Origin of the sequence: Nostoc sp. UHCC 0252 (assembly GCF_034931145.1) — a bacterium.
In the GTDB taxonomy this organism is placed as follows: Bacteria; Cyanobacteriota; Cyanobacteriia; order Cyanobacteriales; family Nostocaceae; genus Nostoc.
This window is the reverse complement of sequence record NZ_JAYGHE010000025.1, coordinates 1-87,278: the sequence shown is the minus strand read 5'-3', so window position 1 is coordinate 87,278 and position 87,278 is coordinate 1. Positions and strand designations below refer to the sequence as shown.

The following is an 87,278-nucleotide window of genomic DNA, read 5'->3' as shown; positions in this document are numbered from 1 at the left end:
TCATCAACAGATGCAGGATTTAAATTATGAACTGCTTGCTAGTAACTAGCGAGTATTTAAGCTAGAGGTGACTCACCTGTTTATCATTGCTGCCCAGTAGGAATCTTTAAGCCTCGACGCTCAAGAATTTGCCGTACTTGTGGGCTGGGGGCGTAGTTATAGCCGTAGGAGGAGTTCTCAGAGTCATCCATAATTTGAGGTGTAAGCAGCACAATCACTTCTTTGCGCTGATTATCTTTATTTGTTCTTCTAAATAATGCTCCAATCAGTGGAAGATCACCCAGAATCGGTATCTTACTAACAGTTGTTCGGTCTTCATCTTGAATAATGCCGCTAAGAATAAGTGTTTGCCCATCTCGCAGGCGAATCAAGCCAGAATTTAGGGAGCGTTCTGATACTAGAAATATTGTTTGGCTGCTGTCTCCAACAGCAATCTGTTCTGAAGACTGCGGTGCTTTGATAACAGGTGCCACAGACAGAGAAACAAAACCATTGTCATCAATCCGCTCAATTTTGACACCCAAAGTTAATCCCACCTCCGCTTTCTCGGTAGTAATTGTTTGTGTTGCAATATCATCACCACGAGTTATTTCGTTCTTAACGTTTCCTATTACCTCTTGGGTCAGTTTGACATTAGCTGTTTGACCTTCTTGGACAATTAAAGTTGGGTCAGTCAAAATTTTGGCATTGCGATTTTGCACCTGAGCCGTCAAATTAGCAATGAAACGTCTGGGGAAAGAGCTTAAACCATTAAAGTTTAAACTTGCAGAACCGTTATTATTGGAAAAATAGGTGTTGTCAACACCAAAGGAAAAGCTGGTATTAAGGTCATCGATTTTATTGAGGTTAACATCAATAATCTTGACGTTAACTGCTACTTGACGACGACGAATATCAAGCTGAGTTAGTTGAGCCATTGCAATTTCGATGAGTCTAGGCGGGCCAATTAAGGTAAGGGAATTGGTGCGCTCATCTCCCAATGCCTGTAAACCTCTAAGTAATGGGTTAGAGTCTTGGTAATTAACACGTTGAGTTTCAACTCTGTTTTCTATAGTCGTCTGAGTTTGGGTGATGGGAGCAATTCCAGTACCCACAGGTACGGCATTAACACTGGTCACTTGTCGCTCGCGGCTGACGGCACTTTCTGCCCCCAAGCCGACCAAAAAGTTCAGAGCGACTCCCACTGTCACCTGATTAAGTCGCAGGTTACGCATAACCATGTCACGCGTTGCATTAGGTAGTTTCGGCCCAACGAAAACTGTACGATTACTGCGGTTAGCTTCTAAACCACTCAAACGCAAGACGTAGTTAAATACATCTTGTACAGGCTCGTTTTCTATATCTAAAGAAATAGTTTGAGAAGTTGGTTGTGCAGCAGCACCTGCTTGACCTCCACCACCTTGCTCACCTCCGATATAAGCCAGGTTCAAATTAGCTGCACGGGCAAGTAATGATAAAACCTCACGCACTGGCGCATCTCGTAGTACTAGGCGGGGTACACGTTCCTGAGTTCCTAAGTCAATGGTGCTAGGAGACGCATCGGTAGCAGAAATAGCAATATCGCCCACTGGTGGAGCAACGGCTCTGGGTAAGAAAGGTGGAGCCTGACTCAGAGGTTGACCTGGGCCAGCAGCTTGTGCAGGTTGTCCGTCAATAGTGACTTCCGGGTTGGGAACGAGAACATCTGGCTTTTGAGCAGATTGGGCTGGAGTAGAAGCAACTGGTGCTGCTGGCTTTGGTGCTGTTGGCGTTGGTGCTGATGCTGTAGCGCCTGTGGATGGGCTAAAGCTGAGTGTAATGCCATTTTGCGATCGCACCACCGGTTGACTCTCAGGTGTATTATTGCTGCCCGTTACCGTCACCCGAATACTATTAGCATCAAGCTGATTGACCTCGATAGATGCAATTCCTGGCGCTGGGGTATCTTGACGAAAGCTATTACCTTGTGGTAATCGTAATTGAGTATTGATAATATCTGCAACTAAAGTCTTGCCTCTTTTTGTAGTGAAAACTTGCGGGCGCGACCCTGAAGAAGTTTTCAAAGCAACGCTAATTCCACCATTAACTGGATTTAGCTGTACATTAGTAACTTGGCTAATTTGTGCCCAAGCTGGTTGAGCTGCCAAAAATGCAAAAGCGGCAGTACCCAATATAAAACTGTTACCGTGAAGCTGTTTCACAGTTCATTCCTCACCTTATAAAACCTTGTTTACAAATAATTTTGAGTAGTGAGCCAAAAATAAGAAATTATGAGTGAATAGTTAGGAATAAAAACTCCTAACTCCTAACTTCTAACTCTTAACTCCTAACTCCTAACTCTTAGCTTCTAACTACTTTTTCGGTGTAGCTTTAGCTGCTGCTGCGGCTATTTCTTCCGCGCTCAGTGGCATCAATACCTGTAACTGGAATGATGTATTAATCGCTGCTGGCCCAACCTGTACCGGTGTTTTGTCTAACGGCGATCTTGACACTACTGGGGCCAAACTTGCTTGATAATCTTTAACTATTAACAAAGGCTGTAACCGCTCAATGTTACGAATTATCGATTGTGTTTGCTCATAAGTTCCTGTAATTTCGGCATTGATAGCGCTGCGTTGCAGCTTGCCGTTAACCTGTAGTCCTAGACTCCCATCAGTAATCGGTTCTGGTTTTGGGGAAACTGGTATAAATTTATTCAGTTTGGCTCTGACTGCATTAATAGAAGTTGCAGTATTGCCAGACTCAACTAAGCGGTTCAAATCCAACAGCAATGTATCCAAGGTTTTTGCGTTAGCAAATAAACCTAAAACCTGAACTTGTTGCTGTTTTGCCTGCGCTAGTTCGTCTTTAACTTTGTCAATTTGTTTGATATTGGCTTTTTTTTGCTCAATTTGTGCTTGCAGTTCAGAGCTTTTTGCTTGCTGCTGCTGATAGCTTTCCCAAGCTGGCATCAGCAGATTTAACAATATATAACCTGCTCCTGCTACACCAATTACCCCCACCAAAATGCCAATTATTTTTGGTGTAAAGGCAATGCCAAATACCACGGGGTAGGCTGGCGTTTCCGAATCGAATTCCCCACCATGTTCGGCAAAATTTAAATCATCACTCAGCGTCATTTTGAAATGACTCCTGTTTGTTGCATACTACGAATTCGAGTCACTAACCCCACTGTGCCTTTTTTTTCCAATTCCCGGATTAATTCCGAAGCTGGAACATCGTTCATACTCGATTGAATAGTGTATTTAACTACTTGGGGCGGCTTAATTATTACACCATTAATAGGTTGACCTGTACCTGGTGGTAAGGGAGCATCTACTAATGTTGCCGTTACAATCCTGCTTTCTGTGGACTTTAAGAATTGAGATTGTTGTAAACTCAATACAAAATCATTGACATCGTTAAAAGAACGAGCTAATCCGACAATTTCTAATCCCCCGGCGGGATTATTTGGGGGCTGCCCTGCCGCTACTGCAACAGGCGGAATTTGCTTGATAGTCTCGATTTGGACTGTCGCTGGAATGCGATCGCGCAAATCTTGCAGCATTGCTGACCAAGGTCGAATCTGGTCAAATACAGTAACTAAAGCTTGAGTTTCGCCTTTGATTGCAGTCGTCTCGGCTTTGATTTTGTTCAGATTTCCGATCTCTGTATCTAACCGCTTACTTTCTTGGTCTAGTTGTGCTATCTGACCATCTAATTCAACAATCTTTCCTTGCAACAACCACCAAGCAACTCCCAATAAAGCTGGAAGACCTACACCTAATGCAACTCCCACATACACTGGTGTTAAATTCCCTGTAGGCAGGCTTAGGGATATTCCTCCTTTTTTCTCAGGTTTTTTCTGGTATGCTGGTCGATCCTTAAGGAAATTAACATCTAGGCTATACATTTTGTTACACCTCCCGCATTCCTAGACCAAGTACGATCGCCAAGCCAGAGCGTTGCACCTGTGGATATTTATCAGTGTCAACTTCCAAAGCCAAAGATCCGATTGGATCTATTTGGGTAGTTGGCAAGCTCAATCTTTGGGTAAAGAATTCATCTAGTTGTTGAAGTCCACCTCCTGGGCCAGCTAATATAATCTGCGCTACCTCCAAATTTTCACTTTGATTCAGGTAAAAATCTATGGAACGGCGCAGTTCGTCTGTTAGTTCTCCCAATACTCTCAAGATGGCTGCCATACCAGGATCTAGTTCTGTTACACCGGTTTTTCCGCCGTCTATAGAAGTTGGGGGAATAATCATTCCGTATAACAGTTCCATATCTCGTGATGTGGGTAAACTCATTGCCCTTGCTAAAGCAGTTTGCATTTGAGAAGTCCCGATTGGAACTGTGCGCGAAAATTGTGGCACTCCGTTAACGATGATGGCAATTTCTGTACTGTCGAACTCGATATCGACTAGTACTGCTGCTTCTTGCGGCCCAAATTGTCGCAGTTGCTCACGGATAGTCCGAATTAGAGCAAAACTGTTAATTTCTAAAACATCAATTTGTAATCCTGCCTGCTCGAATGTACTGATGTAGGTATCCGTGATCTCTTTTCGGGTGGCAACTAGGAGTACATGGACTTTTTCAATGCCATCTTCATCTACAAAGTACCCAAGTTTCTGATAATCTACATCAGCCTCTTCACGAGGATAAGGTAAATATAAACCTGCTTCATGGTTGAGTACCATTTCTCGCAGTTCTTTGTCATCTAACTCTGCTGGTACTGGTATGATCCGAACGATGGAATCTCGCCCTGGTACACCAGTAGCAACACGAGAAGTTTTGATTTTGCTTTCAGCTAGCGCCTGTTGGATTAATTGCGCCATTGCTGCGGGGTCGGTGATTTGACCATCGGTAACTATGCCTTCTGGAACTGCTACCGATGTAAAGGTTTCTAGTTTTAAACCTTGACGCTGCTTGCGTAGCTGAACTACATTTACCCTTTCGGGCGCAAGTTCAATGCCGACCCCTTTATTTGATTTACCAAACAGACTATTGAAGCTTTTTACCACAGTTGTGCCCGATGGACTGCTAAATTGAAAATTTAAATGATACTAAGAAATGGACTTGGTGCTAAGTAATTTATTTAGCCTATAATCTCGACAATTCTGATCTAAGCTTTTCACACTGAGCAAGCGTAAAAATACTGGGAAAATGATTCAATTGCGAAAATTTAAACAATTTATTTCTTTGGCACTACTTGGCTTATTAACTAGTTGGATTGTAAGTTGTAGCACGGCTAATGTTAGTACAAATACAAAACAAGCTAATTCAGAAGCAGCAACTATTGAGTTTTGGACAATGCAACTCCAACCTCAATTTACTGACTACTTTAAAAACCTAATTGCGAATTTTGAATCGCAAAATCCAGGTATAAAGATTAACTGGGTTGATGTACCTTGGGCGGCTATGGAGAACAAAATTTTAACAGCTGTCTCAGCAAAAACGCCACCTGATGTAGTTAACCTCAATCCGGGTTTTGCTTCCCAACTTGCAGGGCGAAATGCCTGGTTAGATTTAGATGCAAAAGTCTCAAAAGATGTACGTTCCTCCTATCTACCGAATATTTGGGAATCTTCTACGCTTAATGGCAAGAGTTTTGGGGTTCCCTGGTATCTCACTACACGGCTAACCATTTATAACACTGATTTATTAAAACAGGCAGGTATCAATAAAGTCCCTGCAACCTACGCAGAATTAGCACAAGCAGCGCAACAAATTAAAGATAAAACAGGGAAGTATGCTTTTTTTGTGACGTTTGTACCCCAAGATTCCGGTGAAGTGCTGGAATCTTTTGTGCAAATGGGAGTTACCTTAATAGATGCTGATGGGAAAGCAGCGTTTAATTCAGCACCAGGGAAGGCAGCGTTTCAGTATTGGGTAGACTTGTATAAAAAAGGACTACTGCCTAAAGAAGCTTTGACGCAAGGACATCGCCACGCGATCGATTTATACCAATCTGGAGAGACTGCGTTTCTAGCTTCCGGGCCAGAGTTTCTGAAAACGATCGCTAATAATGCCCCAAAAATTGCCCAAGCTTCAGCAATAGCGCCTCAACTCACGGGTGATACAGGTAAGAAAAATGTCGCGGTGATGAACATAGTTATTCCCCGTGATAGCAAACAACCAGATAACGCTGTTAAATTTGCGTTATTTGTTACCAATGACGAAAATCAGTTAGCTTTTGCAAAAGCTGCAAATGTTTTACCTTCTACAGTCAAGGCATTATCTGATACTTACTTTAAAGATGTTCCAGCTAATGCTTCTACAGTTGAAAAAGCAAGAGTTATCACTGCTAAACAACTGCAACAAGCAGAAATATTAACCCCTACTTTGAAGGATTTCAACAAACTACAAAAGGCAGTTTATGAGAATCTGCAAGCGGCAATGTTAGACCAAAAGACTGTAGATAAAGCTGTAGAAGATGCGGCGCAAGAGTGGAACAATAGATAAATTCATAATTCGTAATAGAGCCTCCGGCACGCTACGCGAACGTAATTCGTAATTATGATTTACGAATTATATTGGTGGTTGCTAAAAAGTCGCCTACTAGATAAAGGGAACCACATAAAACGATTAAATTGTCTGTGGTTGAGGTTGCGGTTTCTAGTGCTGTGAATAAATCTGGATAGATTTGGCGATCGCTTAATTTGGGACAGAGGCTATAAGCTAGGTTTGCTAAGGAATCTAGATCGGCGGAAGTTCTACCTGGCCAAGATTCTACTGGTATTGGTACTAAAAAAAGGCGATCGCCTGGCCGCAGCAAGGCGGCAAAAATATCAGCATGATCTTTATCGGCAAACATTCCCATAACCCAAGTGACGGGCTTGGGGTTAACTGCATCCAAGCTATCGACATACTGGCGAAGAACTTGGGCAGCAGCTGTATTATGAGCGCCATCAAGTAATAATTTATGGTTGTTCCAGGTAGCCCATTGCATTCGCCCTGGCCATTGGGTTTTTGCCATACCGTTAATTATGGCTTCTTCAGAAATCTGCCAACCTTGTTGTTGGAGAATTTCTAAAGCTGCTATTGCCAAAGCTGAATTTGCTAATTGAATTTGTCCCGCTAATGGCAAAGGATATTTAATTAAGTTTGAATTTTGAATATTTTGATATTCTGCCCATCCTGTAGCGATTTGACGGGCGGGTTGAGGTGTAAAAATCGGGCATTTTAATTCTAAAGCACGCGATCGCACAACTTCTTCTGCATCCTGTGGCAATTGCCCAACTACAACAGGACATCCAGGTTTGAGAATCCCTGCTTTTTCTCTAGCAATATCCGCGACGGTAGGGCCAAGTTGCTGCCAATGTTCTCGGCTTATGGAGGTGATGATCGTAACCAAGGGTTCCAAGCAGACGTTTGTAGCATCTAAGCGCCCTCCTAGTCCGACTTCTACCACAGCTACATCAACTTGTTGCTGGGCAAAGTATAACCAAGCGGCTGCCGTAATTACTTCAAACTGAGTTGCTGATTCGTTATTAGGACGAATCACTCCTTGGACTTTTTCTAATAATTGACTCAATTCCTCAGAGGAAATTGGCTGTTCATTCAAACAAATACGTTCTGTCCAATCCACTAAATGGGGTGAAGTGTAGCGTCCTGTGCGATAACCAGCTTCAGTAAGTACTGAGGAAAGATAGGCACAGACGGAACCTTTGCCATTAGTGCCAGCAACGTGAATTACTGGGACTTGCTGATGAGGATTGCCGAGATTTGTCAATAAGTTGACAATGCGATCGAGTCCTAGATGGACACCAAAACGTTGCAGGGGTTGTATTACAGAATCGATATCCAAGGGAGGAGTGGGGGCAGGGGGCAGGGGGCAGGGGGCAGGGGGCAGGGGGCAGGGGGAGAATAAAAATTGGCTTTTTCTCCTTTGCCTCTTGTGCCCAATGCACCATTGATCGTTATAAAACCGACTGCATCTGTAAATAGAAACAGTCGGTTGAATATCGATGATATTAAGCCAAATTTAGGCTTCCCGATCCAAAAAGCCTTGAATTTGTCTTAAAGCCGCAGCGCCAATATTAAACACTGCCCAGCTAGCGGCAATGACAACTGGTGCTAAAACGATCGCTATACGGTAATCGATATCCATATCTAGAACCCCTCTTTTAAGTAGAAATTAAAGTTTTGTCAACTGCTCTCATTTTTATTTTTAGCTGAAGTGGGTAACTTTTCCCAACATATATGTAAAGAATGTTTAAATTATTGGGAATTGGGGATTGGGAATTGGGGAAAGACTTGTTTCAAGTTCTCACCCCTTGTCCCCTTGTCCCCTTGTCCCCTTGTCCCCTTGTCCCCTTGTCCCCTTGTCCCCTTGTCCCCTTGTCCCCTTGTCCCCCTGCTCCCTGCCCCCTGCTCCCTGCTCCCTGCTCCCTGCTCCCTGCTCCCTAAGACTTGCTAAAGCCGAGATCAGTACCTTTACCAGCATGAACTAAAGCTAACTTTTGGTAACGTTTAGCGTGTTCAATCAGTTCTGCGGCTTCAGCCTCTGTTATTTGGCGTAACACTTTGCCAGGAATACCTACAACTAGTGACAAAGGAGGTACATTTTTAGTGACAACTGCGCCAGCACCGATAATGCTACCAGCACCCACTCGCACCCCGTCTAAAATCACTGCGCCAATGCCAATTAAACTTCCTCGCTCAATGTAAGCGGAATGTACCACAGCGCGATGACCTACGGTAACATGATCTTCTAAAATTGTCGGAAAACCAGGATCGCCATGTAAAATTGCACCATCTTGAATATTTGTGTATTCGCCAATTTCAATCCGTTCTACATCTGCTCTAACTACTGCTCCATACCAAATGCTCACCCCTGCTGCTATATTTACCGAACCCATAACAACAGCATTGGCTGCGATAAAAGCAGCATGAGAAAAATCAGGAGATGTCCAGTAAGAGGCGGTAGACACGATAGAATATGAATATTGGTACACAGGAACACTGGAGAAACTCCAACCTTTGAGGCTGGTTGCACAACCAGAATATCACACAGTCAAGCCTCTACGCTGAGGAAAACACTAGTAAGCAATGTTCTTGCTGTAACTTCGATGCAGCAGTGAACAAGTAACCCAAAGTGGTGGAGCCGAAGTGTATAATCCAATGCACTAGTGCTGGTGAAGACAAAATTATGTTTGTATGCACTTCATGATGAATCCAGGCTTTCAGTACCCGATGTTTGGGCCGGAAATACAGTGTCCCCATTGTCGCCAGACTATTCCGGCGCTGACATTAACAGATACCTATTTGTGTCCGCGTCATGGCGCTTTTGAAGCTAATCCTCAAAATGGAGAGTTAATCCATTTGCAATCAGGCCGTCATTGGCGGAGGTGGAATAATGAATGGTATAGGCAGCATACTCATCCCGATGGTATTCGGTTTGAAATTCACGAAGCATTAGATAAGCTCTATACCCAAGGTTATCGAGCCACAAAAGTCATTATTGCTCGCCGTTATCAGGAATTGATGAGTGGCTATCTAGAACGCAGTACACCTTGGCGTTCTGGACAACCGGAAGCTACAGCTGCTCGTTTGTATGGCTTACCCGTTGAGTTTAGCCCCGATACCTCAGAAGATCCCTGTTGGGAAGTAATTAATTTTGACTTGGAAAAAGAGCCTGGTGTCCCTGTACGCTACCCTTATTTCAGGTTGTTTGAGTAATGGTAAGTAATTAGTGCTGAGTTCTGAGTCCTGACTTCTGAGGGAGAAGAAGTTTTAATTGCACTCAATTAAAAAGTTTTTAATCCTTAGAATTTAAATGTAAGGTTCTTACTCAGCACTCGTTACTCAGCACTCAGCACTACTGTCTTATGCACCATGCTTCTATTCGGACTGCGAATATTCATCGAGCGATCGCTTTCTACGAACATTTAGGGTTTACAATTTCGGAACGCTTTACTACAGGCTACACGCTCGCTTGCTGGATGGAAGGGTTGGGCGGCAGAATTGAACTGATCCAAATTCCCGAACCAAAGCCAGCCCCAGATGCCTTTACTGACGAGCATTATGTGGGCTACTATCATCTCTCGTTCGATTTAACTGAGATGACACCAGATTTACCTAGTTGGTTGACAAATTTACGAGAACGTGTATTGCTAGCTGCTGAAAGTCAAACCGAAGAATTACAACCGTTGAAAGTACTTTTAGAACCGACACAACAGCAAATAGGCGATCGCATTTACGAAGTGGCTTTCATCGCCGATACTGATGGCTTACCTCTGGAATTCATTCGGGTTTTAGCAAAATTGCCATAATTTAGCTTTTTTATTGCTAATATATTGTTTTTTCTATTGTGGCTGAGATAACAGATTTTTTTATCTGATTAAAATGCGATCGCTCACCAAAACAATTATGTAACTTAATTTACAGTTATTTTGCTAAGTACATTTATGGATTGTCTAGATTTTATAAATATTTCTTGCCGTTGTTAATTTTAAGCTTATGGTTAGTAGCGGTTTTTTGTTGAGCAATCAAGCTACTCATAGCCGACATCCAGTTATATCTAATAAAAAAAACACCAATCAACATTGCTAGTAAAAAGAATAATGCCCTCAACACTGACAGAAAATGTCCGTAAGACAGTGCTGGAAAATGGTTTAACTGTCCTAACAAAGGAAGTGCATACTGCGCCAGTGGTGACGGTGCAGGTGTGGTACAAGGTTGGCTCACGCAACGAAGAACCAGGCGTGAATGGCATTGCCCACCAGTTGGAACACCTCATGTTTAAAGGCACTAAAAATCGTCCGATTCAATTTGGCCGTTTGTTTAGTGCTTTAGGTAGTGATTCCAATGCTTTCACCAGCTATGATCAAACTGCATATTACGGTACTGTGGAACGAAACAAGCTAAAGGCGCTTTTAGTGCTAGAAGCAGATAGAATGCAAAATTCTCAGATTGAGCCAGAACAATTGGCCAGTGAAAAGCGCGTAGTCATTTCTGAGTTGCAAGGTTACGAAAATAGTCCAGAATATCGCCTCAACCGTGCCGTCATGCAGGCGGTGTTCCCTAATCATGCTTATGGGTTGCCTGTAGGTGGAACTAAAGCTGATGTCGAGAAATTTGAAGTTGAGCAAGTAGAGAAATATTACCGCAATTTTTACAGTCCTGATAATGCCGTCTTAGTCGTTGTTGGAGATTTTCAAACTGCAAATACCCTTGAAACAATTAAAGAAGTATTTGGCAAACTACTGAGGAGGCAGGGGGCAGGGAGCAGGGGGCAGGGGGCAGGGAGCAGGGGGGCAGGGGGCAGGGAGGCAGGGGAAGCAGGGGAAGCAGGGGAAGCAGGGGAAGCAGGGGGAGAAGAATTAATAACCAAATTCCCCATTCCCAATTCCCAATTTCCAATTCCCAATTCCCAATTTCCCACTTCCATCGTGTTGCGAGAACCGGGAGCAGGAAGACTATTACAAGTTGTGTATCCGCTACCAGATGCCAATCAGCCAGATGTACCAGCGCTGGATGTGATGGATTACATCTTTACAGAAGGACGAAATTCTAGACTTTATCAGGCACTGGTAGAATCAGGTTTAGCTAGTGAAGTTACAGCATCCGTTGCCAGTTTGCGAGAATCTGGCTGGTATGAGGTGTTGGTGAAGGCTGGTTATAAACAAGATTTGAAAAAAATTGATTCAGTGTTGAGTCGCGCGATCGCAAATGTAGCAGAAAGTGTGACAACTGAGGAAGTAGAACGAGCTAAAACCCAATTAACAGCAGATGTGATTTTGAGTAACCGTGATATCACCTCTCAAGCAATGCGATTGGGCAATGATGAGACGACTGTGGGTGATTATCGCTACACAGAACGCTATTTAGCTGCTGTTCGTCTGGTGAAGCCGACGGATGTTGTCGCTGTGATTAACAAATACCTCACAAAAGAATCCCGAACAGTAGGCTTTTTTGAAGCAACTAAAAAGCAGATAGCAGAAGTTAGTGACAAACCAGACTCAGCCCAAACTACAGAAAATTTCTCTCCTGGCGTGCCTGTGCTTCCTTCTGAGGTGGCGAAATATTTACCGCCTGTGGATTTAGCTACAGATGCAATTGCTCAAGTGTTACCACAAGAATTTAAACTTACCAACGGGCTGCGAATATTACTGTTACCCGATCATAGTACGCCCACCGTTACTCTAAGCGGCTACATTCAAGCTGGGACAGAATTCGATCCAGAAGAACGAGCGGGATTAGCTGCTTTTGTGGCAGATAACTTATTAAATGGTACTAGGAGTAAAGATGTCTTAGCTATTGCCAAAACCTTGGCAGAACGAGGGGCGAGTCTAAACTTTGAAGTACATCGTGAAGGGGTGCATATCGAGGGTGATAGTTTAGCGGGGGATTTGCCAGTAATTCTGGAAATATTGGCAGATGTTGTTAAAAATAGCACTTTCCCCGCGCAAGAATTAGAATTGCATCGCCAGCAAACTTTAACAGACTTGCAACTGGAATTAGATGAGCCATCAGAAGTAGCCAGAAGAATATTTGTGCAGTCAATTTATCCGAAAAAACATCCTTTACATACTTTTCCCACAGAGGAGAGTTTACAGCAGATTAAGCGCCAGGATGTGATTGATTTCAAAGCTAAACATTATCGTCCAGATACGACAGTGTTGGCACTGGTGGGAGATTTTGATCTGGACATTGTGCGATCGCTCATTCAAAATGAGTTTGGTAATTGGGAAGTTAGCGGGCAAGCACCCACATTAAAATATCCTCCGGTATCAAAGCCAGAGAAAATAGTGAGTGTCAACCCAGTTTTACCAGGTAAAGCCCAAGCTGTGACATATATGGGTTTCACAGGCATTAAGCGTGACGATCCTCGGTTTCACGCAGCCTTAGTATTGAACCAGATTTTGGGAGGCGATACCTTATCTAGTAGACTGGGTGCAGAAGTGCGCGATCGCCAAGGGTTGAGCTATGGAATTTATAGCTATTTCCAAGCCGGGAAGAATGCAGGCACATTTTTTATAGAAATGCAAACTAGTCCAGAAGATAGCAAGAAAGCGATCGCTAGTACCCGTCAAATACTACAGCAAATCCATCAACAAGGTGTCACCGCACAAGAAGTAGAGACAGCCAAACGCACCCTCATCAGCAACTACAACGTTTCCCTCGCAAACCCAGAAGAATTAACAGACAGAATTTTGATCAATGAAGTGTATGGCTTAGATAAATTAGAATTGCACACCTTTACTAACAAAATCCAGAAAGTCACCTTTGAACAAGTTAATCAAGCGGCTCGTGAATTACTTCACCCAGATCAAATCGTAATCGTTACTGCTGGGCCATCTGTGTTAGCAGAAAAAAGCATTAGGTAATGGACGCTAGGCATGGATAATATAAAGAATAGGTACGGTTTTTTCTGCTGCCTATTAATTATTCCTGCTCATCAGCATTGCCTTTTGAGAACTACCAATGAAAATTTACAAACATTTATACCAAATTGTAATTACATCTCTTACTTTTTCAAATACTGCTTGGCTGCAAATATTACGACGAAACTACGTAATATTAACGTTGCTCTTAGCCCTAAATTTTATCGCTGCGGCTCCAACAATGGCGGCAAATTTGTCTAATGATTTGCTCAAGCAACCAGCTACAGAAATTACAATTAGCTTGGGTAATTCCGCTAACGAACTCAAATTTGAGCCAAATCATCTGGAATTCGAGGCTGGCAAACGCTATCAACTCCGGCTTACTAATCCCAGCCAACAGAAGCACTATTTTACTGCTAAAGACTTTGCCGATGGCATCTGGACACAAAAAGTCCAAGCAGGCAAAGTAGAAATTAAAGGAGCGATTCACGAACTAGAACTCAAGCCAGGTGCTGAGGCAGAATGGGTATTTGTGCCCCTGAAATCTGGAGCTTATAGCTTACGTTGTCCAATACCGGGACATACAGAAGCAGGGATGATTGGAGAAATTACCATTAGGAATTAAAAATTATTTGACTCAGTATTTAATAGCCGTCTAATGCTTCAATTAAACATAATTAGAGCTAATTCGTTAAAAAATTAGTTAGGGCGATTTTACTTGAAGTCTAAAACATCAGCAGGTGGCGAATATGTTATTCTATATACATTAGCGGCTCAAGTGGAATAATCCCGATCAGAAATTGAAATAAACTAAATTATAGATATTATTTCTCAAGTAATCTAGAGAAAGCATTCATACTTCATCGGCAAAGCCACCAGTAATTATTAATTTCCCATGAACATTTTCAGTAACTTACTTTCTCAAGCAACTCAGCCTGCACCTGCGAAAAAACAACGCCGAGGAATTGAAATTAAATCGCCGCGTGAAATTGAAATCATGCGGCAATCGTCGGCAATTGTGGCAACTGTCTTAAAAGAAATTTCTGAGCTAGTAAAGCCAGGAATGACAACGGCTGATTTAGATGCTCACGCAGAAAAACGCATCCGCGAAATGGGTGCAACACCGAGCTTTAAAGGATATCACGGTTTTCCTGGTTCTATCTGCTCCAGCATTAATAATGAAGCAGTACATGGCATTCCTAGCCCTAAGAAAGTAATTCGCGCGGGGGATGTATTAAAAGTAGATACGGGTGCTTATTACCAAGGCTTTCATGGTGATTCTTGCATTTCAATTGCTGTTGGTGAAGTGACAGAAGAAGCTGCTAAATTAATTCGCATAGCAGAAGAAGCTTTATATAAAGGCATTGAACAAGTAAAAGCTGGTGTATACCTGCTTGACTTAGCTGGAGCAATTGAAGACCATGTGAAAGCTAACGGCTTTACTATAGTCGAAGAATTCACTGGACACGGTGTTGGCCGTAATCTGCACGAAGAACCTTCAGTATTCAACTACCGTACCCGTGAAATGCCAAATGTTAAACTCCGTGCGGGGATGACGCTGGCAATTGAGCCAATTTTAAATGCGGGTTCTAGACACACTCGGACATTATCTGACCGTTGGACAGCAGTTACCGTGGATAATTCTTTGTCGGCTCAGTTTGAACATACAGTGTTAGTTACAGAGACTGGTTATGAGATTTTGACTGACCGTTCTAAGTTGTAATTGTTAGTTCTAATTATCTGTTGTTGAGAGAGGTGAAGCGTCAAAATAGGGCGATTTGCCTCTTTATTTTTTTAAATCTTTATTTTTATGAAAGTAGATGCGCTTCAGGTAGGTTCACGGAGGTAAACGCAGAAGAACGCAGAGAATATTGCAGAGAATATTAATACCAACGCAGGTTTAAATCCTGCCTTCTTCGCCTTATCGAAGAAAGGCAGAGGGCACAATTAAGTACGGTGTTGAATCCCCTACAAAACATTGAACCTTCTGCCCTCTGCCTCCTGCCTTCTTCAACGATTTAGGTAAAATTATGCTGGACGATGAAATTTATCACGGATAAGGTAGGAAAAAACACTTGTACTTACTTTACTCAAAATGGCAAATTTTCTAAAATCTCCGCCTCACATTTCTTTTGCTGCATTTTATCTGTGGCTTTCTACTCTTAATTTGTTACCAATAGCAAACGCTGCCACTCCAAAAAGTGCTAATAGACAAGTGACTTGTCAAGCCAAGAAACTAGGATATGAAGAAGCACTTTTCTTATACCTACAAAAACCGCAAGGACAAATTCAAGATGGAGGCATAATTACTTTATATGAAGACGCAAAGTTCAAAGTACTAGCTAAAGGTATTGAAAATTGGATTTACGTTAGGGTTATCGATACGAATAGTCTTGCGGAAAAAGACTTAGAAGGTTGGATGAGTAGTAATAGCTTAAAATGTACTGGCAATGTAGCTCAAGTTAAGCCTGCAACGTGCCAAGTAACTGGTTTGAAATCAGGGCAATTAGCTTTACGTGCTACAGCTGGCGGACAGTCAACAGCAGGTTTAAATAATGGAAATAATGTCACATTACTTCAGCCTCATATTGTATCACTTCAAGACCCCCCAACACCTTGGGTTAATGTGCGTGTGACTAATACTTCAAACACCAGAGTTGTAGGAAGAGAAGGGTGGATTAGTTCTCAATATATAGATTGCTATAGTAACCAAAGCAATGATGCAATAAATTATCCGTAAAATAGTAAGAATTCAGCACCCATAAGTCAGAAGTCAGAATTCTTTTTATAAATAGGAAGCAACTCTTTAGCTTGTATATAGACAGAGGTACTCTTTGGAATAGCTTCTAATAAATTGATTGCCTGTTTCCATTTACCTTGTGCTTGCTGCCGAACTAGTAGCGAATGAGGTGGATTGTGAAGAAATAAATTAGCTTCTATTGCTAGTTTTTTAGCTGATTCTAAGTTTGCTACAGCTTTCTTTTCAATTAAGACTCTTTTACTGATGGATTTGTAGTTAATTTGATAGTAAGCCAATTTCTTCTTGGCTTGGTCATTAATTGATGTTTTATCAGGAATACTATCCAATAGTATTATTGCCTGATGCCATTTAGTTTCTGCTTCTTGCCAAACTTTTAAAGGATGCGGTGGATTTTGAACCAGAGAAGCAGCATCCATTCCAAGCTTTTGAGCAGATTTAAACTTAGCTAACGCACTCTCTTCTTGAGTTAAGACTAGATTAATCTGTTGCCATTGAATATACTCTTTAACTTTCCAACCACCGAAACTCAAGATTAATAAACTTGAGGCTAGAATCAAAACCGAACGTACTATTTTCGGTGTCGAAAAGTTTGGTAATATTTCTAGTTGATGTTTAACAGTTGTTTTATTATTAATTTGTTGCTCAATCTTTTTTAGGGCTTGTTCTGCCTGTTCCTTTAAAGTTTCACTTTGAATAATTAAAGCAGCAGCTTGTTCTTGTAAATAATCGCAATCATTAAGAATATCGGTCAATTCTCGAAATTTACCACCACTCGATATAATTAATTCGTGGTCATCATCTAACCACTCTAAAGTAAAGCCAGATATACCACAGAAGGCAGACACACCTAATAAAATATTTAATAAGCTACGACTATTTTTAATAGTATCAAAAACATAATTCAATTTTTGCTGTAATTCTAATAAATCAGTTTGGGAATTAATTATGTTTTGGATTTGACGCTCTAAAACATGAGTATCTTTAAATACTAAATTACTTTCTAAGCTTTCGACAATAACCTGAAATTTGGCGCAGATGCCTAAATGATTAATATCATAATTTAGTTGATTTACCAACTGAGAATCACTGAGAATATCAGTAGCTATTGCTTGTAAAAAATAACCCCATTCAATCCAGGCATCGATTTTTGATTGTAAGTCAGTTAATGAAATATGAGTTTTTGAGTCGCCAAAATTTTCTGCGATCGCTGGATCTCCCAATCCAATACTAGCTACAGTAAGTATTCGAGGAAGTGTTGCGATCGCAGAATTTTTGGCATTCTCCAATTTCAATTCTTGAGCAATTAATTTGTTAATATTCCGTAGTTGTTCCTGAGCATTATTGATCGGAATAATTTGCTCCATAATTTTATGAGAATCGCCAATAGTCAGTTTGAGACTCTGAATTAATCCTGGCAATTCACTAACAAGTACTTCTAGGTTAGCCATAAATACCCCTTGGGGATTTGTCGAAAGTTTATGCGAAACAATTAAAATGGCTTGAGTAAGAACATAACCATATCTGTTGCATCTGAGCATCCTAGTTAAGTGAAAATCTTAGGAGCTATAAAAGGTATAATTCCCGGAAACCCTGCTAAAGTAACAATTTCAGTTTAAAAATCCCAGAAAGCCAAAATTACCCATTCACAATTTATGAATGAAGTTGATTTAGCATTTACCCCCGCACTAGAGTTGGCGCAATTAATTCGTCGCCGGGAAATCTCGCCGCTAGAGGTGGTAGAAATATATTTAGAACGGATTGACCAGTTAAATCCGCAATTAGGAAGTTATTTTACGGTGACGGCAGAACTAGCGATCGCAGATGCCAAAGCCAAAACAGAATTATTGACAACTACTTCAGAACTACCACCATTTTTTGGTGTGCCAATTTCCATTAAAGACCTCAACGCTGTAGCCGGTGTTACCTGTACCTATGGAAATCCGGCATTACTGAATAATATCCCTAACTATGATGATGGGATTGTAACGAAAATTAAGCAAGCTGGGTTTACTATTCTGGGTAAAACAGCCACTTCCGAGTTAGGTTCATGTCCATATACTGAACCTGCGGGTTTTCCCCCCGCTAGAAATCCGTGGAATTTAGAATATACTCCTGGCGGTTCTAGTGGTGGCGCGGCGGCGGCGGTAGCAGCAGGGTTGTGTGCGATCGCTCAAGGTTCAGATGGCGGCGGTTCAATTCGGGGGCCTGCGGCTTGTTGTGGTTTGGTGGGACTCAAACCATCCAGGGGTAGAGTCAGTAAAGCACCCGTAGGCGAACGCCTCGCGGGGATTGCCGTCAACGGGCCAATCGCCCGCACTGTGGCTGATGCTGCTGCCCTATTGGATACCATAAGTGGCTATGTCACAGGCGATCCTTACTGGTTGCCCGATCCTGAACCATCATTTCTTGCCGCAACTGGGACAAAACTCGGTGCTTTGCGAATTGCCTTTGACACTAGCATTTCTCCTTTGGGAAAAGCTGATGCCAATTGTCAGCAAGGTGTCCACCAAACAGTCCAGTTATTAGAACAACTCGGCCATCACGTTGAACAAAAATCCCCAGATTTTAGCGGTTTAGTTGAACCATTTCAAATCGTTTGGCAAGCTGGGGTAGCTGCGTCGGGACTTCCTGTTGAAGCCTTGCAACCATTGAATCGCTGGCTATTTGCACGCACAGGTTCTGTGGCTGAGTACCTCAAAGCAGTTTCTCAAATGCAGATTGTGGCACGGCAGATTGTAGCGTTTTTTGATACTGTAGATGTGCTGGTATTGCCAGTTTATCTGCATTCACCTATCCGCATTGGAGAATGGGCTTCTCTGAGTCCAGAAGAGACATTCCAAAATATTATTGAGTGGGTTGCCCCTTGTCCGCCTGCCAATGCAACTGGACAACCTGCGATCGCAATTCCTGTAGGCTTTGATAGTCAAGGCTTACCCATAAGTGTGCAGTTAATTGGGAAACCTGCGGCTGAAGCGACACTCATCAGCCTAGCAGCCCAATTGGAAGCCGCTAATCCTTGGATTCATCATCGTCCAGCCTTTGCAATATCGGGCTAATCATGCAGGCATCCCTGGAACAACTTTCGCAAATTATTGTGTTTGCAGGTTTAGAAACAGCAGACAAAGTAAATTTGCAACCTTACACTCAGGTGCAAAGTCATCATAAAGGAGAGATTATTCTCCATGAGGGTGATGTCTTACCAGCAAAACTCTATGCTGTTGCCAGTGGATCAATTCAAGTCACCAAAACAGCAATAACGGGGAAAGAAACAATTCTCCGCGCCCTAGCTGCTGGGGAAATTTTTGCGGCTCCTGCTTTATTAGGAAATGGAATTTCTCCAGCAACTGTAACTGCTGAATCTGATTGTGAAATTCTCACTGTAGAGCGAGATGCTTTATTAAAAGCTATTGGGAAAAATCCTGAAATTGCATTACAAATGCTAATGGTTTTTAACAATCGAATTCAGCAATTGCATGAAACAGTCCACGGATTAGTTTCTGAAAGAGCTATTGTTCGCCTTGCAAGATTAATTCAATATTTTGCTGCCGAATCAGGAACTGAATCTACTCCACAAGGTGAGTATTTAAAGGTCAAATTATCTTATTATCGTATGGCTCGGAGTAGCGGTATTACTTACGAAGAATGCGTGCGGTTAATTAAAAGTCTCAAGTCAGTAATTGCCTATCGTCGGGGTGGGACGATTATCATACTTGATGTTGATAAATTAGGTGCGATCGCTTCTGGAGATATAGATTTGTAGGGGCGCACAGTTATCATTGGTGTCAACTTAACGTTAGAAGGGCGGTTAGAAACCGCGTCTACACAGACGAAACCCGCCTGCGCGGGTTAAAAATATTAATTTTCTCTTAGTCCGCGCAGGCGGACTTTGCCTGTATAGCCGCGAATTCCATTCGCCAGGGCTTAAGTTGACTTAAGTTGACTTAATTTAGCAATTCAGACTGCTACAGCAACTCTATCTTCTTCGCGTGCAGCGACAACTAAAACTAGACATAAAGCCGCGATCGCTTTTTGCCATTCTTGCCGAACTTGCGCGTTTTCCACACCTTCAAACATCCCTATCAAGCGGGGAATAGAAGCTTCTAAAGCTCGACGAGGTACTGGACGGTGTAACTCAACTAAATGAGTTAAACTTTCTTGATTATGAAGGAAACCAATTACCCATGTTGTTGTGTGATCCGGGCTATTAGGAACCCGCTTAACTCCCAACTCATTTTTTAGCCAGTTGTAGAAAGGTGGTAATTCCTTAGCTAAAACTCCTCCTGCTGTGATTAAGGTTTCCTTAAGTAAATTGGTATCCAAGCTGCTTAATTCTTGCTGCAACTCAGGCGAATTGAGAGCTTTAGTTAGAGGTTGTGATAGTATTTTTTCCACCTGAGTTTGAGAAAGACTCAAGTTTTCAGCAAAAGTTAAAAGTAGCGATCGCATTTTTTAAGACTCCATAGATAACTAATTACTATCTGCAACTTTCTCAGAAAGTGTGAGGAGGAATGTCAGGTTTTCTTCAGCTTTTAAAGCATGAGGTGCATTAGCAGGCATAAAGATAAAAATACCAGCTTTCAGTGCAATATCTTCTCCAGATAAAGTAAGTAAACCTCTGCCTTCGATGACGTTGATAGTGGCATTACGAGTAGAGGTATGTTCTGAAATATCAGTGTTAGCTGCTAGACAAAATAGAGTGTATTGACAAGCGTTATCTTTCAGCAGTACTTTGCTGAGAACTCCGGCGCTGGGGTATTCAATTTGTTCTCGTAGTTGGGTAATGAAAGATGGGCTAGTTGTGATTGAATTTGTCATAGTTTTTTCGGATTATTAACCGTAAATAAAGGCTGACAATCATTCAAGGATGATCGGTATTTATCAGGCGATGATTTTGGGAATAAATTATCTTATTGGGCAACAGCACACAAAAGGATGTAGCCTAATTCGTGTTGGTATTTATGAAAAACTTGGTGAATTTCTAAAACCCGCTTGCGGATATCTCTCTGCGTTAACACATTGCACAAAATCCGAATTGTGTTAAAAAGACCTTCATCTTGAAATATCCGTCTTAAATTCAATAAATTCATTGAGTCAGTTTGGCATTTCTGTACTTGCAATCCTGCTGTTAAAAAAGCCGTAATCCAGTTGCTTTCTGATAGCGGTGTAGAATTAACTCGAATTACTCGTGCTAAGTCAACACGAATTTGTTCTTCTTTGTCAGTGGCTAACAGTTCATGGGAGAGAAATTTACCTCCCGGTTTGAGCCGATTATGAATTTCAGCTAAAATCTTGGCTTTTCCCAATGGGGATTGCATTGTGAGAATGGCTTCTGCCAATACATAATCAAACTTTCCTGAGATTGCCTCTAGGTTGAAAATATTACCTTCAATTATTTCGACTTGATTTTCTAACCCAGCAGCGCAAATATTAGCACGCGCACGAGCTACACTATTAGAATTTTTTTCAACGCCTACTACTTTGACATCATAGCTTTTTGCCAAAGCGATCGCACTATAACCAAAGCTAGAACCTAGCTCTAAAACTATCTCTCCAGGCTGAAAATTTGCCCACTGAAATAATTTTTCTGTAGCTATTCGTCCACCTGGGCGCAGATATTTTTTACCTGCTGCTGCTAAAACTTCGTGTCCGGTGGCTGTTGGGAAATCGAGGATAGTATTGGTCACGTCTGTAACCCTCTGAAGTTGTCTTATCCTCAATTTCTCAGGTATTTCTGATATTGTCTTTGAGGTAGCTCATAGAAGCACCATTATTTCGCTTTCCACTCGCGCTCAAGGATAGCGTAAAGAAAATTATCGTACCATCTTTCTTTAATTAACTCTTTTTCCAAAAGATGACCCTCACGACGCATACCAATTTTTTCTAAAACCTTTACAGAAGCAACATTCTCTGCAACACACCAAGACCAGATCCGATGCATTCCTAGTTCTTCAAAACCAAACTTTAAAATAGCTTGTGCCGCTTCTGTTGCATAACCTTGTCCCCAATATTGGGTGTTTAGTTCATAGCCGATGTTTGCTTCCCGCATTTCTGGATCATTTACACGAATACCACAATTACCAATGAGCCTATTTTCTTCTTTGAGAACAACAGCTAATTGAAACTTTGTTCTTGGTTGCTCTTTTTGCTCAGAAATAAACATTTGGACAAACTCAAAAACATCGTTTTCCGTGCGGTGCGTCCAATAGTTGTAACGTAAGTATAAAGGATCGGATTGATAAGCTAAAACTGTCTCACAGTCTGCCTCTACAAATTCACGCATTAGCAAGCGGCGTGTTTCTAATATCATGTATTTTATCTATGTGCTTAATGCAGTTTAACTTTTACATTTTGCACCTTGAGGAGTAGCATCAGGATAATAAGTAACGATCGCTTTTTCTTTAATAACAAAAACTGTAGGAAAGGATTTACCTGTTTCTCGGTCAATCACATTATAAATACATGCTCCCTGATTATTACCTTGAAGTTTAAATATTTTGGTGGCATCTAAAAGCATTTCTTCAGCATTGCTGAGGTAGCCATAGCCTTTGATGACATCTGTCACTGTCCGATTTTTCTGCTTAATTACTACACCCATTGTATAAATTACATTAGGAACAACTTCCTCTCGCCCCTGATTATTTGGCAAACGTCCGCCTATGCCTTCATTTTGTAACTGTAAATATCTGCCGTGAAAATGTAAGCCACCAATATCGTTAGCGTTATATATTTCACCACAAAATATATGCTCAAATCCTCGACGCTGAAACCAGATATTGGTTAAATCTTCGAGAAATTGTGCTTTGTTTTTACGTCCTGGACGCAGTTCGCCGCCGCTAGCTTGCTGAAGTTTCTGCAACACATCTGGGTAATAAGATAACAATTGTTTAAAATTATTAGAACTGACTCTTGTACCAATAGGGCCGCAGAGTTTGAGTACAGCTTTATCAAAAGAATTTAGCAAGGGTGGCGGTGGTGTGATATCTACCTGTTGTCCTGCGGGGAAACGAACAGGAACCGGATTATCTAGATTATCAAAAAATGGCAAAAGTTGCGTATTTGGCTGCGATTGTGCGTTCACTGGATTTTGCCGCCAAACTGAGAAAACTAGTACCAAAACAAACACATTTACTATCTGCTTTAACTTATTGGTTAGATAATTTTGCTGCATAAACTTTAAATTAATTACTTAAATAGCCGTACTACATCAAGTTTAATTTAATGGGAGCATACTTGATAAAAAACCCGGTTTTTTTAAGAAACCGGGTTGATGAACTTAATTAAAAAGCCTGTTGAATTGGAAATTTAAATTATTGATTACGTTGTCTTAAACTTAATAAAGGTGGCGCGTAAATCTTTGACAACTTTCACTAAATCTACATTAGCTAGTGGAATAATTAAGTTGCCCGATCAATTTTTTGCACTTCTTCATCAGATAGTTTCACATTGATAGCGTTTGCTGAGTCTTCGATGCTGGAAACCTTGCTAGCACCAGGAATTGGCAAAATAGCGGGCGACTTGGAACGTAACCACGCCAGAACGATATTATATAGTGACACGCCTTTTTCTTTAGCTAAGTTAGCGATCGCCGGAATATCTTGCAAATCCTGATGGCGACGTCTACCACCAAAGGGACTCCAAGGTAAAAATGTCAATCCTTGTTGTTCGCAATACTCCAATACGCCGTCATTTTCTGGCTGTCGTTGCCAAGGGCTGTATTGATTCTGCACCGAGACAATATCCACTACATCTCGCGCCCGCTTAATTTGTTCAACGGAAAAGTTAGAAACTCCCACAAATCTAATCAAACCTGCCTCCACTGCTTCTTTCACTGGCGCAAGGGATTCTTCAATGGTGTACTTACTATCGGGAGAATGGTATTGCCAAACATCGATGGGTTTAGCACCACCTAACGCCTCAAAGCTAACTCGAATTGTTTCGCGTAAATGTTCTGGGTTGCCGTTGCTTGTCCAGTTTCCATCGGGACGCATCAAACCGCCCTTAGTTGCGACAATGACTTGGCTAACATCGCCTTTGTAACTAGTAAGCGCCTTGTGAATTAGTCGCTCGTTGTGGTGTTTATCTGACTCATCTTTGCAGTAAGAGTCGGCAGTGTCAATAAATGTAATACCCAAATCCAAAGCTCGATGAATAACTTCGATTGATTGCGATTCGGGAGGGCGATTAGAGATTGACATGGGCATACCACCCAAACCGATCGCGCTTACAAAGACACCAGTTTTTCCTAGCTGTTTAGTTTCCATGCTTCTAGCTATAGCTTTCTGCCCTAATTATCTACTAGCTAGTCAAAGCTTTTTTAGCGACTTCTTATAAATCCTCCCTAGTACTTAGACTTGGCGATCGGTGAATGGATTATCAAGGGAATACTCTACTTAGGAGTTAAAAATTCTATACACATTCACCGATGAAAGTTGTCGAGGAAACCCGTACCAGATTGCAGCTAAAGCATCGCCCACTCAGATATTGGTTCATTGGGTGGTGCATTTTTACTGTCTGTTTAAGCTTCTTGATTTACTGCTTATTCTTTGAGTCTGCTTCAGTTAAAATAACTTGCGATCGCCTTTCATCTAGCCAAATTAATTGTGAATTGAAGCGGTTCACTTTGCTGGGAAGCATGGAGAAAATGAAAATCTTTGATCCCCAGGAAGCATACATCCTGACAAAGACTCATAGCAAAGGGGGGAAAACCTATCAAGTCCTGATTTTAACTCCATTTGGAGATTTTCCTCTTTTATCCCATGTTAGCTATCAAGAAAATCAGAAAATTACCTTTAAAATCAACAATTTTATCAACTCTGGGCAAACTTCTCTATTGGTGCAGCAAAATCAGAGGGATTATCTGTTTTTCTTAATTTTATTTGTATTGATTATGATGGCAATCTCTGCTTTTTTTGCCACATCACCTGTAACTACCTGTATCTTCTATAAAAGCATCGACAAGGTATTTATCGAACGCAAAAGTTTTCGTGTCAACGAAGTTATCGAATATCCACTGGAAAATATTCTGCGTTTTGATATCCAAGAAAAGCAATTTAAATACTCTAAGCTTTATCGGGCTGTAATTGTGCTGAAATTCTTTAAAGAAATCCCAATTAATCCCCAATACACCGACGAAAGAAGCGTTAGATATGCAGTTTCTAGGATACACTCATTCCTAAGATGTTAACAACAATTACTCGTACTACATTCTACTACTTGCAGAGATTGAAGTCACAGATCCCTGACTTTACTCTGTGATGTTGTGATTTTGTTTCTGCGCGTTTGATTTAGGATTGCTATACAGACATGAAACGCCTAGATTAAGGAAGTTTGAGTCACTTTTAACTGAAATACTTTTACAAGATTCTCCATTAGTAGCACTTTTACTCAACTAAAAATACTCACTTTGTCAGTTTGTCTATTTAAGCTATGTTTGGTACATAAAATAAGAAGCCAGCCTAATATGAGCGGCTGTTATTCTACACTTGACATAAAGCATTGTGAGTGCTAAAAGACGACTGCCAGAAACCATTGCCCATGTCAGAATCACCCGCCAATCTTGGCAGCACGGCTTCCTTGAAGGTGAAGTGAGTGCAGGTGAGTTTGAGTGGCATTTCCAATGGCATTTTCGCCGGGGAGAACTTGCCGTCAAGCCTTCCCAAGGCCGCGCCTTAATCAAAGAACCCCTCGGTCGATTTTTGGAGCAACAAGATTATCAGCTAGAGCCTGGAGGAGATTATGCTTTTACTATTCGGGCGGAACTTTAAAAGTTAGAAGCCATTCAATTTTGGATTTTAGATTTTAGATTGAATCCAAAATCCAAAATCCAGAATCTAAAATTTGTTTAGTGTTGGTTCTGTGAGGCGGTTTAAGTATCTTTCGATTAAGAGAATGGCAACAATGTCATCTATCGGTCTTGGAGGCTGTCGCAGACCTTGTGGCAATAGCTTTGTTAGCCCTTTGGGTGGGAACATTTGCCAATAGCGATCGCGTGCTTCTAGGGTTGTATACCGCTCATCTACTAAAATAATACTTAAAGGTTCTGTCAATTCCTGGTATAATTGCTGTCTCCACTGCTTGGCTGTAGTTTGGTCGCCCATCACCATCAAGGAAATCGGAAACTTTTGACGCAGTGTTTCAATGTCAGCGATCGCCTCTTTTGCTAGAACGACCTGATGATAATACAATTGCCGATCCAGTCCCATCACCGCTAAACCACACTTATCCCGACCTGGATCAAACCCCAATATGACTGGTTGAGTTGGTGAAAATTCACGGGAAGTCATAATCAATTAAGAATTAAAAATTAAGAATTAAGAATTAAAAATGCAATTACAGCAACTATTTTGACTGCTATTCGATATGTTTAAATCTTACTAACAACAGTGTGCAAATATTTTTTTAAGTACTAAAAATAATTTGTCCGTTGACTATTGCCACTAATTTTACTCTCAATGGGCCGGCTGTATAAGTGTCCTCTGCTGCGATCGCTTTGATCTCCAAAGGTTGATTGTACCGTCTTAATTGGGCGACAAAGCGGAGAAAAGTCCCTTCTACTTGCACATCTTCGACAATTCCGGCGTTACGGGCCCGAAATTGGGAAGCAGAAATTAGTATTTCCAACCGTTGCTGTAATTGATAGGATGTCATGGTTTGGGAATCGGCACTAGTTGTAGCTAGCACTGCACCTCCCGAAAAAACCAATTGATTTCTGGCTGTATCGGCGAAAAACTCTATCTGCTTTTCTCCCCGGACGTAATTACCAGCCGAAAAAATTCGCACCACGTATTCTTGACCATCACTAATCTGTTTGCTCAATTGGTCAACCCTATCTGGAGTCACACGCAGTAGCTCTACATTGGCAGGATTTGCCCCAGGCTCACTTAATCGGAGGTTGGCGTTGCGATTGGCTTCTTGTAAAAGTTGTACCACTGCCTGACGAGCAGCAGCAGGTTGGGTAATCCGAACTACAGCAGCAGAAAGAACTTGACCGCGAATTAAGGCCAGTTTACCTAAACGCAGGTCGCGGTAAGACTGATAAAATTTTTCCAGCCTTGCAACTTCCAGTTCTAGTTGCTCCTGTTGTGCTTCTAATTCTTTGAGAAGCGATTCCCGCTTGGCAATGACTTGCTCTCGAGCTGCAACTTCTGCGTTACGCTTTTGAATCAGTTGATCCAGTTGGGCAATTTTGCGATCGCGTTGTTCTACGGCTTCTTGACGGTTAGCGAGTTCGCGATCGCGTTTTTCAATAGCTGTTTTGGCTTCGTCAATGGCTTTTTTCGCTTCAGCGTACAGTCGTTGTCGTTCTGTCTTCAGCAGTTCAACAGCCGCTTGTAGCTCTTTTCTCTGGTTGGAAACGCTTTGCAACTCAGCTATGGCCTTTTGGTACTGAGTTACAACTTGTCCTAGCTGACCTTGAGTGCGTTGGAGTTGAGTTTGAGTTTGAGCTTGTTGACTAATGGTGCGGTTCAACTGAGCTTGTGTTTGGAGTTGTTTGGCATTCGCCGCCTGTAAAGATTTATTAATTGCCTGCAAGTCTTCTTGTGCTTTTGTTTGGGCAGTTCTTGCTTGGCTTAGTTCACTTTCTACCTGACTTTTCTGAGTTTCTGCGGTTTTCAGCTGTTCCCGCTTCTGTCTAAGGTCTGTTTGAATATCTTCTAATTCAAAGACTCCCTTTCGCAAGCCTTCGTCAGCAGCGAATAAAATTCCTAACGTTGATGCTGAAATCAAGCCGCCCGTAAAAATAGTTACTACTACAGCAGTATTTTTCGGACGAAGGTTAAAAAGTGAGAGGCGAGCTTTGCCAACTCGTGTGCCGATGCGATCGCCCACGGTTGCAATTACGCCTCCCAGAATTAAAATTGCTGCGATGAGGATGTATCCGGTGGTCATCTTTAGCTACCGAAATCCTTCCAGATACAGCCTACTACTTTTAAGCATTGTCTGGAAAGAAGTGGAAATTGGCAATAGCTGAAATTACTCAATTTTAGATTTACCTCTAGCTATTAGTGTCATTTTTGAAAATAGAACACGCGCCGATTCCCCTTTCTCCGATTGATTTTATGTGAATTGCCTACTTAAGGTAACAGGTTTATGCACAGTAATCTTCTTTTTGTGGATAGAAATCATCTTTTTCTCACGCAAATCCCCTAGTAGCCTAGTGACGGTAACACGAGTTGAACCAATTGCTTCTGCGATCGCCTGATGAGATAACTTCAGATCAATAGTGATCCCATCAGCACAAGGAACTCCAAAATCCCGACAAAGAATTAACAAAAAACTCACCAATCTGGAACCCATATCTCGGTGAGCGAGAGTTTCAATCATCATCTCTGTTTGTAAAATGCGCGAAGACAGACCCCGCAGCATTAACATTGATAATTCTGGATTTTCCTTGAGTGCTTGCTCTACTTGTTCAATTGGGGCTGACAGTAATTCCACAGGAGTAAATGCAACCGAATGGTAAAATCTATCGGACTTATTTCCTGTCAGCAATGACAAAACACCAAAAACACTATTTTCCCGAAGCAATGCTACTGTTATTTCCTCTCCTGCCTCGTACACCCTAGAAAGTTTAACAGCACCTTTCAAAAGAAAATAAACTCGTTCGGCAGGATCGCCAGGAAAAAAGATCGTTTTATTGCGTTCAAACGTTTCCACAACTGGCGGAAACGCCCCGGTCGCCATCTGACGAAATACATTTGCTAGGGCTTTATCTTGTGTCACGATCATCTCCCTTCCCCTACCCAATGCCGGAAAAACAAAAACTGATTACCTAAGAATACACCCGAAAAATGAATAAAGCACCGTCAACCTTTCTGTACTTTCCTATACTCAAACAAATCACTTCATAACTCTTTGTTTATAATGATACATAATTGTTGATCCTTTCAGCTACTAATTGTTGATAAGTACCTACAATAGCTGTATTAAAAAGGGTTTTTTAAAGAACAAATAAAGTTATTTTGGGAATATCTTTAGGAAAAATCAAGATTTTTACACGCAGCAAACACTCTTACCAATATTCATTTTTGCAAATCCTGTATAAAACAAAGACAAAACGTGCCTCAGATTCTAGTATGCTCCTAGATGATCGATCGCATGAACAATTTCTATGCTGAATCTGACTGGAAAAAATGCTCTTGTTACAGGTATTGCCAATAACCGCTCCATCGCCTGGGGCATTGCCCAACAGCTGCATAAAGCCGGAGCAAACCTGGGTATTACCTACCTGCCCGATGAACGCGGCAAGATGGAGAAAAAAGTTGCCGAATTGGTAGAACCCCTTAACCCAAGCTTATTTCTTCCCTGTAATGTCCAAAATGATGAACAGATTCAATCTACCTTTGAGACAATCCGCGAAAAGTGGGGAAAGCTAGACATCCTCATTCATTGTTTGGCCTTTGCCAGCAAAGATGATTTGACTGGAGATTTTAGCCAAACCTCTCGTTCTGGCTTCAACACCGCCTTAGAAATCAGTACCTACTCGCTGGTGCAGTTAAGTGGTGCAGCTAAACCTTTGATGACAGAGGGAGGAAGTATCGTTACCTTGACATATTTAGGCGGTGTCAGAGCAATTCCTAACTACAACGTTATGGGAGTTGCCAAGGCGGGATTAGAAATGAGTGTGCGCTACCTAGCCGCCGAACTAGGGCCACAAAATATCCGCGTCAATGCCATCTCCGCAGGCCCAATCCGCACCTTGGCATCTTCAGCAGTGGGTGGGATTTTGGATATGATTCACCATGTAGAAGAAGTAGCTCCCCTACGCCGCACCGTCACTCAGCTAGAAGTGGGAAATACAGCCGCTTTCTTATGTAGTGATTTGTCCAGTGGTATTACCGGACAAGTTCTATATGTAGATGCAGGATATGAAATCATGGGAATGTAAGATAATTTGGGGAGTGGGGAGTAGGGAGTGGGGAGTAAGTAAAGTGCCCATTTCCCATTTCCCATTCCCCATTCCCCATTCCCCATTCCCCACTCCCCATGCAAATAGTTAATTCATACGATCGCTTAACTGAAACCCCTCGGATTGCCACTGTTCACCGCACCACTGGTGAAACTGATGTGCAAGTTACCATCAATCTGGATGGTAGAGGAACTTGCATAGCAGCAACAGGCATTCCATTTTTGGATCATATGTTGCATCAAATTGCCTCTCACGGGCTGATTGATATAGATGTCCAAGCCAAGGGAGACTTAGAAATTGATGACCATCACACCAACGAAGATGTAGGCATTACTTTAGGTCAAGCTTTCAACCAGGCACTAGGCAGCAGAAAAGGTATTGTCCGCTTTGGTAATTTTCTCGCACCATTGGATGAAGCCTTAGTTCAGGTAGCACTAGACTTTTCTGGACGACCCCACCTCAGCTACGGCTTGCAAATTCCTACCCAGCGTGTAGGGACTTATGACACCCAACTCGTGCGCGAATTCTTTGTGGCGATCGTGAACCATAGCCAAATGACACTGCACATTCGCCAATTGGATGGTATTAATTCCCATCACATCATAGAAGCGACATTTAAAGCCTTTGCAAGGGCAACACGGTTAGCAGTGGAAATTGACCCCCGTCGTGCTGGTCTAATTCCTAGTTCTAAAGGCGTTTTATGAAAGGAGGCTTAGGGGCATTGAGCATAGGGCGGTAGTTCTTCTCCCAATTCCTAATTCCCAATAATTGACACACCGCTTAGTGATGGTTATTATCAGCCTACTAGGTAACTTGTAATTAATACCAAGCTGGTAATTAGTGGTTAAACCAAGATGAACTTTGTTGCAGATGACCCTGATTCTCAACTTAATACGAAAGACATTCCGCCAGTAGTCCTAACTTCTGAGTTACGAAAAGTCTATCGTACTGGTTTTTGGTTAAATCAAAAAATCGTATCTCTCAAAAACTGTTCTTTAACAGTTTACAAAGGCGAAACCTTTGGGTTGCTGGGGCCAAACGGTGCTGGTAAAACCACCCTTTTAAAATTGTTGCTGGGAATTATTCATCCCACTTCTGGGCGGGGATTATTATTGGATAAGCCCATAGGCGATCGCAGTGTTAAGCAACATATCGGCTATCTGCCAGAAAATCCCTATTTGTATGACTATCTCACTGGCTGGGAATTTTTGCAGCTAGCTGCTGGACTATTCCAAATCCCCCAAAGTGTCCAACGCCAACGCATTCCCCAACTGCTGGAATTAGTGGGTTTATCCCAAGCCGATGCCCGTAAAAAGCTGCTGCGTCGCTATTCTAAAGGAATGCTACAGCGTGTTGGCATGGCACAGGCGCTAATTAACGAGCCAGATTTAGTTTTTCTGGATGAACCGATGTCTGGGCTTGATCCGGTGGGACGTTACCAGATGCGGGAAATTATTCTGGCGCTCAAAGCTGCTGGTAAGACGATTTTTTTCAATAGCCACATTCTTAGTGAAGTAGAACAGATTTGCGATCGCATTGCCATCCTCGCTCAAGGTGAATTAATTTGCTCTGGTTCCCTTAATGAGCTTTTAGGCGTAGACAACACATATCACGTAAAAGGTCAAGGTGGTGACTGGGAAATTCTCAAAAAATGGATACCCACTCTCAAATTTGAACCTGATGGTTCCTGGCAAGGTACACTACAAGACGATTACTATGATTTTCTCGCTAGTGTTCGTCTGATGGAAGGTAAAATTATTGCCATGAACTTGTCGCGTTACTCGCTAGAGGAGTTTTTTATTCAACAAATCCAAAAAAGAAATAACTCAGTTAACTAATTTAGTTGCCAAACAGTCAATTGTAGATTTGTTTGAGAAACAACTCACGAAAAATTAAATCTCGGACTCTTTTTAAGATTATTTATAGTCAGTCAATGATGGAAGTCATAATTTTTGCAAAAATTACTACTAACAGCACTATTTAGAATCACACTTTAAGTGTCATGCAATTGACCGTGGCAAAAATGTATTGTTCGTAAATAGCTCTTTACAGAACAGACAGATTTTTATATGAAAAATACGTTTATTTGCGTAAGTTGTATATTTTTTGATAATTCCTATATTCAAGTTTGCTTAACTTTAAGTTAACTTCACTAAAAATTCAAACTTAATAAACAAATTTCCTCCGGAAAATTGCACTTTTCGGGGAAAATAAGAGTGTCGGGGAACTTGAATACTTAGGTATAGTCAAAATAAAAATGTTTAGACAGTACTTTATTGATCGTAGTTTCAGAATTTTAGGTAAATAAATATGGTTAAGACAAGTTTGTTTAAATTCCTAACTCAGCCAGTTGTGGGTGTGGCTTTATTAAGTGCTGTCAATGTCGCTGTGCCATTTGCGAGCCTAGCTCAGGGACAAACATTACCACCAACTACACCATCACCAAACATACAAACACAATTAGATACTAATTATTCATTAGGAGGCGGCGATCGCATCCGTGTAAATGTATTTGAAGTACCTGAATATACAGGAGAGTATCAAATTCCCCCAGGTGGAGCAATCAACCTACCTTTAATTGGCAGTGTGTCAGTCCTTGGTCTAACAAGCGAACAGGCTGCTGACGAAATTGCTAGAAGATATGCTCGCTTCCTGAAACGTCCCTTAATCTCAGTAAATTTGTTATCGCCCCGTCCTATCAACGTTTTCGTTGCTGGAGAGGTGACGCGTCCAGGAGCTTACACTCTAAACTTAAGTGGAGGCGCGGGAGACAATCCAGGTGTACAATACCCGACTGTATTAGCCGCATTGACAACAGCACAGGGCGTAACCTTGGCTGCGGATGTGAGTCAAGTTCAATTAAGGCGTAAAGTAGGACGTTCTTCAGAGCAAGCTGTTACCATCAATTTGAAGGAACTTATCCAAACAGGCAGGTTATCACAGGATATTACCTTGCGCGATGGAGACACTATAGTTGTGCCAACTGCAACCAACTTCAGCGTGGCAGAATCGCGCAATATATTTGCATCTAACTTTGCCGCCAGCCAAACCACACCCCGCACGGTAACAATTATTGGTGAAGTTAACCGTCCCGGTTCCTATCTTGTCACTCCAGGTAGCACAGATGATCAAGGGGGCGCAACCGCTAATAGTGGCTCTGCTACTCCTACTGGCCTACCAAATGTGACGCGGGTAATTCAACTAGCTGGAGGGATTACATCACAGGCTGATGTTCGCAGTCTCAAGCTACGCCGACCTACAAGAACTGGCTCAGAACAAACTATAGATATTAACCTTTGGCAACTATTGCAGAGTGGTGACTCTAATCAAGACATCATCGTGCAAGACGGAGATACAATTGTTATTCCGACAGCAACTGAAATCAACCCCGCAGAAGCTACTCAATTAGCTACCACTACTTTGTCTCCTACACGCATTCAAGTTGGTGTGGTAGGCGAAGTTAAAAGACCAGGGTTAACAGACATTCAGCCGAATAGCTCTTTAAATCAAGCTATACTTGCGGCTGGCGGATTTAATGATGCCAGAGCTAGCGACGATGCTGTTGATTTGATTCGCCTCAACCCTAATGGTTCTGTCACGAAACGGATAGTAAAAGTGGATTTCTCCTCCGGGATTAATGAGCAAACTAATCCTATACTCCGCAATAATGATGTCGTCCTAGTCAACCGATCTGGTGCAGCTAAAACTGGCGATACCGTCAGCACTATAACTGGGCCTATAGGGATTATCCTTAATCTTTTGAACTTGTTCGGATTCTAATTTTAAGATACAGATGTAAATTGGGGGCGTTGATCAATCTTCTTCCGTCCCCACAATACACTACCTATGAGTCAAAGCTTAATAGTCAATCATTTATTAAAGATAGATGAATGCGTTTATAAAGGTGACTAGCCATATTCTTGCAAAGAAGCAAGGTACATGAAGCAGCCTCTTAATCATAAAAAAATTCTAGCTTAGAATGCCTGCTCTCGCGCACCTACAAACACAAGCGAGCTAGGCATCGCACTACCACAGGATTAGACAAGACTAGGGTACAAAACTGGCTTAATTTTAGCTAGAACTCAACTTCAAAATTATATTTTTATTCCCGCTTCATAATCTTTTGAGTGATATTACTTATTGACAAACTCTACATACCTCAATAGGTAGACTTTTTCAAACTTTGTTTTAGTTACCTCATTTTTACAAGAATGAGAATGAGAATAGTGTGGAAGAGATAAGTGATACATTGTAGTCTGGTACTTGTTTTTGCCGACTAAATGATTCTTATTATCATAAGAATTATTTAAGTAAATTAACTTATTGGTGACAGATATACTATCTTAACTACACATCCCGCATATACACAGTAGAATGATGTCGAATTGGAAATAATGCCATTTGTACGGTTGCTTGGTGTTCATTAATGAAGTAGCTCTGTATACTGACAATTTTTATTCAGTACTTTTACCAGATATCTGCTATTTTTGGGAACACCGGCTAGAAAAGCGTTTCCGCCATGTTTACGTGGAAATTCTCAGGTGTAAGTTTGAGAAACCATGTATAAACTTACAAATGGCAGTTATACGACTGTATCCAATACTGAGTTACTTACTAAGGCTAGAGCTACTGACCGCCGACGATTCAGTTTTTGCAACATACCCTATTTTTCCCTATGATGATTCATGGTTTCGGTTTTCTCAGTTTGAGTGCGTCTCTTGTACTTCCCTGGGCATTAACAGGTCTGGTTCAAGGACAGAGAATAACAGAATCTTTAGTTAGAGATATTCGTCAGTCATCGCCTGTCCAAGAAAAACCACTACCCAGCCGCAAGTTAATCAGCCAGGCTAAACCGACGTGGACAACATACTATGTTAGTGGTAGCGGAAATGACAAGAATAGCGGACTAACTTCTTCATCTCCGTTTAGGACGATTCAGAGGGCAGCAGACCTGACTAACCCTGGCGACACAGTATCAATTATGAATGGGACGTACACAAACTCACCACAAGCCGGGAGTGCTGTGAGTATTACACGTTCTGGAACTGCAAATGCCTGGATTACTTATAAAGCACATCCTGGGCATTATCCAAAAATTCAGCACAATACATGGCAGGGTATTGGGTTGTCAGGAGTTGCGTATATCAATGTTAGCGGTATAGAGATCGAAGGGGATAATGACAATATAAGCTATTCTTATGCTTATAGTCAGAGGTATAACTCATCAAATCCGCGTACAAATGGAAACTGCATAAGCATTGATGGGCGTAAAAACTCTGTTCATCACATAAATATTGAGAACAACAGAGTGTATAACTGTGGTGGAGGAGGTATCGTAGTTATATCGGCTGATTATGTGAAATTGAATAATAACACTGTGTTTAATAACGCCTGGTATGGTGTGTATGGTAGCAGTGGTATTACGTTCTTGAGGAGTCGGAATACTGACAACAACCAAGGATACAAAATGTTTGTGACCAATAACAAGGTTTACAAAAATCGCCAGTATATTCCCTGGAACGAAGCCGGCAAGATCACAGACGGTAATGGCATTATTATTGATAGTTCAATAAATGGTCCGAATGGTGCATATAAAGGAAGGACTTTGGTTGCAAACAATATTTCCTACCAAAATGGTGGTGCGGGTATTGTCGCCCATCAGAGTGACCATGTCGATATTGTCAACAACACTTCATATGCAAATGCACAAACTCCACAGCTTTATAAACAAGGGCAAGTGTATGCTGGTTTTTCATCTGATATCAAGATTCTCAATAACATTATACATGCTGACCCTGGTCAAAAGGTGAACAGAAACTATCAAAATGTCAACGTTCTCTATGACTACAATCTTTATACCCAGGGCCCAGTGACTGAGGTAATGGGGCCTCACGATATTATTGGTAATCCACAGTTTGTAGACCCCTCAAAGGGTGACTTTAGAATCAAGTCAACGAGTCCGGCCACAAACCGCGGTTATTATTGGGGAGATTTGAAAACTGATTATGCAGGTAAACCTCGTCCTGTCGCTAGTGCATATGATATTGGAGCATACGAATACCAGTATTAGTCAGCCCCATATCATGTATCCCTACCTGCTCATAGTTGCATCAGACTGAAGCTACCCACGGTTATACAAAATAATAAACCTGCCTTGGCAGGTTTATTATTTTGTCGCTAATTAACAGACATTATATGGCAGTTATAGGGTTCCCGTTTTAGTGAGGTACATTTTCAAAGCTACTAACTTTGGTGGGCAAGATTCGAGTGTATCTCACTTACTTAACTTTCTTAGGAAACGCTATAAAGTGTTCTGTTAACTATTGACACAAAACCCCAATTTATACAGAGCTTTTGTCAGGAATACGTTTTTGTGGATTTACCTTTTTTGGCAAATCTTGATGAGTAAAGTATTCTTTAGCATAGCTGAAATAACTACTAGACTCATTTTGATCAATGACACCATTCACAACTAAACCTAAGACGTTATGACTGGATCTATGTAGCATCTCTCGAGCAGCAGCAGCACTGTTAGAATCAATCACTCCAGGCCGGGCCACTAACAAAATTCCGTCAGTAATTTGACTTAAAGTCAAAGCATCGGCTGCCAAAAGGAGGGGAGGAGCATCAATAATTACAAAATCATAGTTATCTTGAGATGAGAAATTTTCAATTAGTGATGCCATCCGTTTTGAATCAAGTAGAGCAAGTGGGTTTGGAGGTCTAACCCCAGCAGTTAAAACATCAAGGTTATCCATCACCTTAGATACAGAAATATCAAATTCAACCTGATCTATGAGTACCTCGCTCAAACCAACTGAATTGCTTAGTTGCCAGAGATGATGCTGAGAAGGAACTCGCATATCTGCATCAATTAGTAAAACTCTACGTCCTAGTTGAGCGATCGCAGCAGCCAAATTCGCCGAAACTGTAGACTTGCCTTCTTTAGGAACTGCGCTAGTTACCACGATAGTTTTAAGCACTTTATCTGAACTCAAGAATTTCAGATTGGCTTGAATCATCCGATACATTTCGCTCGTTAAAGAGTGGGGTGTATCTCTGACGGCAATTGCTTGAGTTGCTGATTCTGAATTGGAATAACGGGAGCGAATATTTTTAACAGACAAAGGAATAATTCCTAGCAAAGTATATCCAAATACATCTCTAACTTCTTTAAGTGTTTTTAGAGATCTATCTCGCATCCCTAAGATGAGCAAAGTTGTTGTAGCAAAAAATAAACCGAACATCACTCCTAGCACCAAAACAATTATTTTTTTGGTTGCTATCGGCTTTTTGGGTACTAAAGCCTGGGCAATAATTCGGGAACTGGCTGTATTAGTATTCTCAACTAATTGTAATTCTTGAACCTTTTTCAACAGAGTTTGATAAGTTGATTCTGCAACTTCAACTTTTCTTTCTAACTCGCGCTGATTTTGTGCCAACTGGGGTATAATTTTTACTCGCTGTTCGTAGCTAGCACGAGAATTATATAGAGACGAGAGTTTTTTTGTTAATCCAAAGCGCTGTATTTCTGACTGCAAAAAGTTTTGTATCAAGCCTTGTCTAAGTTCTCCAATCTGCAATAGGCCCTGGGGAACTTGTGTTTGATTACCAATAGCTTGTGTTTGATTGCCAATAGTCTGACCAATTTGCTGTTGCAGAAGAGATTGTAGACTAGCTTTTTTCGCTTCTAAGTTAACAATTATAGGGTTGTCATCTAAGAAACGGCTGCGCTCAACCGCTAACTGTCGATCGGTTTCTTGAAGTTGTGCAAGAACTCCCTGTACAGCAGGTGACTGACTTAGGGCACTCACAGCGATCGCTTGCTGAGAATTTAGCTCTACTCTTTGGCGCAGTTCATTGGTTTGGGCATTGACCTCATCCAACTGAGCCTTAACATTATTCATCTCATTGTCTAGATTTCCAATAGTTGAAACAGCTGATTTTGTCTCTTCTGATAAATCTGCAATCTGATGCTTTTGTTTAAATATACGTAGCGCTACTTCTGCATTATTAACAGCAGCTTGAGTTTTAGGAAGCTGCTTGGCCATAAATTGACGGGTTGATGCTGCTTCCTCCCGATTTGACAGAATATCATTTTCTAAATAAAAACCCATAATTGAGTTGATCACAGCTGCTGCTTCTTCGGGATCACGACTACTATAGGTAATTCGCAATACATCTGTCCCACCAATAATTTTTAGGTTAAGGGATTTTTGTAGAGCTTGTACTTCCAGAGGTTTACCTTCTTTGTCTTTTAGTTTTAGTTTATCTATCGTCCGCTGCAATAAAGCAGGGGAAGTAATAACCTCTATCTGAGTGCTTATAGGATTTTGAGTTGCTACCAGGGGTTTCAAGTCTCCTGAATCTCCTCCTTCAGAGAAACTAGGCGAAATACTAGTTCCTGCTACTTTAAAAGAGGGAATTTTGAATAAAAGCTTTCCTTCTGCTTCATAGGATGGCTTTATAAATTGTGTAGACATAGCACTCAGTATCACTGTAGCCACAAAGATGCTGAAAGCAGGTAGCCACCATCGTTTCAAGATCAATAAGTAACGATTAAGGTCTAAATCAATAGATTCTCTAGATTCCATAGATTTTTCTGACATAAATCTTCAAAAGTACAGGTTTTAAGCGAGAAACTGAATATTTATCTACTTCAGAGTAGCAATAAAGCACAACTATTAACTAATAATACTATTTTACAATACGACATATAGTATAGATTATTTCAGTCTAAAAGCCTTGACGCATTTAAGGGTTTTGGTTTCCAGACTCTAAGAGTCAATACTTAGGAGCATTGAAGGGCATTATTAAAAGTACATGCAGTATCAGGTCATCTTGATTTTTGCTTTAATTAGCTCTCTTTCACGAAAAGGTAATGAGACATTTAATATTGATTGCCTATTATCTTTGATAATTCATTGATTTATCCGAAAGTCGTGAAAGAGTACACTGATCACAAAAGCAATGTCTTTAAATTCTATTTTTCATAATTTTCTTTTTATTTGATGTGTTGTTTTTAGTGATAAACATGCTGTTATATAGAGCATCCAATTCAAACTATTAGATTCCAGCAAACTAGATTCAGTAAGGCTAGCTAACGCTATATATGTCATGTGTATAAGCGGCCAAGCATCAAACGCTGTTTTGCTACTACGTATCCGAGCGAATCCTTGCAGATAATTGCGGCAAAACCCTAAAAAGAACAACCCTAACCCTAAAAGTCCTAAATCAAGACAAAGAGCAAGATAACCGTTATGGGGATGGCTGGGTTGCCATCCAGCTGCACGCCAAATATAGGCGGATTCACCATCCCATCCTTGCCAGAATCCACCATAACCGTAACCAAGCCAAGGATGTTTGGAAATCATATCCATTACTAGTGGCCATAGTTCCGTTCGACCAGTCAGTGTCGAATCTTTACCAAGAGAGGTGAACAGGAGATCAGCATTATTGGACAACCAAAAATATAATAATTGGCTGATAGTTGCCATCAACATAAGAGTTGGTATCATGACTTTGTATGACCAACGCCAAATTTGAAAAGTAAAAAATGCAAATATTATAATTATTAGGTTAACTAGAGATGAAGTAGAAACAGCAAGTAGTAAAAGTAATACCGATAAGCTAAACCCAAACCAGAAAATCCAACTACGTTTTTTAGTTTGATAACCTAGAATAAAAAACACTGTACTACTAGTTACCATCTTAGCTCCCAGTCCGTTTTTGTGTGCAAATACTCCACGCAACTTCGGACTACCAACGTCGTTTTGTATTCCATACTGAGGCAATGCTACAGCAAAAATAAAGCTCAATATTATAATAATCCCAAAAGTGCAAGCAAGTATGTGTAGTTGTTGTTTTAAGCTATATCGTGAAGCAAAATAAACACCAAAAAGACTGGAGTTAATGAGGGTAAAACTATTTTTAAATGTTATTGATGGTTCAAAAGACCAAGTAATAGAAACAAGTGCAAATATTATTAAAGAGTAAAGCCAAATATCTTTACTAAAGATAAGGAAATGCAGAGTTTTCTTCCAACGTAAAATTAATAACAAAAAGGTAACTGCGTAGAAGAAGAAAAAAAGAACCCGAATCAGGGAGGCATCATATTCTACTACTTCGTCTTGTCCTGCTCCTCCTGATAAAACGAGTACAAAAATTGCTCCTGAATACATCAGCAAAGCTATAACTGTAAATCCTTCTTCAGCAAAAATTAATAATTTTCTCATAAATTAACTTAATTTTTCTTTTGCATATCTATTTGTCTTTGATAAATTTGGACTGTTTGAGCGGCAATATTTGACCAATTTAAATCTTGGTGACAGCGAGCAAGTGCGGCAGTTTGCATTTTTTGTTGTAAGTAGCGATCGCTTAACAAAGAAATTATTGCATCAGCTAGGGATCGAACATCACAGGGTGGAACTAATAACCCATCTTTTTTATGCTGAACTATCTCACTCAATCCCCCGATGTCAGAAGCTACAACTAGCGTTCCCATTCCATAAGATAAAGCTGCCACACCACTTTGAGATGCTTCGATGTATGGCAGAACTGTTATTGTACTGCGTTGAAATAGATTACATACTTCTTCAAGGGGGATAAAATCATTAATTATCTCATAGCGTTTTTCATCATAACCATTAGGGAAATAGTGCTTTATATTTTCTCCTTTTCCAGCAATAATCAGCTTGACTTCAGGTATGCATTCAGCAATTAAGGGCATAGCCTCAAGCAAATATTGCAATCCTTTATAGGGAAATATGCGTCCAAAAAATAGCAAGGTATATGGTTCACGAGTTTGAAGACTTTGACTACCACGACGCTGATACAAACTACCAAGTTCCCCATGAGGTACGACATTGACTCGATCCGGAGGTATACGAAATTGCTCAATTAAAATTTTTCTTAGTTGATTAGTATGAACAATCAATTGTTGGGAACGGTAGAAGCTAATACGTCTGGTATATTCGGAACCAAATACAGGCATGTTATCTCCTGGGTGACGAAATACATCATGGATAGTCGTCACCAATGGTGGCATCTTATTGAGTAACAAAGTCCAATCGTACCAAGGATCGTTAGTTTCTTGTACATGCAAAATATCTGGCTGTATGTCTTTAATAATGCGGATCATACTGTTCATAGACAGTAGGTTGCGCGGATCACGAATTCGTGGTTTTTGAAAGTTAATTACACGGATCTTGGAATCAAGAACATTGCTACAAACATTCGATAATTTTTCGGGATGAATTAGCGTCAAATCAACATATTTAACCAGGCTATTTGCTAATTCTACGGTGTAATCTTCAAAGCCAAAATGTAATAAAGTAACTTTAATCATAAACAAGTTTTTATCAAATTAATATCTATTTTTTAATGCGTTTTTTTTAATGCGTTTTTTATTAAATTGATTATATTATAGCGTTTCCTAAGCAAGTGAGGTACATCCAAACCTTGTTTAATAAGGTTAGTAGCTTTGAAAACGTACCTCACTAGGTCGGGAACCGCTATAATATAATCAATTCTTACTAAATAGTTTTGACCACATAGAACGGGCACCTCCGAATTTGTGTATTGCCAAGCAAGCGGCAAAAAAACTATATGAGCAAGTCGAAATCAGTAAAATCAATATAAAGTTTAGTCTAAGTTTCTCCAGTATCAAAAATATCAATATCATGCCAACGCTAATTAGCAGAGGACGAGGTGTTATTCGCCATAAACTTAACGAAAACAACTGACTATACACAGCGTATACGAATAAGCTAAAACTAGTAAAACCCATTGCCAATTGCATAAACGCTGCACCCATTAGTTCATACTGCGAAATCAATATTACTCCTGAGAATAATCCTACGATATTAGTAGCAATAACCTCAATTAAATTAAATTTCTCAAAACCATTAGCTAAAAGTAGATAAGCAAACGTCCGCACAAATGGGTATGTAATGAGTGATAGACAACTTACCTTAAGTACTAAATTTACTTGACTAAAATCAGGATTTTTATAAATAAATGTTATTAAATCGTGTCCAATGAAAAACACTACAACAATAAATGGTAATGCGATACACAAAAGCATTTCTATAATGTTTTCGGTAATTGAGCGCGATTTCTCCTTTCCTAGAGCTACTGCTTTTGTCATAGAAGGAAAAGCAGCCATACTTACACTATCTGTAACTAAGGAGAAAGGTAGCATTAATTGTCCGATTACACCATACAGACCAACCATTAACTCACTTCCTAACAAAGAAATAATTATAATCGACATTCTACTACTAAGTATACCAACGGCATCAATAAGCATAAATGTCCAAGCAGACTTAAATAAGTGCCATACAAAATCTTGCTTAATTTCCCACTTTGGCGTAACTACTCTTGTAACTAGAATCCATTCAATTACAAAAACTAGGGTTTCGGAAATTGCTAAAATTACTGCTAAATAATCTATTCCATAATTCAGACGCAAAAACCATAGCATTACCAATAAGCGTAAAATATAGACTGGTACCGTAGAGATGGAAATCAAATTCATCCTCTCTTGAGCCTGGAAAATTGCCTCTGTTATGTTGGAAAGCGAAAACGGAATGATTGTTAATCCCATGATATAGCAAGTAGTTGAAGTGTCTGAACTATAGGGGAGTAGAAACACCACAATGACTTGTACTAAATAAGCAATAATGCTTAAAAGCATCTGCAAGAAAGTACCACTCACCAGATAAGCAGGCATTTCTTGTGGATTGCGAGACAGTTCTCGCGTAAACAAGGTTTTTAGACCCTGCGAACCGATGACCATAAACATATAGTAGTAGCTAAATGCTAGTAGATATCGCCCTAAATCATACGGTCCTAAAGTCCGAGCTATAGATGCAACTAGCACAAAACTTGTAATGCTTTGTACTAAACGATTCACTAACAATGAGAGAGAATTTGTTAGTAGTTTCCGTTGTCCCATTGTTTGCAAATTGTAGTTAGGTAAATTAATATACAACTGCTCTAAATTGCATATAATACATAGCTTAACCCCAGAAAAGGAGTAATATTCAAAGCCTTTCTCCTTTTAGTAACTCTCGTGTATATACAAGTTATAAAATCCTTCTTCGGTGAGATAAAAGCCTTAATAGGAAAGATTTTGAGTTTATAAAGTTTATTATCAATAAAGTCAAATTGTAAGAGTAACATTGTATTGGATGCAAACGAGGAGTACTATCTAGCGTTTTTAAGTAGCTGAAAAAAAATTAATAGTTTTCAAAACTTACTTCACCACATTGCTGAACGCTATAAGATGGGTTTGTAATATTTTATTTCTGGGCAATTAAAAAAATATTGTCCGCAAATAAGTAAACTTTTCTGAGTAATTTACTGAAAAAACGACGCACTTTTTTACTGGGAATTATGAAAAGAATATTTTCTATAAGAAACATCAAATTCAAGTAGAAAGAACTAATTGCTATTATTTGTTCTTCTTTCTTCAAGCCTAGTATATATAATAATTTTCTGACATGAGATGGTATGGCACAATAAATACGTTGGTATCCAGCTATCTTTAAGGAATCATGTAATTCTCGATATGTATACTCTTTAAGATGCATACCTTGAGGATTATCATAGCCAAAAACTGACGATATATCATGAGGACCTGTATGACAATGAGGTGTTGTAAAAATGTATTTCCCTTGTTTTACAAGAATTTTGTAAGCACTTTTAAAGTGTGTAGTTAAATCGTCTGGATGGAAGTGTTCAATAACTTGATTAGATATTACTAGCTCATAAAATTCCTTCTTTTCAAAATTGTCTAAGTTTACACCGTCAGAATTACCCCAAGACAAATTAGGTGAAGAATCAGTTATATATTTGGAACCACGTTCCCTTGTAATTTCTGTAGCTTTACATTCAAATCCACATTTAGCTAAATATTCTATCATTTCTCCTTTGCCAGAACCAACTTCGTAAATTTTCTTAGGTGGAGAGCCGATTATTTCTAGCAAAGTCTTGTATTTATCCAGACTTGGTTTGCTATCTGGTAAAAAAGAGTTTTGCCATTCTAATTTACTATAAAGAGTAGTATAGGCTTGCTCAAATACTTCCCATCGATTTTGTGAGTTCGATTCTAAAAGGTCTTTTGTCAATTTTCTTTCTAACTCCCAGTGATCAAGTATCATTTTTTCCGTGATTTCAACTTCAGTTGGGATGCTGTAGGTGCGTTTATAGCGAGTTATTAGCTCAACTCCTCTTGGTTCCATAATTAACTCCTTTACTTTAATGGGTTTATGTGTATGTAAAGTAAGACTCTAGAACTTACTCTCCACAACGTTCAAACAAAAACGGATCGTTTTGAATATTATGTAGTCTTGAGCAATAAATGGCTTTCTTGGCTAATTCCTTAATTTGCTAGCACTAACCTTAGTAAGCACCATCTTTTTTCAAAACCACCATAACTGTTTTGAGCAGAATTTCAAAGTCTAAACCAAGAGACCAATTCTCAATGTAGTTAAGATCAAGATTTATCACTTGCTCAAAATCTAAAATATTTGACCGGCCTGAGACTTGCCAAAGACCTGTAATACCAGGTAAAACTTCATGCCTAATGAAATGATGTTCAGAGAACTTATCTACATCTCTAGTAGGTAATGGACGAGGCCCTACTATGCTCATTTCTCCAAGGATGACGTTAAAAAGTTGGGGTAATTCGTCTAAGCTGTAACGACGGAGAAATTTTCCAATACGGGTAATCCGAGGATCGTCTTTAATTTTAAATATAATTCCATCTTTAGTTTCATTTAAAGCTTCTAGTTCTTTCTGCAATTTGTCTGCATCAGACCTCATGGTTCGGAATTTCCATACTTTAAACTGTTGACCATGTAACCCTATGCGGGTTTGTCTGTAAAATACTGTGCCAGGAGAGTCCAGTTTTATAGCTATAGCTATAGCTACATAAATAGGGAATGATAACATTACAAACAAAGTTGCAAAAAGGAAATCACAACTACGCTTTATCCAAAAATCTTTACCTGTAATTATAGGACAATCCAAGTTAAGACAGGGCATTCCTCCTATTTTACTAAATTCTACATTTCTATAAATTGGTTTTAATTCCATTGGTAAAATGTGTACTTGAATGCCAGATGCTTGAAATAACCAGCATAAGAACATTCTATTTTTTAAAGCATCCCAAGATATAAAAACCTCTGTGACACCTAATTCATTAAGTTGATTCAAGGTTTTTTGACGTTGATACCTGTCTAGTGAACTAGCATTAGCAGTTCCAGATATAGTATAGTGTTTTTCTTTTTTGATAAAGCTAGTAATTTGCTCATTATCTTGAGGGTCACAAATAATGAAGACAGAAGAACGAACTATTTTCTTCTGTTTACGCAGATATTCAAGAGTCAGGTTCACAGCATATCTACCACTACAAATGAAGAATATGCTTAGTAACCAAGAGAATAATATTAATTTCGGACGTGTAATATCAATAACTGGTTTATACAAAAAACAAACTAGGAGTATTAATCCATGAGCAAAAGTCAGCGATTTGACAATATTAAAATAGTCATAGCGCTTTTGACCTTCTCGATAAATACCTTCTACAGCTAGCGATCCTATTTGAATTCCAATAGTTATTAAAATTGGTAAGTAATGACTCGGTATATACCAAGTAAATTGATATCCAGCTAAGACCCAAGCTAAAGATAAAAGAGCATAGTCTACTAAAAACAGTGTTGTTAATCTCAACCACCACGAACCTTTACGTACCCTGACTAATGAGGATGCACGTAAATCCAAAGGCACTTCACTGAATTTATTTGTTGTAATGCTTTGATTACTCATAGTTGGCAACACTTGGTGTAGTTAAAGTTTGATGTAAATTTTTTATATAGAACAAATTTGTTCCCAAGGAGCTTACCTTTTAGAGTTGACTACTAACAATTTTCTTCGGAGTAACTTTCAGTTCTCGATCAAAAACATTTTTTTAGAGGTGGCTTGAGTGCGTTTGTTACCCAGATACTTAGTTTTGGTTACAAAGAACAATTATCAGTTTAATCTGGAAACTCTGCTCTTTGATGCAAAAAAAATGATTTTTTGGTAAATTTACTTATTTTTTATGTAAATCCTGGCATTCTAATAATTAAGTAGTCCAGGTAAAAATATTGAGATTTTTGGGTTAATTGCGTAATACACGTATTAGTAGAACCGAAATATTACAGTTCTATCTTGTTGCAGATTTACACTTCTTTTATGTTAAAATAGCACTTTTTATGAATTTACTGTAGCATGTTTAGCTTTAGTAACTCAGTTATGCTTAGAAGCTATCTGTTTATTTACGCATAATTACTGATCAACAAAACTGACACACATAACATATAACAAAATGCATCAAAAGTTTGCTTTTTGTTACAAAAATTTACAAAGCCTGGATATATTGGTGGAACTTCCTCTGTTTCATGAGTATATCTAGAGAATTAACCACAGATTGCAGATTGATGAAAATAGATAAATCCTCAGAGTTGAAAGTAATATCAATAAAGTTTGATATTTGTGATTGATGCAATGTCTGCATTATAGACATTTTGACTATCAAAGAGAGTTATTTTTGTTGGCAAAATGTTCTGTGTCTAAATCACTCACATTTTAGGCTGCTTTAAATTGCGTCTCTCAAATACTTTGGTACAGATGTTAAGTCAATCTGCAAGGTCTTCACCTTATCTCTTATCTATAGTTAAATAAGCTTAAGTCCCTTAAGATCATCTGTATTTCACCAAGTTGGAATCGGCTGTAAGTTTGGAGCAGAGGCTTCTACTGATCCCAATTATCCTTTCCCTGCTGAGCCAAAAATACTAGTGGCTAGTACTCAGCCTTTAGCCTATTTTTGATGTCTTCTGGCGTATGCAAATCGCGATCGCTACTCAACTACTTAAGCAAACCACAATTATTACTTTACACTATTTTTACATATAAAGAAAGACAATGAAGATTCGGTAATGATGATTTTTTTATTCTGCAAAATTTAATAAAAAGGGATAAAGTTGAGTTAGTACCGTCTTTAAGCTAAGTATTATGAAACTAAAATAACAATGGAAATAAATGCTTGTCTCTGGGTGTAACTCAAAAATGTAATAATGCTACTTTTCAGTTTTAAAGTTTTAGTGAAAGCTTTAAATAACAATTATTTTCGAATGTATATGTATTATTTTTGGTAGTGCAAAGCAGTACTCTCTGGCGCAGCCTTTATCTCTAAAAACTGAAAAGCTTTGTCTTTACGACCCCTCGCTTTTAGAGATGTAGAAGAATCTAATGTGTGGTTTAGAGAAGAACTTAGTATATAAAAGTATACAATAATATACAGTAATTAATAAATAACTTTAAAGAACCTTATTATCCAATGGAGTTGATGCATAACAAATGCAGATAAATAGTGAGGCTTCAGAGGATAGGCAAAATACTCGGTTAAATCCCTTAACTCTCATCACCGATACTCAAGTTATATAGTAATACCAGGATCTATGCATCCATCAGATATTTGAGATGCAAGTTGAGCGATCGCTTGAATCCATCTATGAATTGCGCTAGAAGAAAAGGGAATTGAGAATTGCCGATTTCTCAGGCATATTACTTCTGGTGGTGAAGCTTTACCTGGCGAACTCATAGAACACTTCTTTGCCCAACTGAATTTGGTCAATGTTCTGCATAATTGCTATGACCTGACAGGAGTTACCATTTATACTACTTTCTGGACTTGTAAACGTGGGACTAATTATGTTATGTCTCCTATTGGTTGCCCCATTGCCAATGCAGAGATTCACATCCTTGATGAAAATTTGTAGCCGATGCCTGTTCGTGAATCAGGTGAACTGCATATTGGGGGTATTGGTCTAGCGCGAGGCTATCGTGACGCTGTAGGCTTGAATGGCTGTCGTTTTTAGGTTTTATCTTGGTAAGCAATCCACAATTTACTGATGCTATATAGACGATTTGGACGCACAGAATTACAGATGCCAGTGTTTTCCTGCGGTGGCATGAGATATCAGTTTAAATGGCAAGATGTCCCTGTTCATGAGATTCCTGCTGATAGTCAAGCGAATTTGGAAGCGACCATTAGAAGGGGAGTTGAAGTTGGGATGAATCATATTGAAACTGCTCGTGGTTATGGCACTTCTGAAATGCAATTGGGAAGAATATTGCCCCGGTTTCCCCGTGAAAAGTTGATTGTTCAAACAAAAGTAAGCCCAAAGGCAGATGCGAAAGAATTCCGCGAGACATTTGAACAATCATTGAAAAACCTTCAGCTAGATTATGTTGACCTTTTAGGGTTACACGGTATCAACCATACTGATTCATTAGATTACAGCATTCGTCCCGGTGGCTGTTTGGAAGTAGCACAGCAGTTGCAAGCTGAGGGAAAAGTTAGATTTATTGGCTTTTCTACCCACGGTTCAACAGATATCATTGTGCAGACAATTAATACCAATCTATTTGATTACGTGAACCTGCACTGGTACTACATTAATCAGTGGAATTGGGCGGCAATTGAAGCAGCTAAACGCCACGATATGGGGGTGTTTATCATTAGCCCATCTAATAAAGGTGGTTTGTTGTATGAACCTCCACAAAAATTAGTGGATCTTTGTGCCCCATTGAGTCCAATGGTGTTTAATGATTTGTTTTGTTTGAGTCATCAAGAGGTGCATACCTTGAGTGTGGGAGCAGCAAAACCAGAAGATTTTGATGAACATCTGAAGACTTTAGAGTTAGTAGATCGAGCATCAGAAATTTTGCCACCAATTTTAGCCAGGTTGGAGTCAGAAGCGATCGCTACTTTAGGAGAAGATTGGGTAAAATCCTGGGAAAAAAATCTACCAACCTTTGACCAAACCCCTGGTGAAGTCAACATTCGAGTGATTTTGTGGTTGCGGAATCTAGCGATCGCCTACGATCTGGTTAACTATGCCAAAATGCGCTACAACCTGCTTGGTGATGGTGGTCATTGGTTTCCTGGTAACAAAGCCGATCGGTTAGACGAATTAAACTTGGGGCAATGTCTCGCCCGCAGCCCCTACGCCGATAAAATCCCCCAAGTTTTGGAACAAGCGCATCAAATGTTGGCAGGTGAGGCTGTCAAACGTCTATCTAAGACTTGATGAATTGGGAATTGGGAATCCCTTCGACTTCGCTCAGGGCAAGTGGGAATTGGGAATTGGGCAAGAAATAACTTCTAACTCTTGTACAGACGCGATTAATCGCGTCTCTCCTAACGCCTCAACGATCGCTAGTCAGATTTTTCGTATCTACTGATTTCGTTGCTTTTGGTACGACTAACACCTTGTCTACGCGGTTTCCATCCATGTCCATCACTTCAATTCGCATACTTTGCCATTCAAAATGATCTGCTGCGGCTGGAATACGACCTAGATGGGTGATCACAAAACCGCCCAGGGTTTGATAACTGCCGCGTTCCTCAGATTCCCACTCTTCCATACCAAAAAGTTCTAAAAATTCTTCTACAGGCAACATCCCATCCAAAAGCCAAGAACCATCTTCGCGTTGCACAGCTTGGGGTTGATCCTGTCCATCTGTTGAAGGAACATCACCCACAATTTCACTCATGATGTCGTTGAGAGTGACTAATCCTTGAATCACGCCGTATTCATCCACTACTAGCGCCATGTGAGTGATGGTTTGCTTGAACAATTCCAAAACTTTCAAACCACGGGTACTTTCTGGCACGAATACAGGCTGCCGCAATCCCACTGTCAAGTCTAGGGGTTCTCCTCGAAAACTCCTAGCTAATAAGTCAGTGACAGGGATCACACCCAACACATTGTCAAGCCCTGACTGACAAACTGGATAGCGAGAATAGGCACTATCAACCATTTTTTGGCGATTTTCTTCGGCAGTGTCGTCTAAATCTAACCAAACGATATCTGGGCGGGGTGTCATTAAATAGCTAACGGGGCGATCGCCTAAACGAAAAACTCGCTCTACCATATCCTGTTCGGCTTCCTCAAAGGTTCCCGCCTCAGTGCCTTGCTCAATTAAGATTTTAATTTCCTCTTCAGTGACTTGCGGCTCGGTAGAAGCTGTAATTCCCAGCAATCGCAGGATCAAATCCGTAGAAGCGCTTAAAAGAAAGACTACCGGAGAAGCGATCGCAGCCAAGGCTTGCATCGGAATCGCTACAATCGAGGCAATCCTTTCTGGATTATTTAATGCCAGACGCTTCGGTACCAATTCGCCAACAATGAGTGACAAATAGGTAATGATCAAAACCACTACTCCAAAAGATATCGGTTCACTATAACGGGCTAAGAAGGGCACAAGTTTGACATAAATTGCCAACCGACTCGCAATTGTTGCTCCTCCAAAAGCACCAGTCAGGATACCAATCAGGGAAATACCCACTTGAACGGTTGACAGGAAATGATTTGGAGACTCAGCGAGTTTCAATGCTGCCCTTGCCTTGGGATCTCCTTGATTGGCAAGCTGCTGTAGCCTGACTTTCCGGGCTGAGACAATCGCCATCTCAGACATAGAAAATACGCCGTTGGCAATAATTAGCACCAAAATGATTAAAATTTCAAAAGTGATGGAGGACATGTTTAAAATTGCCGCTTCTCAGAGCGAATGTAGCTCAATACCTAGTATCTAGTATTAAAGGTGCTTCTATAAAATGTATACAAAGTAGTAGTTATAGTTCTTAAGTTTATTAGTTACTGTAGATTATTCTTCCATCCAAAGAATAAGAAGGTTGTCAACACTTTTAAAATAGTTGACATAAACTGCCTCAAAATTTTCTGACTCACAAAGACTCCCACCGCTAGTAGTACTTATGTCATTTTCTTCTATTGTGCGTGCCTTAGTGCGATCGCCTTTAACCACTGAGTTTATTTCTAAGCTAAACCGACAACAAGAATTGCGGTTAAATGGCATTTCTCGATTACCCAAGGGTTTGGTGGCTTCGGCATTGGCGCAGGCTCAGGGCAAAGATTTATTTGTAGTTTGCGCGACTCTGGAAGAAGCTGGACGTGTCTATGCACAACTAGAGGCAATGGGATGGCAGACAGTACATTTTTACCCCACCTCCGAGGCTTCTCCCTACGAGCCTTTTGACCCAGAAACTGAGATGAGTTGGGGACAAATGCAGGTATTGGCAGATTTGGGAATGGGGAATGGGGAAGAAAACCAGATCCCAATTCCTAATTCTCAATTACCTAAGAAGGCAATTGTGGCTACTCAAGGGGCGCTGCAACCCCATTTACCACCACCAGAGGCTTTTAGCGAATTCTGTCTTACCTTGAAGCGGGGGATGGAATTTGACTTGAATGCCTTCAGTGAGAAAATAACTATTCTGGGGTATGAAAGAGTACCTCTAGTGGAAACAGAAGGGCAATGGAGCCGACGCGGTGATATTGTTGATGTTTTCCCCGTTTCATCTGAGTTTCCAGTGCGCCTGGAATGGTTTGGCGATGAAATCGAGCAAATGCGGGAATTTGACCCTGCAACTCAACGTTCCGCCCTCGATAAAGTTGGCCAGTTAATTCTCACCCCTACTAGCTTTGCTCCCATCGTGATGGCGGCACTGAAGAATAGTGCTGAGTTCCGAGTGCTGAGTGCTGAGTTAAATTCTGACTCAGAACTCAGCACTCAGCACTCATCACTGATTGAAGGGAGTCGTCGCTTTTTGGGGTTGGCTTTTGAGCAACCAGCATCTCTGCTAAATTTCTTATCAGAAAATACCCTGATTGCCATAGATGAACCAGAACAGTGCCATGCTCATAGCGATCGCTGGGTAGAAAATGCTGAGGAACAATGGAGGATGGGGAATCGAGAATGGGGAATCGGGAATGGGGAAGAGTCTAAGCAGGTACCGAGAATACATCGGTCTTTTGATGAGTGTTTGGCTGATGTTGCCAAATTTAAAACCCTATATTTATCGGAACTGTCAGAAGAAAATAGTGGGATTAATCTTTCTAGCCGATCGCTTCCAGTCACACCGCACCAGTTTGCTAAACTAGCTGAAACCATCCGCCAAGAACGCGATCGCAATTTCTCGATCTGGCTACTTTCTGCTCAACCTTCGCGTTCTGTCTCGTTGTTGCAAGAACATGATTGTCCGGCTCAGTTTATCCCCAACCCCCGCGACTACCAAGCGATCGATAAGCTGCAAATTAACCATATTCCCATAGCCCTAAAATATTCTGGTCTGGCGGAATTAGAAGGTTTTATTCTGCCGACATACCGAATAGTAATTGTTACAGATCGGGAATTTTTTGGGCAGCATTCTTTGGCGACTCCTGGCTATATCCGCAAGCGCCACAAAGCTACTTCTAAGCAAGTTGATCCTAATAAACTACGTCCAGGCGATTATGTAGTTCACAGAAACCACGGTGTTGGTAAATTTGTCAAGCTGGAAAGTTTGATGATTAATAACGAAACCCGTGATTATTTGGCGGTGCAGTATGCTGATGGGTTATTAAGAGTCGCTGCCGATCAAGTAGGTGCTTTATCTCGGTTTCGTGCCGGAGGTGATAAAGCACCGGAACTCAATCGGATGACTGGCAAAGCTTGGGAAAATACCAAGAATAAAGTCCGCAAAGCGATCAAAAAGTTAGCGGTGGACTTGTTGAAACTGTATGCAGCGCGATCGAAACAACAAGGTTTTAGCTTTCCTGGTGATATGCCTTGGCAGGAAGAATTGGAAGATTCCTTCCCCTACCAACCCACAACGGATCAACTCAAAGCTGTTCAAGATGTGAAACGTGACATGGAGAGCGATCGCCCAATGGATCGCTTAGTTTGTGGCGATGTCGGTTTCGGAAAGACGGAAGTGGCGATTCGTGCTGTTTTCAAAGCAGTCACCGCCGGTAAACAAGTGGCACTCCTTGCGCCAACGACGATTTTAACACAGCAGCACTACCATACACTCAAAGAACGTTTTGCACCTTATCCCGTGAATGTTGGCTTACTCAACCGCTTTCGCTCTGCTGAAGAACGCCGCGATATTCAAAAGAGATTGGCAACGGGTGAATTAGATGTAGTAGTTGGTACACATCAAATTTTAGGTAAAGGTGTGGCCTTCAAGGATTTAGGACTGTTGGTGGTGGATGAAGAACAAAGGTTTGGGGTAAATCAGAAAGAGAAAATTAAAAGCTTGAAAACTGAAGTAGACGTGCTTACCCTTTCCGCTACTCCCATTCCCCGGACTTTATATATGTCCTTGTCAGGAATTCGGGAAATGAGTTTGATTACCACACCACCGCCAACTAGACGACCGATTAAAACTCATCTGTCACCAATAAATTCCGAAAGTATCCGCAGTGCAATTCGTCAAGAATTAGACAGAGGTGGACAAGTTTTTTATGTAGTTCCACGAGTAGATGGAATTGAAGAGACAACAGCCAATTTACGAGAAGTGTTACCAGGGGCTAGGATTGCGATCGCTCACGGTCAGATGGATGAAAGCGAGTTAGAATCAACCATGCTCACCTTCAGTAATGGCGATGCAGATATCCTCGTTTGTACGACAATTATTGAATCTGGCTTAGATATTCCACGAGTCAACACGATTTTGATTGAAGATGCTCATCGCTTTGGATTGGCACAACTGTATCAATTACGCGGTCGTGTGGGACGTGCAGGGATACAAGCTCATGCTTGGTTATTTTATCCGAAGCAACGGCAATTATCTGATGCAGCACGGCAACGATTACGAGCGATTCAGGAATTTACTCAGTTAGGTTCTGGGTATCAGCTAGCAATGCGCGACATGGAAATCAGGGGTGTAGGTAACTTGCTAGGTGCAGAACAATCCGGTCAAATGGATGCCATCGGTTTTGATTTATACATGGAAATGCTGGAAGAAGCAATTCGGGAAATCCGAGGACAAGAAATTCCGAAAGTGGAAGATACGCAGATTGACCTTAATCTCACAGCATTTATCCCAGCAGATTATATTACCGATTTGGATCAAAAGATGAGTGCATACCGAGCGGTGGCCACAGCTAAATCTAAATCAGAATTAAATCAGATTGCAGCCGAGTGGAGCGATCGCTATGGTACTTTACCAGTGTCTGCCAATCAACTTTTGCGAGTCATGGAACTCAAACAGCTAGCGAAAAAACTCGGCTTTAGCCGCATTAAACCAGAACAAAAGCAGCACGTCGTTTTAGAAACGCCGATGGAAGAACCAGCTTGGAATTTGTTGGCGGCGAATTTACCAGACAATCTCAAAACGCGCTTTGTGTATTCTCCTGGGAAAGTGACAGTACGCGGATTAGGAGTTTTTAAAGCAGATCAACAATTGCAGAATTTGATTGATGCTTTCGGGAGAATGCAAGGTGCAATTCCAGAGGCGGCTGTTGTTTAAATGCTAGCAAAAGGTTAGTCATCAATTGCTTGATAAGTTTTGCTCAAGTTTTTATCAATTAAGAACTAAATCTACAGAGGATAACCAGAGTGAGTATTAATCTTGATTTGCCACCAGAGTTAGAAAACCAGCTTTTTACTGAAGCTTCTCGGTTAAATCTTCCTCTTTCTGAATACATTCTTCGGATTCTTTCTGTGAGACAGGTTGTAGCAAATCCTCCCAAGACAGGAGCCGAACTCGTTGCTTATTGGCAGAGTGAAGGTGTGATAAACTCACGACCTGATATTACAGATAGCCAAGCATACGCTCGCAAGTTACGCTATGAGGCCCAAACCCGTGAGCGAGAATAGGCAAAGTTGATGTATTTGCTAGACACCGACGTTTTGATTGATATTCAACGAGGTCATGCTCCTGCAATAACTTGGTTTGCCAGTTTATCAGAGTTGCCCAGTGTAGCAGGCTTTGTAGTCATGGAACTGATTCAGGATTCTCAAAACAAGCAACAATTGAGTAATGCTTTAAAACTGGTTGCACCGCTACCTGTAGTTTGGCCTACTGAGGCTGACTTGACTCGCGCCTTGTCTGACTTTACGACCTACCATTTATCTCACAGTTTAGGGTTGTTAGATGCGCTGATAGCTGCTTGTGCTGTTGGGCAAGGTGCAACACTTTGTACATTCAATGTTAAACATTACCGTGTTGTTCCTGGCCTGGTTATGGCACAACCCTACACACGTTAACAGCCAATCAACACTGCGATATTTTGAGTAAAAAATGCAAAGTGCGTAGGCATAGCTAGTCATAGACATCACTGTTATCTGTGTAATTTCGGTGGTGAGTTTAGTTTTGCCTGTGAGAGATTAGGCATCTAAGTTTCTCTAGCGCGGACAACCAACGATGGAAAAAGCAAAGTTTCACATTGGCCCAACATACCTTGGTATTGAGAGTATTTTTGATAGTACGGATATGTATGGAAATCAAATTAAATGTCCTGATTCTTGGGAGGATGAGGGAGAAGTTGTAGTTTGGGGATATCGAATATCTGGTTCAGCAGTTTTTTTTCATTCTCAGATTGACTACTTTCCAAAAAATCGACTTGAGTATGTAGATATATGTCAGTTTGTTTGCGATCGCATGGCAGACCTACTTGATGAATGCATTCAGAGGATCAAACAACATAATAGTTTAGAAGATTCATCTATAGATTTAGCAGATTATGGATTTAGAATTTATCATTATTGTGAATATTTTTTGGGGGAAGAAGAAGAGACTCTATCTGTGAAGTTAAACCGTCTTTCTAAAAGCGGGAAATTAAAGCAGGTAAACCGTAAAGGTAGGCTGTCTGAAAAAGTTGCTCAAATTGGGGAGATTGATTTCTGCCTCAGTTCTGGATCAATAACTTTGATGAGAAAAATGAACAGTGAGAAAAAAGGATTTGTTAGAGATGTTGAGCAACACAATCTCAAAACATATCAAGAATATTTAGATTTAAAAAAAGGGAGAATAAATGACTATAATCTGCTTGACATGCTTGAACTTTAAAGAGAAGTGTAGGCAGTCAATTAGCATGGCTTAACACTCTGTTGGAATGAACAACATTAATTTGAGTAGCTATAGTTAAGAGTAAACAGGTATCGTTGTTAGCATATTCTCACAAACTAGCTCAACAAGTCTATGAAAATTAGAGCAATCATTCATCCAGCAGAAGAAGGCGGCTATTGGGCAGAGGTTCCGGCGCTTCCTGGTTGTATTACCGAAGGAGACACCATAGAAGAGGTAATGGCTAATTTAAAAGATGCTATTGAAGGTTGGCTTGAAGTTGCTAACAGTCGTAATGTAATTGAGTCAACGGATCAAGTTGTCGAAATTGCTGTATGAAATCGATTTCTGGCAAGCAACTTTCTAAGATTGTGGAGCAAAAAGGTTGGGTTTTGCAAAGAATTACTGGCAGTCATCATATTTATGAAAACCCTGAAGTAGAAAAAATCCTGTCAATTCCTGTTCACTGCAATCAAAATTTGAAAGTTGGAAGCTTGAAAGCCTTGATGAAAATAGCCCAGCTATCTGAAAAAGATTTACTTTAATTTCAAATTACTACTCTGATTCATCCACTAACTTGCTTGGTTCACCGGGGTAGAAATCATAGTCCACAATCTCTACCAAACTGTAAGGACACTCTACCGGAAAAGTCCGCTTGGGCAAATCTGTTTCTCCAAGAGCTAATTCGACACCTTTAAGGTAGGCTTTGCGAAGTGCTTCTTCAACATAGGGCTTTAGGCTAGGATTGTCTTCGAGAAGTTCTGCAATATCTAAGCGTTGAATACGAAGTGTTGCTAACCAGCTACGGCTACGGCGTTGAGGCTGGTACTGCCATTTTAGTAAATGTCCAATCAACACACTCAGACGGTTTCGCAGTTCTTGACGTTGCTGTTTACCCAAAGATTGAATCTCCTCAATTAGATTTTGCAGATCAATCTGACTCCACTGCTCATTGCGAAGTAAAGTTACTTGCTGCTGTGTCCAAGCGTAAAAATCAGTTTCGTAGAGGCTTGGTGAAGGCATTGGTATCTTTGGGTTGGTTTCAGGTATACGCATTAGGTTAGTTAAACCTCACGTCTTTGCTTTATTGTATAACTGTCTCAAACTCCAGTAATTCTGCTATCAAGAGCGATCGCTATCGTACTTTACCAGTGTCGGCAAATCAATTATTACGAGTCATGGAACTTAAACAGTTAGCAAAAAAAACGCCCCCCATTTCTGGAGGGCGTTTCTTATTTAGTTAAATCTTCAGAATTAACCGTTGATAGCAGGAGCAGTCATTGCAACAGGAGTAACTTCACCAGCAGCTAAGTCTAGGGGGAAGTTGTGAGCGTTACGCTCGTGCATTACTTCCATACCCAAGTTAGCGCGGTTGATTACGTCTGCCCAGGTGCTGATAACGCGACCTTGAGAGTCAATGATTGATTGGTTGAAGTTGAAACCGTTCAAGTTGAATGCCATCGTGCTGATACCCAAAGCGGTGAACCAGATACCGACGACAGGCCAAGCTGCTAAGAAGAAGTGCAGTGAACGGCTGTTGTTGAAAGAAGCGTATTGGAAGATTAAACGACCGAAGTAACCGTGGGCTGCAACGATGTTGTAGGTTTCTTCTTCTTGACCGAATTTGTAACCGTAGTTTTGTGATTCGGTTTCGGTGGTTTCACGCACCAAAGAAGAGGTTACTAGAGAACCGTGCATTGCAGAGAACAAGCTTCCGCCGAATACACCAGCCACACCTAGCATGTGGAAGGGGTGCATCAAGATGTTGTGTTCTGCTTGGAACACAATCATGAAGTTGAAGGTTCCAGAGATACCCAAAGGCATACCATCAGAGAAAGAACCTTGACCGATGGGGTAGATCAAGAATACTGCGGTAGCGGAAGCCAAAGGTGCGCTGTAAGCTACGCAGATCCAAGGACGCATACCTAAGCGGTAAGAAAGTTCCCACTGACGACCCAGGTAACAAGCGCAACCGATCAAGAAGTGGAAAACTACCAACTGGTAAGGGCCACCGTTGTACAACCACTCATCTAAGGAAGCAGCTTCCCAGATTGGGTAGAAGTGCAAGCCAATAGCGTTGGAGGAAGGAACAACTGCACCAGAGATGATGTTATTTCCGTAGATTAAAGAACCTGCAACTGGTTCGCGGATGCCATCGATGTCTACTGGAGGAGCAGCGATAAAGGCAATTACGAAACAGGTGGTAGCAGCTAGTAGGGTTGGGATCATCAATACACCAAACCAACCGATATATATACGGTTGTCGGTGCTGGTAATCCACTCGCAAAAGCGATCCCATACGTTAGCGTCAGAGCGCCGTTGTAAGGTTGTGGTCATTGTTTTATAAGTGCTATATTTTTGTTAAAAATGGAACAAGCAGATTTTGTTTTATGCCTGTTGAATTACAGTCTACATGAAATTACTTGGACACGATCTCTGACTTAATATTCTGTAATGCAATTCTTTAACAAGCTCGTCGAAATGTAAAGTTTTCCTACTATTAATAATAGTGATAAAAGTAAGCGTTGCGGCTTTTTCAGCAATTTCAAGCTATAAGTTTCAATGACGCGATCGCCTATTTAATTCCCTTTACATTCCTTTACAAATAACCCCAACTAATTTGTAACGAAATAATAAGTTGTACATTGTCTTATGTTGCTGTTGATTGCTTCTAGAAACTTAAAAATCAAAGTATATATAGGGCAAACTGCCTTCAGGAGCTAATAACCAGACAGCATAGAAACAGATGGGAACAAAGACAAGCTTAATGGGCCAGTTAAACTCTAACTTCAGCATTCGATTGAAGGCATAAACTACAGTCATCATTGCCGCTAAAGTTAGAAGTATCCAGGTGAGTTGGTATTGGCTGATATTTAAGGCATCCACATAGACCTTCTGAGCAAACTGGATATCAGCCGGATAACCCCAAAGGTGTCGAATTACTAAAGAAGAGTCTTCGAGATTAGGTAGACGGAACCAAATCCACGAGGTAAAAACCATCAGTTGAGTCAAGAACCAAGCGACGAAGATACCTAAAGGATTTTGCCAGAATTGTTCTAAATTTTCAAAGCGATCGCTCATAGCATCTGTAAGTCGATGAACCACCAAGGCTAACCCGTGCAATATGCCCCAAACTACATAACCCAAAGCAGCCCCGTGCCAGATACCAGCGATTAGCATCACAGTGAATAAATTCCAGCAGGTACGAACTAAACCCCGACGCGAACCACCCAAAGGAAAGTAGACATAGTTACGTAGCCAATCTCCGAGAGTGATATGCCAGCGCCGCCAAAATTCTCCAATACTGGTACTGAAGTAGGGAAAGTCAAAATTTTCAGGTAGAACCAAGCCGAAAAGCAAAGCACTACCACGGGCAATATCTACATAACCGTTGAAATCTAGATATAATTGCAAGCCGTAGGCGAATGTTGCTAACCAGAGATCGGTACTACCCGCCCGTTGTAAGTTACCAAAACATAAATCAACAAAAATTCCCAAATGGTCTGCAAAAATACCTTTTTTGACTGCACCTCTAGCAATTAACCACAGCGCCTGTGCTACTTTATCGGCACTAGGAAAGTCTAGCGTATTGAATTGGTTTGCTAAATTGTGGTAGCGCGTAATCGGGCCGGAAATAAGTTTAGCGAAGAATAATTTGTAGGTGGCAAATTTGAGAAACTGATCGGTAGCAGGCGCACCGCGATAGACATCTATTAAATAAGCAATGCATTCAAAGGTGAAAAATGAAATTCCCAAGGGTGCAATCAATTTAAAAGAGTTATCTGGTGAGTTTGTTTGTATATTAAAAACAAACTTAAATAAAGGGGTTAGATACTTAAAAGCTAATAATAGTAAAACATTTAAAGTTATCCCCAACCACAAAATTTTTAGACGACGACGATTCCAGTCACCTTGGGCAAATTGCCACTCCTCATTAGAAATTTGCCAGTCAAGAGAATGTTTTCCTGGTGATGTATTTTTACCAATCTCCAGACCCATACGAAAATTAATAAACGTCAATGCTAATAGTAATGGCACATACTGAATGTGCAAAGATGAATAGAAAACCAAACTAGCAATTAGCAGCGTCCATAATCGTAATTTATGTTCTGCTAAAGACCAGTAAATTCCTAAAATACTCAATAAGAACAGTCCATAAAAAATTGATATAAAGTTCATTTGTTAGTCATTTGTCATTTGTTAGTCATTTGTCATTTGTCATTGGGTATTGGAAATTATTCTCTTCATTTTCAATTCCCAATTCCCAATTCCCAATTCCCAACCGCTTACTTCACTGGCCAAGGAATCATCGGATCGTTTGCCAGCTTTTTGGAGACTTCGTATGCTCCAAAGCGGTTAAGGTGACTGGGATCAGAAAAGTAATCATTGGCTTTTGGCCACCTTTGGCTTAAATCTCGATATATAAAGTTGGGATTAGTCGCTTGAACCAACATATATTGCTGAAATTCTTGCTCATATCCTTTACGTACTGGATCTAAATAATCTGCCGTGAGAGGCATGTTGACAAACACTAAGGAAATTTTTCGAGCCTGGGTAAACTGAAGCACTTCTTGGAAAGCAGCATCTTGCTGTCCTTGTACTTGGAAAGATTTATAGTCGTTGTCGTAATTTCCGGTAACTCTAGAATATTTTTGATAGTATCTAGCAGGATTGAAGCGGATTGATAAAGCTAGAAAGCCATCAAAATCAACTGCTTGCTGGGAAGTAATTTCATTTGAAGTTCCGTCTGTTTGCTGTTTTTGTGATGTAACTGTCTGGTCTTGACCAAATATAAGCAGTTGTTTTTGCAATAAACTTTTTATTTGGTCGCGGTTTGCATAGCTACCAGAAAGAGAGGCTAGTGCCTGATTTAATGAGTCATTGACAGCTTGATAGGCGCTAATTTCCTGTTTTTCTTCTTTTACGTTCTCTTCTTTCGAACCTTCTTGATTTTCAGGAGAATCAGTATTACTTGCAGTTGTTGGTGCTTTTTGGATTGCTTGTTTATAACCAGCTGATGCAGCAATGGATTTAAAAGTAATATCCTCGCGTCCACCGTTGAAAGCACGGGCCCCATCTGCCCAAACAATTATTTTAGGCAGTTCTGATGGTTCCAGGACGTGGCGAATCACAAAGTCTACAACTTGGGCAGTAGCACCGTTAATCCCAAAGTTAAATACGTCAATATTTGGATAACCCTCAGTAGCTAAAGCCTTAGAAAGTGCTGCTGGATCTACTCCTCTGAGGGCGCGAGATGAGCCGATAATCAACACATCTGGCGGTGTACCTGTTCTCGCCAAACGCTGTTTATACAGTGCTAGTTGCTCATCTAACTGCCTAACATTGAAACTTGGCATTTGCGATCGCGCTGCTAAAAGAATAGCTGTTGCGGTTGCTTTTTCTTTCAGTGGGGCGGCTGCCAAATTATTTGTCGGAGGATCATCACCTTGGGTAAACTCAGAAGCATTAAATACAGAACTCTGATTTGCAGAAGATTTTCTTTTGGAAGTGCTGGTAAAAAATGACGTTTTCTCGTTCTCAGTCTTTCCAGATGTCAAGGATGCCTTTTGCTCAGATGATGAAGGCAAGACACTAGCAACTTTTGACATCGGTTTAGTCTGTGCAATAATTCGACCCAACACCCAATCAGTTTGCAGAGTAAGTAATAATCCCAATGTCCCCCAAACTAGGGCAATCTTAAGTCCTTGATTGTCAGGATTTTGTTCTGCTAACTGGTGGCTTTCGGTAAATAGCTGACTTTTTAACAGCAATTTTTTCGCGGTTGCACTGGCCGTTGCTATCCAATCTCGCGCTACTTCTGTTACAAAACTTTGAACTTCTTCTGTTGTTAAGTCTGGGCGCAAAATTGGCTCACTAGTCTCAGAGGGGATCAAATCATCAACGTATTTAGAGGTAGCAGCGAATTCTGGGGTTGCTTCTGGTACTAAACGTTGGCGATGTCCAAGATCAACGCCATAGTGCCAAAAAGGTTCTTTATTCCCAGCCCGGCGACCGTATACACGTACTCCCATAATACCGGGAATTTTCAAATGGCGAATAAACTGCGTAATTTTACTTGCTACTTGTTGACGTGGTGGACAAACAGGCGCATCACATAAGATGTGCAATAAATCATTTCTGTTCAGCAGAAGTACGCGAACTCCACCTGTCAACAAACGCCAATCCAAATCAGGATTGAGTAAACGCTCCAGTAAAAATATGATGGCTGGCTCATCGCCAGTATTTGCCAAATCTAGCGGTGATGTGGCAAAGGCGGGATGGTTTGTGGCAGGTAAAGCTAGCCAATCAATCCAAGTGGGTTTCGTGTCGCCTGCTTTTTGTCCGTATATGGTGGCGGCGAGAATGCCTTGAGGTGCGATCGCTTCTAGCTGAGGTACAATCGCCTCTAAACACACCGCTTTATCTGGGATTGGGGCAGTTCCTAAAGGATCAAAAGCTGGTGTACAAAAAATATGTAGAGTTGATTCTTTTAGAGAAACTTGGACAGCGACTTTTAATCCTGACAATACCTCAGTTAATAATCGCGCGATCGCTTGGATATCTCCCCAACGCGCCCATTCTTTCAACATTACCTCTGCTGGTGTCAAATCCACCCGCAGCAGCCAGTCAGGGGCAGTTTCGCCGCTCACTTGGGAAACAATTACCGCATCTTGGTAGCCGGAAAGCTTGAGATAACGCAACTTTTGTGCTATTGGTTCAGCAAGCAATGATGCATCCGGGCTATAGCTCGACTGGCAAAATATCCACAGGCGATTTTCTTCTGACTGAGAATTCTTTGATTTATATGGTTTAATCTTTGCCTGTACCGATACACCCAAAGTACTCAGGGTTTCGCTGAGAAACCTGGCGATCGCCTCTGGGTTCCCTTGTCGTGCCAAACTTTCGTTAGAGACAATTAGCGCCCCAGCCGATTGCTTTGATTTTTCCGAGTCTGCTAGCAAGGCTTGCTCTACCTGCTCCAGATGCTTATCTACTTGATTCAAGTAAACCCGATGGCACCATTTAGGGCGCTGTTCCCCTTTTCTTCGGCCATAGACAAATACTTGATATATTGAGGTTTGTTCGCTGCTTGTGAGAGTATCTAAGTTTGTTTGCTGTAGTGCTTGCAGCAAATCAGACAAAGTACGCCAACGCTGCGGACATTCAGTACCTTCACAAAGAATATGAAGGTCATTTCCCCTTAACCGGACTTTCACCCCGAAAGTGTTGATCCCTGTGGCTTGGCTTACCCATTGCACTAAGGATTGCTGGCGATCTGGTAATACTGTTTTCATGGGAAGTTAACTTTACAGGAAGCGATTGTTAGGGGATAGTGCCTGCACTTGTAAACTAGAACCATCTGTTTATCACACTCTGACGTTTTTTTTTAACAATTTTGTTACCTTTGTAGCTTACAAAATCGGCCAAGATAGTCTTGTACAGGTTGCAAGTCTGACTAATATTGAGTTTTGCGTTTATTTTACTAATAGGGAGTCATTGAATTTTAGATTTGGAATTTTGGATTTTGGATTGAAGGAGACTAAAACCTAAAATTCAAAATTGTCAGAGTCAGCAGCTAAGAGTCAGAATAATTCTATATGACTAGCTGATGACTTGTCCTTTAATACCGGACTTGCGTTCAACTGCGCTAACGCTCCTGATAGGTGAAACAACCAATAAGCTTATCTCATTTAAACTCCATCCCTTGATCGTTGGATTCATCCTAATTCCTAAGTAAGTTGGCGCAAAAAAAACCAAGTATATTACGGAACGAAATAGGCTTAAAGCCCTCACCAATGACAAATGACAAATCACTCCTAAATCAATTCCCATAACCAAAAATTAGCAATGCCTCCTGCCAACCAAGAACCCTCAACTAACCCGCCATCTAATCTCGATTTATTTACCATTCCCCAATCGTTCCTTTTACAAGTAGGCACAGCGTCTATATTACTGCTGCTCATTACCGGAAAAACTACAGTAAGAACACTAGAAGCCATAGGGGAAGCCAGTGAAGAATTGTTTCGAGGCGATCGCCTACCCATTCTCGACTTCCCAGAGGAGCGCGAAACTAATCAAACTTAGAAAATATACACCAAATAATTATTTGCTCAGGAATAGCCCGATGAGCATTCAGTAGAAAACCAAGAAGCGTAAACAGTAATTAGCTTTACAAAATAGAGAATATGGGTTCCCTTTTATACTCTTCGTCTCAAACTGCGGATATATACCCGGTGTCGGAATTATTTTTGCGTCATCGTCTCCAGGTAGTGGAAGAATTGTGGGAGTCTGTTCTCCGGCAAGAATGCGGTCAAAACATGGTAGATTTGTTGCGGCAGTTGCGCGATTTGTGTTCGCCAGAAGGACAAGCAACAAATGACCAAGCATCCTCAGCCGTCAAATTAATTGAACAACTAAATATCAACGAAGCAATTCGTGCGGCTCGTGCTTTCGCTCTGTATTTTCAATTGATTAACATCATTGAGCAGGAATACGAGCAACGGCAGCAACTAAGTCGCTATGAAGCAGAAACAGAGGCTACAGACGCAGAAAGAGCATCTAATGTCAACTATTCGTCCAATCAAAGAGAAGATGACGCGCCTGTTAGCAAGGGACTAGCAGCAGAATTGTTGGCAAAGAATTATCTAGAAAAAGCCTCAGTCAAACCAAAAGGGACTTTCGCCGCCTTGTTTCCCTATTTATTCAAACAGAACGTACCACCCCAGCAGATTCAACGTCTAATTGCTCATCTGGATGTCCGCTTAGTTTTCACAGCGCACCCGACGGAAATTGTTCGTCATACCATCCGCGACAAGCAGCGACAGGTGGTGCAACTCTTGCAAAAACTGGATGCTTTGGAAAACCATTCTGGGGCTGCATCTGGGGGATATGCTTGGGAAGCAGCAGATGTCCGCGAACAATTGCTCGAAGAAATTCGCCTTTGGTGGCGTACAGACGAACTTCACCAGTTCAAACCCACGGTGCTAGATGAAGTAGATTATGCCTTGCACTACTTCCAAGAAGTTTTATTTGATGGCATCCCCCAACTTTATAAACGTTTCAAACACACCTTATCTAATACCTTTCCTTGGTTAGAACCACCGAGTAAAAACTTTTGCTCTTTCGGTTCCTGGGTAGGCTCAGATAGGGATGGGAACCCATCAGTCACGCCAGAGATTACCTGGCAAACCGCTTGCTATCAGCGCAAAATGGTGCTGGGGAGATATATTCAGTCAGTGAAAAATCTGATTGAATTGTTGAGTGTGTCGATGCACTGGAGTGATGTCTTACCCGATTTGCTGGAATCTCTGGAGTTAGATCAGTCGCAGTTGAGTGAAGTGTACGACGCACTGGCGCTGCGTTATCGACAAGAACCCTATCGGCTGAAACTCGCTTATGTACTGAAACGGCTAGAAAATACTCGCGATCGCAATTTAGCTTTGTACAATCGGGAAACGCCAAAAAATCCAGACAGCCCCCTGTATCGTTCGGGAGACGATTTTTTAGCAGAACTGCGGATGATTCAGCGCAATTTGACAGAAACAGGTTTAAGCTGTCGAGAATTAGAAAATCTCATCTGTCAGGTAGAAATTTTTGGCTTTAACTTGACACAACTAGATATTCGCCAAGAATCATCTCGCCACGCTGATGCGCTGAATGAGATACTACAATACCTGCAAATATTACCTCAACCTTACAACGAACTATCCGAGGAGCAAAAAGTCGCTTGGCTCACAGGAGAACTGCAAACCCGGCGGCCGTTGATTCCCGCAGAATTACCATTTTCTGAAAAAACCAACGATGTCATTGAAACCTTTCGCGTCGTGCGATCGCTCCAACAAGAATTTGGTCTAAATATCTGCCAAACTTACATTATCAGCATGTGCCGCGACGTAAGCGACGTGCTGGAAGTATTACTTTTAGCCAAAGAAGCCAGACTTTTCGACCCCGCCATTGCTGTCGGAACCATTCAAGTTGTCCCCTTATTTGAGACAGTAGAAGACTTACAACGCTCCAGAAGCGTCATGCGGAAACTGTTTGAACTTCCCTTATATCGCGCTTTGTTAGCTGGCGGCTACGAACAGACAAAAACAAAGAGTCTTGTGGATGAAAATTCATCCTCCCCTGCCTCTCTAGTACCCTCCCTCCTCACACTTAACCTGCAAGAAGTAATGCTGGGGTATTCTGACAGCAACAAAGACTCTGGTTTTTTAAGCAGCAACTGGGAAATTCATAAAGCCCAAAAATCACTGCAACAAATAGCAGAAAGCTACGATGTAAATTTGCGAATTTTCCACGGACGCGGCGGTTCTGTGGGACGAGGTGGTGGCCCTGCTTACGAGGCGATTTTGGCTCAACCAGGTCATAGTATCAATGGACGAATCAAGATTACCGAACAAGGAGAAGTTCTCGCTTCTAAATACTCCTTGTTGGACTTGGCACTATACCACATGGAAACCATCACCACTGCTGTGATTCAAGCTAGTTTACTGCGGACAGGGTTTGATGATATTGAACCCTGGAATGAGATTATGGAAGAATTAGCAGTGCGATCGCGTCAACATTATCGTGCTTTAATCTACGAACAGCCTGATTTCGTTGACTTCTTCCATCAAGTAACCCCCATTGAAGAAATTAGCCAGCTACAAATTAGTTCTCGTCCAGCCCGCCGACCATCTGGTAAGAAAGATTTAAGTAGTCTGCGAGCTATTCCTTGGGTATTTAGCTGGACACAAACCCGCTTTTTGCTTCCTTCCTGGTACGGTATTGGCACAGCTTTACAAGAATTCTTGAACGAAGAACCAGAAGAACACTTGAAATTACTGCGCTACTTTTACGTAAAGTGGCCATTTTTCAAGATGGTAATTTCTAAAGCCGAGATGACTTTGGCAAAAGTAGATATGCAAATGGCACATCACTACGTTCAGGAATTGTCAAAACCAGAAGATCAACTTCGTTTTGCCAAGGTTTTTGACCAAATTGCCAGCGAGTTCTATCTGACAAGAGATTTGGTTTTGAAAATCACCGATCATAATCGGCTGTTAGATGGCGATCCTGTCTTGCAACGATCTGTGCAGTTACGCAATGGCACAATTGTCCCCTTGGGATTTATCCAAGTTTCCCTACTCAAGCGCCTACGTCAGTCTATGAATAGTAATGCTACTTCTGGAGTTATCCACTCTCGTTACAGCAAAGGCGAGTTACTGCGAGGAGCATTGTTAACTATTAATGGCATTGCAGCCGGGATGAGAAATACGGGGTGATGGGGAATGGAGCAGGGGGCAGGGGGCAGGGGGCAGGGAGCAGGGGGAGCAGAGGGACAAGGGGACAGAAGTTTAGAACTTACAACAAGTCTTTCTCCTTGTACCCAAGTCCTCTTTCCCATTCCCAACTCCCAATACTTCGGCTTCGCTCAGTACAAGTTCCCAATTCCCAATTCCCAATTCCCAATGACAAAAAATAGAATTTTAATTTGCACATTTTTGGCGCTGTCATCGGGTTTTTTTGGTGCTTACACTAGTGGGCAAATCACCATCATGCTACATAGCCAGAAGTGTCAAAACCAATCTTGGGGTCTCCAGGTGATGTGCAACGCTTGGATGACACCAGGAGCAATATGGCAAGGTAGCACAACAGGATTATGGACAGGCACTATTTTAGGCGCTTTTGTTGGGGGCTTGGTGACACGACAAGCTCGTGATTAGTCTATTGACTACCAATCCTCCGCAGCAAAAGGCAGGTTTGGTGTCAGCAAGGCTGGTAAAATCTACTCATAGCGAAGAAGAGTAAATCACCATGTCTACCGAAACTAACCCAGGGAATCAAACTACCACAGGTGCTGATGCGATTGATGAAGCGATCGCACGGGGAATTGATTTTGACGGTTCTCCCATTCCACCTGCCAAATTAGAACTTTATGGTAAAGTCATGGCGCTAGAGGGTAATAGACAGCGCAGTGGCGTATCTAATACTATGCGATCGCGTATTGTGCGAATTGGTGCAAAACACATTCCCCAAGCAGAACTCGATCAATTGCTTACAGATGCTGGTTTCGCACCCCTAAAAGAAAAAGAAATTGCCTTTTTTTATAGCGGCAAATAATTGCTAATTTACAACAGTTTTAATTTATTTAGATGTATGTTGTCTGAATCGCCGTTTTGATGACCAGACACAAGAACGGATCTTAGGAAATCCCACTATTGACGAAATCTTTGCTCACATTGAGGAGCGACGAAAACAGCAGGAGAAGGGCGAAAAGTAGAAAAGTTTTATGTGGTAGCGATCGCCTAAACTGATAATTTAGATAATCGCTACATTATCCTACCTTATGATCTGTTCCAAACTTTGATGAAGGCAATCACTGAATGTCCACAGGCATTCATCTATCATCAAGTTTGCAATATTATCTCTATTACCTACCCAATAAAAATTGTTGGCAAAACTTAGTCCCCATTGCCTACCATCTTCGATAGCATAAGCAATAGTTTGCCCGATAACAGGCATATTCATAATTGATTCAAAATCCATACAGCTTTTACCTGAGTAACTGAGAAGACCTAGAAATTTCTAGCTTTAGTATTCCCCGTAGCAAAACTTAATAATCGGTATTATTTATAACTTTAGTGAAAATAGTGGTAAATAATGCCCATGACTAAAAGCAGCTTTATATAAAGCCAGTTTCAATTTCCGAAACAAGCCTGACAGAAGTTGTAGAAAGAGGTTACGTTAAGTGTTAATCACAAGCCGCAACCCAGCAGCGATGGTAAAAGAATTAGCAATTTGCACCCGTGGACTAACTAAGCAATTTGACAGACACGTTGCTGTTAATGATGTGGATTTAGAAATCCAGGCGGGGGAAGTATATGGACTGATTGGGCCCAATGGGGCGGGTAAAACAACTCTCATCCGAATGTTGGCAACTGCTGAGGAACCAACAACGGGTGAGATTTATATTAATGGCGATCGCTTACTCCGTGACAAGAGTAATCCCAAACTTAAGGGTCGTCTAGGCTACTTACCCGATGACTACCCGCTATATGAGGATTTGATAGTCTGGGATTACCTAGATTATTTTGCGCGTCTCTATCGCTTGCGAGAACCGCGCCGCACTCAACGCCTACATGAAGTTTTAGAACTCATCCAACTTGGAAATAAACGTCACAGCCAGATTTCTACTCTGTCGAGGGGGATGAAACAGCGCTTGAGTTTAGCGCGAACCATTATCCACGAACCGATTTTACTACTACTAGATGAGCCTGTTTCTGGGCTTGACCCCATCGCCAGGATGCACTTCCGCGAAATCATCAAGGCTTTGCAAGAAGCTGGGATGACTGTAATTATTTCCTCTCATGTTCTCAGTGATTTAGCTGAACTGTGTACATCTGTAGGAATTATGGAACTTGGCTTCTTGGTAGAAAGTACCTCGTTACAACACCTTTATCAACGTCTTTCTCACCAGCAAATTGTGATATCAACTCTGGGGAACCTGGAGACACTTTTAAGAGAATTGAAACACCATCATTTAGTAGAAGAGTGGGAGGTGATATCAGGGAAAAACAGCGTGCGGGTGAATTTTTCAGGGAAAGAAGAAGATAGTGCTGAGTTGTTGCGATCGCTCATCAAAGCAGATATTCCTCTGACTGATTTTCACTGCACCCAAGAAGACTTAGAAACTATTTTCTTGAAATTAGGTCACAAACAAGCATCTTAATTCGTCAATAAATACCACTCCCCATTTTTGGAGATTTTTTCATACTATGCCCAATTTAATAGACAAAATCGGCGATTGGAATCCGCAACTCTTGCGGGAACTCAAAGGACGGCTGAAATTTTTTAATGTTGCGATCGCAGTTGCAACATCGTTACTGCTGCAACTGGTAGTTTTTTTATATCAGTTCCGAGAGTTTCCTGACGAGAAATACTCGCTGACTAATACATACTGTCGTTTGAGTCAAACATATCAAACGCTACAAAAGCAGGCTTTACAGGAATCAAATCAATCTAAAATTGCTTATTTCAATGATTTAGCCTTAAAAAATATTTGTCCCCAAAATCAAATTGATTGGCAGTTATGGTGGCGAGATCACTGGGAATATATATTCCTGACCTTTAGTGTAATTTTTGTATTCACACTATTAGTTGCAGGAACTTATTTAATAATCAATGATTTAGCCAAAGAAGAAACTCGCGGGACGCTGAATTTTATCCGTCTCAGCCCTCAATCAGAAACAAGTATATTGACAGGGAAGTTGCTAGGAGTACCGAGTTTAATTTATCTCGTAATCTTAGTTTCGATTCCTTTACATTTATGGGCTGGTTCTTCTGCCCAAATTGCTTTTACTAACATTTTCAGTTACTATGCTATTCTTGCTGCTAGCTGTATTTTCTTCTACAGTGCTGCACTACTTTTTGGTCTAGTTAGTAGTAAGTTTAGCGGTTTTCAGCCTTGGTTAGGTAGTGGTGCCGTTTTCATTTTTTTAATCATCCCAATTTTGATGGCACCGTCTTATAGCTACAATTCAAATAATTCGGTTACTTGGTTTACACTATTTAACCCCGTGGAAACAACGAATTATCTCTTTCCTAATCTTTTCCGTATCACTCATGCTTCTCCCCTCAAAAACTTGGAGTTTTTCTATTTACCATTAGGGAAAAGTTTTGTTAGTGTTATTGGCTTCCATCTATTGAACTTTGGATTATGTAGTTACGGTATTTTTCAAGCTCTTAAACGTTCCTTTCGTAATCCTCAAGCCTCAATGATCAACAAGGGACAAAGTTATTTATTTATAGCTTTTTCCCAGTTGATGACATGGGGATTTATCTGATTTAAATTTAGATGGAGTAAACTTTATCCGAGGAGATTTGTCTGGAGCAAATCTGCAAGGTAGTAGTTTAGTCAATGCAGACCTATTATTTGCCAATTTGATGAAAGCCGATTTGAGAAATGCAGATTTACGAGGCGCAACTTTAAATGAGACTGTTTGGTTGGAGACTCTAGTAGATAAGTGTAACTTTGGTGTAGGTACTGGTTTAACTCCGCTACAACAGCAAGATTTACAAATGCGAGGCGCTAGATTTAACTCTTGAGAAGACGGTAATTAAAACACAAAAAATTATAAGATTATTGGATTGAGATTGATCTAGAGAAGTTAATGAGTATTAAGTTGCCCCAAAAATTGATGCTGCTGGGTTCAGGAGAACTAGGTAAGGAGTTTGCGATCGCGGCTCAACGTCTTGGTAATTATGTGATTGCCGTTGACCGCTACGCCAATGCTCCAGCTATGCAGGTTGCTGATGCTTATGAAGTGATTTCTATGCTCAGTGCTGATGATTTAGAAGCTGTAGTGAGCAAATATCAGCCAGACATAATCATACCAGAAATTGAAGCAATCCGAACAGAAAAATTGATCGAATTTGAACAGCGAGGCATTACAGTTATACCAACTGCGGCTGCTACTAACTATACAATGAACCGCGACAGAATTCGGGAACTGGCGCATCAACAATTGGGCATCAGAACAGCTAAATATGGTTATGCAACAACCCTACAAGAATTGATTAAAGTTTCTGATGAAATTGGGTTTAGTAATGTTGTTAAACCTGTGATGTCATCTTCTGGAAAAGGGCAGTCTGTAGTCAAGGATAAGAGTGAAGTTGAGAAGGCTTGGAATTATGCGATCGCTAATTCTAGGGGAGACAGTCAAAAGGTGATTGTAGAAGAATTTATTGACTTTGAAATCGAGATAACCTTATTGACAATTAAACAGTGGAATGCACCAACAATTTTCTGTTCTCCTATTGGTCATCGCCAAGAACGAGGCGATTATCAAGAATCATGGCAACCCGCATTAATTTCTGAAGACAAAATATTAAAAGCTCAAGAAATAGCCATAAAAGTTACTGATGCTTTAGGAGGAGCCGGAATTTTTGGCGTTGAGTTTTTCATTACCAAAGATGAAGTCATTTTTTCCGAACTTTCTCCCAGACCTCATGATACAGGAATGGTGACATTAATCTCACAAAATCTCAATGAATTTGAACTACATTTAAGAGCAGTTTTAGGTTTACCAATTCCTCATATAGAACAGCTAGGAGCCTCAGCTAGTGCGGTAATTTTAGCTTCAGAAAAATCTGATTCTATTAGTTTTGGTGGTGTAGCTGATGCTTTGTCAGAAAAAGATGTAGATATTAAATTATTTGGTAAGCCTAATGCTCATCCATATCGGCGAATGGGCGTAGCTTTAGCGAAGGGTGCGAATATCCAAGAGGCTAGGGAAAAAGCGACTAAAGCAGCTAATAAAATCACAATTTTCTAATCATAGCCAGCTAAGGCGAAACTCTATAGTGTCCATCTAAATTAGACGTAAAAAAAGACCTCTCCCTGGTTTTACTACGCAAAACCGTCCCTCTCCGACTCGGAGAGGGACAGACTTGAACTTTAGTTCAAGGCAGGGAGAGGTTTATCGAACTCACGTTAAATTCGGGCGATCGTTTCTTGAATTCGGGCGATCGCTGAACTCACGCTGAATATGATAAGGATAAATGGAAAAATGACCTGTACTTTTAGGCTACGCAAATAATCTTCTGTGGGTGGAGAATATTTAGAGAGCGATCGCCTGAGTTTTACAAAAATATGGCGTAGACACGCTGCGGCTTGTCTTCAGACATACACTCGGCAAGGGAGTTGTTGAACGTGAATTTTTCTCCTAAAACAATTCGATATTTATAGGACTTACGCAACACCGATATTGTCATTGCGATCGGAACGGAGTGTAGGGAAGCAATCCCAGCGTCAGGGGGGATTACCTCGCTATCGCTCGTAATGACAGAGTTACGTTATTTTTGCGTAAGTCCTGATTTAAAGTTTTAATGACTTGGCGATCGCCTTTCTTATTTTTTACCAAATAAGTAATACCAAATCGTCCCCTTCCCAATTCCCTTTCAATAGTATATTTGCTACCTTGCAATTGATTGCCTGCTATCCAAGCCACATTTGTAGCCCCAAAATACTTATATTAATTTTCACATAATAAAAGCCTGAAGAACCGGAGCCTAGCTTTAATTAAAATTTTCCGGTGGTCCCACATTTGCAATTTCATAACCAGTGGGATAGCTGGGGATAGAAGAGTCAACATAAAAATTAGGGTGATTCCGAGGTGGGAATAACCGGATTAATTTGGCTCGGATTTTTAGTAGATTTACCATAGCCGATCGCAGCAATGGCGAAGGATAGGGAAAACCAAAGGCATCGAGCATGGTGTCATCCATTAAAGCATAGATACCTGGTTTGATGGAAGAACGCATCCACCAAGGAAACCAACTCAAAAATAAATCGCGTGTAGCTTCCCCAACCCGACGATTTGTATCTGAATAATGAAAGTTTTGGCGTTCGTAGTTAAGGTTATAGCGTTCCAATTCTTCGTAGGTTTCAGGGATATTCTGAATTTGCATTTGCTTACCTACTTCTCGCCAGAAGTAAAAGGAGGCTAATTTTTCTTGTTCGCACATCAGCCGCCAACCAAAACGTGCATTCCAACGGATAGGCTCGAAAATGAAAGTTGAAAGTACATACAGGAAATTGTCGTTGTCAATCTTGAAGCGTCCGTGGAGTGCATTCATGCGTTGCAGGGCTTGTTTGCCGCGATCGCTATCATAGCCCCACTTAATCATCTCTCCAACAATTATTGACGTGTCATCGTAGCGTTTTTGCGGACAATGGGTAAATTCTCCTGTATGATTCAGTAATTTAGAAATACTAGGAACGCAATAAGTTCGCATCAAAGCTACTTCGAGCGATCGCGTCATATCCCAAGGAAACTCATAGCCATTCATCAAATGATAAATCTGGCAATGATCTTGTACTGGGTGAAGTTGCTGAATCAAATGAAGATTTTTATAACGATTCAGAAGCATCTGAAATTTCTCTGTATTCAATTCAGTTATTTATTCACATCCAACAACCGCGAAGTTTCTAATCGCCTCATCCACTTCTCTAAATAAATTCGATTACCTTTCTCCTCATTTGGATCTTTAGTATCCAAAGGATAAGGCATCAGTCCCAAAATTGTTGCCGTAGTCACACAAAACATTGATTTTTGGAAACTTATGCAAATTTGCACCCGCAAATCATCTTCACCCCGAAGGCTGCGACGATAAATTTCATGCAAATATTCTGGAAGGTAATGACGCATATCTTGCATCAATAATGTGGGAGGAATACCTGCGCCGCCGATGGGTAAAGGATCTGCATACAATGCGCCGTATTCAAATCGCGTTTGATCTGGGGGAATTTGATAACCTTGGGCGTTGTATGAAACTGTGCCGTGGAAAGGAGTTCCCCGGAAGAATACTGCTTCTACATAAGGTATTGCTGTATCTGCTAAGAAGGTTAAACCAACGCTTTTAGGAATGATTTCATATACTTCACCCCGAATTTTGACGGCGTATGTAATTGGGTTTAATGCATTTGCCACTAACCCTGCTTTAATATGTTCTACAACTTCGGGAATCGATTTTATTTTGCCTTTATCGTAAAGATCCGATAAGCTGAGGAAAATATCGGCCATGACTCGCCAGAATTGACCTAAACCCGTGTAGTAAGCAGAGACGCGCAATTGTTCTGTTAAGAAATCTGGAAACAGTTGTTCAATACCCGAAATTAAGGGATTATTTTTAAATTTTGCGGCAATAACGGCTCGCGCTCTTTCTTTAAATTCTGTGGTATCTAAATACGTATCTAGTCCGCCGCCACCGTGCCACATCATGGCTTTCATACAATATTCGGCATATTCAAAATTAATGCGATCGTGCCACCAATGACGGAATAATTTCTGAAAAGAAACCTCTCCATTAAAGTATTTAAAAAATGGGAAAAATATTAAAAACTGATGTTCGGCAATATAGTTAAGATTTTTTGAGTAGGCATCTAAAACTACGCCATAGCTTTTAAGAATACCAACAACTTCCAGTACATTGTCTGGAGTGTCGGGGACTAATGCTTGCCCTTTTTGCAGACGTTCAATATACTCAGCTAAGGGATTGTGAGCCGCTTTCTTTTTAATAGTTACCATTGCTATCTCTCCAAAAAGTATAGGGACCGGGTACTGGGGATTGGGTACTGGGTATTGGGTTTTGGTTACTAGGGATTAGACATTGGGTATTATGTATTCAGAAAAATCTTCCCTAGTCCTTAATTCCTAGTCCCCAGTCCCCAGTCCCCATTCCCTAATCCCCAGTCCCCATTGCTTTCTCCAAGGACACCGCTACTACTACGTTTTGGTTATTCACCATTGCTGTAATTGTTGGTTCAGTCCAGCGTGCTAACCAAGCGGGTTGAATGCCAAAAATCACAATCAGCACAGCTAAAATTGCAGCTGGGATGCGATCGCTCCAATACACACGTGGTAAGTTAGTAACTTGTGCAGACAAGCGGCCAAAAAAGGCACGGTTGAGGAGTATCAGGAAGTAGACCGCAGTCAAACCTGTACCAATCATTGATAGTAGGGTTTGCACTGGAAAAACTGCGAAACTGGCCCGAAAAATGATGAATTCGGAAATAAACCCGACCATTCCCGGTATCCCAGCGCTGGCCATAACTCCTAAAACCATTAGGCTGCCAATCACGGGCATACCCCGTTCTGGGTTCAGCAATCCTTGGAGAACTTCTAAATCTCGGCTTCCGGCTTTTTTATACACAACCCCTACCAGCAAAAACAGCATGGCGGAAATCAAGCCGTGGCTGATCATTTGCATGACAGCACCTAAGACGCTTAATGGTGTAGCCGTCGCTGCCGCTAACAGCACATAGCCCATGTGTCCGATGGAACTGTATGCTACCATCTTTTTCATATCGGTTTGAGCGATCGCGCAGGATGCACCATACAATACACTTACTACTGCCCAAGTCGCTAACCAAGGAGCCACATAAGCCCAAGCTTCTGGTAATAAGTTCATACCAAACCGCAGTAAGCCGTAGGTTCCCAACTTCAACAACACTCCAGCCAACAGCACAGAAATTGGTGTGGAAGCTTCAACGTGAGCATCTGGCAACCAAGTATGGAAGGGAACTAAAGGAATTTTAATCCCGAAACCGACCAAAATCCCCACGAGCAGTAAAAGCTGTGTCGTTAAAGGTAAAGTTGTAGTGTTTAAGGTTGCGAGTGCAAAGTTAGAGGAACCACTAAGCCAAACCATGCCGAGGAAGCTTGCTAAAATCAAGATTCCTGAAACGGCGGTATAAATAAGAAATTTGGTAGCCGCATAACCTCGCTTTTCCCCACCCCAAATAGCTATCAATAGATATAGCGGAATCAGTTCCAATTCGTAAAATAGGAAAAATAACAGTAAGTCTTGTGCCAGAAAAGCTCCAGTTACCCCAGCGCTTAATAATAGAATCAAAGAGTAATAAAACTTAGGACGCTGAAGGGATTCATCACTGCTGTAGATGGCAATGCAAGTTAACAATCCATTCAAAACCAGCAATGGCAAAGACAAACCATCGATTCCCAGGTTATAGTTTAAGCCTAAGACATCTATCCAAAGAATAGACTCAGAAAACTGTTGAGTTATTTCCCCTGGATGGAACTGAATTGCTAGTACGATTGTCCACAATAAAGCGATACTGGCAAAGACCAAAGCCACCCCACGGGCAAATTTTCCACTGATGCCAGAAGGCGAGAAACCAATTAAAGCTGCGCCGATTAACGGCACTAGAATTAAAACACTAAGCATAAGCAGGTATGAAATCGGGAATGGGGAATGGGGAATTGGAATGGGAAAAAACTCTTACCCAATCACAAATGACATCACAAATGACAAATGACCAATGACAATATCTTTAGAAAGGCAATTTATCTAGTAAACCCGATGACCAGCCGATGAAGAAAGCTAGGACGCTGACAACTGCTAGGATGGTCAACATATAGCCCTGAGATTGCCCAGAAATGCTGTACTTTAAAGTTTGTCCACCAAAAATTGTCGCAAACCCAACCAAGTTTACTAGACCATCAACTAAATAGCGATCGCTCCAAGCAGAAATTTTAGACAGCAGCGCGACTGCACTCACCACCGTTACGCGATAAACTCGGTCAATATAAAAATCATAACCTAATAAGTCTTGCACAAATCTCCACGCCAAAAATCTGGATCGTGACCAAGCTTTGTGCAGATAAACTGTAGAACCGACAACTACTCCCAGCACAGTAGAAGCAAACAACGCTAATGCTACATACCAATTAATACTTTGCCAATCTGGTAGTAAGTACCATTGCTGTAACATCAAAGGCAAAAGCAGAGTCAATACTGTCAGAGTCACCATCGGGAAGGCCATTTGCCAACCGACTTCTGGCGTGCGTCGGGTTTTTTGTTGCGGTTTACCCCAGAAGACTAGTCTGAATACTCTAGTTAAGTTCAATGCTGTCAAGCCATTGACCAACAATAAAACCCCAATCACCCAAGGGCTAATATTCACGAAACCATCAGCCCATCCTAGCATTGCCCAGAAGCCTCCCAATGGTAGCAGCGTTACCATCCCCGCCGAACCGACAATAAAGGCGGTGGTGGTGGCTGGCATCCGTGACCAAAGTCCGCCCATTTCGGTCAAGTCTTGGCTTTGGGTAGTTAAGATCACTGAACCGGAACTCATAAATAATAATGCTTTAGCGATCGCATGAGTTAACAGCAACATCAAAGCTACACCCCCTTGCTGTAACCCCACCGCCAAAAACACTAACCCCATGTATGCACTGGTGGAATGAGATAGCGATCGCTTAATGTCAATTTGAGCTATAGATACTAATGTCGCCCCAATTGCCGTTACCGTACCCATAATTACCAAGGCATTCAAGGCAACTGGCGACAGCGCTAACAATGGTTGAAATTTATATAGTAAATAAGCACCTCCAGCTACTACCAGCGAATTTCGCATTACCGAAGCTGGGTTGGGCCCTTCCATCGCCTCATCTAACCACAGGTGCAGGGGAAATTGGGCACATTTTCCAGCCGGCCCAGCAATTAACGCCAACCCCAGCAATGTTGATGTCACTGGACTTAAATTAGCTGTTTGCGCCCACTCATATAAATCCGAAAAGTTTAAACTACCAGCTAAGTTGGAAAGCGTCACCGTAGCCATCAGCAACAACAAGTCTCCTACCCGTTTAGTCCAAAATGCATCTCGCGCTGCCGTTACTACTAGCGGTTGAGCATACCAAAAACCCACCAGCAAGTAAGTTGAAAGCGTCAAAACTTCTAAAAGGGCATAGCTGAGAAACAAAGAATCACTGATTGCTAGACCACTCAACGCTGCTTCAAAAAACCCTAGCAGCGCAAAAAAACGCGCCAGCGACCAGTCTTTTTCCATGTAACCCAGAGCGTAAACTTGTGCCAGTAAGCTTAAACCTGTGATTAAAACTATTGCGCCAATGCTGACTGCTGAGAGTTCCAAGGTAAAAGATAAGTCTAAATCAGCAGCTTTGAACCACGGTACTAATAGCGTTTCTGGTTCTCTATCCCAGATATTTTTAAATACAAACAGACTATGGATAAAAGCCAAAACAGTTGTCAACAAATTGATATATGCCGCAGGTCTTGGCCCTGTTCTTTGAATTATTCCTATTCCCCAGGGCAACGTCAAAATTGCGCCTAATAAGCTATATAAAGGCACAAACCAACTTGTTAAAAATAGAAATTGATCCATTTAAATTTACCTTGAAGACTCAACCTTTATTTTAAAAAATCTTTTCGACAATTATTTATTTAAAAACATTAATTTAGTAAAATATCAATATTTTTTTACTATTGTTTAAGCTAAATTATCAAAAGTATTTTTACTTTACTTTACCCTACCAAACTTCTATAAAATATAACTTTACATACGCAAAAGCATTTACTTACCTTAACCTTGACTCTGTTTTTACATTTGTATTTCTACTTTGAGCAGAGTAATTTATACGATATATATGAAAATATTATATACTTTTTACCTACTCGTTGTGCATACCGCAAAATCATAAAAAAGATAGATACAGCAAAACATACAGCCGCCGCTTGTTCTCACTAGATAGAATTAGCCTTGGTTATGAATGCCGTTTTGTCAATGTGATAAAAAAATTATAAAGCATAAGTGGCTGCTCAAGTAATCAGTAAACTTTAATTGCTCAGAATGCCCGGATAAATATTTGTTAAGTTTTTTAAAACTTTCTTATCATAAACTATTATAGTGATTTATATTGCCAGGAACGCCAAGCTTTCCTATGCTTAATTTGGAAGTGTTTTCTTAGCTATAAGATCAGGCTCTCCCCGTCAAAAAATTCAAACGACAGTACAGATTGCATTAATTTTGTAGGAGTTCTGCGATGCCAATTGCAGTTGGAATGATTGAAACGAAAGGCTTTCCAGCAGTTGTGGAAGCTGCTGATGCGATGGTGAAAGCCGCCCGTGTCACCTTAGTAGGGTATGAAAAAATTGGTAGCGCTCGCGTCACCGTGATAGTTCGGGGAGATGTATCGGAAGTGCAAGCTTCTGTAGCTGCTGGGGTTGAAGCGGCGAAAAGAGTATTTGGTGGTGAAGTGTTGTCCACTCACATCATTGCTCGTCCTCACGAAAACCTGGAATACGTCTTGCCGATTCGTTACACCGAAGCTGTGGAACAGTTCCGTACCTAAAAGCTGTTTAAAAAAAGTAATTAAAGCTTTTTGCTTTTTTGAGCATCACTTTTGTCCAAAGTCTAAAAACAATAAAAAAGGGATTAAAACTAATGTCAATTGCAGTGGGAATGGTTGAAACGCTGGGCTTTCCAGCAGTAGTGGAAGCTGCTGATGCGATGGTGAAAGCTGCTCGTGTGACTCTAGTCGGCTATGAAAAAATCGGCAGTGGTCGAGTTACCGTAATTGTCCGGGGTGACGTTTCGGAAGTGCAAGCTTCCGTAGCCGCAGGTGTTGAATCAGTGAAGCGAGTCAATGGTGGACAAGTGCTGTCTACTCACATCATTGCTCGTCCTCACGAAAACTTAGAATATGTCCTACCAATTCGTTATACAGAAGACGTAGAGCAATTCCGGGAAAATGTCAACGCAATTCGTCCTTTCGGTAGAAGACCGTAATTTTTAATGCAAGTCGCTAAAGTTCGCGGCACAGTAGTTAGCACCCAAAAAGATCCAAGTCTTAGAGGTGTGAAACTACTGTTGTTACAATTTGTAGATGAAGAAGGAAACATCCTCCCACAATATGAGGTAGCAGCAGATAGTGTGGGAGCAGGTGTCGATGAATGGGTACTTGTCAGTCGTGGTAGTGTTGCTCGTCAAGTTATTGGCAACGAACAGCGACCACTAGATGCAGTGGTAGTGGCGATCATAGATACAATTTATGTTGAAGATCGCATGATTTACAGTAAAAAAGATCAATATCGATAGTCATTGGTCATTAGTCATTAGTCATTAGAAAAGGACGAATGACAAAGGACGAATGACAATATAGGAGGAATCTCGCAATGGCAGTCCGCAGCACGGCAGCACCCCCAACTCCGTGGTCAAGGAATTTAGCTGAACCCGACATCCATAAAACTGCTTTTGTACATTCATTCTCCAATCTGATTGGGGATGTACGAATAGGTGCAAATGTAATCGTTGCTCCGGGGACTACGATTAGAGCGGATGAAGGCACACCTTTTTATCTTGGTGAAAACACCAATATTCAAGATGGTGTAGTCATTCATGGGTTAGAGCAAGGTCGAGTAATTGGCGATGACCAAGAAAAATACTCGGTATGGGTAGGTAAAAATGCTTGCATTACCCACATGGCTCTAATTCACGGGCCAGCTTATGTAGGCGATAATTCCTTCATTGGCTTTCGCTCTACAGTGTTTAATGCCAGGGTGGGTGCAGGTTGCATCGTGATGATGCACGCTTTGATTCAAGACGTAGAAATTCCCGCAGGTAAATATGTACCTTCGGGAGCGGTAATTACTAGCCAGCAGCAAGCTGATCGCTTGCCAGATGTGCAAGATCAAGATAAGGAATTTGCTCATCATGTGGTTGGGATTAATCAGGCGCTACGAGCTGGTTATCTTTGTGCTGCGGATAGCAAATGTATAGCACCCATTCGGGATGAGAACGCTAAATCTTATACAGGTAATGGTATTACTGTTTTAGAGTTGGAAAGGAGTAGTGAAGTGGCGAGCAATAGCTTGGGTGCAGAAACAATAGAGCAGTTGCGCTATCTATTGGAACAAGGGTATAAGATTGGTACAGAACACGTAGACCAGAGACGGTTCCGCACGGGTTCTTGGACTAGTTGCCAACCAATTGAACCGAGATCCATCGGTGAAGCGATCGCAGCATTAGAAAGCTGTGTAAGTGACCATAGCGGCGAGTATGTCCGCCTATTTGGTATTGACAAAGATAGACGACGTGTGTTAGAAAGCATCATCCAACGCCCGGATGGTGATTTTAAACCAGCTACCAATTTTAAGGCTCCGGCTAGTAGTCATAGCAATGGCAGCTACAGCAGCAATGGTAATGGTAACGGGAACGGCTCTAGCAGTGGCAAAGTCAATGGTGAAACTGTAGAGCAAATCCGCCAACTGTTGGCAGGTGGTTACAAAATTGGTATGGAACACGTAGACGAGCGCCGTTTCCGTACTGGTTCTTGGACTAGCTGCAAGCCAATTGAAGCAAGTTCCATAAATCAAGTAATTTCTGGCTTGGAAGAATGTATAGAAAGCCATCAAGGTGAGTATGTGCGTTTAATCGGCATTGATACCAAAGCCAAACGGCGGGTATTAGAAACAATTATCCAACGTCCAAATGGTCAAGTAGCCTCCTCTGGTAGCCAGAAATCATCATTCACTAGCAGCAGTGGAGGTTATGGAAGTGCGACAGCAACAGCTACCAGTAACCGTTTAAGTACTGAAGTTGTAGACCAACTCCGGCAATTATTGGCTGGTGGGTATAAGGTTAGCCTTGAACACGTAGACGAACGACGGTTCCGTACTGGTTCTTGGACTAGTACCGGTCAAATTCAAGCCTCCTCCGAAAGAGAAGCGATCGCAGCGATAGAAGGACACCTTGGCGAATACCAAGGGGAATATGTACGCTTAATTGGTATTGACCCCAAAGCCAAGCGTCGGGTATTAGAAACAATTATCCAACGTCCAAATGGTCAAGTAGCCTCCTCTGGCAGCCAGAAATCATTTACTAGCAGTGCGCCTTCTGCTACTGCTACAGCAACAGCTACCAGTACCCGCTTGAGTAGTGAAGTTGTAGACCAACTCCGGCAATTATTGGCTGGCGGCTCTAAAATTAGCCTTGAACACGTAGACCAACGGCGTTTCCGTACAGGTTCTTGGACTAGTATCGGTCAGATTCAAGCCTCCTCAGAAAGAGAAGCGATCGCAGCCGTCGAAGGACACCTTGGCGAATACCAAGGGGAATATGTGCGCTTAATTGGTATTGACCCCAAAGCCAAGCGTCGGGTATTAGAAACGATCATCCAAAGACCATAGTAGGTACTGGGGAATAGGGAATGGGGAATGGGGAATTGGTAAGAGACATAGGAGACAAGGAAGAAACTTGAATAATTCTCCTCTTTGTCCTTTCTGTCCCCCTGCCCCCTGCCCCCATGCCTCCCCTGCCTCCCCTACTCCTCATCCCCATTCCGGCTTCCGAGGTTAAAATTTTCATGTCTGTGCTGTCACTGCGCCTCAGCAATAACTTTGATTCTTACATTAGTGGTGAGGTGACTATTCATCCAAGCGCAGTACTTGCACCTGGGGTGATCCTTCAAGCTGCTGAAAACAGCAAGATCATCATTGGGCCAGGGGTCTGTATTGGTATGGGAGCCATTCTCCAAGTCCATGAAGGAACCCTAGAGGTAGAAGTAGGGGCAAACCTGGGAGCCGGTTTTTTGATGGTTGGCAAGGGCAAAATTGGAGCAAATGCTTGCATTGGTTCAGCAACAACAGTTTTTAACTATTCAGTTGAACCTGGACAAGTAGTTCCACCTGGATCGATTTTAGGAGACACCAGTCGGCAAATTGCTCAAACAAAGCAGCCGGAACCATCCACGAGTAACCCTACGGCTACAAGTGCGCCACCGCAGAAGGAAGAAGAAAATGGCTCAGGTGGAGTTAAGGAAAAGGTAGTTTCCTCAACTAACTTCTCAGCTGCGGCTTTTGTGGATTTCAAACAAAATAAGTCGATTTCTTACTTTAAATCTCCCGCCACTCCTGAAAGCCAGCCTCCTCCCGTGCAGGAACCAGCCAAGGATGCTGAACCCCCTTTGCAAGAACCTGTCCAAGAGTCTACAAAACATGACTCAGACCCCAATCAGCTAACTACAGAATCCCCTAACGGTTTCGGGACTCAGATTTATGGACAAGGGAGCATAAACAGACTGTTGACTACATTGTTTCCTCATAGACAATCCTTGAGCGACCCAAATGACGATTAGTCCGAGTAAGTGTTAATTGTAAGTTGTCGGCTTTGTGATTATCTGGGAAAGTTCAAATGGAAACATCTAATCAACGGTCTATGAAATCCATCGAAGGAACGAGTCATCGAGAGACCTTCCAGGATACTGCTTTAGGTTTAGTTTCTACCCGCAGCTTTCCGGCAATAGTTGGGACGGCGGATATGATGCTGAAATCAGCAGGAGTTCACCTAGTTGGGTATGAAAAAATAGGTGGCGGTTATTGTACTGCGATCGTGCGGGGTGGGATTGCTGACGTGCGTCTGGCTGTAGAATCGGGTGTGCAAACGGCTGAACAGTTTGGCCAGTTGGTTTCTAGCTTGGTAATTCCCCGACCTTATCCCAACCTAGATATAGTACTTCCCATCACAACCCGTTTTACTAAATTGATGGAAGAGGGTAATTCTAGCCGTCTGAGTAATCAAGCAATTGGTTTGGTAGAAACCCGAGGATTTCCGGCGATGGTAGGCGCGTGTGATGCCATGCTCAAAGCTGCTGATGTTCATTTAGCAGCCTACGAAAAAATTGGTGGGGGTTTGTGTACAGCAATTATTCGTGGTTCCGTAGCAAATGTAGCGGTAGCAGTGGAAGCAGGAATGTTTGAAGCAGAACGCATTGGAGAATTAAATGCAGTGATGGTAATTCCCCGGCCACTAGACGAAATGGAGCAAACCTTGCCATTAGCAAGCTGCTGGATAGAAACACAGCAGCCTTTAAACTTGCCAGTAAACATTAAAGAACAAGTTGCCGAAATTGAGGTGTTAAGATTACCAGATTTAACCAAGCTACCGACAAAAATTGCAGAAGTTGTAGAAGAAGTATGGAATGATGAATGATGACAGATGAATTTGGGAAAATCATCATTCATCAGGAAGAAGTGAAAGGGATCTTACGCTTTTCTTGTTGTTTTGATAATAGCTTCTTAAATCCATAAATAAAATACCTTTATTATAATAGAAGTTATAGAGTTTTATCTATAATAAAACTCGTAAATATCTATTGGTATTGCTATAGCATTTGCAACTGTTTCAGTAATACTAGTTTTATATCGATGGATAGCTATATAGAGGAGAACCACCTTTGAAGCAAGCGACGCTGCACCAATTAAAGGTATTCGAGGCGGCGGCACGGCACAGTAGCTTTACGCGGGCTGCTGAGGAATTGTTTCTCACCCAACCTACCGTTTCTATGCAAATTAAGCAACTCACAAAATCGGTAGGGTTGCCATTATTTGAGCAAGTGGGAAAGCGGTTGTATCTCACCGAAGCAGGACGAGAATTATTTGCCACTTGTCGGCAGATTTTTGAAAATATAGCCCAGTATGAAATGAAGGTGGCAGATTTAAAAGGGCTAAAACAGGGACAATTACGCTTGGCAGTGATTACAACAGCAAAATATTTTATTCCACGTTTGTTAGGGCCGTTTTGCGAACTTTATCCAGGGATTGATATCTCTCTCCAAGTAACGAATCACGAGCAAATTTTGGAACGGATGAGTCAGAATCTGGACGACTTGTATATTATGAGTCAAGTTCCAGACAATATGGATGTGACTTGCGAACCATTTTTAGAAAACCCTTTAATAGTCTTTGCACCAATTAATCATCCGTTAGCCAAGGAAAAGAATATTCCGATTCAACGCCTGTCTAACGAACCTTTTATTATGCGAGAACCAGGTTCAGGAACTCGTCGCGCCGTCCAAAGTCTATTTGAAGAACAAGGGGTGACAGTAAAAGTCAAACTTGAATTGGGAAGTAACGAAGCAATTAAACAAGCGATCGCAGGTGGTTTAGGAATTTCGGTTTTATCTCGTCATACTTTACTATTAGACGCTTCAGATTTTAGCATTTTAGATGTCCAACACTTCCCCATTCAGCGACATTGGTACATGGTTTACCCCGCAGGCAAGCAGTTATCTATTGTCGCTCGTGCCTATTATGACTATCTCCTGGCTGCGGCAAGGAATTTTGTAGATCAAAAAGCTGATACTACTTCTAATACGCTTGAACCACTTAACTAGTAATTACGAATTACGAATTACCCAAAGGGGTTGACTGTTAGACGGGAACCATTGACAATTAACCAGCAGAATCAATTAAAAATGGGGGAAAACTGGCAATGGTTAACCCGGAAATACCATCTTGGCGCAAAACAGTACAAAGCGAGATTGTAGCTGTTACAGTTTATGCTGACAGAGCATTAGTTACCCGACGAGGCGTAGTTAATTTAACAGGAAATGAGCAGGAATTAGTAATTACACCACTATCAGAGACTCTAGAAACTGAGTCTGTCAGGGTTAGCGGTACAGGGACAGTGGCAGTGCGTTTGATGGGAGTGAGTAGCGATCGTATCTACACCACTGAACCTGTAGCGGAGCGAGTCGCACATTTGACAAGGCAAATTGAGCAGTTAGAAGCAGAAAAACGGCACCTACAAGCCCAAGTGGATGCTTTAGCATTGCAGTCTAGTTTTATCGCCGGTTTACGCGAGAAAACAGAGGAACCTTTTGCACAAAGTTTGTCTCGGAAAAATCTTAGCCTGAGCGAAACTTTGGATTTTTTGAATTTTCTCGGAAGCCAGTATGGTGAATATGCGATCGCATCTGGAGAGTGCAAAACCCAACAGCAGGAATTAGACAAAGAACTACAAGTACTCCGCGCCTCATTGCAAAAAATCCAAACGCCCCATCCTAAAGAGAGTTTGAGCATAGTTGTAGGAGTTGAAGTTGCAGGTGAAGGCGAATTTGAATTAGAGGTGTCTTACATAGTAAATCGCGCCAGTTGGACTCCGCTTTATGACTTGCGCTTTAACACTACCAGCGATATTGTGCATCTGGGCTACCTTGCAGAAATCACTCAAAGTAGTGGCGAAGATTGGATTGGTGCAAATCTCACCCTTTCTACCGCTAAACCGGGATTAGGTACTCTCCCACCTAAACTTGAACCCTGGTATATTGATGCGCCACGTCCACAAATGTTACGACAACGACGATTTGGTGCCCAGCCGCCACTGCTGCCTAGCATAGCAGAACCGCCTGCTGCTGCTAGAGCAGATTGGCAAGAAGAAGACGAAGTTTCAGAGGATGTTCTTATCCAAGCAGAAACTGTTACAGCAGAAGTTTCCAAAGAAGGTAGTGTAGTTACCTTTAAATTGAATGGTGGCGGTAACATTCCCAGTGATGGCGCACCCCATAAGACGACAATTTTTAATGACGATTATCCTTGTAACTTTGATTATGTGGCAATGCCGCGTTTGGTAAGTTTTGCTTATTTACAAGCGAATGTGAAAAATAATCCCAATGGTGCGACTTTGTTACCAGGGAAAGCAAATATTTTCAGCAACAATGTTTTTATCGGAACAACTCAATTAGAGAATATTGCACCAGGGCAAGAATTTGAACTGAATTTAGGGATTGATGAAGGTTTAAAAATTGAGCGCGAATTAGTTGAACGTCTGGTAGACAAAAGATTAATTAGCAACCAGCGACGGATTACTTATAGTTATCGGTTGATAATTACTAACTTACTCGACAAAGAAGTAAATCTGAAAGTAACTGAACAATTGCCAGTTAGTCGCAACGAGCAAATTAAAGTGCGCCTCAGCCGTAGCAACCCACAAATTCAACTTGGTGAAATGGGAATTTTAGAATGGCAGTTAACTCTTCCAGCACAGGAAAAAAGAGAGATATATTACCAGTTTAATGTTGAACATCCGCCTGAGTTAATGGTTGTTGGGTTAGATATTTAAACAACATCACTAACAAGGATTTTGATTTAAAAAACTAAATATCAACAAGCATGATCGAGAATTGGAAGAATCTAAAGAATCAGATTGAAGCATATCTTCTGTTCATAGAAATCTCTGCTTCTGAACTAAGTAGTAGTGACAAAAAAGATCAAATACTGGAAGCTATCAAGCAACGTACTAAGGAAGAAAAACTACAGAAATACTTT

At 41.2% G+C, this 87,278-nt stretch carries 73 protein-coding genes and 3 pseudogenes; 41 read left to right on the top strand and 35 right to left on the bottom strand.

Going from position 1 to position 87,278, the window contains the following annotated elements; translation table 11 throughout:
* Positions 1-83: 83 nt before the first annotated feature.
* From VB732_RS16210 to VB732_RS16195, 4 genes are all read right to left on the bottom strand, one after another.
* The gene (locus VB732_RS16210) at positions 84-2,180 is read right to left on the bottom strand and encodes an AMIN domain-containing protein (protein ID WP_323231893.1); all 2,097 of its coding nucleotides are present in this window, start codon (positions 2,178-2,180) and stop codon (positions 84-86) included.
* Positions 2,181-2,330: 150 nt separating this feature from the next.
* The gene (locus VB732_RS16205; protein ID WP_323231892.1) at positions 2,331-3,098 is read right to left on the bottom strand and encodes a pilus assembly protein PilO; all 768 of its coding nucleotides are present in this window, start codon (positions 3,096-3,098) and stop codon (positions 2,331-2,333) included.
* Entirely contained in the window at positions 3,095-3,871 is a 777-nt protein-coding gene (locus VB732_RS16200) for a PilN domain-containing protein (protein WP_323231891.1), read from the bottom strand. Before VB732_RS16200 ends, VB732_RS16205 begins: the two co-directional genes overlap by 4 nt.
* Positions 3,872-3,875: 4 nt before the next feature.
* Positions 3,876-4,982, bottom strand: a complete 1,107-nt coding sequence (locus VB732_RS16195) for a type IV pilus biogenesis protein PilM (protein WP_323231890.1) — start codon at positions 4,980-4,982, stop codon at positions 3,876-3,878.
* Between the two features lie 142 nt (positions 4,983-5,124).
* Here VB732_RS16195 and VB732_RS16190 point away from each other — a divergent pair, with 142 nt between their 5' ends.
* Positions 5,125-6,423 (top strand): sugar ABC transporter substrate-binding protein, encoded by a 1,299-nt coding sequence (locus VB732_RS16190; protein ID WP_323231889.1) that lies wholly within the window; start codon positions 5,125-5,127, stop codon positions 6,421-6,423.
* 52 nt (positions 6,424-6,475) lie between these two features.
* Here the strand turns inward: VB732_RS16190 and VB732_RS16185 are convergent, their stop codons facing one another.
* From VB732_RS16185 to VB732_RS16175, 3 genes are all read right to left on the bottom strand, one after another.
* Positions 6,476-7,768 carry a folylpolyglutamate synthase/dihydrofolate synthase family protein gene (locus tag VB732_RS16185; RefSeq protein WP_323231888.1) on the bottom strand — a complete coding sequence of 431 codons (1,293 nt, stop codon included), beginning with the start codon at positions 7,766-7,768 and terminating at the stop codon, positions 6,476-6,478.
* Between the two features lie 177 nt (positions 7,769-7,945).
* Positions 7,946-8,071 (bottom strand): photosystem II protein Y, encoded by a 126-nt coding sequence (locus tag VB732_RS16180; RefSeq protein ID WP_012411301.1) that lies wholly within the window; start codon positions 8,069-8,071, stop codon positions 7,946-7,948.
* 295 nt (positions 8,072-8,366) lie between these two features.
* Positions 8,367-8,894: a gamma carbonic anhydrase family protein gene (locus VB732_RS16175; protein WP_323231887.1), complete on the bottom strand. Its 528-nt coding sequence runs from the start codon at positions 8,892-8,894 to the stop codon at positions 8,367-8,369.
* A gap of 235 nt (positions 8,895-9,129) precedes the next feature.
* On the opposite strand from VB732_RS16175, the gene VB732_RS16170 reads away from it, so the two are divergent.
* The 6 genes from VB732_RS16170 to VB732_RS16145 all read left to right on the top strand — a co-directional run bounded on the left by VB732_RS16170 (position 9,130) and on the right by VB732_RS16145 (position 16,029).
* On the top strand, positions 9,130-9,642 hold the full coding sequence (locus tag VB732_RS16170) for a TIGR02652 family protein (RefSeq protein WP_323231886.1): 513 nt from the start codon (positions 9,130-9,132) through the stop codon (positions 9,640-9,642).
* A gap of 149 nt (positions 9,643-9,791) precedes the next feature.
* Positions 9,792-10,235, top strand: a complete 444-nt coding sequence (locus tag VB732_RS16165; RefSeq protein WP_323231885.1) for a VOC family protein — start codon at positions 9,792-9,794, stop codon at positions 10,233-10,235.
* Between the two features lie 291 nt (positions 10,236-10,526).
* The gene (locus VB732_RS16160; RefSeq protein WP_323231884.1) at positions 10,527-13,292 is read left to right on the top strand and encodes a pitrilysin family protein; all 2,766 of its coding nucleotides are present in this window, start codon (positions 10,527-10,529) and stop codon (positions 13,290-13,292) included.
* A 97-nt stretch (positions 13,293-13,389) separates the two neighbouring features.
* Positions 13,390-13,914, top strand: a complete 525-nt coding sequence (locus VB732_RS16155; RefSeq protein WP_323231883.1) for a cupredoxin domain-containing protein — start codon at positions 13,390-13,392, stop codon at positions 13,912-13,914.
* A 270-nt stretch (positions 13,915-14,184) separates the two neighbouring features.
* The gene (gene map / locus VB732_RS16150; RefSeq protein ID WP_323231882.1) at positions 14,185-15,012 is read left to right on the top strand and encodes a type I methionyl aminopeptidase; all 828 of its coding nucleotides are present in this window, start codon (positions 14,185-14,187) and stop codon (positions 15,010-15,012) included.
* Positions 15,013-15,384: 372 nt separating this feature from the next.
* The gene (locus VB732_RS16145; protein WP_323231881.1) at positions 15,385-16,029 is read left to right on the top strand and encodes a hypothetical protein; all 645 of its coding nucleotides are present in this window, start codon (positions 15,385-15,387) and stop codon (positions 16,027-16,029) included.
* A gap of 26 nt (positions 16,030-16,055) precedes the next feature.
* Here the strand turns inward: VB732_RS16145 and VB732_RS16140 are convergent, their stop codons facing one another.
* Entirely contained in the window at positions 16,056-17,498 is a 1,443-nt protein-coding gene (locus VB732_RS16140) for a hypothetical protein (protein ID WP_323231880.1), read from the bottom strand.
* A gap of 204 nt (positions 17,499-17,702) precedes the next feature.
* Here VB732_RS16140 and VB732_RS16135 point away from each other — a divergent pair, with 204 nt between their 5' ends.
* Together VB732_RS16135 and VB732_RS16130 are read left to right on the top strand one after the other, a co-directional pair.
* Complete coding sequence (locus tag VB732_RS16135; RefSeq protein WP_323231879.1) at positions 17,703-19,106, top strand: amidase; 1,404 nt, start codon at positions 17,703-17,705, stop codon at positions 19,104-19,106.
* A 2-nt stretch (positions 19,107-19,108) separates the two neighbouring features.
* Positions 19,109-19,810 (top strand): Crp/Fnr family transcriptional regulator, encoded by a 702-nt coding sequence (locus VB732_RS16130; protein ID WP_323231878.1) that lies wholly within the window; start codon positions 19,109-19,111, stop codon positions 19,808-19,810.
* 194 nt (positions 19,811-20,004) lie between these two features.
* On the opposite strand, the gene VB732_RS16125 is transcribed toward VB732_RS16130, so the two are convergent.
* From VB732_RS16125 to VB732_RS16100, 6 genes are all read right to left on the bottom strand, one after another.
* Positions 20,005-20,496: a hypothetical protein gene (locus tag VB732_RS16125; RefSeq protein WP_323231877.1), complete on the bottom strand. Its 492-nt coding sequence runs from the start codon at positions 20,494-20,496 to the stop codon at positions 20,005-20,007.
* A 21-nt stretch (positions 20,497-20,517) separates the two neighbouring features.
* Positions 20,518-20,865, bottom strand: a complete 348-nt coding sequence (locus VB732_RS16120; RefSeq protein WP_323231876.1) for a cupin domain-containing protein — start codon at positions 20,863-20,865, stop codon at positions 20,518-20,520.
* Between the two features lie 92 nt (positions 20,866-20,957).
* Positions 20,958-21,734 (bottom strand): class I SAM-dependent methyltransferase, encoded by a 777-nt coding sequence (locus tag VB732_RS16115; protein ID WP_323231875.1) that lies wholly within the window; start codon positions 21,732-21,734, stop codon positions 20,958-20,960.
* An 83-nt stretch (positions 21,735-21,817) separates the two neighbouring features.
* Positions 21,818-22,357 carry a GNAT family N-acetyltransferase gene (locus VB732_RS16110; RefSeq protein ID WP_323231874.1) on the bottom strand — a complete coding sequence of 180 codons (540 nt, stop codon included), beginning with the start codon at positions 22,355-22,357 and terminating at the stop codon, positions 21,818-21,820.
* 27 nt (positions 22,358-22,384) lie between these two features.
* Positions 22,385-23,218 (bottom strand): EndoU domain-containing protein, encoded by an 834-nt coding sequence (locus VB732_RS16105; RefSeq protein ID WP_323231873.1) that lies wholly within the window; start codon positions 23,216-23,218, stop codon positions 22,385-22,387.
* A gap of 226 nt (positions 23,219-23,444) precedes the next feature.
* A complete protein-coding gene (locus tag VB732_RS16100; RefSeq protein ID WP_323231872.1) occupies positions 23,445-24,311 on the bottom strand; it encodes an aldo/keto reductase in 867 nt (288 codons plus the stop codon).
* A 161-nt stretch (positions 24,312-24,472) separates the two neighbouring features.
* On the opposite strand from VB732_RS16100, the gene VB732_RS16095 reads away from it, so the two are divergent.
* Entirely contained in the window at positions 24,473-25,234 is a 762-nt protein-coding gene (locus tag VB732_RS16095) for a hypothetical protein (RefSeq protein WP_323231871.1), read from the top strand.
* A gap of 310 nt (positions 25,235-25,544) precedes the next feature.
* Positions 25,545-25,814, top strand: coding sequence for a DUF3146 family protein (locus VB732_RS16090; protein ID WP_372726526.1), 270 nt, complete (start codon positions 25,545-25,547; stop codon positions 25,812-25,814).
* 66 nt (positions 25,815-25,880) lie between these two features.
* Here the strand turns inward: VB732_RS16090 and VB732_RS16085 are convergent, their stop codons facing one another.
* The 3 genes from VB732_RS16085 to ntcA all read right to left on the bottom strand — a co-directional run bounded on the left by VB732_RS16085 (position 25,881) and on the right by ntcA (position 28,779).
* Positions 25,881-26,333 (bottom strand): pre-16S rRNA-processing nuclease YqgF, encoded by a 453-nt coding sequence (locus VB732_RS16085; RefSeq protein ID WP_323231870.1) that lies wholly within the window; start codon positions 26,331-26,333, stop codon positions 25,881-25,883.
* Positions 26,334-26,448: 115 nt separating this feature from the next.
* Complete coding sequence (locus VB732_RS16080; protein WP_323231869.1) at positions 26,449-27,939, bottom strand: DUF3084 domain-containing protein; 1,491 nt, start codon at positions 27,937-27,939, stop codon at positions 26,449-26,451.
* Between the two features lie 168 nt (positions 27,940-28,107).
* Entirely contained in the window at positions 28,108-28,779 is a 672-nt protein-coding gene (gene ntcA / locus VB732_RS16075; RefSeq protein WP_008233817.1) for a global nitrogen regulator NtcA, read from the bottom strand.
* A 382-nt stretch (positions 28,780-29,161) separates the two neighbouring features.
* Between ntcA and fabI the strand changes: the two genes are divergently transcribed.
* From fabI to VB732_RS16050, 5 genes are all read left to right on the top strand, one after another.
* Positions 29,162-29,938: an enoyl-ACP reductase FabI gene (gene fabI / locus VB732_RS16070; RefSeq protein WP_323231868.1), complete on the top strand. Its 777-nt coding sequence runs from the start codon at positions 29,162-29,164 to the stop codon at positions 29,936-29,938.
* A gap of 98 nt (positions 29,939-30,036) precedes the next feature.
* Positions 30,037-30,663, top strand: a complete 627-nt coding sequence (hisB, locus tag VB732_RS16065; RefSeq protein ID WP_323231867.1) for an imidazoleglycerol-phosphate dehydratase HisB — start codon at positions 30,037-30,039, stop codon at positions 30,661-30,663.
* Positions 30,664-30,813: 150 nt separating this feature from the next.
* Entirely contained in the window at positions 30,814-31,797 is a 984-nt protein-coding gene (locus VB732_RS16060; RefSeq protein WP_323231866.1) for an ABC transporter ATP-binding protein, read from the top strand.
* Positions 31,798-32,269: 472 nt separating this feature from the next.
* Positions 32,270-33,739, top strand: coding sequence for an SLBB domain-containing protein (locus VB732_RS16055; RefSeq protein ID WP_323231865.1), 1,470 nt, complete (start codon positions 32,270-32,272; stop codon positions 33,737-33,739).
* An 895-nt stretch (positions 33,740-34,634) separates the two neighbouring features.
* Entirely contained in the window at positions 34,635-36,029 is a 1,395-nt protein-coding gene (locus VB732_RS16050; protein WP_323231864.1) for a right-handed parallel beta-helix repeat-containing protein, read from the top strand.
* 271 nt (positions 36,030-36,300) lie between these two features.
* On the opposite strand, the gene VB732_RS16045 is transcribed toward VB732_RS16050, so the two are convergent.
* From VB732_RS16045 to VB732_RS16015, 7 genes are all read right to left on the bottom strand, one after another.
* Positions 36,301-38,568, bottom strand: coding sequence for a GumC family protein (locus VB732_RS16045; RefSeq protein WP_323231863.1), 2,268 nt, complete (start codon positions 38,566-38,568; stop codon positions 36,301-36,303).
* A gap of 381 nt (positions 38,569-38,949) precedes the next feature.
* Entirely contained in the window at positions 38,950-40,194 is a 1,245-nt protein-coding gene (locus VB732_RS16040; RefSeq protein ID WP_323231862.1) for an O-antigen ligase family protein, read from the bottom strand.
* 8 nt (positions 40,195-40,202) lie between these two features.
* A complete protein-coding gene (locus tag VB732_RS16035; protein ID WP_323231861.1) occupies positions 40,203-41,306 on the bottom strand; it encodes a glycosyltransferase family 4 protein in 1,104 nt (367 codons plus the stop codon).
* Between the two features lie 177 nt (positions 41,307-41,483).
* Positions 41,484-42,917, bottom strand: coding sequence for an oligosaccharide flippase family protein (locus tag VB732_RS16030; RefSeq protein ID WP_323231860.1), 1,434 nt, complete (start codon positions 42,915-42,917; stop codon positions 41,484-41,486).
* 346 nt (positions 42,918-43,263) lie between these two features.
* On the bottom strand, positions 43,264-44,205 hold the full coding sequence (locus VB732_RS16025; protein WP_323231859.1) for a class I SAM-dependent methyltransferase: 942 nt from the start codon (positions 44,203-44,205) through the stop codon (positions 43,264-43,266).
* A 160-nt stretch (positions 44,206-44,365) separates the two neighbouring features.
* A complete protein-coding gene (locus tag VB732_RS16020) occupies positions 44,366-45,793 on the bottom strand; it encodes a sugar transferase (protein WP_323231858.1) in 1,428 nt (475 codons plus the stop codon).
* A gap of 1,651 nt (positions 45,794-47,444) precedes the next feature.
* Positions 47,445-47,609: a hypothetical protein gene (locus VB732_RS16015; RefSeq protein WP_323231857.1), complete on the bottom strand. Its 165-nt coding sequence runs from the start codon at positions 47,607-47,609 to the stop codon at positions 47,445-47,447.
* Here VB732_RS16015 and VB732_RS16010 point away from each other — a divergent pair.
* On the top strand, positions 47,545-47,787 hold the full coding sequence (locus VB732_RS16010) for an AMP-binding protein (RefSeq protein WP_323231895.1): 243 nt from the start codon (positions 47,545-47,547) through the stop codon (positions 47,785-47,787). The two genes, VB732_RS16015 and VB732_RS16010, sit on opposite strands and share 65 nt — an antisense overlap.
* A 132-nt stretch (positions 47,788-47,919) precedes the next feature.
* Positions 47,920-49,101 (top strand): aldo/keto reductase, encoded by a 1,182-nt coding sequence (locus tag VB732_RS16005; protein ID WP_323231856.1) that lies wholly within the window; start codon positions 47,920-47,922, stop codon positions 49,099-49,101.
* A 118-nt stretch (positions 49,102-49,219) separates the two neighbouring features.
* On the opposite strand, the gene VB732_RS16000 is transcribed toward VB732_RS16005, so the two are convergent.
* On the bottom strand, positions 49,220-50,557 hold the full coding sequence (locus VB732_RS16000) for a hemolysin family protein (RefSeq protein WP_323231855.1): 1,338 nt from the start codon (positions 50,555-50,557) through the stop codon (positions 49,220-49,222).
* A 232-nt stretch (positions 50,558-50,789) separates the two neighbouring features.
* Here VB732_RS16000 and mfd point away from each other — a divergent pair, with 232 nt between their 5' ends.
* The 6 genes from mfd (at position 50,790) to VB732_RS15970 (ending at position 56,410) form a co-directional block, all read left to right on the top strand.
* Positions 50,790-54,326 carry a transcription-repair coupling factor gene (gene mfd, locus VB732_RS15995; RefSeq protein ID WP_323231854.1) on the top strand — a complete coding sequence of 1,179 codons (3,537 nt, stop codon included), beginning with the start codon at positions 50,790-50,792 and terminating at the stop codon, positions 54,324-54,326.
* A gap of 89 nt (positions 54,327-54,415) precedes the next feature.
* Complete coding sequence (locus VB732_RS15990) at positions 54,416-54,676, top strand: hypothetical protein (protein WP_323231853.1); 261 nt, start codon at positions 54,416-54,418, stop codon at positions 54,674-54,676.
* A gap of 9 nt (positions 54,677-54,685) precedes the next feature.
* Entirely contained in the window at positions 54,686-55,066 is a 381-nt protein-coding gene (locus VB732_RS15985) for a PIN domain-containing protein (protein WP_323231852.1), read from the top strand.
* Between the two features lie 157 nt (positions 55,067-55,223).
* On the top strand, positions 55,224-55,868 hold the full coding sequence (locus VB732_RS15980) for a hypothetical protein (RefSeq protein ID WP_323231851.1): 645 nt from the start codon (positions 55,224-55,226) through the stop codon (positions 55,866-55,868).
* Positions 55,869-56,000: 132 nt separating this feature from the next.
* Positions 56,001-56,204 (top strand): type II toxin-antitoxin system HicB family antitoxin, encoded by a 204-nt coding sequence (locus tag VB732_RS15975; RefSeq protein WP_323231850.1) that lies wholly within the window; start codon positions 56,001-56,003, stop codon positions 56,202-56,204.
* Positions 56,201-56,410, top strand: a complete 210-nt coding sequence (locus VB732_RS15970) for a type II toxin-antitoxin system HicA family toxin (RefSeq protein ID WP_323231849.1) — start codon at positions 56,201-56,203, stop codon at positions 56,408-56,410. Before VB732_RS15975 ends, VB732_RS15970 begins: the two co-directional genes overlap by 4 nt.
* A 10-nt stretch (positions 56,411-56,420) precedes the next feature.
* Here the strand turns inward: VB732_RS15970 and VB732_RS15965 are convergent, their stop codons facing one another.
* From VB732_RS15965 to VB732_RS15950, 4 genes are all read right to left on the bottom strand, one after another.
* Positions 56,421-56,921 carry a DUF29 domain-containing protein gene (locus VB732_RS15965; protein ID WP_323231848.1) on the bottom strand — a complete coding sequence of 167 codons (501 nt, stop codon included), beginning with the start codon at positions 56,919-56,921 and terminating at the stop codon, positions 56,421-56,423.
* Positions 56,922-57,119: 198 nt separating this feature from the next.
* Positions 57,120-58,202, bottom strand: coding sequence for a photosystem II q(b) protein (gene psbA, locus VB732_RS15960; RefSeq protein ID WP_322641922.1), 1,083 nt, complete (start codon positions 58,200-58,202; stop codon positions 57,120-57,122).
* A gap of 342 nt (positions 58,203-58,544) precedes the next feature.
* Positions 58,545-60,044: an MBOAT family protein gene (locus VB732_RS15955; protein WP_323231847.1), complete on the bottom strand. Its 1,500-nt coding sequence runs from the start codon at positions 60,042-60,044 to the stop codon at positions 58,545-58,547.
* A gap of 107 nt (positions 60,045-60,151) precedes the next feature.
* Positions 60,152-63,160 (bottom strand): DUF1574 domain-containing protein, encoded by a 3,009-nt coding sequence (locus tag VB732_RS15950; RefSeq protein ID WP_323231846.1) that lies wholly within the window; start codon positions 63,158-63,160, stop codon positions 60,152-60,154.
* A 553-nt stretch (positions 63,161-63,713) separates the two neighbouring features.
* Between VB732_RS15950 and VB732_RS15945 the strand changes: the two genes are divergently transcribed.
* From VB732_RS15945 to VB732_RS15930, 4 genes are all read left to right on the top strand, one after another.
* Positions 63,714-63,950, top strand: a complete 237-nt coding sequence (locus VB732_RS15945; RefSeq protein WP_323231845.1) for a hypothetical protein — start codon at positions 63,714-63,716, stop codon at positions 63,948-63,950.
* 101 nt (positions 63,951-64,051) lie between these two features.
* On the top strand, positions 64,052-67,129 hold the full coding sequence (gene ppc / locus VB732_RS15940) for a phosphoenolpyruvate carboxylase (RefSeq protein ID WP_323231844.1): 3,078 nt from the start codon (positions 64,052-64,054) through the stop codon (positions 67,127-67,129).
* Between the two features lie 186 nt (positions 67,130-67,315).
* A complete protein-coding gene (locus VB732_RS15935; RefSeq protein ID WP_323231843.1) occupies positions 67,316-67,570 on the top strand; it encodes a hypothetical protein in 255 nt (84 codons plus the stop codon).
* 91 nt (positions 67,571-67,661) lie between these two features.
* On the top strand, positions 67,662-67,967 hold the full coding sequence (locus VB732_RS15930; protein ID WP_323231842.1) for a DUF4090 family protein: 306 nt from the start codon (positions 67,662-67,664) through the stop codon (positions 67,965-67,967).
* Positions 67,968-68,186: 219 nt separating this feature from the next.
* On the opposite strand, the gene VB732_RS15925 is transcribed toward VB732_RS15930, so the two are convergent.
* Entirely contained in the window at positions 68,187-68,393 is a 207-nt protein-coding gene (locus VB732_RS15925) for a hypothetical protein (protein ID WP_323231841.1), read from the bottom strand.
* Between the two features lie 232 nt (positions 68,394-68,625).
* Between VB732_RS15925 and VB732_RS15920 the strand changes: the two genes are divergently transcribed.
* From VB732_RS15920 to purT, 4 genes and pseudogenes are all read left to right on the top strand, one after another.
* Positions 68,626-69,576: an ABC transporter ATP-binding protein gene (locus VB732_RS15920; RefSeq protein ID WP_323231894.1), complete on the top strand. Its 951-nt coding sequence runs from the start codon at positions 68,626-68,628 to the stop codon at positions 69,574-69,576.
* A gap of 46 nt (positions 69,577-69,622) precedes the next feature.
* Positions 69,623-70,690: an ABC transporter permease subunit gene (locus VB732_RS15915; RefSeq protein ID WP_323231840.1), complete on the top strand. Its 1,068-nt coding sequence runs from the start codon at positions 69,623-69,625 to the stop codon at positions 70,688-70,690.
* Positions 70,680-70,952 (top strand): annotated as a pseudogene (locus VB732_RS15910) (pentapeptide repeat-containing protein); the annotation flags it as partial. The gene VB732_RS15915 and the pseudogene VB732_RS15910, both read left to right, overlap by 11 nt.
* 65 nt (positions 70,953-71,017) lie before the next feature.
* Positions 71,018-72,181 carry a formate-dependent phosphoribosylglycinamide formyltransferase gene (gene purT, locus VB732_RS15905; protein ID WP_323231839.1) on the top strand — a complete coding sequence of 388 codons (1,164 nt, stop codon included), beginning with the start codon at positions 71,018-71,020 and terminating at the stop codon, positions 72,179-72,181.
* Between the two features lie 531 nt (positions 72,182-72,712).
* Here the strand turns inward: purT and VB732_RS15900 are convergent.
* From VB732_RS15900 to VB732_RS15880, 5 genes and pseudogenes are all read right to left on the bottom strand, one after another.
* A pseudogene (locus VB732_RS15900) lies at positions 72,713-72,856 on the bottom strand (serine/threonine protein kinase); the annotation flags it as partial.
* A 67-nt stretch (positions 72,857-72,923) separates the two neighbouring features.
* On the bottom strand, positions 72,924-73,778 hold the full coding sequence (locus tag VB732_RS15895) for an oxygenase MpaB family protein (RefSeq protein WP_323231837.1): 855 nt from the start codon (positions 73,776-73,778) through the stop codon (positions 72,924-72,926).
* A gap of 26 nt (positions 73,779-73,804) precedes the next feature.
* Entirely contained in the window at positions 73,805-74,935 is a 1,131-nt protein-coding gene (locus tag VB732_RS15890; RefSeq protein WP_323231836.1) for a CO2 hydration protein, read from the bottom strand.
* A gap of 154 nt (positions 74,936-75,089) precedes the next feature.
* Positions 75,090-76,595, bottom strand: a complete 1,506-nt coding sequence (locus tag VB732_RS15885) for an NADH-quinone oxidoreductase subunit M (protein WP_323231835.1) — start codon at positions 76,593-76,595, stop codon at positions 75,090-75,092.
* 106 nt (positions 76,596-76,701) lie between these two features.
* A complete protein-coding gene (locus tag VB732_RS15880) occupies positions 76,702-78,558 on the bottom strand; it encodes an NAD(P)H-quinone oxidoreductase subunit F (RefSeq protein ID WP_323231834.1) in 1,857 nt (618 codons plus the stop codon).
* 658 nt (positions 78,559-79,216) lie between these two features.
* Here VB732_RS15880 and VB732_RS15875 point away from each other — a divergent pair.
* The 9 genes and pseudogenes from VB732_RS15875 to VB732_RS15840 all read left to right on the top strand — a co-directional run bounded on the left by VB732_RS15875 (position 79,217) and on the right by VB732_RS15840 (position 87,072).
* The gene (locus VB732_RS15875; protein ID WP_012410633.1) at positions 79,217-79,525 is read left to right on the top strand and encodes a carbon dioxide-concentrating mechanism protein CcmK; all 309 of its coding nucleotides are present in this window, start codon (positions 79,217-79,219) and stop codon (positions 79,523-79,525) included.
* A 92-nt stretch (positions 79,526-79,617) separates the two neighbouring features.
* Complete coding sequence (locus tag VB732_RS15870) at positions 79,618-79,962, top strand: carbon dioxide-concentrating mechanism protein CcmK (protein ID WP_010995041.1); 345 nt, start codon at positions 79,618-79,620, stop codon at positions 79,960-79,962.
* A 6-nt stretch (positions 79,963-79,968) separates the two neighbouring features.
* Entirely contained in the window at positions 79,969-80,271 is a 303-nt protein-coding gene (locus VB732_RS15865; RefSeq protein WP_265270762.1) for a EutN/CcmL family microcompartment protein, read from the top strand.
* A gap of 77 nt (positions 80,272-80,348) precedes the next feature.
* A pseudogene (locus VB732_RS15860) lies at positions 80,349-82,013 on the top strand (ribulose bisphosphate carboxylase small subunit); the annotation flags it as partial.
* 90 nt (positions 82,014-82,103) lie between these two features.
* Positions 82,104-82,361: a ribulose bisphosphate carboxylase small subunit gene (locus VB732_RS35990; protein ID WP_416235754.1), complete on the top strand. Its 258-nt coding sequence runs from the start codon at positions 82,104-82,106 to the stop codon at positions 82,359-82,361.
* 176 nt (positions 82,362-82,537) lie between these two features.
* On the top strand, positions 82,538-83,308 hold the full coding sequence (locus VB732_RS15855; protein WP_323231832.1) for a transferase: 771 nt from the start codon (positions 82,538-82,540) through the stop codon (positions 83,306-83,308).
* Between the two features lie 56 nt (positions 83,309-83,364).
* Entirely contained in the window at positions 83,365-84,162 is a 798-nt protein-coding gene (locus VB732_RS15850) for a BMC domain-containing protein (protein WP_323231831.1), read from the top strand.
* A 244-nt stretch (positions 84,163-84,406) separates the two neighbouring features.
* Positions 84,407-85,345 carry a LysR family transcriptional regulator gene (locus VB732_RS15845; RefSeq protein ID WP_323231830.1) on the top strand — a complete coding sequence of 313 codons (939 nt, stop codon included), beginning with the start codon at positions 84,407-84,409 and terminating at the stop codon, positions 85,343-85,345.
* A 98-nt stretch (positions 85,346-85,443) separates the two neighbouring features.
* A complete protein-coding gene (locus VB732_RS15840) occupies positions 85,444-87,072 on the top strand; it encodes a mucoidy inhibitor MuiA family protein (protein ID WP_323231829.1) in 1,629 nt (542 codons plus the stop codon).
* Positions 87,073-87,278: the final 206 nt, after the last annotated feature.

Excerpts from the sequence above, each read along its gene's own strand:
- VB732_RS16205 (WP_323231892.1), bottom strand. The coding sequence starts at position 3,098 with ATGACGCTGAGTGATGATTTAAATTTTGCCGAACATGGTGGGGAATTC.
- VB732_RS16200 (WP_323231891.1), bottom strand. The coding sequence starts at position 3,871 with ATGTATAGCCTAGATGTTAATTTCCTTAAGGATCGACCAGCATACCAG.
- VB732_RS16190 (WP_323231889.1), top strand. The coding sequence starts at position 5,125 with ATGATTCAATTGCGAAAATTTAAACAATTTATTTCTTTGGCACTACTT.
- VB732_RS16180 (WP_012411301.1), bottom strand. The coding sequence starts at position 8,071 with ATGGATATCGATTACCGTATAGCGATCGTTTTAGCACCAGTTGTCATT.
- VB732_RS16170 (WP_323231886.1), top strand. The coding sequence starts at position 9,130 with ATGATGAATCCAGGCTTTCAGTACCCGATGTTTGGGCCGGAAATACAG.
- VB732_RS16165 (WP_323231885.1), top strand. The coding sequence starts at position 9,792 with ATGCACCATGCTTCTATTCGGACTGCGAATATTCATCGAGCGATCGCT.
- VB732_RS16160 (WP_323231884.1), top strand. The coding sequence starts at position 10,527 with ATGCCCTCAACACTGACAGAAAATGTCCGTAAGACAGTGCTGGAAAAT.
- VB732_RS16155 (WP_323231883.1), top strand. The coding sequence starts at position 13,390 with ATGAAAATTTACAAACATTTATACCAAATTGTAATTACATCTCTTACT.
- map (WP_323231882.1), top strand. The coding sequence starts at position 14,185 with ATGAACATTTTCAGTAACTTACTTTCTCAAGCAACTCAGCCTGCACCT.
- VB732_RS16145 (WP_323231881.1), top strand. The coding sequence starts at position 15,385 with ATGGCAAATTTTCTAAAATCTCCGCCTCACATTTCTTTTGCTGCATTT.
- VB732_RS16140 (WP_323231880.1), bottom strand. The coding sequence starts at position 17,498 with ATGGCTAACCTAGAAGTACTTGTTAGTGAATTGCCAGGATTAATTCAG.
- VB732_RS16135 (WP_323231879.1), top strand. The coding sequence starts at position 17,703 with ATGAATGAAGTTGATTTAGCATTTACCCCCGCACTAGAGTTGGCGCAA.
- VB732_RS16130 (WP_323231878.1), top strand. The coding sequence starts at position 19,109 with ATGCAGGCATCCCTGGAACAACTTTCGCAAATTATTGTGTTTGCAGGT.
- VB732_RS16125 (WP_323231877.1), bottom strand. The coding sequence starts at position 20,496 with ATGCGATCGCTACTTTTAACTTTTGCTGAAAACTTGAGTCTTTCTCAA.
- VB732_RS16120 (WP_323231876.1), bottom strand. The coding sequence starts at position 20,865 with ATGACAAATTCAATCACAACTAGCCCATCTTTCATTACCCAACTACGA.
- VB732_RS16110 (WP_323231874.1), bottom strand. The coding sequence starts at position 22,357 with ATGATATTAGAAACACGCCGCTTGCTAATGCGTGAATTTGTAGAGGCA.
- VB732_RS16105 (WP_323231873.1), bottom strand. The coding sequence starts at position 23,218 with ATGCAGCAAAATTATCTAACCAATAAGTTAAAGCAGATAGTAAATGTG.
- VB732_RS16100 (WP_323231872.1), bottom strand. The coding sequence starts at position 24,311 with ATGGAAACTAAACAGCTAGGAAAAACTGGTGTCTTTGTAAGCGCGATC.
- VB732_RS16095 (WP_323231871.1), top strand. The coding sequence starts at position 24,473 with ATGAAAGTTGTCGAGGAAACCCGTACCAGATTGCAGCTAAAGCATCGC.
- VB732_RS16085 (WP_323231870.1), bottom strand. The coding sequence starts at position 26,333 with ATGACTTCCCGTGAATTTTCACCAACTCAACCAGTCATATTGGGGTTT.
- VB732_RS16080 (WP_323231869.1), bottom strand. The coding sequence starts at position 27,939 with ATGACCACCGGATACATCCTCATCGCAGCAATTTTAATTCTGGGAGGC.
- ntcA (WP_008233817.1), bottom strand. The coding sequence starts at position 28,779 with ATGATCGTGACACAAGATAAAGCCCTAGCAAATGTATTTCGTCAGATG.
- fabI (WP_323231868.1), top strand. The coding sequence starts at position 29,162 with ATGCTGAATCTGACTGGAAAAAATGCTCTTGTTACAGGTATTGCCAAT.
- hisB (WP_323231867.1), top strand. The coding sequence starts at position 30,037 with ATGCAAATAGTTAATTCATACGATCGCTTAACTGAAACCCCTCGGATT.
- VB732_RS16060 (WP_323231866.1), top strand. The coding sequence starts at position 30,814 with ATGAACTTTGTTGCAGATGACCCTGATTCTCAACTTAATACGAAAGAC.
- VB732_RS16055 (WP_323231865.1), top strand. The coding sequence starts at position 32,270 with ATGGTTAAGACAAGTTTGTTTAAATTCCTAACTCAGCCAGTTGTGGGT.
- VB732_RS16050 (WP_323231864.1), top strand. The coding sequence starts at position 34,635 with ATGATGATTCATGGTTTCGGTTTTCTCAGTTTGAGTGCGTCTCTTGTA.
- VB732_RS16045 (WP_323231863.1), bottom strand. The coding sequence starts at position 38,568 with ATGTCAGAAAAATCTATGGAATCTAGAGAATCTATTGATTTAGACCTT.
- VB732_RS16040 (WP_323231862.1), bottom strand. The coding sequence starts at position 40,194 with ATGAGAAAATTATTAATTTTTGCTGAAGAAGGATTTACAGTTATAGCT.
- VB732_RS16035 (WP_323231861.1), bottom strand. The coding sequence starts at position 41,306 with ATGATTAAAGTTACTTTATTACATTTTGGCTTTGAAGATTACACCGTA.
- VB732_RS16030 (WP_323231860.1), bottom strand. The coding sequence starts at position 42,917 with ATGGGACAACGGAAACTACTAACAAATTCTCTCTCATTGTTAGTGAAT.
- VB732_RS16025 (WP_323231859.1), bottom strand. The coding sequence starts at position 44,205 with ATGGAACCAAGAGGAGTTGAGCTAATAACTCGCTATAAACGCACCTAC.
- VB732_RS16020 (WP_323231858.1), bottom strand. The coding sequence starts at position 45,793 with ATGAGTAATCAAAGCATTACAACAAATAAATTCAGTGAAGTGCCTTTG.
- VB732_RS16015 (WP_323231857.1), bottom strand. The coding sequence starts at position 47,609 with ATGAGTTCGCCAGGTAAAGCTTCACCACCAGAAGTAATATGCCTGAGA.
- VB732_RS16005 (WP_323231856.1), top strand. The coding sequence starts at position 47,920 with ATGCTATATAGACGATTTGGACGCACAGAATTACAGATGCCAGTGTTT.
- VB732_RS16000 (WP_323231855.1), bottom strand. The coding sequence starts at position 50,557 with ATGTCCTCCATCACTTTTGAAATTTTAATCATTTTGGTGCTAATTATT.
- mfd (WP_323231854.1), top strand. The coding sequence starts at position 50,790 with ATGTCATTTTCTTCTATTGTGCGTGCCTTAGTGCGATCGCCTTTAACC.
- VB732_RS15985 (WP_323231852.1), top strand. The coding sequence starts at position 54,686 with ATGTATTTGCTAGACACCGACGTTTTGATTGATATTCAACGAGGTCAT.
- VB732_RS15980 (WP_323231851.1), top strand. The coding sequence starts at position 55,224 with ATGGAAAAAGCAAAGTTTCACATTGGCCCAACATACCTTGGTATTGAG.
- VB732_RS15975 (WP_323231850.1), top strand. The coding sequence starts at position 56,001 with ATGAAAATTAGAGCAATCATTCATCCAGCAGAAGAAGGCGGCTATTGG.
- VB732_RS15970 (WP_323231849.1), top strand. The coding sequence starts at position 56,201 with ATGAAATCGATTTCTGGCAAGCAACTTTCTAAGATTGTGGAGCAAAAA.
- VB732_RS15965 (WP_323231848.1), bottom strand. The coding sequence starts at position 56,921 with ATGCGTATACCTGAAACCAACCCAAAGATACCAATGCCTTCACCAAGC.
- psbA (WP_322641922.1), bottom strand. The coding sequence starts at position 58,202 with ATGACCACAACCTTACAACGGCGCTCTGACGCTAACGTATGGGATCGC.
- VB732_RS15955 (WP_323231847.1), bottom strand. The coding sequence starts at position 60,044 with ATGAACTTTATATCAATTTTTTATGGACTGTTCTTATTGAGTATTTTA.
- VB732_RS15950 (WP_323231846.1), bottom strand. The coding sequence starts at position 63,160 with ATGAAAACAGTATTACCAGATCGCCAGCAATCCTTAGTGCAATGGGTA.
- VB732_RS15945 (WP_323231845.1), top strand. The coding sequence starts at position 63,714 with ATGCCTCCTGCCAACCAAGAACCCTCAACTAACCCGCCATCTAATCTC.
- ppc (WP_323231844.1), top strand. The coding sequence starts at position 64,052 with ATGGGTTCCCTTTTATACTCTTCGTCTCAAACTGCGGATATATACCCG.
- VB732_RS15935 (WP_323231843.1), top strand. The coding sequence starts at position 67,316 with ATGACAAAAAATAGAATTTTAATTTGCACATTTTTGGCGCTGTCATCG.
- VB732_RS15930 (WP_323231842.1), top strand. The coding sequence starts at position 67,662 with ATGTCTACCGAAACTAACCCAGGGAATCAAACTACCACAGGTGCTGAT.
- VB732_RS15925 (WP_323231841.1), bottom strand. The coding sequence starts at position 68,393 with ATGGATTTTGAATCAATTATGAATATGCCTGTTATCGGGCAAACTATT.
- VB732_RS15920 (WP_323231894.1), top strand. The coding sequence starts at position 68,626 with ATGGTAAAAGAATTAGCAATTTGCACCCGTGGACTAACTAAGCAATTT.
- VB732_RS15915 (WP_323231840.1), top strand. The coding sequence starts at position 69,623 with ATGCCCAATTTAATAGACAAAATCGGCGATTGGAATCCGCAACTCTTG.
- purT (WP_323231839.1), top strand. The coding sequence starts at position 71,018 with ATGAGTATTAAGTTGCCCCAAAAATTGATGCTGCTGGGTTCAGGAGAA.
- VB732_RS15895 (WP_323231837.1), bottom strand. The coding sequence starts at position 73,778 with ATGCTTCTGAATCGTTATAAAAATCTTCATTTGATTCAGCAACTTCAC.
- VB732_RS15890 (WP_323231836.1), bottom strand. The coding sequence starts at position 74,935 with ATGGTAACTATTAAAAAGAAAGCGGCTCACAATCCCTTAGCTGAGTAT.
- VB732_RS15885 (WP_323231835.1), bottom strand. The coding sequence starts at position 76,595 with ATGCTTAGTGTTTTAATTCTAGTGCCGTTAATCGGCGCAGCTTTAATT.
- VB732_RS15880 (WP_323231834.1), bottom strand. The coding sequence starts at position 78,558 with ATGGATCAATTTCTATTTTTAACAAGTTGGTTTGTGCCTTTATATAGC.
- VB732_RS15875 (WP_012410633.1), top strand. The coding sequence starts at position 79,217 with ATGCCAATTGCAGTTGGAATGATTGAAACGAAAGGCTTTCCAGCAGTT.
- VB732_RS15870 (WP_010995041.1), top strand. The coding sequence starts at position 79,618 with ATGTCAATTGCAGTGGGAATGGTTGAAACGCTGGGCTTTCCAGCAGTA.
- VB732_RS15865 (WP_265270762.1), top strand. The coding sequence starts at position 79,969 with ATGCAAGTCGCTAAAGTTCGCGGCACAGTAGTTAGCACCCAAAAAGAT.
- VB732_RS15855 (WP_323231832.1), top strand. The coding sequence starts at position 82,538 with ATGTCTGTGCTGTCACTGCGCCTCAGCAATAACTTTGATTCTTACATT.
- VB732_RS15850 (WP_323231831.1), top strand. The coding sequence starts at position 83,365 with ATGGAAACATCTAATCAACGGTCTATGAAATCCATCGAAGGAACGAGT.
- VB732_RS15840 (WP_323231829.1), top strand. The coding sequence starts at position 85,444 with ATGGTTAACCCGGAAATACCATCTTGGCGCAAAACAGTACAAAGCGAG.